At 49.5% G+C, this 115343-nt stretch carries 123 protein-coding genes, 3 tRNA genes and 1 rRNA gene (1 of these 127 running past the window's edge); 16 read left to right on the top strand and 111 right to left on the bottom strand.

Annotated elements, in window-relative coordinates:
- The 22 genes from I2H39_RS23005 to I2H39_RS23110 form a co-directional block, all read right to left on the bottom strand.
- A 16S ribosomal RNA gene (locus I2H39_RS23005) occupies window positions 1–176 on the bottom strand; the annotation flags it as partial.
- 291 nt (window positions 177–467) lie between these two features.
- A tRNA-Ser gene (locus tag I2H39_RS23010) sits at window positions 468–556 on the bottom strand.
- A 64-nt stretch (window positions 557–620) separates the two neighbouring features.
- Window positions 621–706: transfer RNA gene (locus tag I2H39_RS23015), tRNA-Ser, on the bottom strand.
- A gap of 317 nt (window positions 707–1023) precedes the next feature.
- Window positions 1024–1254, bottom strand: a complete 231-nt coding sequence (locus tag I2H39_RS23020; protein ID WP_138309992.1) for an HPr family phosphocarrier protein — start codon at window positions 1252–1254, stop codon at window positions 1024–1026.
- Between the two features lie 61 nt (window positions 1255–1315).
- On the bottom strand, window positions 1316–2593 hold the full coding sequence (locus I2H39_RS23025; RefSeq protein WP_195627631.1) for a RuBisCO large subunit C-terminal-like domain-containing protein: 1278 nt from the start codon (window positions 2591–2593) through the stop codon (window positions 1316–1318).
- Window positions 2594–2711: 118 nt separating this feature from the next.
- Window positions 2712–3437: a GntR family transcriptional regulator gene (locus I2H39_RS23030; RefSeq protein ID WP_138309990.1), complete on the bottom strand. Its 726-nt coding sequence runs from the start codon at window positions 3435–3437 to the stop codon at window positions 2712–2714.
- A 22-nt stretch (window positions 3438–3459) separates the two neighbouring features.
- Window positions 3460–4065 (bottom strand): class II aldolase/adducin family protein, encoded by a 606-nt coding sequence (locus I2H39_RS23035; RefSeq protein WP_138309989.1) that lies wholly within the window; start codon window positions 4063–4065, stop codon window positions 3460–3462.
- Window position 4066: 1 nt separating this feature from the next.
- Window positions 4067–5338: a Tm-1-like ATP-binding domain-containing protein gene (locus I2H39_RS23040; protein WP_195627632.1), complete on the bottom strand. Its 1272-nt coding sequence runs from the start codon at window positions 5336–5338 to the stop codon at window positions 4067–4069.
- A gap of 98 nt (window positions 5339–5436) precedes the next feature.
- Window positions 5437–6354 (bottom strand): N-acyl homoserine lactonase family protein, encoded by a 918-nt coding sequence (locus tag I2H39_RS23045; protein ID WP_330641075.1) that lies wholly within the window; start codon window positions 6352–6354, stop codon window positions 5437–5439.
- Between the two features lie 181 nt (window positions 6355–6535).
- On the bottom strand, window positions 6536–7495 hold the full coding sequence (locus tag I2H39_RS23050) for an ABC transporter permease (RefSeq protein WP_138309986.1): 960 nt from the start codon (window positions 7493–7495) through the stop codon (window positions 6536–6538).
- A gap of 12 nt (window positions 7496–7507) precedes the next feature.
- Window positions 7508–8458, bottom strand: coding sequence for an ABC transporter permease (locus I2H39_RS23055; RefSeq protein WP_138309985.1), 951 nt, complete (start codon window positions 8456–8458; stop codon window positions 7508–7510).
- Window positions 8445–9971, bottom strand: coding sequence for a sugar ABC transporter ATP-binding protein (locus I2H39_RS23060; RefSeq protein ID WP_240305687.1), 1527 nt, complete (start codon window positions 9969–9971; stop codon window positions 8445–8447). Before I2H39_RS23060 ends, I2H39_RS23055 begins: the two co-directional genes overlap by 14 nt.
- Window positions 9972–10078: 107 nt before the next feature.
- Entirely contained in the window at window positions 10079–11200 is a 1122-nt protein-coding gene (locus I2H39_RS23065) for a sugar ABC transporter substrate-binding protein (protein ID WP_195627633.1), read from the bottom strand.
- A 302-nt stretch (window positions 11201–11502) separates the two neighbouring features.
- Window positions 11503–12246: a 2-C-methyl-D-erythritol 4-phosphate cytidylyltransferase gene (ispD, locus tag I2H39_RS23070; protein WP_195627634.1), complete on the bottom strand. Its 744-nt coding sequence runs from the start codon at window positions 12244–12246 to the stop codon at window positions 11503–11505.
- Window positions 12247–12269: 23 nt separating this feature from the next.
- A complete protein-coding gene (tsaD, locus tag I2H39_RS23075) occupies window positions 12270–13304 on the bottom strand; it encodes a tRNA (adenosine(37)-N6)-threonylcarbamoyltransferase complex transferase subunit TsaD (RefSeq protein ID WP_195627689.1) in 1035 nt (344 codons plus the stop codon).
- Between the two features lie 49 nt (window positions 13305–13353).
- Window positions 13354–14265, bottom strand: a complete 912-nt coding sequence (locus I2H39_RS23080; RefSeq protein WP_138309981.1) for a ribonuclease Z — start codon at window positions 14263–14265, stop codon at window positions 13354–13356.
- A gap of 148 nt (window positions 14266–14413) precedes the next feature.
- The gene (locus tag I2H39_RS23085; RefSeq protein WP_138309980.1) at window positions 14414–14914 is read right to left on the bottom strand and encodes a YcxB family protein; all 501 of its coding nucleotides are present in this window, start codon (window positions 14912–14914) and stop codon (window positions 14414–14416) included.
- A 20-nt stretch (window positions 14915–14934) separates the two neighbouring features.
- A complete protein-coding gene (locus I2H39_RS23090) occupies window positions 14935–15939 on the bottom strand; it encodes a 2-keto-3-deoxygluconate permease (RefSeq protein WP_138309979.1) in 1005 nt (334 codons plus the stop codon).
- A gap of 60 nt (window positions 15940–15999) precedes the next feature.
- Window positions 16000–17349, bottom strand: coding sequence for a four-carbon acid sugar kinase family protein (locus I2H39_RS23095; protein WP_138309978.1), 1350 nt, complete (start codon window positions 17347–17349; stop codon window positions 16000–16002).
- A 29-nt stretch (window positions 17350–17378) separates the two neighbouring features.
- Complete coding sequence (pdxA, locus tag I2H39_RS23100) at window positions 17379–18398, bottom strand: 4-hydroxythreonine-4-phosphate dehydrogenase PdxA (RefSeq protein ID WP_195627635.1); 1020 nt, start codon at window positions 18396–18398, stop codon at window positions 17379–17381.
- Window positions 18399–18723: 325 nt separating this feature from the next.
- Complete coding sequence (locus I2H39_RS23105; protein WP_138309976.1) at window positions 18724–19488, bottom strand: DeoR/GlpR family DNA-binding transcription regulator; 765 nt, start codon at window positions 19486–19488, stop codon at window positions 18724–18726.
- 42 nt (window positions 19489–19530) lie between these two features.
- A complete protein-coding gene (locus tag I2H39_RS23110; RefSeq protein WP_138309975.1) occupies window positions 19531–20292 on the bottom strand; it encodes a DeoR/GlpR family DNA-binding transcription regulator in 762 nt (253 codons plus the stop codon).
- A gap of 269 nt (window positions 20293–20561) precedes the next feature.
- On the opposite strand from I2H39_RS23110, the gene rpiB reads away from it, so the two are divergent.
- Genes rpiB through I2H39_RS23125 form a run of 3 tightly spaced genes read left to right on the top strand, consistent with a single transcriptional unit; the run spans window position 20562 to window position 23075 of the window.
- On the top strand, window positions 20562–21020 hold the full coding sequence (rpiB, locus tag I2H39_RS23115) for a ribose 5-phosphate isomerase B (protein ID WP_195627636.1): 459 nt from the start codon (window positions 20562–20564) through the stop codon (window positions 21018–21020).
- A 13-nt stretch (window positions 21021–21033) separates the two neighbouring features.
- Window positions 21034–21825 (top strand): triose-phosphate isomerase, encoded by a 792-nt coding sequence (locus I2H39_RS23120; RefSeq protein WP_138309973.1) that lies wholly within the window; start codon window positions 21034–21036, stop codon window positions 21823–21825.
- A gap of 17 nt (window positions 21826–21842) precedes the next feature.
- Complete coding sequence (locus I2H39_RS23125) at window positions 21843–23075, top strand: 6-phosphofructokinase (protein ID WP_195627637.1); 1233 nt, start codon at window positions 21843–21845, stop codon at window positions 23073–23075.
- A 49-nt stretch (window positions 23076–23124) separates the two neighbouring features.
- Here I2H39_RS23125 and I2H39_RS23130 read toward each other — a convergent pair whose 3' ends face one another.
- The 5 genes from I2H39_RS23130 to I2H39_RS23150 all read right to left on the bottom strand — a co-directional run bounded on the left by I2H39_RS23130 (window position 23125) and on the right by I2H39_RS23150 (window position 27391).
- On the bottom strand, window positions 23125–23367 hold the full coding sequence (locus I2H39_RS23130) for a hypothetical protein (RefSeq protein ID WP_027642354.1): 243 nt from the start codon (window positions 23365–23367) through the stop codon (window positions 23125–23127).
- A gap of 135 nt (window positions 23368–23502) precedes the next feature.
- The gene (gene rimI, locus I2H39_RS23135) at window positions 23503–23952 is read right to left on the bottom strand and encodes a ribosomal protein S18-alanine N-acetyltransferase (RefSeq protein WP_138309971.1); all 450 of its coding nucleotides are present in this window, start codon (window positions 23950–23952) and stop codon (window positions 23503–23505) included.
- Window positions 23953–24047: 95 nt separating this feature from the next.
- On the bottom strand, window positions 24048–24800 hold the full coding sequence (gene tsaB / locus I2H39_RS23140) for a tRNA (adenosine(37)-N6)-threonylcarbamoyltransferase complex dimerization subunit type 1 TsaB (protein ID WP_138309970.1): 753 nt from the start codon (window positions 24798–24800) through the stop codon (window positions 24048–24050).
- On the bottom strand, window positions 24797–25225 hold the full coding sequence (tsaE, locus tag I2H39_RS23145) for a tRNA (adenosine(37)-N6)-threonylcarbamoyltransferase complex ATPase subunit type 1 TsaE (RefSeq protein ID WP_138309969.1): 429 nt from the start codon (window positions 25223–25225) through the stop codon (window positions 24797–24799). Before tsaE ends, tsaB begins: the two co-directional genes overlap by 4 nt.
- A gap of 18 nt (window positions 25226–25243) precedes the next feature.
- The gene (locus I2H39_RS23150; RefSeq protein ID WP_195627638.1) at window positions 25244–27391 is read right to left on the bottom strand and encodes a Tex family protein; all 2148 of its coding nucleotides are present in this window, start codon (window positions 27389–27391) and stop codon (window positions 25244–25246) included.
- A gap of 242 nt (window positions 27392–27633) precedes the next feature.
- Here I2H39_RS23150 and I2H39_RS23155 point away from each other — a divergent pair, with 242 nt between their 5' ends.
- Complete coding sequence (locus I2H39_RS23155) at window positions 27634–28089, top strand: DUF4190 domain-containing protein (protein ID WP_138309967.1); 456 nt, start codon at window positions 27634–27636, stop codon at window positions 28087–28089.
- 18 nt (window positions 28090–28107) lie between these two features.
- On the opposite strand, the gene I2H39_RS23160 is transcribed toward I2H39_RS23155, so the two are convergent.
- The 8 genes from I2H39_RS23160 to I2H39_RS23195 all read right to left on the bottom strand — a co-directional run bounded on the left by I2H39_RS23160 (window position 28108) and on the right by I2H39_RS23195 (window position 36317).
- The gene (locus tag I2H39_RS23160; RefSeq protein ID WP_195627639.1) at window positions 28108–28473 is read right to left on the bottom strand and encodes a DUF2752 domain-containing protein; all 366 of its coding nucleotides are present in this window, start codon (window positions 28471–28473) and stop codon (window positions 28108–28110) included.
- A gap of 3 nt (window positions 28474–28476) precedes the next feature.
- A complete protein-coding gene (locus I2H39_RS23165; RefSeq protein WP_138309965.1) occupies window positions 28477–29718 on the bottom strand; it encodes a homoserine dehydrogenase in 1242 nt (413 codons plus the stop codon).
- Window positions 29719–29774: 56 nt separating this feature from the next.
- Window positions 29775–30218 (bottom strand): ACT domain-containing protein, encoded by a 444-nt coding sequence (locus I2H39_RS23170; RefSeq protein ID WP_002566467.1) that lies wholly within the window; start codon window positions 30216–30218, stop codon window positions 29775–29777.
- A gap of 205 nt (window positions 30219–30423) precedes the next feature.
- On the bottom strand, window positions 30424–32127 hold the full coding sequence (locus I2H39_RS23175) for a phospho-sugar mutase (RefSeq protein WP_138309964.1): 1704 nt from the start codon (window positions 32125–32127) through the stop codon (window positions 30424–30426).
- Complete coding sequence (locus I2H39_RS23180) at window positions 32103–33176, bottom strand: glycoside hydrolase family 130 protein (protein ID WP_227147372.1); 1074 nt, start codon at window positions 33174–33176, stop codon at window positions 32103–32105. The genes I2H39_RS23175 and I2H39_RS23180 overlap by 25 nt, the downstream gene beginning before the upstream one ends.
- A gap of 13 nt (window positions 33177–33189) precedes the next feature.
- A complete protein-coding gene (locus I2H39_RS23185; RefSeq protein WP_138309963.1) occupies window positions 33190–34020 on the bottom strand; it encodes a carbohydrate ABC transporter permease in 831 nt (276 codons plus the stop codon).
- Window positions 34010–34921 carry a sugar ABC transporter permease gene (locus tag I2H39_RS23190; protein WP_138309962.1) on the bottom strand — a complete coding sequence of 304 codons (912 nt, stop codon included), beginning with the start codon at window positions 34919–34921 and terminating at the stop codon, window positions 34010–34012. The genes I2H39_RS23185 and I2H39_RS23190 overlap by 11 nt, the downstream gene beginning before the upstream one ends.
- A gap of 31 nt (window positions 34922–34952) precedes the next feature.
- Window positions 34953–36317, bottom strand: coding sequence for an extracellular solute-binding protein (locus tag I2H39_RS23195; RefSeq protein WP_195627640.1), 1365 nt, complete (start codon window positions 36315–36317; stop codon window positions 34953–34955).
- Between the two features lie 296 nt (window positions 36318–36613).
- On the opposite strand from I2H39_RS23195, the gene I2H39_RS23200 reads away from it, so the two are divergent.
- Entirely contained in the window at window positions 36614–37633 is a 1020-nt protein-coding gene (locus I2H39_RS23200) for a LacI family DNA-binding transcriptional regulator (RefSeq protein ID WP_171042676.1), read from the top strand.
- Between the two features lie 73 nt (window positions 37634–37706).
- Here the strand turns inward: I2H39_RS23200 and prfB are convergent.
- Window positions 37707–38841 (bottom strand): peptide chain release factor 2 gene (gene prfB, locus I2H39_RS23205; RefSeq protein ID WP_195627641.1). Its coding sequence is split into 2 segments (ribosomal slippage): window positions 37707–38765 and window positions 38767–38841, totalling 1134 coding nucleotides; the frame shifts between segments, so codons are not numbered across the junction.
- Window positions 38842–38980: 139 nt separating this feature from the next.
- Window positions 38981–41554 carry a preprotein translocase subunit SecA gene (secA, locus tag I2H39_RS23210; protein WP_138309959.1) on the bottom strand — a complete coding sequence of 858 codons (2574 nt, stop codon included), beginning with the start codon at window positions 41552–41554 and terminating at the stop codon, window positions 38981–38983.
- A gap of 774 nt (window positions 41555–42328) precedes the next feature.
- On the opposite strand from secA, the gene raiA reads away from it, so the two are divergent.
- On the top strand, window positions 42329–42859 hold the full coding sequence (raiA, locus tag I2H39_RS23215) for a ribosome-associated translation inhibitor RaiA (protein WP_138309958.1): 531 nt from the start codon (window positions 42329–42331) through the stop codon (window positions 42857–42859).
- A 126-nt stretch (window positions 42860–42985) separates the two neighbouring features.
- Here the strand turns inward: raiA and I2H39_RS23220 are convergent, their stop codons facing one another.
- From I2H39_RS23220 to I2H39_RS23260, 9 genes are all read right to left on the bottom strand, one after another.
- Window positions 42986–43882: a dihydrodipicolinate synthase family protein gene (locus I2H39_RS23220; RefSeq protein ID WP_138309957.1), complete on the bottom strand. Its 897-nt coding sequence runs from the start codon at window positions 43880–43882 to the stop codon at window positions 42986–42988.
- Between the two features lie 15 nt (window positions 43883–43897).
- Window positions 43898–45628: a dihydroxy-acid dehydratase gene (gene ilvD, locus I2H39_RS23225; protein ID WP_138309956.1), complete on the bottom strand. Its 1731-nt coding sequence runs from the start codon at window positions 45626–45628 to the stop codon at window positions 43898–43900.
- 4 nt (window positions 45629–45632) lie between these two features.
- Window positions 45633–46646, bottom strand: coding sequence for a sugar ABC transporter substrate-binding protein (locus I2H39_RS23230; RefSeq protein WP_195627642.1), 1014 nt, complete (start codon window positions 46644–46646; stop codon window positions 45633–45635).
- The gene (locus I2H39_RS23235) at window positions 46643–47608 is read right to left on the bottom strand and encodes an ABC transporter permease (protein WP_138309954.1); all 966 of its coding nucleotides are present in this window, start codon (window positions 47606–47608) and stop codon (window positions 46643–46645) included. The genes I2H39_RS23230 and I2H39_RS23235 overlap by 4 nt, the downstream gene beginning before the upstream one ends.
- A gap of 86 nt (window positions 47609–47694) precedes the next feature.
- Complete coding sequence (locus I2H39_RS23240; RefSeq protein ID WP_195627643.1) at window positions 47695–49134, bottom strand: glycoside hydrolase family 5 protein; 1440 nt, start codon at window positions 49132–49134, stop codon at window positions 47695–47697.
- Window positions 49135–49162: 28 nt separating this feature from the next.
- Window positions 49163–51277: a glycoside hydrolase family 3 C-terminal domain-containing protein gene (locus tag I2H39_RS23245; protein ID WP_138309952.1), complete on the bottom strand. Its 2115-nt coding sequence runs from the start codon at window positions 51275–51277 to the stop codon at window positions 49163–49165.
- An 18-nt stretch (window positions 51278–51295) separates the two neighbouring features.
- Window positions 51296–52129 carry a carbohydrate ABC transporter permease gene (locus I2H39_RS23250; RefSeq protein ID WP_138309951.1) on the bottom strand — a complete coding sequence of 278 codons (834 nt, stop codon included), beginning with the start codon at window positions 52127–52129 and terminating at the stop codon, window positions 51296–51298.
- Between the two features lies 1 nt (window position 52130).
- Window positions 52131–53003 carry a sugar ABC transporter permease gene (locus tag I2H39_RS23255; RefSeq protein ID WP_138309950.1) on the bottom strand — a complete coding sequence of 291 codons (873 nt, stop codon included), beginning with the start codon at window positions 53001–53003 and terminating at the stop codon, window positions 52131–52133.
- 81 nt (window positions 53004–53084) lie between these two features.
- Window positions 53085–54461 (bottom strand): extracellular solute-binding protein, encoded by a 1377-nt coding sequence (locus tag I2H39_RS23260; protein ID WP_195627644.1) that lies wholly within the window; start codon window positions 54459–54461, stop codon window positions 53085–53087.
- A gap of 219 nt (window positions 54462–54680) precedes the next feature.
- Between I2H39_RS23260 and I2H39_RS23265 the strand changes: the two genes are divergently transcribed.
- Genes I2H39_RS23265 through I2H39_RS23275 form a run of 3 tightly spaced genes read left to right on the top strand, consistent with a single transcriptional unit; the run spans window position 54681 to window position 58526 of the window.
- Window positions 54681–56288, top strand: a complete 1608-nt coding sequence (locus I2H39_RS23265) for a helix-turn-helix domain-containing protein (RefSeq protein WP_195627645.1) — start codon at window positions 54681–54683, stop codon at window positions 56286–56288.
- Between the two features lie 26 nt (window positions 56289–56314).
- Window positions 56315–57130 (top strand): histidine kinase, encoded by an 816-nt coding sequence (locus I2H39_RS23270; protein ID WP_195627646.1) that lies wholly within the window; start codon window positions 56315–56317, stop codon window positions 57128–57130.
- Window positions 57105–58526 (top strand): ATP-binding cassette domain-containing protein, encoded by a 1422-nt coding sequence (locus I2H39_RS23275; RefSeq protein WP_195627647.1) that lies wholly within the window; start codon window positions 57105–57107, stop codon window positions 58524–58526. Before I2H39_RS23270 ends, I2H39_RS23275 begins: the two co-directional genes overlap by 26 nt.
- Before the next feature lie 128 nt (window positions 58527–58654).
- Here I2H39_RS23275 and I2H39_RS23280 read toward each other — a convergent pair whose 3' ends face one another.
- Both I2H39_RS23280 and trxB read right to left on the bottom strand, forming a co-directional pair.
- The gene (locus I2H39_RS23280) at window positions 58655–60151 is read right to left on the bottom strand and encodes an SH3 domain-containing C40 family peptidase (protein WP_195627648.1); all 1497 of its coding nucleotides are present in this window, start codon (window positions 60149–60151) and stop codon (window positions 58655–58657) included.
- 16 nt (window positions 60152–60167) lie between these two features.
- Entirely contained in the window at window positions 60168–61091 is a 924-nt protein-coding gene (trxB, locus tag I2H39_RS23285) for a thioredoxin-disulfide reductase (RefSeq protein ID WP_138309944.1), read from the bottom strand.
- 168 nt (window positions 61092–61259) lie between these two features.
- On the opposite strand from trxB, the gene I2H39_RS23290 reads away from it, so the two are divergent.
- Window positions 61260–61991: an SDR family oxidoreductase gene (locus I2H39_RS23290; protein ID WP_138309943.1), complete on the top strand. Its 732-nt coding sequence runs from the start codon at window positions 61260–61262 to the stop codon at window positions 61989–61991.
- Between the two features lie 154 nt (window positions 61992–62145).
- Window positions 62146–62601: a hypothetical protein gene (locus I2H39_RS23295; protein WP_195627649.1), complete on the top strand. Its 456-nt coding sequence runs from the start codon at window positions 62146–62148 to the stop codon at window positions 62599–62601.
- Between the two features lie 191 nt (window positions 62602–62792).
- Here the strand turns inward: I2H39_RS23295 and rpsI are convergent, their stop codons facing one another.
- The 15 genes from rpsI to I2H39_RS23370 form a co-directional block, all read right to left on the bottom strand.
- Window positions 62793–63185: a 30S ribosomal protein S9 gene (rpsI, locus tag I2H39_RS23300; RefSeq protein ID WP_002566476.1), complete on the bottom strand. Its 393-nt coding sequence runs from the start codon at window positions 63183–63185 to the stop codon at window positions 62793–62795.
- A 24-nt stretch (window positions 63186–63209) separates the two neighbouring features.
- On the bottom strand, window positions 63210–63638 hold the full coding sequence (gene rplM / locus I2H39_RS23305; RefSeq protein WP_002566477.1) for a 50S ribosomal protein L13: 429 nt from the start codon (window positions 63636–63638) through the stop codon (window positions 63210–63212).
- 226 nt (window positions 63639–63864) lie between these two features.
- Entirely contained in the window at window positions 63865–64608 is a 744-nt protein-coding gene (truA, locus tag I2H39_RS23310; protein WP_138309941.1) for a tRNA pseudouridine(38-40) synthase TruA, read from the bottom strand.
- Window positions 64609–64640: 32 nt separating this feature from the next.
- Window positions 64641–65441: an energy-coupling factor transporter transmembrane component T gene (locus tag I2H39_RS23315; RefSeq protein WP_138309940.1), complete on the bottom strand. Its 801-nt coding sequence runs from the start codon at window positions 65439–65441 to the stop codon at window positions 64641–64643.
- Window positions 65434–66312, bottom strand: coding sequence for an energy-coupling factor transporter ATPase (locus I2H39_RS23320; protein ID WP_195627650.1), 879 nt, complete (start codon window positions 66310–66312; stop codon window positions 65434–65436). The genes I2H39_RS23315 and I2H39_RS23320 overlap by 8 nt, the downstream gene beginning before the upstream one ends.
- Window positions 66313–66329: 17 nt before the next feature.
- Entirely contained in the window at window positions 66330–67184 is an 855-nt protein-coding gene (locus I2H39_RS23325) for an energy-coupling factor transporter ATPase (protein ID WP_138309938.1), read from the bottom strand.
- 119 nt (window positions 67185–67303) lie between these two features.
- Complete coding sequence (locus I2H39_RS23330) at window positions 67304–67723, bottom strand: DUF3021 family protein (RefSeq protein ID WP_138309937.1); 420 nt, start codon at window positions 67721–67723, stop codon at window positions 67304–67306.
- Between the two features lie 10 nt (window positions 67724–67733).
- Entirely contained in the window at window positions 67734–68171 is a 438-nt protein-coding gene (locus tag I2H39_RS23335) for a LytTR family DNA-binding domain-containing protein (RefSeq protein WP_138309936.1), read from the bottom strand.
- Window positions 68172–68426: 255 nt separating this feature from the next.
- The gene (locus I2H39_RS23340) at window positions 68427–69419 is read right to left on the bottom strand and encodes a hypothetical protein (RefSeq protein ID WP_195627651.1); all 993 of its coding nucleotides are present in this window, start codon (window positions 69417–69419) and stop codon (window positions 68427–68429) included.
- Window positions 69420–69465: 46 nt separating this feature from the next.
- Window positions 69466–70461, bottom strand: coding sequence for a hypothetical protein (locus I2H39_RS23345; RefSeq protein WP_195627652.1), 996 nt, complete (start codon window positions 70459–70461; stop codon window positions 69466–69468).
- 87 nt (window positions 70462–70548) lie between these two features.
- Window positions 70549–71799: an N-acetylmuramoyl-L-alanine amidase family protein gene (locus I2H39_RS23350; RefSeq protein WP_138309933.1), complete on the bottom strand. Its 1251-nt coding sequence runs from the start codon at window positions 71797–71799 to the stop codon at window positions 70549–70551.
- A gap of 229 nt (window positions 71800–72028) precedes the next feature.
- On the bottom strand, window positions 72029–73303 hold the full coding sequence (locus I2H39_RS23355; RefSeq protein WP_138309932.1) for a TRAP transporter large permease: 1275 nt from the start codon (window positions 73301–73303) through the stop codon (window positions 72029–72031).
- Window positions 73300–73800, bottom strand: a complete 501-nt coding sequence (locus tag I2H39_RS23360; protein WP_138309931.1) for a TRAP transporter small permease — start codon at window positions 73798–73800, stop codon at window positions 73300–73302. Before I2H39_RS23360 ends, I2H39_RS23355 begins: the two co-directional genes overlap by 4 nt.
- A gap of 33 nt (window positions 73801–73833) precedes the next feature.
- Window positions 73834–74919, bottom strand: a complete 1086-nt coding sequence (locus I2H39_RS23365; RefSeq protein WP_138309930.1) for a sialic acid TRAP transporter substrate-binding protein SiaP — start codon at window positions 74917–74919, stop codon at window positions 73834–73836.
- 16 nt (window positions 74920–74935) lie between these two features.
- Complete coding sequence (locus tag I2H39_RS23370; protein WP_138309929.1) at window positions 74936–75823, bottom strand: alpha/beta hydrolase; 888 nt, start codon at window positions 75821–75823, stop codon at window positions 74936–74938.
- A gap of 275 nt (window positions 75824–76098) precedes the next feature.
- Between I2H39_RS23370 and I2H39_RS23375 the strand changes: the two genes are divergently transcribed.
- Window positions 76099–77277 (top strand): sugar diacid recognition domain-containing protein, encoded by a 1179-nt coding sequence (locus I2H39_RS23375; RefSeq protein WP_195627653.1) that lies wholly within the window; start codon window positions 76099–76101, stop codon window positions 77275–77277.
- Window positions 77278–77368: 91 nt separating this feature from the next.
- Here I2H39_RS23375 and I2H39_RS23380 read toward each other — a convergent pair whose 3' ends face one another.
- The 34 genes from I2H39_RS23380 to I2H39_RS23540 form a co-directional block, all read right to left on the bottom strand.
- A complete protein-coding gene (locus I2H39_RS23380; protein ID WP_138309927.1) occupies window positions 77369–77905 on the bottom strand; it encodes a L17 family ribosomal protein in 537 nt (178 codons plus the stop codon).
- Window positions 77906–78098: 193 nt separating this feature from the next.
- On the bottom strand, window positions 78099–79061 hold the full coding sequence (locus I2H39_RS23385) for a DNA-directed RNA polymerase subunit alpha (RefSeq protein WP_002566486.1): 963 nt from the start codon (window positions 79059–79061) through the stop codon (window positions 78099–78101).
- A 173-nt stretch (window positions 79062–79234) separates the two neighbouring features.
- Entirely contained in the window at window positions 79235–79828 is a 594-nt protein-coding gene (gene rpsD / locus I2H39_RS23390) for a 30S ribosomal protein S4 (RefSeq protein ID WP_138309926.1), read from the bottom strand.
- A 26-nt stretch (window positions 79829–79854) separates the two neighbouring features.
- On the bottom strand, window positions 79855–80259 hold the full coding sequence (gene rpsK / locus I2H39_RS23395) for a 30S ribosomal protein S11 (RefSeq protein ID WP_002566488.1): 405 nt from the start codon (window positions 80257–80259) through the stop codon (window positions 79855–79857).
- 88 nt (window positions 80260–80347) lie between these two features.
- Window positions 80348–80716 carry a 30S ribosomal protein S13 gene (gene rpsM, locus I2H39_RS23400; protein WP_138309925.1) on the bottom strand — a complete coding sequence of 123 codons (369 nt, stop codon included), beginning with the start codon at window positions 80714–80716 and terminating at the stop codon, window positions 80348–80350.
- A 26-nt stretch (window positions 80717–80742) separates the two neighbouring features.
- On the bottom strand, window positions 80743–80856 hold the full coding sequence (gene rpmJ, locus I2H39_RS23405; RefSeq protein ID WP_003497809.1) for a 50S ribosomal protein L36: 114 nt from the start codon (window positions 80854–80856) through the stop codon (window positions 80743–80745).
- A gap of 257 nt (window positions 80857–81113) precedes the next feature.
- Window positions 81114–81332 carry a translation initiation factor IF-1 gene (infA, locus tag I2H39_RS23410; RefSeq protein ID WP_002566490.1) on the bottom strand — a complete coding sequence of 73 codons (219 nt, stop codon included), beginning with the start codon at window positions 81330–81332 and terminating at the stop codon, window positions 81114–81116.
- Between the two features lie 13 nt (window positions 81333–81345).
- On the bottom strand, window positions 81346–81609 hold the full coding sequence (locus tag I2H39_RS23415) for a KOW domain-containing RNA-binding protein (protein ID WP_138309924.1): 264 nt from the start codon (window positions 81607–81609) through the stop codon (window positions 81346–81348).
- A 14-nt stretch (window positions 81610–81623) separates the two neighbouring features.
- On the bottom strand, window positions 81624–82370 hold the full coding sequence (gene map, locus I2H39_RS23420) for a type I methionyl aminopeptidase (RefSeq protein ID WP_138309923.1): 747 nt from the start codon (window positions 82368–82370) through the stop codon (window positions 81624–81626).
- Between the two features lie 3 nt (window positions 82371–82373).
- Window positions 82374–83018: an adenylate kinase gene (locus I2H39_RS23425; protein ID WP_138309922.1), complete on the bottom strand. Its 645-nt coding sequence runs from the start codon at window positions 83016–83018 to the stop codon at window positions 82374–82376.
- A 296-nt stretch (window positions 83019–83314) separates the two neighbouring features.
- A complete protein-coding gene (gene secY, locus I2H39_RS23430) occupies window positions 83315–84631 on the bottom strand; it encodes a preprotein translocase subunit SecY (RefSeq protein WP_138309921.1) in 1317 nt (438 codons plus the stop codon).
- Window positions 84631–85071: a 50S ribosomal protein L15 gene (gene rplO, locus I2H39_RS23435; protein WP_138309920.1), complete on the bottom strand. Its 441-nt coding sequence runs from the start codon at window positions 85069–85071 to the stop codon at window positions 84631–84633. The genes secY and rplO overlap by 1 nt, the downstream gene beginning before the upstream one ends.
- A 25-nt stretch (window positions 85072–85096) precedes the next feature.
- Window positions 85097–85279 carry a 50S ribosomal protein L30 gene (gene rpmD, locus I2H39_RS23440; RefSeq protein ID WP_027642388.1) on the bottom strand — a complete coding sequence of 61 codons (183 nt, stop codon included), beginning with the start codon at window positions 85277–85279 and terminating at the stop codon, window positions 85097–85099.
- Between the two features lie 15 nt (window positions 85280–85294).
- Window positions 85295–85804 carry a 30S ribosomal protein S5 gene (gene rpsE / locus I2H39_RS23445; RefSeq protein ID WP_002566497.1) on the bottom strand — a complete coding sequence of 170 codons (510 nt, stop codon included), beginning with the start codon at window positions 85802–85804 and terminating at the stop codon, window positions 85295–85297.
- A gap of 17 nt (window positions 85805–85821) precedes the next feature.
- On the bottom strand, window positions 85822–86190 hold the full coding sequence (rplR, locus tag I2H39_RS23450) for a 50S ribosomal protein L18 (protein ID WP_027642389.1): 369 nt from the start codon (window positions 86188–86190) through the stop codon (window positions 85822–85824).
- A 17-nt stretch (window positions 86191–86207) separates the two neighbouring features.
- On the bottom strand, window positions 86208–86750 hold the full coding sequence (rplF, locus tag I2H39_RS23455) for a 50S ribosomal protein L6 (protein WP_138309919.1): 543 nt from the start codon (window positions 86748–86750) through the stop codon (window positions 86208–86210).
- Between the two features lie 73 nt (window positions 86751–86823).
- Window positions 86824–87225 (bottom strand): 30S ribosomal protein S8, encoded by a 402-nt coding sequence (rpsH, locus tag I2H39_RS23460; protein WP_027642391.1) that lies wholly within the window; start codon window positions 87223–87225, stop codon window positions 86824–86826.
- Between the two features lie 132 nt (window positions 87226–87357).
- Window positions 87358–87543: a type Z 30S ribosomal protein S14 gene (locus I2H39_RS23465; protein WP_002566501.1), complete on the bottom strand. Its 186-nt coding sequence runs from the start codon at window positions 87541–87543 to the stop codon at window positions 87358–87360.
- Window positions 87544–87559: 16 nt separating this feature from the next.
- Window positions 87560–88099: a 50S ribosomal protein L5 gene (rplE, locus tag I2H39_RS23470; RefSeq protein WP_002566502.1), complete on the bottom strand. Its 540-nt coding sequence runs from the start codon at window positions 88097–88099 to the stop codon at window positions 87560–87562.
- 23 nt (window positions 88100–88122) lie between these two features.
- Window positions 88123–88428 carry a 50S ribosomal protein L24 gene (gene rplX / locus I2H39_RS23475; protein ID WP_002576421.1) on the bottom strand — a complete coding sequence of 102 codons (306 nt, stop codon included), beginning with the start codon at window positions 88426–88428 and terminating at the stop codon, window positions 88123–88125.
- 12 nt (window positions 88429–88440) lie between these two features.
- Window positions 88441–88809, bottom strand: coding sequence for a 50S ribosomal protein L14 (gene rplN, locus I2H39_RS23480; RefSeq protein WP_002566504.1), 369 nt, complete (start codon window positions 88807–88809; stop codon window positions 88441–88443).
- A gap of 24 nt (window positions 88810–88833) precedes the next feature.
- Window positions 88834–89109 (bottom strand): 30S ribosomal protein S17, encoded by a 276-nt coding sequence (gene rpsQ / locus I2H39_RS23485; protein WP_002566505.1) that lies wholly within the window; start codon window positions 89107–89109, stop codon window positions 88834–88836.
- Entirely contained in the window at window positions 89109–89312 is a 204-nt protein-coding gene (gene rpmC, locus I2H39_RS23490; RefSeq protein ID WP_138309918.1) for a 50S ribosomal protein L29, read from the bottom strand. Before rpmC ends, rpsQ begins: the two co-directional genes overlap by 1 nt.
- Window positions 89302–89739 (bottom strand): 50S ribosomal protein L16, encoded by a 438-nt coding sequence (gene rplP, locus I2H39_RS23495; protein ID WP_002566507.1) that lies wholly within the window; start codon window positions 89737–89739, stop codon window positions 89302–89304. The genes rpmC and rplP overlap by 11 nt, the downstream gene beginning before the upstream one ends.
- On the bottom strand, window positions 89739–90395 hold the full coding sequence (gene rpsC, locus I2H39_RS23500) for a 30S ribosomal protein S3 (RefSeq protein WP_027642395.1): 657 nt from the start codon (window positions 90393–90395) through the stop codon (window positions 89739–89741). Before rpsC ends, rplP begins: the two co-directional genes overlap by 1 nt.
- A 9-nt stretch (window positions 90396–90404) precedes the next feature.
- Entirely contained in the window at window positions 90405–90791 is a 387-nt protein-coding gene (rplV, locus tag I2H39_RS23505) for a 50S ribosomal protein L22 (RefSeq protein ID WP_002566509.1), read from the bottom strand.
- Window positions 90792–90925: 134 nt separating this feature from the next.
- Window positions 90926–91210 carry a 30S ribosomal protein S19 gene (gene rpsS, locus I2H39_RS23510; RefSeq protein ID WP_002566510.1) on the bottom strand — a complete coding sequence of 95 codons (285 nt, stop codon included), beginning with the start codon at window positions 91208–91210 and terminating at the stop codon, window positions 90926–90928.
- 20 nt (window positions 91211–91230) lie between these two features.
- Window positions 91231–92076, bottom strand: coding sequence for a 50S ribosomal protein L2 (rplB, locus tag I2H39_RS23515; protein ID WP_027642397.1), 846 nt, complete (start codon window positions 92074–92076; stop codon window positions 91231–91233).
- Window positions 92077–92226: 150 nt separating this feature from the next.
- Window positions 92227–92526, bottom strand: coding sequence for a 50S ribosomal protein L23 (rplW, locus tag I2H39_RS23520; RefSeq protein ID WP_138309917.1), 300 nt, complete (start codon window positions 92524–92526; stop codon window positions 92227–92229).
- Entirely contained in the window at window positions 92526–93146 is a 621-nt protein-coding gene (rplD, locus tag I2H39_RS23525) for a 50S ribosomal protein L4 (protein WP_138309916.1), read from the bottom strand. Before rplD ends, rplW begins: the two co-directional genes overlap by 1 nt.
- A 28-nt stretch (window positions 93147–93174) precedes the next feature.
- Window positions 93175–93810, bottom strand: coding sequence for a 50S ribosomal protein L3 (rplC, locus tag I2H39_RS23530; protein ID WP_138309915.1), 636 nt, complete (start codon window positions 93808–93810; stop codon window positions 93175–93177).
- A 191-nt stretch (window positions 93811–94001) separates the two neighbouring features.
- Window positions 94002–94319 (bottom strand): 30S ribosomal protein S10, encoded by a 318-nt coding sequence (gene rpsJ / locus I2H39_RS23535; protein WP_002566515.1) that lies wholly within the window; start codon window positions 94317–94319, stop codon window positions 94002–94004.
- A 221-nt stretch (window positions 94320–94540) separates the two neighbouring features.
- Window positions 94541–94681, bottom strand: a complete 141-nt coding sequence (locus I2H39_RS28950) for a hypothetical protein (protein ID WP_207746947.1) — start codon at window positions 94679–94681, stop codon at window positions 94541–94543.
- A gap of 33 nt (window positions 94682–94714) precedes the next feature.
- Window positions 94715–96070, bottom strand: a complete 1356-nt coding sequence (locus tag I2H39_RS23540) for a cell wall-binding protein (protein ID WP_195627654.1) — start codon at window positions 96068–96070, stop codon at window positions 94715–94717.
- Between the two features lie 252 nt (window positions 96071–96322).
- On the opposite strand from I2H39_RS23540, the gene I2H39_RS23545 reads away from it, so the two are divergent.
- Window positions 96323–97183 (top strand): class I SAM-dependent methyltransferase, encoded by an 861-nt coding sequence (locus tag I2H39_RS23545; RefSeq protein WP_138309912.1) that lies wholly within the window; start codon window positions 96323–96325, stop codon window positions 97181–97183.
- Window positions 97184–97282: 99 nt separating this feature from the next.
- Here I2H39_RS23545 and I2H39_RS23550 read toward each other — a convergent pair whose 3' ends face one another.
- The 3 genes from I2H39_RS23550 to I2H39_RS29695 form a co-directional block, all read right to left on the bottom strand.
- On the bottom strand, window positions 97283–98173 hold the full coding sequence (locus I2H39_RS23550; RefSeq protein ID WP_195627655.1) for a S8 family peptidase: 891 nt from the start codon (window positions 98171–98173) through the stop codon (window positions 97283–97285).
- Window positions 98174–98306: 133 nt separating this feature from the next.
- A complete protein-coding gene (locus I2H39_RS23555; RefSeq protein ID WP_347708603.1) occupies window positions 98307–99764 on the bottom strand; it encodes an adenine deaminase C-terminal domain-containing protein in 1458 nt (485 codons plus the stop codon).
- On the bottom strand, window positions 99731–100042 hold the full coding sequence (locus I2H39_RS29695; RefSeq protein WP_347708604.1) for a hypothetical protein: 312 nt from the start codon (window positions 100040–100042) through the stop codon (window positions 99731–99733). Before I2H39_RS29695 ends, I2H39_RS23555 begins: the two co-directional genes overlap by 34 nt.
- Window positions 100043–100247: 205 nt before the next feature.
- Here I2H39_RS29695 and I2H39_RS23560 point away from each other — a divergent pair.
- A tRNA-Val gene (locus tag I2H39_RS23560) sits at window positions 100248–100321 on the top strand.
- Between the two features lie 387 nt (window positions 100322–100708).
- Here I2H39_RS23560 and I2H39_RS23565 read toward each other — a convergent pair.
- From I2H39_RS23565 to scfA, 5 genes are all read right to left on the bottom strand, one after another.
- Window positions 100709–101326 (bottom strand): HAD family phosphatase, encoded by a 618-nt coding sequence (locus I2H39_RS23565; protein WP_138309909.1) that lies wholly within the window; start codon window positions 101324–101326, stop codon window positions 100709–100711.
- Between the two features lie 119 nt (window positions 101327–101445).
- On the bottom strand, window positions 101446–101724 hold the full coding sequence (gene yajC / locus I2H39_RS23570; RefSeq protein WP_002566537.1) for a preprotein translocase subunit YajC: 279 nt from the start codon (window positions 101722–101724) through the stop codon (window positions 101446–101448).
- Between the two features lie 47 nt (window positions 101725–101771).
- The gene (tgt, locus tag I2H39_RS23575) at window positions 101772–102932 is read right to left on the bottom strand and encodes a tRNA guanosine(34) transglycosylase Tgt (RefSeq protein ID WP_138309908.1); all 1161 of its coding nucleotides are present in this window, start codon (window positions 102930–102932) and stop codon (window positions 101772–101774) included.
- A 14-nt stretch (window positions 102933–102946) separates the two neighbouring features.
- Window positions 102947–104347 (bottom strand): thioether cross-link-forming SCIFF peptide maturase, encoded by a 1401-nt coding sequence (gene scfB / locus I2H39_RS23580; protein WP_227147420.1) that lies wholly within the window; start codon window positions 104345–104347, stop codon window positions 102947–102949.
- 123 nt (window positions 104348–104470) lie between these two features.
- Complete coding sequence (scfA, locus tag I2H39_RS23585; RefSeq protein ID WP_002566540.1) at window positions 104471–104617, bottom strand: six-cysteine ranthipeptide SCIFF; 147 nt, start codon at window positions 104615–104617, stop codon at window positions 104471–104473.
- A 170-nt stretch (window positions 104618–104787) separates the two neighbouring features.
- Between scfA and I2H39_RS23590 the strand changes: the two genes are divergently transcribed.
- The gene (locus tag I2H39_RS23590) at window positions 104788–105147 is read left to right on the top strand and encodes a TIGR04086 family membrane protein (protein ID WP_022201444.1); all 360 of its coding nucleotides are present in this window, start codon (window positions 104788–104790) and stop codon (window positions 105145–105147) included.
- Window positions 105148–105236: 89 nt separating this feature from the next.
- Here I2H39_RS23590 and I2H39_RS23595 read toward each other — a convergent pair whose 3' ends face one another.
- Window positions 105237–105722 carry a signal peptidase II gene (locus I2H39_RS23595; RefSeq protein WP_138309906.1) on the bottom strand — a complete coding sequence of 162 codons (486 nt, stop codon included), beginning with the start codon at window positions 105720–105722 and terminating at the stop codon, window positions 105237–105239.
- Between the two features lie 118 nt (window positions 105723–105840).
- Here I2H39_RS23595 and I2H39_RS23600 point away from each other — a divergent pair, with 118 nt between their 5' ends.
- Entirely contained in the window at window positions 105841–107592 is a 1752-nt protein-coding gene (locus I2H39_RS23600; protein WP_195627657.1) for a S8 family peptidase, read from the top strand.
- A 45-nt stretch (window positions 107593–107637) separates the two neighbouring features.
- On the opposite strand, the gene clpX is transcribed toward I2H39_RS23600, so the two are convergent.
- The 5 genes from clpX to I2H39_RS23625 all read right to left on the bottom strand — a co-directional run.
- Window positions 107638–109071, bottom strand: coding sequence for an ATP-dependent Clp protease ATP-binding subunit ClpX (clpX, locus tag I2H39_RS23605; RefSeq protein ID WP_138309904.1), 1434 nt, complete (start codon window positions 109069–109071; stop codon window positions 107638–107640).
- Window positions 109072–109200: 129 nt separating this feature from the next.
- The gene (locus I2H39_RS23610) at window positions 109201–110616 is read right to left on the bottom strand and encodes a trypsin-like peptidase domain-containing protein (protein ID WP_195627658.1); all 1416 of its coding nucleotides are present in this window, start codon (window positions 110614–110616) and stop codon (window positions 109201–109203) included.
- A gap of 164 nt (window positions 110617–110780) precedes the next feature.
- On the bottom strand, window positions 110781–113165 hold the full coding sequence (locus I2H39_RS23615; RefSeq protein ID WP_195627659.1) for an LCP family protein: 2385 nt from the start codon (window positions 113163–113165) through the stop codon (window positions 110781–110783).
- A gap of 131 nt (window positions 113166–113296) precedes the next feature.
- Window positions 113297–114715, bottom strand: coding sequence for an undecaprenyl-phosphate glucose phosphotransferase (locus tag I2H39_RS23620; RefSeq protein ID WP_138309901.1), 1419 nt, complete (start codon window positions 114713–114715; stop codon window positions 113297–113299).
- A 110-nt stretch (window positions 114716–114825) separates the two neighbouring features.
- Window positions 114826–115343 carry the 3' portion of a glycosyltransferase family 2 protein gene (locus I2H39_RS23625; protein WP_227147418.1) on the bottom strand. Its footprint extends 493 nt past the window's final position, so 518 of the gene's 1011 nt are visible here — the last part of the coding sequence; the start codon falls outside the window, past its right edge; its stop codon occupies window positions 114826–114828.

Here is a 115343-nt window from a genome sequence, read left to right on the forward strand (position 1 = left end):
GTCATTTCTAACTGTTATCCCCCAGTGTGAGGCAGGTTATCCACGCGTTACTCACCCGTCCGCCACTCAGTCAATCAGATTCCATCCGAAAACTTCCTCCGATTGCTTCGTTCGACTTGCATGTGTTAGGCACGCCGCCAGCGTTCATCCTGAGCCAGGATCAAACTCTCATGTTTTAAGTTTTTCACTTATGTGAGGTCTTTCACGAACATTACGTGAAAACTTAGTTCACAATAGTTACGGTTCGTATTCCGGAACCGTTACGTTTGTGAACACCCTCGCGAAGAGTGTTCCTTGGTTTCAGACTACTTAGCTTGGCTAGTTATCTTTAACCTTCATTACTTGGTTTTGTTCTGAATTTTCTCAAATCCAAAGGTCTAAACCAGACCTTTTGTTTTAGAATTTTCAGGGTTTGTGTATTATTCAGTCTTCAATTTTAAAGGTACGATGGAAGCAATGCTTCCGACCGCAGAAGGAGGGATTTGAACCCTCGCGCCGCTACTAACGACCTACTCCCTTTCCAGGGGAGCCCCTTCAACCTCTTGGGTACTTCTGCTTGGTTGAATCTTGTTTCATATTCAATTTATATTCGCAGGCAAATCATACAAACTCGTCTGCAGCGGAGAGGGTGGGATTCGAACCCACGCGCCCTTGCGGACAAACGGTTTTCAAGACCGCCTCGTTATGACCACTTCGATACCTCTCCGAACGCGCTTTTCTATTTTACAGAAGTTTCGACGTTTTGTCAAGTACTTTTTTTAATTTTTTCAAAACTCTTTTTTTGGGTTTTGTGCTTGCTGTCGCTTTCAGCGGCAACTCGATTAGTCTATCATGTTATTCGACAGATGTCAACACTTTTTTCGACTTTTTTCTGATGGTTTTTTTTCTGTTCTTTGGCTGATGGTATTTCTCACGGTTTTCTCACTGGTTTTGCTGTCTTTTACCGCTGGCTGGAATTCCCTGATTCAGGTAATTCCAACCAGCTCTTCCACCTATTCGCACATGCATTTCCCGGCAGCCTTCTTATATATCCTTATCCACAGCCCAGCGGTCCAGCTGCTTCAGGAACTTTTTATCCTCTGAAACCACCTTGACCGGCTTCTTATAGTCTATGGCCATCAGCCCCAACACGGACTTTCCGTCTGCAATCTGATTGTCCATTGTATGTACTCCAATATCCAGGGGAGATGCACACGCCAGATGCATAAAATCTCTTAAATCGTTGGATGTATACAGCATAATTTCACGTACCATATTGATACCTCCTTTTTCCGGACATAGTATAACACTTTCGGATAAAATATACAATATCCAATCATGGTTTTATATAGCCCCACCGTGACAAGGCCGCCCTTAACTCTTCTTTTTCCTCTGCTGCCTTTTCAAAGGGCCTTCCGCTCATCACAATGTCGATGGCCTGGCGCATTGCCCGGGCTCCTGCCGCAGCACCGCCCGGATGCCCCTGGACAGCCCCTCCTGCCGCAAGAACAACGTCTTTTCCCACTTCACTGATATATTTCTCCACCATCCCTGGATGGACGCCTCCTCCAATGGATGGCATAGAGGGTTTAATGTCATAGAAAGGGAGGGTGAGCTGGGCCACTGTCTGCATATATTTCTGGTGAAGAAGAGGATAGCCCCCATAGGGCGTATTAATCATTACTATATCAGCTCCCCCCAGACGCGCAAGCTTTCCCACGGCCAGAGGCGAGGCCATTCCATTCATGGCGCCTTCAAAATACATTCCGGCGCCTGCCGAATGTCCCAGGACCGGGAGAGCCGTATGCTCTGCCACGTGCTTAAGCACACTGTATCCCACAACTGCAAAATTAATCATCAGTCCGTCTGCCCCGGCATCCTCCGCCCGTTTTACATTTTCAATGATTTCATCCGCCCCGCTGGTTATGTTAACAAAATACTTCACCCTCTCCCCTGTTTTTTCATAGGCAGCCTCAGCAGCCTCCTTATACGCCCTTACCCGTTCTCCGGGCTTGCTGTAAACAGGATTTCCTAGCAATTCATCGTCCTTAATAAAGTCCACACCTCCAAGTGCTGTCTCATAAAATATGTTTGCACCCTCTTTGGGGGTCAGCCCTGTGCACGGCTTAATCATATTCAGCAGAATCGGACGGTCATTTATTCCGGCAAACCTGCGGATTCCTTCAATTCCATACCGCGGTCCCCTGAATTTTCCGGCAAATTCCTCTGAAAACTCAATATCCAAAAGCTTTACCTGGGCTGAGGTGGAAGCATCATTCCCCAGAAGAGAGGTAATCATCAGCGGCAAATCCGCGCCGAAATTCACGGCAGGATAGGCAATCTGAATCAGATATTCCCTCAGGTCATCCCCAATCTGGGTGGCCAAATCCAGGGAAGGCACATCAAATACATTTACCACCTTTCCCATATACGTTTCCCGAATCTCCTCCGTAATTCCCGGAATCGGAATCCACGTCCCAATGGTCTGCCCCACTGCAAGGGCTGCTGCCTTTTTCAGAATGTCGGCTTCCTTCGGGAGCCTGATATGATAAGACGCTATGATATAATTTTGTTTGTGTACTGTCTCCGGTAATGTATAAAGTACAGAATCCATCTTTTCTCCTTTATTCACAGCGCTCCTATGCCTGGCAAAACAAAAGAGCCCGGCATCCGGTTTCGATGCCCAAGCTCTGTTATCACTTTCTGTTTCTGCTATACACGTATATCAGGATTTACGCATTCTCATGAAAATACACGTCCAAAGAGTAGGGAATGTTCTCCGTTCTCTTCTTCAGGTTCTGAGTCAATAAATGACTGATTCGTTCGCTGTCCCTCTGTTCCAGGGCATCCAGATAGCTCTGATGCTCCTCAATCATCCTTTCCCTGGATTCACGGCCCTCCAACAGCTTCTGGCCGTAAATCAGCTTGAAGAATGACAAATTATCCCACAGCGATTCTATCATCGCACAGACCCTGTCCAGCCGGCTGATTTTATAGATGGAGAAATGGTACAGCCTGTTCTGCTGATACACATCAATTGCATCAAGCTCATCCTGCCTGACAATGCGGATATATTCAGCGTGAATCTCCTTCAGGTTCCGGATGTCTTCATCTGTAATCTTTCCGCAGGCATATTTTGCGGCCACTGGCTCCAATGCCGTCCTCGCTATATATATCTGCCGCACATCCTCCTTGGTCAGTGTCACAAGCCTGGTTCCTGCATAGGGGACCGATTCAGCAAGCCCTTTCTTTTCAAGATTGGCCAGCGCTTCCCGAATCGGCATACGGCTGACTCCCAGCTGGGAAGCCAGCTCCTCGGTATTCAGCTTGTCACCCATTGACAGCTTGCCGCTCATAATCCATTCCATCAGCTTGTCCAAAGCCAGGTCCGGAAGCTTGTTATGCTGAAGCATTCCCCTGTCCAGGTCATTCATTGTAATACGCATATTAGATTTCATATAGCTCTCACCTAAGTAATATTTACAAGCCAAGCTTCGAAACGGTCACTTTTAAAATCGCCACTTGCGCGGTTTCTTCAATTAATTCTGCTGTATGCTCTGCATTAATTGCATCTTTTCCGACTGCCACTAAACCATGATTCACAAGTAAAAATCCGGGCAAATCCGGGTTCTCTCTATATATTTTTTCCACCATTGGGAAATACTCTTTTTTTACCATCGCCGCAGGAACATCCAACGTTGGTAAATCCGCGCTCATCTTAAGCTGGGCGTGCCATGTGGTCCTCTTTAAGGCCTTTCCTGTGGACGCCCATGCAATTGAATACGGTGAGTGTGTATGTACAACAGCATTCACCTTTGGACAAATTCTATATAGCAAGCCGTGAAGTAAAGCCTCTCTTGTAGGTTTTCCTTCCCCTTCTACTAGATTTCCATCGAAATCCGTGATTACAAAACCTTCTGGCGTACTGTCAATAAAAGAACTGCCGCTTGCCTTTACAATCATCCAGTCTTTCCCTGGCACCCTGGCGCTCACATTGCCGCCGCTTCCGGTCTGTATACCTCTAGTATATGCTCTTTTGCAGGCTATGACAAGTTCCTCTGCAATTTTTTTAACATCTTCTGACATTTTAAAGAACGCCCTCCTTGTCCTGATATTTTATTTCATCCCCTGTCACACCGCGCTCTTTCAGTTCGTCCACCATATGATGGGCGGCCTCAATGCCCCATGCTTCCGTGTCCAGATTTCCCGGTATCGTAATGATTTCCACATTGGGATTCCTGATTTTCCTTAACCGGCGGATGATGATATCATCCACCTCTTTATAATAGAGCTCCTCGCCCTTGCGGGTATTATGGCGCATTCCGTCCGTGGGAATCAGGAGCTTTACCGGGTAATCAATTTTCTCAATCCGCGCGGCAAACCTGTCTGTTGTAATCTCAGCCTCGTCCGGAAGCAGCTTGATATGAGCTGTATTGGCATTGTGCATCATGTAGACACGCTGGTCCATGCGGGGCGGAAACTCTCCTGTCTGGAAATCAATAAAATCCAGACCGCCCACGCTGACTACCAGAGGCACCTTCTTCTCCACTCCGCGGACCAGCCGGTATCTGGAATCTTCCCCATAGGAAAATCCGCCTTTAAAATACTCCTGTGTAATCTCATGTGTCGTCAAATCCAAAATACCGTCAATCAGGCCGTCTGCCGCCATCTGCTCCATGATGGCTCCGCCTGCACCGGTGGAGTGAAACCCAATGGCCTCAATGCCCAGCCGTTCCAGCTCGTCAATTGCAGCACATGCCCCTGTATTGGTAATCCCCATCAACGTCACACCCACAACCGGCTTAGGGCCCTTTTTCAAAGCCTGTCCCCCATGCTTCACCATACCTGCACAGCACGCGCATGCATTTGCCATGATTTGTCTTGTCACTATATTAAGTCCGGTAAAATCACATATGGACGGAATTGTCACAATATCCTTTGCCCCGACCACACTTTCAAAGGTCTTGCGGCCGGATGCCACCGTGGTGGCCATGACCTTGGGGAAACCTATGGGAAGACGTTTCATGGCATTGGTGGCCATAACCGTATTCTGAAGGCCTCCCGCAGAGAGAATTCCGTCAATCGCGCCCTCTGCATGCAGCTTCTCCACATAGGATGCCACTGCATCCATCATAAATGCAATCTTCTCGCCCTTTGTCCTGGGTTCCAGCTCATCCCACTCTGTTCCTGCCGCCCTGACCACCTCTTCCCTGGAAACATCATATCCATAAGAAGGATTGGGGCCTGTGGCCACATTGATTACCATTGCCTTGACGCCCTGGCTCTCAATCTGCTCACGCATATATGCAATTTCCCTGTACTTGGTGTCGCAGCTTCCTATGATTGCGATTGTGTTCATTTCACTTCTCCTCCCATACGATATTGTGAAGACCCTCCGCCCGGCAGTCTCCACAATATCCCCTATGGACCCCGTTCCTTCACGGGGACATACTCACATTAATTCTGGGTGAAGTACTTGGTCTTTGCCCTTTGGGACGCTTTCTCCGCGTCCTTGTCAATAATCGCGCTCTTGTACTCATCAAATACAAAATCCGTGTCCTTAAGCCCGATTACCGGAAGCCTGTTCTCATGAGAGTCCTCATATCTCTCCACAGCGGCCGACAGTATAACATCGTGGGCAAGCAGAAGGTGCTTATGAGGGTCTACCCCCGCCTCCCTGCAGCGGCGGACCGTGTCGCGGATTGTCTGCCACGCAGCCACTATGTCAACATAACGTCCCGGAGGGCAGATATCATAGTGCAGCTCATCCTGCATGGCCTGTGGCGCATCAATGTTGCCCATTACGAATACCGAATCGCCCACGCAGTAGTAAGGTCCGTCTTCTGTCTCAACCACCACCGTCATGTGGCCCGGGCAGTGTCCGAAGGATTCAAATACGCTTACGCCCGGAGCAATCTGCGCCTCGCCCTTAACCGTCTCAAAACGCTCTTTTACTCCCGGCTGGTCATAGGGAGCAATAAATTCATCACCGCAGGTCACATCCCCGTCCTTGGCAATGACCGGTCTGCAGTATGATTTATAATGCAGCGGAATGGGGTTATGGGCATAGCTCCACTCCGCCTCATGGCAGATAAAACGAGCCTTTGTAAACTTCTCAAGATAAAATACATGGTCCCAGTGCAGATGCGTGAACAATACAATGTCAACATCAGAAGGCTTGCGGCCAACCTGGGCCAGGCGGGATTCGATGTCGTCAATCCCCTGTCTCTGCATGGATGGACCGTGATGGTACTTGTCGGCGTGTTCCGTCCAGGACATCCCCGTATCAACCAGAATCAGCTGGTCCCCGCCTTCAATTAAGAACGTGAAATCCGGAAGCTGGTCCGAGTCATTGGTGATTCCCAGCTTCTCCACAAATTTTTTACACGAAAAATGGTACCAGTACTCCAATGGTTTGGTCGGAATATAACCAGAATTAAGTGGTCGGATTGTTAATGGCATATTAATGTTCCTCTCTTTCTCTTTCATGAATTATCTATCTTAAAACTGCCGTGGTATATTCCGGGGGCAGTTTTAATACCCGTATATCCGGCAATCATGCCGCCTTGCTTTCCTGTCTTTTCTTGCTGTAGGTATCAAACAGCACCATGGCAATGATAACAATGCCGATTACCAGACCCTGCGCATAGGAGGATATCCCCTTCAGGTTCATTACATTGACGATAATCGTAAGTATCAAGGCTCCGACTACAGTCCCAAGGACGCCGCCTTCCCCTCCCAGCATGGAGGTTCCGCCTACGACCACCGCCGCTACGGTCTGCAGCCCGTAGCTGTCTCCCATGGCTGCGTCCGCTGCATTTAACCTGGCTGTCATCAGCATGCCTGCAAGGCCTGCGCACATGCTGCACATCATAAATGCGGACAGCATGATTTTCTTAACCGGCACAGCTGCATATTTGGCTGCGGTGGGATTTGAGCCATAGGCGTACACCTGACGGCCATACGTGGTTTTCTGAAGAAGGACATATATCAGGACCACCACAACTGCCGCTATGATGATTAGATTCGGGACAGGACCTGTGTATCCCACGCCTATCTGCGTGAACCCCTTTGGAAGGTCATAGATAACCGCCCCCTGCATGACCAGGACCGCAAGCCCGCTCATGACCCAGTTGGTTCCATAGGTTGCAATAAAGCTGGGGAGTATGCCGGCCAGCAGTCCGTTGATGACACCCACCACCAGTCCAATCAGGATTCCCAGTATAAAGGCTGCCGGAATCGGAACGCCGCTTTTGATGCACTGGGCACAGATACATCCGATAAAACCAGCGGTTGCCCCCACTGATAAATCCATACCGCCGGTCAGAAGCACTGCCGTTAATCCTGCGCTGAGCACCAGCAGCACACTGGCCTGCCTGAATACCGTGATAATGTTGTCAACCGTCCTGAAATTCGGCGCAGCGACAGCGGAAAAGATAACCAGAATAATCAGGCCTATCAGGCTGTAAAATACCTTTGAATTTCTTACCTCTTCAAATATTCTCTTTGCTTTCATGTCCCTATCCCCCTATTCCTTTGAACGAGTACGGACAACCGCATCGATGATAATGGCCATCAGAACGATAGAACCAATGATTGCATTCTGCTTAATTGACTGCACGCCCACTATGTTCAGGCCGTTTTTAATGACCTGGATAAGAAGCACGCCAAAAATCGTACCTGTAACGCCGCCCTTTCCCTCACGAAGGGAGGTGCCTCCCAGAAGGGTGACTGCCACTGCCTGGAATTCCCAGCCCGTGGCCGCCGTGGGCATGCCCGCCTCAATACGGCTGAGTGTGATGATTCCCGCAATTCCTGCAATGAATCCGGCAAATGCATATGTCTTAATCAGGCAGATGATGGGATTGATGCCTGCCAGCTGCAGGGCTTCCCTGTTTCCGCCCAGTCCGTGGATATTGGTTCCGAACCTGGTCTTGTTCAGCACGACCCATACCATGATGAATACCAGCACAGCCACCCAGACCATAAGCGGGATTCCCAGGATTGTTGTCTCCGTAATAATACGGTATGTAAAACTGGGAAAGTAGATGGATGAGCCTGCTGCCAGCAGTAATGAAAGGCTGTTCAGTATGTTCTGCATTCCATAAGTCGCAATAAACGGTGGGATACTTCCCTTGGCAACAATCACTCCATTCACCACTCCGATGAGGGTCGTGGATAAAATGGCGAGAACCATTGCTGCGGGAAGCGGGATTCCCCTCAGAGCCATCCACACGGTAAATACGGTTACAAAGCTGACCTGGGCTCCCAGGGACAGGTCGGTTCCCTGCGTCAGCACAATGCAGGTCTGGCCGAATGCAACAATCATTAACGGCGTTGCCTGAATCAGCACATTCTTAAAGTTCATCAGCGTAAGATAATTAGGGCTCATGACGCTGAAAATCACAATCAGGACAACCAGCATATAGGCCACCGGAGGCAGGCTTTTAATTCTCTGTGCAATCTTATTCTTCTGCATGCTCAGCACCTCCTGCTCCCAGCATCATCCTGGCTCCGATTACCTCGGAATTAAATCCCTCTGTTCCTCTTACAACCTCGTCCACGATTTCACCCTCATGCATGATATAAATGCGGTCGCTCATGCCGATTACTTCAGGAAGCTCGGAAGAAATCATGATAATGGCCTTGCCCTCAGCTGCAAGCCTGTCCATCAGATTATAGATTTCCAGTTTTGCAGCCACATCAATGCCGCGGGTTGGTTCATCGAAAATCAGAATTTCCGGGTCGAAGCTCAGCCATTTTGCCAGCACCACCTTCTGCTGGTTGCCGCCGGACAGATATTTACATGCTTTATTTACGCTGGTAGTAGCGATACGAAGCTGCTTCTTATACCCCAGAGCAACCTCGGTAATTTTCTTTCTTGATATAAAAAAGTTGGGGAATATCTTCTTCAGACTCACCGCCACCATATTAAGGGCAATGGATTCATCCAGGGCAAGGCCCTGCTTCTTCCGGTCCTCGCTTACCAGTCCGATTCCAATCCGGACAGCCTGTACCGGTGATTTTGGGAACACCTGCTCCCCCCGTATGTAAACTTTTCCGGATTTAATCTTCTCGATTCCATAGAGCAGCTGGGCTGTCTCAGTGCGCCCTGCCCCCACCAATCCGGCAAGCCCCACAATCTCGCCCTTTTTAACCGTAAAGCTTACATTCCTGACTCGCCCATGATAATCGCACAGATTCTCCGCCTTAAGGGTAATCCCCTCATGCCTGTTCTCCGTACGCGCATAGACCTGTTCCACACTCCGCCCCACCATCATGTTGACCAGCTCCTCGTTGGTACAGTCGTTGATTCCCACGGTGTTAATCTTGACCCCATCCCTGAGAATCGTGATTCTGTCCCCTATAAGGGGAAATTCCTGCATCCGGTGGGACACATAGATAATACCGATTCCCTCTGCCTTCAGCCTGTGAATCTGGGCAAACAGGGAATCCACCTCCCGCTCGGACAAGGTGGCGGTGGGCTCGTCAAACACCATGATTCTGGGGTTAAAGGAAAGCGCCTTGGCTATCTCCACCATCTGCTGTTCTGCAATGCTTAAGTTCTTTACATAATCTTTGGGATTGATGTATTCACAGTTTAATGCCTTTAAAAGCTTTGCAGCCTCCTCTTCCATCTTTTTATGGTCAATCAATCCCAGCCTGGTCTTATATTCCCTGTTCAGAAAGATATTCTGGGCAACGCTGATATACGGAACCAGTGTAAACTCCTGATATACGGCCACGATTCCCTTGGCAAGAGCCTCCTTTGTTCCGTTAAACTTAACGGCCCGGCCATCCAGCCTGACCTCCCCCTCTTCGGGCTTATACGCACCCAGCAGGCACTTTGCAAGTGTGCTCTTTCCCGCGCCGTTCTCACCTACCAGGATGTGTACCTCCCCCTCCTGCAAATCAAAATCCACATCATCCAGGGCCTTCATTCCCGGAAAAAGTTTGGTGATATGCTGCGCTGTTAATATTGTTTTCCCCATCTTTTCACCCCAATACTTCTCACGAAATTTAGTTTCTCTGTATTCGTCCCCGCAGTTTCCTGCAGGGACAAATAGGTGAAATAGTTCAGCTCCAGTCCTGCCGGATTCTATTGGATAACCTTCCACCAGGCAATGTTGTCAATGTAATTCTGAACCGTATCTGCGATTACAAGCGGGTCATTCGCCGCTGTCGGGAACGGAATGAACTTGCCCTCCGGTTCCGTCTTGTCATTCAGGTACTTAACCGCATAAGCGCATGCAACAAATCCTGAACCATAGGGGTCCGTGTTATAGGTAGCGAACATGGTTCCTTCCTTTACTGCATTGGTAGCATCTACGCTTCCGTCGAATCCGCAGACAAGGACATCATTCATATTGGCCGCCGTCAGGGCCTGGACTGCTCCCAGGGCGCTCTCATCGTTGCAGGCAATAACTGCGTCAACGTCTGTATACTGCTGAATCAGGTTTTCCGTTACGGACATGCCTTCTGTCCTCTTAAAGTTGGCTGTCTGGGAAGCAACAATTTCAATACCCTGGTACTCGGAAAGTCCTGTATTGATACCATTTAATCTCTCGATTGCGTTTGATGCCCCGGCAGGTCCCTCAAGTATGATGAATTTCCCCTTACCCCCAAGCTTGTCCGCCACAGCCTTGGCCATGGTATATCCGGATTCGTAATAGTCAACGCCTGTCCTGAGGAAGGTGTCTTCTGCTGCCGGCGTGCCGATGGTCAGCACCAGGATACCTGCATCCTGCGCTTTTCTCACGCCTGTCATGATGCCGTTGGAATCCGCGCAGTGGACAATGATTGCATCCACCCCCTGTGTAATCATGTTCTCCATCAGCTGCACCTGCTCCTCAACCGAATCTGCGGTGGTGGGAGCCTGTGTGATTGCATTGAATCCCATGGCCTCCCCGGCAGCTTCCACACCGGCCGACTGGGCCACCATATATGGATTGGTTGTGTTTTTGGCAATGTAGCCAATGGTGTAATCCCCGCCCGCCTTGACACTGGTGGCAATCTGGGCTCCGATTCCGGTGACCGGCAGCTGGTCCACATTAAGCACGGTAGCTGCGGACAAGCCTGAAGAACTGCTCTTCGTGTCCTCAGCTGCCTTTGTCTCCTCTTTCGCACTGCTGGCCGGCGCCTCTGTGGGTGTGCTGCAGCCTGCAAAAACCATGGCAGACATTGCAACCGTCAACAAAACTGATACTACTCTCTTCCTCATTTTTTTCCTCCTTGTTATCTTTATATTATTTTTGGATATTGGATTTTGGATACAATCTTCTTGTGATTAATATAGCACTTCCAAATTTGCTTGTCAATGTTAAATAGTATATTCTTGTTTATTGCCGCATTTTTGTATATTATGCACATATCGTCTTTTATTTTTCTGTCAATAATTACAATTGGATTGTATATAGACTGCATGAAAATGCATTTAAATCAGCTGGAATTAAGTAAGAACCAAAAGAAAAAGGGATGCAGGACCATATTTCATCCTGCATCCCCTGAACCGTGTATCTGTCGTTACACCATGGAGCTCCTCAGCACCTCAGCCATATAAAGGTCCTCCGGAGTTGTAATCTTTATATTTGCATAACTGCCCCTTACCATATGCGCCTTCACCCCCATCTGGGCCTCCACCACCATGGCGTCATCCGTTATGCCGGTACAGTCCGATTTCATCTGGCGGGCAAACGCCTCTGCAATAAGGGGAACGGAAAATACCTGGGGCGTCTGGGCCTGCCATACCAGACTGCGGTCCGGGCTGGACTCAATCATCCCCTCCCGGTTCACCAGCTTGATGGTGTCCTTCACAGGCATGCCTGCCACACATGCGCCATACCTGCACACGGCCTGGTACGCCCGTTCTATGATATCGCCGGTAACAAAGGGGCGGGCCCCGTCATGGATAAACACATATCCATTCTGCCTGGCCCTGATTGCGGCTTCATCCTCTCCCTCTTCCTGGTCCATAATGGTGCAGAGGGCTTTCCAGACGCTTTCATACCGTTCTCTGCCTCCCGCGCCAATGGTGCTCACCTTCTTCAGGCCATATGCCTCCACGATTTCTGTTCTGGCATATTCCATATGGCCTGCATCTGTCATGAGTATGATTTCATCTATCACAGGAGAGGCTTCAAACGCCTCCAGCGCATAGGCCACCAGAGGCCTGCCGCCCATTTCCATGTACTGCTTGGCCGTTTTCCCGCCCATACGGCTGCCCTTTCCTGCTGCCAGTACCACGGCCGTACAATATTTTTCTTCCATTCCGTACCTCCCGCCGGACATTCTTATCGCTCTCCCAATTTCAGATTGGGAACAGCATTCAAATCCCAGCCCGATATGTTCCCCTTACGGTATTCATAGTAGGCTGCCGTCCCAATCATGGCTGCATTGTCCGTGCAGAAAACAGGAGAGGGATAATAAAACTGAATCCCGTCCTTTTCACAGGCCTCTGCCATGGCCTTCCTCAGCGCGGAGTTAGAGGCAACCCCGCCTGCTATGGCCAGCTTCTTATATCCGAATTCCCGGGCAGCCAGTATGGCGCGGCTTACCAGGGACTCCACCACGGAATTCTGGAAGGATGCCACCAGGTCAGGGACATTGATTTCCTCCCCTGTCATGCGGGCATGGTTGATGTGGTTCAGCACAGCTGACTTAAGACCGCTGAAGCTGAAATCATAGGGAGCCCCCTCCACCCTGCCCCTGGGGAACTGGATGGCGTGGGGATTCCCCTCTTTTGCCGTCCTGTCAATCTTAGGCCCGCCGGGGTATCCCAGACCCACAGACCTGGCCACCTTGTCAAAGGCTTCTCCGGCTGCGTCGTCCCTGGTCCTTCCGATGATTTCAAATTCCCCGTAATCCTTTACAATCACCAGGTGGGTATGGCCTCCCGAAACAATCAGGCACACAAAGGGCGGTTCCAAATCCTGGTTCTCAATGAAATTCGCGGACACGTGCCCTTCAATATGATGCACCCCGATAAGAGGTTTCCCCGCCGCATAGGCAATGGCCTTTGCCTCTGCCACTCCCACCAAAAGAGCGCCTACCAGACCAGGTCCGTAGGTCACGCCGATTGCCGTGATATCCTCCAGGGCAACCCGGGCTTCCGCCAAGGCCCTCTCAATCACATAATTAACCGCCTTTATATGTTCCCGGGATGCAATTTCCGGAACAACGCCCCCATAGACCGTATGGGTGGCAATCTGGGATGAAATCACATTGGACAGCACGGTCCTTCCGTTTTTCACCACTGCCGCGGCTGTCTCATCGCATGAACTCTCGATTGCCAGTATCAAAACATCCTCTGATGCCTGTCCTATCATAGTATCCTCTCCACTTCCGTCTGTCCTCCGGTACGCGGTACCGTCACTGTCAGTCCTCATCAAATTCCAGCTCCGCCGTCCATCCGTCCCTGGCAGCCTTTGCCCTTGGGAAAATGGACCTGACCTCCTCCATATATTCCTCCGGCTTTGTAAGGGAGGGGCTGTAATGGGTGAGCCACATCTGCTTCGGATTGGCCTGCTTTGCAAGGGCTGCTGCCTCGTAAAAGGTCATATGCTTATATTCCCTGGCCTTGGCCGCCTTTTCCTTTTCCCCGTACATGCCTTCACAGATAAAAAGGTCAGCACCGGCTGCATACTCTGCAATCACAGGCACAGGCCTGGTATCTGTGCAGTATGTCACCTTAAGCCCTCTGCGGTCCGGTCCCAGCACCATATCCGGTGTCAGAAGCCGTCCCTCATGTTCTATCTCCTCGCCCTTTTGCAGCCTGCTCCAGAACTTCTGGGGTATCTCCTGGGCCCTGGCCCGCTCCACGTCAAAGCGTCCTGTACGGGGAATGGTGATGGAATAGCCGTAGCACAGCACATTGTGGTTTACCCTGTAAGCGTCAATGACATAGGGGCCCATCTGCATTTGTTCACGGTTCTCCCCAAGCTCCACAAACCGCAGCTCAAAGGGCAGTTCCGGCGCTATGGTGCGCAGCGCCCCCACCACCCGTTCCAGTCCCCTGGGACCAATCAGGGTCAGCGGCTCCACCCGCTCCGCATTGCCCATCGTGAGCAGAAGCCCGGGAAGACCGCTTATGTGGTCCGCATGGTAATGGGTAAAGCAGATGACATCTATGGGTTTGGGGCTCCATCCCTTTTCCTTCAGGGCCACCTGGGTCCCCTCACCGCAGTCAATAAGCAGATTGCTGCCTCCGCACCTTGCCATCATGGATGTGAGCCAGCGGTACGGAAGAGGCATCATGCCTCCGGTTCCTAACAAACATATATCCAACATACTGTAATCCTCATTCTCTCAATACTTAACTCACAAAATCATATCACACTTTCCTCTCATTAATCAAGTATCGCCGTAAAATAACGTGGCAAACCTGAACGGTTCAGGCAGCGCGCAAAAAAAGGGAGCTGCCGCAGCAGCTCCTCTATTATCTTATGTAAATCCTGTCCCGCGAAAGATTGGACGCCACCAGCTTCATGACCGGCATGAAGTTTTCCCCAAAACTTTCCTTTGGAAGTACAAGGGCCGAAGACTCCTCTATATAAAAAGCAATGTCCTTGGGCGTGGAGACAGCCTTCTGCACCCTGTCCCAGCCATATGTCCTGACCTGTTCCCCCAGCCTCTCCTCGATGCCGTTTTCATCAAACCCATACTGTATCTCGGAATCATACCTGGGCTGCCCCATCATCCTTGCCGCCTGAAGCCTCAGGTTAATAGGCGTAAACAGAAGAATCATCATACCGCCGGCCACATAAACAAATGCCTGATTCAGCTGTATGGTCTGGTTTCTCAGCAGGAAACCGCCTGTGATGATGACTGCAAGGCCCAGGAGATTGACCAGGAAACCCGACAGCCTTGAATACGTATGGAACAGCAGCAAATCATAGATAAACTCAGCCTTCATCCTGACCTTGACATATACCTTCATTCAAATCATCCTCTCCCAAATCATGCTTTTCCCGCGGCCCAGCCCTGGGCTGAGTAGATTCCCTTCTTATTCTTCCTCATCCACCCGTCAAAGAAGGCGGTAATGAACGGGCATAGGAACAGTGTAATGATGGAGGCAGTGGCGCACTGGGCCGTGGCCATGTCCACATAAGGTTCCATGGACGGGTCGGCCTGGGCAACTGCCGCAGGCGTCATGGCTGAGTTCAGAGCCGTTGTGCCCACTGCCGCGCCCATGGCATTGCGCTCTTTTTTGGGCAGCAGCAGGTTGAATACGAAAAAGAATATTACGGCTGTTGCCGTGGATATCAGTCCCAGCACAATACCGGATGCTCCGGCCGTGACCAGCGTGGACACATCTGTCTTGGAGCCAATGGAAATGGTCATGAAGAATGTGACAATGGGCTGGGCGGTTGCGCAGGCGCTGCGGAAGCCCTTATCCAGATTTCCCCAGATGAATCCGATGAGCAGGGGAATCAAAGTGGCAACCAGGGCCTTAAAGGGAATGGAAGCCAGTCCGGTTGCCCCCAATGCCACCAGGGTAAAGAAGGGGCCGTCATTTAATGACAGGATGGAGATGGCGCCTGTATCCGTTGCATTTCCAAACTGGGATGACAGGGATATGTACAGAGAGCCGTTGGAATTGGTGATGGCCGCAATGAGCACAAAGGGTGTCAGCCCCAGAATACCTGCCGGACCGCACAGATTTCCCACCAGAAGCCCTATGGCAACTCCCAGCAAAAGCTTGATGCCGGTCAGCGTGACGCCTTTATACAGAGGCATACCCACCTGGCGGACATTGATGGCGGACCCGCACACAATCAGGAACAATCCCATCATGGCTGAATTCCCGTCATAAAACAGGGCTGTTACGTATCCCCCAATCTGAAATGCCTGAGGGAAAAAAGTGGCTATGACAACTGCCAGCACCAGCGGTATGATAACCAGTCCCCCGGGCAGCCTTTTCATTTTATTCAGTATATCAAAATCTTTTCTGTTATCTTCCATAAAAAACCTCCACCTGATTTGTTTCGTTTGATATCACGGTCTGCCGGTCACGGCAGCCCCCTACATTTCCCTGGCTGCCTCTCTGAACAAGCGGTCTATAATGTCAACAGCAATGGTGTCGTATCCTGTCAGTCCTCCCTTTCCGATGATGGGAAGCCCCTGATAGGTTCCCACCATGCGGCCCACGTCCGTCTGCGCAATGACGTAGTCCAGCACCTCGATGCACTCTACCCCCAGCTGGAAGCAGACATTCACCATGGTGTCCCCTCCGGTGGTATATAATCCGGCTATCCGTTCCCGGCCAGCGCGTTCCAGCACGTACTGTACAATGGTCCCCAGCCCTGCGTTAATCCGGTTGGCGCTCATGCCATCTGCATACCCTCTTTTTGCGTCTTCCTCAGCCAGGTTTAAAATCGGGCCGTGAAGGGCTGTCTCAATCACTATGGCCCTGGGCGCAGAGGGCCCTTCCATAAGCTCCGTAATGCGCCTGACGGCTGATTCCACTTCCTCCGCTGCCTGCCGGCTCCCGTCAATCAGGGGGATGGGGTCCACGCTGACCTGCACATGCCGCCGGTCCTCCAAAAGAATTCCCAGCTGCCTCTTGGTCACGGGAGTAGCGCTTCCGGCTGCAACCAGCACGGTCCTGCCTGTGCCGTCCAGTGTGTTTTCCGGGACATTGGGCTCCTCTTCCTGCGTCAGCCCTCTGCACTGTGCCAGCTTTGCCGTAAATGCCCCCGGGTCCACTGCCAGCACATTCCAGTCCAGGGAAATGCAGGCATGGGCTATCTCCTGGATATCCTCCAGGGTTATGGCATCCGTCACAATGATGCGGTTTCCCCGTTCCCTCTGCCACTGGAGAGCGCGCGCAATCTCTTCCCTGCCCTGGAGGACTGTCTTAAGTGTCACCAGCCCAATCTCCTCCCCTGTCTGCCTCCCCAGAAGCTGGGGCACATAGCTCTCATGCACCGGTGTGCGTACATCCTGGGCCACCGGCGTCTTTGTCAGGGCAATGCCGTCAATCACAGAGAAGCCCCCCACCACAATCCGCCTGGACTGCGGCATGGAAGGAACCACCACCGCCACCGCGTCACCGCCAATCACATCCATCATGGCCTTGATTTCAGTTCCGATACCGCCTCTTAATGTAGTGTCAATCCGCTTGCTGAAATATCTGACTCCCATCCTTTTCAGGGCCTGGGTGGCAGAGCGCACCTTCTCATATGCCTCATCCGCAGGCAATGCCCTGCTGTTGCTGCTGACCAGTATGGCGTCCAGGGACGCAGCCTCCCCTTCCCGCTCCGCAGCCTCCTCGTTGAAAAAAACAGCTGTCCTTGCCTTGGACCTGGCAAGCAGTACGCCTGTGGTGGTGGCCCCGGTCAAATCATCTGCCACTGCTCCTATTAACGGCATAATATATTCCCCCTTTTTTGCTGCCCTGGTTATTGGTCCCTTTTTCCGTGCATGAGCGCTGCGTATTCGGCCACCACCTTTGTGGATTCAATCAGGCTGATGCTTCCTGCTATTCCCTTTCCGGCAATATCAAAGGCAGTTCCATGGTCCACCGAGCTTCTGATAAAAGGAAGACCAAAGGTCAGGGTCACGGATTTTTCAAAGTCCAGGGTCTTGCAGGCAATATGTCCCTGGTCATGGTACAGGGACAGGATGGCATCGTATTTTCCGGATTTTCCGATATGGAATACGGAGTCGGCCGGTACAGGCCCAATGGCATTGATTCCCTTCTCCCTGGCCGCTTCCACAGCCGGAATCAGGTGCTCTATTTCCTCTGTTCCAAAAAGCCCGTTATCCCCGCCGTGAGGATTCAGGGCAGCCACTGCAATAAGCGGTTCCCTGATGCCCGTCTTTTTCAGCTCCTTGTCAATGTTCTCCACAAACTCCAGCACCCGTTCCTTGGTGGCATACCTGCATGCATCCACCAGCGACATGTGGCGGCTTACAAAAAACACTCTCAGCTTATGGCAGGAGAACATGGTAAGGGCGTAGGGCGAATGCGTCTCATCCTGGTAGATTTCCGTGTGGCCCGGCTGCTTTACCCCAGCCAGCTTAATGGCTCTTTTATGGATGGGAGCAGTGGACACCGCGTCCACCTTGCTGTCCATGCCCAGTTCAATGGACTTCATAATCCAGTCCACGGACATACGGCCTGCCAGCTCCTGAACCTCTCCCCACTGGATGGAATCCGTATCATAATCCCCTGTCTCCAGCACATCCACGGTCCCGTACTGATAAAGGGCCTCTGATGGTTCCGCAATCCTGCGGTACCTTAACTCCCTGCCCAAAATCCTTGCCGCCCTGTCCAGAACAGCGATGCTGCCAATGACAAAGGGCCTGCAGCACTCATGTATTCCCTCGTCCAACATGGTGCCCACCACTATCTCCGGCCCGATACCTGCCGGGTCCCCCATGGTAATAGCTGTTACAGGTTTGAATTTTTCGTTCATTTTCCTTTTCCTTTCTATTTGTTTTCGTTTTGCTTTCGTTTTTATTATCTTTCTAACATAATCATAAATGTAAATTAACATTTTTTCAAGCTTTTTTTACATTTTTGCTAATTTTAACAAATAACGCCTCGGATATTAACACTATTTCACAATTCAATTTTGTTTTTTATTTCTTTTCTACTTTCGTTAGAAACAATAATTTATTTATATTTCGCTGCATGTATACAAAAACCGCTTCACAGCCACAAAACCGTGAAGCGGTCACCCATACCATCCCGTATACATTCCATGTATTTACTTTTACCTCCGGATTTTCAGACACAGCCTAAACCACATCTATATAGACATGCTGTTTTTCCGCTTCCTCCAGATACTCCTTTTTAATCCCGTCATCTGTAATAATACCGCTTATCTCGTCCAGGGAGCACACCACCATCACATATCCCCCGCCGAACTTACTGCTGTCAGCCAGCACATACGCCTGGTCCGAAGCAGCCAGCACCGCCTTCTTCACCTGCATCTGAGGCGAACCGATGGAGGTCAGCCCCACGGAAAAATTGATTCCATGGGCGCTGATAAATGCCTTATTGGCCCGGAACCCCTTTAAGGTATTGACTGCCACATCGCCTATGGTGGAGGCCAGCTTACCTCCCACCTGTCCCCCCAGAAGGAACAGCTCCACATGGCCCAGATGGGACAATACACCGGCGCTGGCCAGGGAGTTGGTAATAACCAGAAGATGTTTGGAGGAATCATCCCTGATTTGCTGGGCCAGGTAATAGCAGATAGAGGAATCATCCAGAATGATTGTATCCTGGTCCTCAATGTATTCATATGCCTTCAGGGCAATCCTGCGTTTCCTGTCGCTGTTCTTAAACACATTCCCGGCATCAAAGGGCACCATGAGCTGTCCGCCCACCTTTACCGCGCCCCCGTGAATCCGTTTTGCAAGGCCCTTTTCCTCCAGCTTCTGTATATCGCTGCGAATGGTCACCTCCGAGCAGTTCAGTTCCCGGCTCAGCTCCGCTACCTTCACGCTGCCTGTGCTGTCCAGGCGGGCGGCAATGTATTCCATTCTCTTATTCGACATGACTTACCTCTCTCTTTTCATTCACGCCTGTAAAGCGCCGTCCTACACCAGATGAAGGAGGATGTCTTTCCCGGCGATAAGCTCCCGCCATTCCTGGCTCAGTCCGTCATCTGTAATAATTTCATCTATCTCTTCCAGCTCAGCAAAATAGCCCGGCCTGACCTGGCCGAACTTACTGCTGTCCGCCACCAGTATTTTCTGCAGGGAAGATTCAAGGGCAGCCTTTTTTGTCACCACCTCATAATTGTGGGCGCAGGTCATGCCCAGCTTTTCATGGACCCCGGAGGCCGACACAAACATCTTGCTGGCCCTTGTCCTTCTGATAAGTCCGATTCCCTCGACGCTCTCAAACATCAGGTCGTTTCTGTGGAAATACCCGCCCGCAAATATCAGCGACAGCTTCTCATTCCCCTGCAGCTGGGACAGAATATGATAATTATAGCAGAGAACCGTAAGCTGCATCTGTTCCGGTATATATTTGGACAATACGCCGGTGGTTGTTCCTGAATCCAGAATCAGGATATCTCCCTCCTCTACCATGCCCGCTGCAAACCGGGCGATTCTGTCCTTTTTATCAAAATTGCGGATTTGCTCCGAAGAGTACAGATATTCATCGTGTTCCCGGGCAGCGGGTTCTGAAGCCTGCTGTTCGTACAACAGGCGGTTTTCTTTTAAATAATCAATATCACGGCGGATGGTCATCTCTGAAACCTGAAACCGGTCCGCCAGCTCCTTAATGGATAATACAGGCGATTCCTTCAGCGTATCCAAAAGCGCGTAAATCCTGAGATCCCTTTTTCCCATAACTTCTGTTTCCCCTCCTGTCGCAATCCTGCTGCGGCCCATGGGTGCACAGCGTTACGAATCTGACTGTAAAATATTATAATTGTATTTTCAGAAAATGTCCAGATGTTCCTGGCTTGGCCAAAATGTTATATAATGTTTTAAAAATGTTATTTTTACGTTTTATCTCACATTTTTTGATAATATGTCTTGATTTTTACATTTTAAAATGTTAATATATGCTCATAGTAACACTATTTAACATTTTCAAAGGTGATGGAGGTCAAAATATGAGAACAATTGTAATCGGGTGCGACAATGCTGCTGTACATTTAAAAAACGAACTCACAGCATTCATGGAGAAAAAAGGATATACCGTGGAAAATATGGGGTGCGACAGCACCGAAGATACTACCTACTACCCCTATGTGGCGGAAAAGGTGTGCCGGAAAATCATGGACAGCAACTATGAGAAGCACGGCGTACTGATTTGCGGCACAGGCCTGGGCATGGCCATGACCGCCAACAAGTTCAAGGGAATCCGCGCCGGCGTCTGCCATGACATCTTCTCTGCGGAGCGCCTGAAGTTGAGCAATGACGGCAATGTAATCTGTATGGGCGAGCGGGTGATTGGAACCGAACTGGCAAAACGGATACTGGAGAAATGGCTGGAGCTTGAATTCGTAGACTGCGCGTCCACATCCAAGGTGGAGGCCATCAAGGAAATCGAAGGCGAAAATCTCAAATAGCGGAGGCGGCTTGATGAAAAAACTGAATCGGTTATATCTTGGCACAAACACAAAGATGTACAAAACCATTGCGGACACAGCTTCATTTCTGACGCAGCTCCATGAACTGACAGAGGACCTGGCAGACAGTCCCCTGACCCTGTTTGTCATTCCCTCCTATACCGCCCTGGAAACCGCTGGCCGGATTGCATCCCAATCCCATATCCGGCTGGGCGCCCAGAACATGTGCTGGGAGGACGAGGGGCAGTTCACCGGTGAAATCTCACCTGTTATGCTTAAGGAGGTGGGGGTGAGCGTTGCGGAAATCGGCCACTCGGAACGCCGCCATATTTTCAGGGAGGATGATTTTGACCAGGAGAAAAAGGTGGCAAAGGCCGCTGCCTCCGGCTTCACCCCCCTTCTATGCATAGGCGAAACCCTGACCCAGCGTGAATACGGCCTGAGCAGCGAGACCCTGGGCACCCAGTTAAAGGTGGGACTTCATTCCATCACCAGCCGGCAGGCGGAGAATCTCTGGATTGCCTATGAACCCGTGTGGGCCATCGGCGTGAACGGCATCCCTGCGGACAGCGGGTATGTGGCTGCGCGCCATGCAGGCATCCGCCGGATTCTGTGCGAGCGCTTCGGAGAGGAACCCGGAAACCGCATCCCCATTCTTTACGGCGGCAGTGTGAATCCCCAAAATGCCCGGGAGCTGATTCAGCTTCCTGATGTGGACGGTCTCTTTATAGGACGCAGTGCCTGGGACGCCGGACAATTCAACCGTATCATACGCCAGGTTCTGCCATTATACATGAATAAATAGCAGGAGGGAAATAATCGATGCGCAATCTGCTTGTGGCCCAGTCCGGCGGCCCCACATCCGCAATCAACGCCACCCTGTCCGGAGTCATCACAGAAGCCATGATTCAGGGGGGCATTGACCGGATATACGGAGGTCTTAACGGAATTGAAGGCATTTTACAGGAAAAAGTCATAGATTTGCTGGATTATATCAATAACACAATGGACCTGGATAAACTGGCCCAGACCCCTGCCGCCGCCCTGGGCTCCTGCCGCTTTAAGCTGGCCGAGCCGGAAGAGGACGATGCCCAGTATCGGCATCTGGTTGATATTTTCAGAAAATATGAAATATCCTACTTCATATACATAGGCGGGAACGACTCCATGGACACAGTGGATAAGCTGGCCAGATACTGCCGTTCCCGGGAGATTGAGGATATAAACATCATCGGCGCCCCGAAAACCATTGACAATGACCTGATGGAGATAGACCACTGTCCTGGTTTTCCCTCTGCAGCCAAGTACATTGCCACCACCTTTGCGGAGCTGGAGCGGGATGTGGCTGTCTATGATTCCTTCGGAGTCACCATTGTGGAAATCATGGGACGGAACGCCGGATGGCTCACTGCCGCCGCCTCCCTTTCCAGGGTAAACGGCAACCGCGGGCCTGACTTTATTTACCTCTGCGAGGTTCCCTTTTGCGTCAGCCGGTTTCTGGAGGATATACGAAGCCGTCAGGCCGAAAACAGAAATCTTCTGATTGCTGTCAGCGAGGGTATCCGGGATGAAAACGGAGCCTATCTGTCTGAACAGACTCCCGGCAACCGCCCCGATTTGTTCGGTCACAGGGATATTGCCGGAACCGGGGGCGTACTGGCCCAGATTGTCCGGAATGAACTGGGCTGCAAAACCCGCTCCCTGGAGCTCAACCTTATGCAGCGCTGCGCCGCTCATCTGGCCAGCCGCACGGATTTAAACGAATCCCGTCTTCTGGGAACAAAGGCGGTCCAGTGCGCGGTCCAGGGGCAGACCGGAAAAATGGCAACCCTCCTTCGCCTGCCGTCAAAGGGCCGATACAGGATTCAGTTCACTGCAGCGGACGTATCCCTGGTTGCCAACCGGGAAAAAACAGTTCCCCGTCAGTGGATTAACAGGGAAGGCAACGACATTACACAGGAGATGACGGATTATCTGACGCCTCTTATCGAGGGGGAGGTCCCGGTGCTGTGCCAAAACCGCTTTCCTGAATACTTTACCATATCCCTGGCGTGAGCACACATACAGTAAGGAGAACCGCTTTGGCAGTTCTCCTTATCCCATCCTACAGAAATTCAATCTGTTCTTCCCTGTCCACAGGTATCTTGAAGCCGGAAACCAGTTCATCATAGCATTCTTCACACAAATCAAAATGATGAACCTGTCCGTCCTTCTCAGAAAAATAATCCCATGCATGGTCAATGCTGATGCATCCTTCCCGGATGATGCCCTGCTGCACCACCAGTTTCTTTCCGCAGCAATTGCATATTATTGTCTCCAGCTGTCCATTTTTATTGTACCTTTTCATATGAACCCTCGCCTTTCTCTGTCATCGTACCCTTTCATTCATTCCCTTCTCTTCCCCTTAAAGAAAAAAGGAGAGGAATGTCTGGTTCCTCTCCATTATATACATAAAATATTCACATTTTAAGTGGTAATTCTTTCATATTGTCCGGTTCCACATGATGATGGCATCCTCGGCCGGGTTGTGGTAATACCCCTTCCTGACAGCCTCCGGCCGGAAACCATAGGAATCATACAGGTTTCTGGCTCCCAGGTTGCTCTCCCGGACCTCCAGGGCAATGGCCCGGACCCCTCTGGCCCTGGCAAAAGTCACCATGGTATCCATGAGTTTCCGTGCGATACCCTGGCGCCTGTAATCGGGGTATACTCCAATCCGCTGTATCTCCCCCTCATCCGCCAGAATCCGCAGAACCGCATAGCCCAGGATGTATCCGTGGTCCACATAGACAAAATACGTGTCCAGCCTGCTGTCTAAGCCCATGCGAATCAGATTCTCCGACCAGCTCTCGGAAAAACAAACCTGCTCCAAATCCGCCACCTGCTCTATGTCCTGGCCCGTCATGGGGCGCACTCCGCGAATCAGCTCCATGTTCCCTGCTCCTTTCCGTCACAGCCGCCGTTCAGACGGCCCGTCAGATGCAGCCGTTCAGGCGCCCTGCTCTCCCGCCGCCCAAAGGGCTGCTATCAATAATCTCCCGGAAGCTTTGCCGCAGCTCCTCCGGCAGACTGCTCCGCCTCTCTCTGGCGCTCAGCCTGGGGCTTTCTCAGATAATCCGGGGTGAACTCTGCCGCTGTCACAACCCGGGCGCCGTGATACCTGCCCCCGTCCAAAAGCGCAGTCATTCCCAGGGCAGCCACAGAAGCTGCCCTCTGCCGGTTCATCTGGGCCGGTGCAAATACATAGGCCGATGTCATGGTTTCCATGATGATATCCTTATATACAGGCACGCCGTCCCCCAGGAAGATTACCCGCTCCCCTTTTTCATTGAGAAGACATGCCAGCTCCCGCATATCCATGGGCTGCTGCTCCATCACCACCTCCAGGCCGTCCCGGGTATGGTAGAGTCCCGTATAGACCTGGCTGCGCTTTGCATCCATAACAGGGCAGATAAGCCCCTCTGCCCCCCACATATTATATGCCATGGCATCCACAGTGGGAACATGAATCAGAGGCTTTTTTAGAGCCAGTCCCAGGCCCTTGGCCGTGGCGGCTCCTATGCGCAGCCCGGTAAAGGAACCCGGTCCCCCGGCCACTGCTATGGCATCAATGGTATCCATGTCCAGCTCCAGAAGCTTCACAATCTCATCCAGCATAGGAAGCAGGGTTTGTGAATGGGTCTTTTTAAAATCCACGGTATACTCTGCTGTCAATATGTCATCTGTCACCAGGGCCACGCTGGCCACCAGGGACGAGCTCTCTATTCCCAGTACTCTCATCCTCTATCCTCCACATGAATGCGCCTGTAATCAAATCCCTTTTCCAAATCCTTTTCAATGGTCACCCAGACCGCCTTCTCAGGCAGTATCTCCTCAATCAGGCCGGGCCACTCAATCAGGCACACGCCGCCCCCGAAGAAACAGTCCTCATAGCCGATTTCATCCATCTCGCTTACGTCGCCGATGCGGTACACGTCAAAATGGTACAGCGGAAGACGGCCATCCTCATACTGCTGCAGAATGGTAAAGGTGGGACTGTTCACCGGTCCCTCTATGCCCAGGCCTGCTGCAAATCCCTGGGTAAACACAGTCTTTCCCACGCCCAAATCACCGCTCAGACAGATTATCTGGCCCGGCTTTGCCTCCCTGCCCATCTTTTTCCCCAGCTCATATGTTTCTTCCGGTTTCCGCGTCTCGATTACCATTTCCTACCTCTTTCATCCTTACTTTACGCCCTTCATGGTCAGTGAAATCCTCTTCTTGGCCAAATCCACGCTCAAAATCTTCACATCCACAATATCCCCCACGCTGACCGCCTCCAGCGGATGCTTGATGTACTTGTCCGTCATCTGGGAAATATGTACCAGACCGTCCTGGTGGACGCCGATATCCACAAACGCGCCAAAATCAATGACATTGCGCACAGTTCCCTTTAACACCATTCCCGGCTCCAAATCCTTCATTTCCAGGATATCGCTTCTGAGAATGGGCCTTGGCATCTCATCCCTGGGGTCCCTGGCAGGCTTTTCCAGCTCTCCCGCAATATCCCGCAGGGTAATCTCCCCTATGCCCAGGGCCTCTGCCGTCCGCCTGTAGTCCTTTATCTTCCTGCTGATTCCCAGCAGTCCTCCCCGGGACAGCTCCTCAGGCTTATACCCCAGCTTTTCCAGAAGCTTCCCGGCTGCTTCATAGCTCTCCGGATGGACGCTTGTGCCGTCCAGGGGATTCTCCCCCCCTGTTATGCGCATAAAGCCCGCACACTGCTCAAATGCCTTGGGACCCAGCTTTGCCACCTTTAACAGCTGCTTCCTGCTCTTAAAGGCGCCGTTTTCTTCCCTGTAGGCCACAATGTTCCTGGCCAGGGTCTTGTTGATGCCGGACACATATTCCAGAAGGGAGGCCGAGGCCGTGTTCAGGTCCACGCCTACCTTGTTCACGCAGTCCTCCACCACGCCTTCCAGCGCCTCTCCCAGACGTTTCTGGTTCATGTCATGCTGGTACTGGCCCACGCCGATGGACTTGGGGTCAATCTTGACCAGCTCAGACAGAGGGTCCTGGAGACGTCTGGCAATGGATACCGCGCTTCTCTGGCCCACGTCAAAGGCCGGGAACTCCTCGGTGGCCAGCTTGCTGGCGGAATACACGGATGCGCCTGCTTCGTTTACAATTACATACTGCACCTGCTCCCTGATTTCCTTCAGCAAATCCACGATAATCTGCTCTGATTCCCTGGACGCTGTGCCGTTTCCAACGGATATGAGGGAAATGTTATATTTCTTAATAAAATCCTTCAGTATTTTTTTGGATTCCTCCACCTTGTTCTGGGGCGCAGTGGGGTAAATGACCACTGTATCCAGCACCTTTCCCGTGCTGTCCACCACTGCCAGCTTGCAGCCGGTGCGGAAGGCCGGATCCCACCCCAGCACCACCCGTCCCACAATGGGAGGCTGCATCAGAAGCTGTTCCAGGTTCTTTCCAAACACCTTGATAGCGCCTTCCTCTGCCTTTTCCGTCAAATCGTTCCTGATTTCCCGTTCAATGGACGGGCCGATGAGACGGCTGTAGCTGTCCGCCGCTGCCTCCTTAAGGATTGGCGCGGTATATGGATTGTCCCGGACAATGGTCTGTTTTTCCAGATACCCCAGAATCTGCTCCTCCGGAGCCAGAATCTTCACGGTCAGAATCTTTTCATTCTCCCCGCGGTTCAGGGCCAGGATGCGGTGCCCCGCAGCCTTCTTTACCGGCTCCTCATAATTATAATACATCTCGTAGACAGACTGAGCCTTCTCATCCTTGGCAGATGACTGGATGACGCCCTTGTTCATGGTTATGTTCCTGATATAGGTACGGAAAGCCGCATTGTCGGAAATCCGCTCCGCCAGTATATCCCTGGCGCCCTGGATGGCCTCCTCCGGGCTGGCCACGCCCTTTTCCTCTGACACAAAACCGGCTGCAGCCTTCTCAACAGGCTCCCCTGTCATCTGCATGCTGATAAGGTCCGCCAGGGGCTCCAGCCCCTTTTCCTTGGCAATCATGGCCCTGGTCCGGCGCTTTGGCTTATAGGGACGGTAAAGGTCCTCCACCGCCACCAGGGTCTGGGCTTCCCTTATCTTAAGCTCCAGCTCCGGAGTCAGCTTTTCCTGCTCCGCAATGGAAGCAATAACCTGGCTCTTGCGGTCCTCCAGGTTGCGCAGGTATTTTAACCGCTCGTCCAGATTACGCAGAACCTCGTCATTTAAGGAGCCCGTGGCCTCCTTCCGGTATCTGGCAATAAACGGAATGGTATTTCCCTCATCAATGAGTTTGACGGCTGCTTCCGCCTGATGGCGTCCGATGCTCAGCTCTTCCGCCAGTTTTTTAATAATATCCATGGTAAACCTCGCATATCTGTAATCTAGCTAACTGTTATATTATAGTGCATCCCAACCGCTTATGCAAGTTCTGGCAGAAAGTTCGCCCTGCGGAAAGTTCCCGTTGCAGAAAGTTCCCCCCATATGGAAAGCGTCTTCATCTGGACAGTGCCGGTATTTCGTGATAAAATAGCCAGGATAGCAGTCACAATATATTGGCACGGCACCAGCTGCGCCTGACAAAAGAAAGGTTCTTATTCAGAATGATGAATGATACTCATAATAACCAGAAATCACCTTCAAACAACCAGGGAAAGAACTTCACATCCTCCGAACGCCTGGCCACCTGTTCCATGATAGCAGGCATCATCGGAATTGTGTGCAGTCTTTTTTATCTGCCCATGTCCCTGGCCTATAACCAGACCGCCATGCCCACCGGCCTTGTCTGCGGCGTCATCGGCATCATCCTTGCCCTCATGGCCCGGAACGCCGACATAAGACCCAGGAAATCCTTTAATGCAAGGGCCATTGCAGGGCTGGTATTAAGCGCCATTGCCATATCCCTGACATTTTTCTTTTTCTATGCCCTGGCCTGCTACTATGAGGCCCTCAGCGACCCGGTGACCGGCCCCCAGATTAATGAGTTTATCAACCGGCTTCAGGAGCAGCTGAACCAGCAGATGCAGCTGCCCAGGACCACGGGATTCCTTTGGTTCTGATGCAGTTCCCGGTACGGGTCAGCGCGGCCAGAGAGGAAGCAGGTCCACGCCTCTTACCACCAGCATATAATTTTTATACGCCCAGTTGACCAGCACAATGGCTGCCCCGATGTAAACCAGCAGTTTCTCATGCCCCAGATAATATCTGGGGTTTTTTGCTGCCCTGGACACCGCAAAGCTCGCCAGTTCGGCCGCCAGCACCACTGCCATATAGGCAACCAGGGGATGGTACCGGATGCTCAGGAGCAGATTGCCTGACAGCAGCGCCCGGAGGGCTCTGGTGCCGCCGCAGCCAGGGCAGTAAAGCCCCGTTAAAAGATGAAACAGGCAGGGAAATCCCTGCCTTATAATTTCTCCGGTAATCCGGCTTATAATGGATGCCATATGCTACAGCACCGCGCGTATCATCTGTTTGATACCGTATTCAGACCGTTCCTGTTCCCTGGCGTCATAGGAAACAGCCCCTTTCTTGAATTCTCCCTCTGTCATCTGGGCAGTGAGGAAGGCAAATTCATCCATTCCGTAGAGTTCAATTACCTCCACCTGGCCAAAGGCACTCTTTACATCCTGCTCCTTATTGCGGTAGGAGCCCGCCACCCTGACAAAGTACCGGAACTGGGCCTGGTCCATGGACTCAATGGTCTGTTTTTCATCTGACCAGCCCATGGGCACGTTCTTTTTAAGGTTCTGGGCCGCTTCGATGATATCAGCCACCACGGCGCTTCCTGTGGGCAGCTTTCCTGCGCCGCTTCCATAGAACATGGAGGTGCCCAGCATATTGCCCTTCACTAAAATGCCGTTGAATACATCGTTTACCGAGTACAGGGGGCTGGCCTTATTAATCATCACAGGAGCCACATAGGCCAGCACCTTGCCGTCCTTTATACGGCTGGTTCCGAACAGCTTCACCGATGTCCCCATCTTCTCCGCATATTTAAAGTCAATATCCGTAATCCGCGTGATGCCCTCGGTGTGGATATCCTCATAATTCACTTCTTTCCCAGTGGCCATGGCCGTAAGGATGGCAATCTTGCGGCAGGTATCGTGGCCTTCCACATCCGCCTCCGGATTGCGCTCCGCATATCCCAGGTTCTGGGCTTCCTTGAGGGCATTCTCAAAGGATTCTCCCTCTTTATCCATCTTGGTCAGGATAAAGTTGGTGGTTCCGTTTAGGATGCCTGTAATTTCCTCAATTCGCTCTCCCATGAGGCAGCGGTAAAGAGGACGGATAATGGGGATGCCCCCGCCCACGCTGGCCTCAAAGAAGAAATTCACATGTTTCTTCCTGGCAATGGCCAGAAGCTCCGTACCATGGGCAGCCACCAGCGCCTTATTGGAGGTGACCACATGCTTGCCCGCCATCAGGCAGGCCTTCACAAAAGGATAGGCAGGATTCAGACCGCCCATGGTCTCCACTACAATCTTCACTTCCTCGTCCTGCTCAATCACCTTGAAATCATGAACAATCTTATCAGCCACCGGACTGTCCGGGAATTCCCTTAAATCCAGTACATACTTTAACTCCACTTCCTGCCCTGCCTGGACCGCGATTACATCCTTGTTCTTGTCAAGTATCTCCGCCACGCCGGAACCAATGGTACCATACCCCATAACTGCTGTCTTAATCATAATCTTCCGCTCCCTGTGTTTTATTCTCCTCTGACATCAAACGGCACGCCCCGCCATCACTCCCTGGCAAGTATCTTGACGTAATGGATTCCGTCCAGTACTTCCAGTTCCTCTATCATGCTGGATACATTGCCTGTATTCTCCCTTACCTCCACGCTCAGCGTAAGCGTAGCCACGCCGTTGACCGGGATGCTCTGGTGGATGGTCAGGATATTGGCCCTGTACACGGCTACCACATGAAGCAAATCGCTGAGCAGCCCCTGTTCATCGTCCATCTGCACCACCAGGGTGATGGTCTTTCCCTTGGTGTTGTCATAGAAGGGAAATATGTCATCCTTGTACTTGTAAAAAGAACTCCGGCTGATTCCCACCTTGTCCGTGGCTTCCTGCACCGTAATGGCCCGTTCTGTCTCCAGAAGCTTCTTGGCCTCCACAACCTTCAAAAGAACCTCAGGCACTGCTTTCTGCTTTACCACAAAGTATTTGCTTTTGTCTTCCATTGTCCAATCCTTTCGTAGGTCTGCGCGTATGTCCGCATTGGAAATACATCTGTGCTCATGAGGAAGATATTAACATATTTTTATTTTAAATGCAACTGTTTTTTCTCTAATTTCCCCCTGGATACAAATTTAAATACACCAGCTTATAATAGCTGGTGTATCACCATGGCTGCCTCTATACAACAGACAGAACAAAGAATCTATTTTATAATCGTTCCTCATAATAATATTTAATCTTGGGCTCTGTCCCTGATGGACGCACGCAACACCATGCATCGTCATCCAGTTCAAAGTATAACACATCCGACCTGGGAATACCATCCCCCAATCTGTGCCATGTTCCTGTCCTGCAGTCCAAAATGTTTCCTGCAAGATAATCCCGCATCTTTCTTACACGCCTGCCATTCATGGTCCTAGGGGGATGTTCACGCAAACCAGCCATCATCAACCCAATCTCTCTCGAACCATCCGCGCCTTCTTTCACCTCTGTCCGGAGGCAGCTCTGATAATGTCCATATTTTTTGTATAATTCCATCAGGCGTTTCCACAGTGAACTGCCCTGCTGCCTGTAGTACGCTGCTGCCTCACACAAAAGCGCTGCTGCTCCGATACCATCCTTATCCCTGGCATAGGTTCCGGTCAGACATCCAAAGCTTTCCTCGAATCCAAATATAAAGGTATGGCTCCCTTTCTCATGGAATTCCTGAATCTTCTCTCCAATATATTTAAAACCCGTCAGCACTTCAATCACGTCCACACCGTATTCTTTTGCTAAAGGAATGACCATATTGGTAGTGACTATTGTTTTCACAACCGCGCCATGTTTCGGCAGGATACCCAGCCTCTTCTTCTGGTTCAGTATATAATCACATAGGAGGATGCCAGTCATATTTCCGTCCAGGGCATAATAACTTCCGCTCTCATATTCTTTTACATAAGCCCCAAGACGGTCTGCATCAGGATCTGTTGCCAGCACCAGGTCTGCATTTACTTTCTTGGCCAATGACAGAGACATTGAAAACACATCCGGTACCTCTGGATTTGGAAATGCAACAGTGGGAAAGTCTCCATCCGGTTCAGCCTGTTCCTCTGTAACATAGACCATATGGAACCCCATATCTTTTAAAAGCCGGGTCATCGGCTTCAGACCGGTGCCATGTAAGGGTGTGTATACGATTTTAAACTGATTTGCCATTAACTCAATAGATTCAGGATGCAGGCTGAGCCTTTTTATTTCCCTGAAATAATCCTGTTCCACTTCCTCCTTGATTTCACAGTACAATCCAGCCTTCCGGGCAGTCTCAAGCTCCATGGTCTTTGCATACCTGCAATCCTGTATCTTTTCGATTTCCTGCATTATATCCATGTCCCTGGGGGCTGTAATCTGTGCGCCGTCCTGCCAGTAGACCTTATACCCATTATACTCTGCCCCATTATGGCTGGCTGTAATCATGATTCCTGCAATACAGCCCAGTCTTCTTACCGCAAAGGAAAGTTCCGGCGTGGGACGCAGGGAATTAAAACAATAGGTCACAATCCCATTGGCATTCAGGCACAGGGCTGCCTCGCGGCTGAAGTCCTTTGAACCATGCCTGGAATCATATGAAACCGCCACGCCCTTCCCTGCCGCGCCTTGCTTCTTTATATATTCAGCCAAACCCTGTGTAGCCATTCTCACCGTATAAAGGTTCATCCGGTTGGTCCCTGCCCCCATTTTTCCGCGGAGGCCGCCGGTGCCAAACTTCATTCTTTTTCCAAACCGGCTTTCCAGCTCATCCAGGTCGCCCGATATAGCCCGAAGTTCCTTTTTAGTTTCCTCATCAACATAAGGGGCTTCCAGCCATTTTTTGTATTCTTCCAGATATTCCACTGCTCTCCGCCCCTTTATCTGACTCCCATATAATCCCATATCTTAGCTAACGGAGACTTTGCCAACGCAATCACCCGGTCAGCCGCACCGTAATACATGTAAACTTCCTCATCACGGAGTAAGGCTCCGCAGCTGAATACCACATTAGGATAGAACCCTTCCAGCTCATAAGGCGCCTCAGGTTCCAAAACAGGCTTCTCGCTGACTGCCAGAATCTTATGTGGGTCCTGGGAATCCAGCAGGGCAGCGTTCATACAGTACCGGTTTGATTTTTTATCTGCTCCGTGATACAGAACCAGCCACCCCTTGTCCGTTTTTATGGGAACTGCACCTCCCCCATTGCGTGCTCCATCCCATTCATAGCGTGGAAGCCTTAAGGGCTCATGCTCTCCCCAGTGATAAAGGTCCAAAGAAGCTGCTATCCACATCTGCGCCATTCCAATCTGACGCGGGACAGGACGCGTCAATGCGTAATATTTCCCCTGAATCAGGTCCGGAAATATTGTCACATCCCGGTTTTCCGTCACAAAGATAATCCCCTTTTTCTCAACCGTGCAAAAATCCGTAGTTGTTGCAAGAGCCGTGGTAATTCCATTACAGGACACCGCTGTATAGTTGATATAATAGGTATCTCCAAGGCGCGTAATCCGTGCATCCTCTGTTCCAAACCCCTCCAACTCGCAATCCGGCTGGATAAATGGTTTTTCATCCACAGAAAAGTGGACTCCATCCCTGCTTCTCGCCAGCCGCAAATGGGATATGGACGTAAGATAGACATATGTTCCCTTTTCTTTATCAAATACCTTTCTGGGGTCTGAAAAATCATACTGGGGATTTTTCAAATTGAGTTCTTCAGTACCAACTTCCCATCTGCTGTTTTCCATCTGCTTCAGTGCCGGTACCGTGATATAACCTTCCCTCATAACAGACGGTTTTTCCGCCACACGCAGAAGAAGCAATATTTCACCCTCGTATTCTGCCACCCCTGCATTAAATGCGCATACTACTTCAAAATCCCCTCTGGACGGCTTTACCATTTCCGGTGTAATAAGAGGATTGCTTTCTTCTCTGATAAATGGTGTCATCATGACATAAACTCCTTTATTTTAATACAAACTGTATTCCTTTAGTAAAATTCTTGCGGAATATGATAAATAATATAAGGATAGGCATGGTTAGAATTACAGTTCCAGCATACATGGGACCGGGATAGGATGCGTATGGACCGAACATCTGAGCCAACAGAACATTGATGGTCTGCATCTGAATATTTTTTACTGCTATCATATCCCAAAGCAGTTCAACCCACCGTTCCATAAATAAAAACAGAAAAATAATGGTTGTAATGGAGCTGCTCATGGGCAGCACAATTCTTCTGATAATCGTATAAGTACCTGCCCCGTCAATCCTGGCTGCCTCAATAATTTCATCCGGCAGGGCCTTGAAAAAATTAGTATACAAAAACACTGCCCACAGACTCAATGCTTTTGGAATAATCATTGCCGCATACGTATTATAAAAATGCAGGTTCTTTACCACTAAAAATTGCGGAATCAGCAATATCATGGTCGGGAAAAACATCTGAAACATAATGAACCCATCTACCTTTTTGCGTCCCTTAAAGTTAATTTTAGCCAGTGCATATGCAATCATCACCCCGAACAGCATCATAAGCAGGGTGGATGCCGTAGTCACAAACAAACTGTTGAAGAACGCTTTAATCCAGGGCTTTGTGGCGACTCCCTGCTCTCCGAAAATCAGCCAGCGGTAGGATCGCAGTGAAAAATGCGATGGAATGAAACCTTTATCAACCTCATCCCAGGGGGCCAGCGAATTAAAAACCATATACAGATACGGATAGAGTGCGATACACAGAAGTATAGCTCCAATCAGATACACAACAGCTGTTTTTATTGTCTTTTTACCACGCATTGCTCTTCCCCCACTTTTCCAGAATCTTGCGAATCAGTCCAATTGACAGGAATGTGACCATGGCCGCCATGATTGCCACAGCTGACCCGTATCCTGTATTCAACTTATTAAACGCTTCATCATAAATCTGAAGAACCCATGTTGTTGTAGCGCCGTCAGGACCGCCGTTTGTCAGCAGATAGGGCTCTGTAAAAATGTGGAAAACCACACCGGTTGCCAATATGGCAACCGTGTAGAATGCCGGGTACAAAAGCGGAAGTGTGATTTTAAAAAACCGCTGCCAGCCGCTGGCACCATCCAAATCCGCTGCCTCGTATACATCAACAGGAATGCTTTCCAATCCGGATTCTATAATCAGGGCATAGTATCCGGAAAACTTCCAGACCATGATAAGAGCAATCACCATTGGTGCGAGCACAGAAGAATTCAGCCAATTAATATTAATTCCGAATACATGCCTAATCCAAGCATTAATACTGCTGTCATAGCTCAAGAGTCCACGCACGACAACAGAGGATGCAACACCGGAAGCCAGATACGGCAGGAAGAAGCCAATGATAAAAACCGTTTTGAATTTAGGAATATGATAAATAACCAACGCTTCTACCATAGAACTGATAATCACAACCGGCACAAATAACAGGAAAAACCTATATGTTGCGAAAAAAGCCTTATGAACTTTTGCATCTGATACCGCTTTTACAAAGTTGGTAACTCCTACATAACTGTAACGGGGAGAAATCAGGTTCCAGTCTGTAAATGCAAGATACAAGGTCCATATAAGCGGTATCAGAAAGAATACCGCCCCAAATAATATGTACGGCGACACCAGAAGCCAGCCAATACGGTTTTCCCCTCTCTTTATTCTATAACCATTGTTCCCTCTCAATCTTCTGGACATGTCTGACCCTCCCAGTCAAATATATAGACAGCTACTTTTTTAATATCCCTTCTATTTCAGCTTTTACTGCCTCCCATGCTTCCTCCGGTGTCTTTTCTCCATTCAGCACAGGAACCAGCCCTTTTTCACCCAATGCAGTATGGGTTTCCACATAGCTGGCATTGTCAATAGCCGGGACAGCATTGCTTACATTCTCAGCAAAAGGAACCAGTTCAGGAGCCCCATCAAATAATTCCTTAAATTCATCGTTTGATATCAGGTTATCCTGAGCAGGAAGCAGGTATGTGGTATCCATCCATTCTGCATCGTGCGCACCATCTGTATAAACCCATTTAATGAATTCATATGCAGCCTTCTGCTGCTCTTCCGGTACCTGCGAGTATATCACAACTCCTTTATTATCCGACATTGTTTTAACTTCATCTGTAGGCACGCCATCAGGAACAGGCGCACTAGCCACTGCATAATTGGTCCCATATACTAAATCCGGATATTTCTCATGCATAGCCTTAAAGCGGAAGGGCACAAACTGTGTGGCCAGTGATATTCCTGTTTCAAAGGGGTCCGTTACCTCCTGCGCCAGAAGATACCCGTTCTTATTCATCTCATCGAAAAAGCCATATACTGCCACAGCAGCCTCGTCATCAGCCACCAATGTATTATTTTCTATGAATGCGTTTCCCTGGGATGCACCGATATACAATGTGAGATAATCCCACCAGCGCTTATACCAGGAAGTGTTGGTAAATGCATTGCTTGCCCAGACAAATTTCTCAGGATACTTCTCTTTAAGCGCCTTTCCCACCTCATACACTTCAGAATAGGTCAAAGGTGCCGATTCAAAGCCAAGCTCTTTTAAAAGGTCCATTCTCCATAAAAACATACTTGGATTAGAAAACATAGGGAGCACATATTGATGTCCGTCGCCAAATTTCCATGACTCCATCATGGATGCCATATCGCGGCTGGTCACAACCGCATCGAATCCCTCAAATGAATCAAAGGGAACCACCGCCTCTGCTTCGGCCAGCTGTGCGGCAAACCCGCGGAACACATTTTCACTGGCTGCCGGAGCAGTACCGCTGGCAATGGCCGACTGTATTCCCGCTTCTGAAGATGGTGATTCCGGCATTGCGCTTACTGTTACATGGATATTTGGGTTTACCTCCTGGTACTGTGCTGCCATGCTTTCCCAGAATGCCTGCTGGGATACCTGTGGCGCAGACCAGAATTCAATTTCCACCACTTCCCCCTTGCCGGCCTCACTCTGTTCCTCTGACACATTCACAGTTTCTTTCGCATCCTGGCTGTCCTGCGTTGACGTTCCGCTGCATCCTGCCATAGCAATGGACACCATTAATACCATTGCTGTTGTTCTTAACCAATTCCTTTTCATTTGGTTACCTCCTTTGAATATGATAATCCTTAATAATTCACATGAATAAACTAAATAATTAATTTAAATTGGACAACTCTTTTACTATATAGCTGTTTTTACCAATTACCACTGTGAATTATTTAGTGCTTTAAGACAACTATAATAAATTCCAGTTTGTTTGTCAAGTTATTTTTATCATTAATTAATATTAATTATAATATTATTTAATGTTAAAAACCACTAGCAATTTAAATGGAAATATTATATACTATATCTATCAAGTAATTTACAGGAAAAGTGGTGTAGAATCATTTATGAGAAAAAAGAAAATAGCGATGAAAGATATTGCAGACGCCCTGCATGTATCTGTCAATACAGTATCCTTAGCTCTAAATAACAAAAACGGTATCAGTGAAGATACCAGGCAGGCCATCATGCAAAAGGCCAAGGAATTAGGCTATACGCTTTCCGCGCCATCCCTGCCCATACGCAATATAGCCTTGCTGCTCAACAAACGGTATTTAAAAAGTCTTTCCTTCTATTCCCGGGTTGTCTATGGTATTACGAATTACGCGAACCAGAATAACTTTAATGTGATTGTTGACTTTTTTGATAACAGCAGGCCAATCATACCCCAGTCCATTGCCGCCGGCAGTGTTGAGGGGATATTAACTGTAGGGAATATATCCACGGAATATATCAAACTTTTAAACGGAACAAACCTTCCTCTGGTTTTAATTGACTACACTGACTATACGCTTTCTACTGACAGCGTAGGCACACAGAACCTTCAGGGCGGATACCGTTCTACAGAATACCTGATTCGTAAGGGACACAGAAATATCGGCTTTGTGGGAGATATCCACTATTCCAATAACCTGCGGGAACGTTGGCTGGGTTTTTGTAACTGCATAGCTGACCATCAGGATATCCAGGTCTGTCAGGAACACCGGAACTATTCCATTCTGTCAGCCATTGCACCCGCTGTCATTCATAAAGATTACGCTTCGCTTACGCACCTGATTCAGTCCCTCCCAAAACTGCCAACAGCGTGGATATGTTGCAATGATGAAACCGCAGTCAGCATGTATCAGGCCCTGGATGCCCTGAACATCTGTCCGGGCAGGGACATTTCCATCATAGGCTTCGATGATGTGGAAAACGCCACCCTTGTGCAGCCCACCCTGACAACCATGCATGTCCCTAAGAAACAAATGGGTGAGACTGCCATCATGCGCTTATGCAGCCGTATTGAGGACCCGTCTCTTCCTTTACAGTATATTACCTTACCTGTTTATCTGGTAGAACGCGATTCTGTGCTTAACCTACAATAAAAGCCGTTGCTGCTGGGTCTATTATTACGGCTCAGCAGCAACGGCTTATTGGTCTGATAAATCAATATAAAATTTATTCTTCTCTTTCATTCTTATCCGGGCATCCCAGGCTCATCCAGCGAAGATAGGCGCTGATAAAGTTGTCAATCGCCCCGTCCAGCACAGCGTCCACATTGCCGCTTTCCTCGCCTGTACGGTGGTCCTTGACCATGGTATAGGGCTGGAGCACATAGGAACGAATCTGGCTTCCCCATCCTATATCCTTTATATCCCCGCGGATTCCCGCTGCCTTGGCTGCCTGTTCCTCCTGCTTCACCATAAGGAGCTTTGCCTTCAGCATCTGCATGGCCTTCTCCTTGTTCTGGAACTGGGAGCGCTCATTCTGGCAGGTTACCACGATTCCTGTGGGAAAATGGGTGATTCGTATGGCTGAGGACGTCTTATTGATGTGCTGTCCGCCGGCGCCGCTGGAACGGTAGGTGTCCACGCGGATGTCATCGGGATTCACGTCAATGTCAATATCCTCCTCTATATCCGGCATGACATCGCAGGACACAAAGGATGTCTGGCGCTTGCCTGCGGAGTTAAAGGGCGATATGCGCACCAGGCGGTGCACCCCATGCTCGGAACGCAGGTAACCATAGGCATTCTCGCCGTCAATCTGCACGGTGACGGATTTGATTCCCGCCTCCTCACCGTCCAGGAAATCCAGCACATGTGCCTTAAATCCCTTGCTCTCTGCCCAGCGGCAGTACATGCGGTAAAGGATGCTGCACCAGTCGCAGGACTCGGTGCCTCCTGCCCCTGCGTTCAGACGCAGGATGGCGTTGTTGGAATCATATTCCCCGGAGAGCAGAAGCTTCATCCGCATGTTCTCCAGTGTTTCGCTGAACTGTTCCAGCATCTCCTCAATCTCAGGAATCAGGGAGGCGTCATTTTCCTCATAACCCATCTGAATCATTACCTGGATATCCTCATACTGCTGTTCCAGCGCACGGTAGGTATCCACCTCATCCTTCAGGTTCTTGGACTCCCTGACCATCCTGGTGGACTGTTCCGGGTCATCCCAGAAGCCAGGCTCCTCCATGGATTTATCTAATTCTGCAATTCTCCTGACCTTGTTATCCAGGTCAAAGTGAATCCCTCACTTCCACTAATGGTTTGTCATACGTTGATAACGTATACTTAAAATTATCTAACTCTACCACAGCTTCACCCACTTTCAATCTATATTTTGCGAGCCCCTGCTCAGGGCATTTCCATGATTATATGCAGTCATTCTCATACAGTCATTTTCATAAAGGCCGGTGTTCAGATGATATCACACCGGCCCTGATATTACGTTGATTATTTAATTCTTCCGTGGCACTGTTTGTACTTCTTGCCGGAACCGCATGGGCATGGGTCGTTGGGGTATATCTTCTGCTCCACACGCTTCTTAGGCGCGCTCGGGGAAGATGCATCCTTGTTTGTGCCTGTTACCTTGGCAGCCGGTTCACGCTCCACCTTCTGCTCCACACGGATATGGAACAGAATCCGGATTGTCTCCTCCTGGATGGAAGCCATCATGGACTCATACATCTCATAACCCTGCATCTTGTATTCCACTACCGGGTCCCTCTGGCCGTATGCCTGCAGGCCGATTCCCTCCCGCAGTGCATCCATGTCATCCAGATGCGCCATCCACTTGTTGTCAATCACCTTCAGCAGGACAACCCGCTCAATCTCACGAATCTGCTCCGGCTCCGGGAACTCAGCTTCCTTTGTCTCATAAAGCTTGATGGCCTCTTCCTTCAGGTTGTGCTTAAGCTCATTTTTCTTCATGGACTTCTTCTGCTCATCGGAAAGACTTACCGGTTTCAGCGGAATGACCGGAAGAAGGAGGTTATTCAGTTCCTGTAAATCCCACTTATCCGGGGTCTGGTCATCGGATACGGAGATATCCACTGCGTTCTCCACAATGTCGGTAATCATCTTAAGGACAAGGTCGCGCATATTGTCCCCATCCAGAACCTTGCGGCGCTCTGCATAGATAACCTCTCTCTGCTCATTGTTGACCTCGTCGAATTTAAGGAGCTGCTCACGGATACCGTAGTTGTTGCTCTCTATCTTCATCTGTGCCTTCTCAATGGCGTTGGACAGCATCTTATGCTCAATCTGCTCGCCCTCCGGCACGCCCATGGCCTCAAACATGGCCATAAGACGGTCTGAACCAAAGAGCCTTAAAAGGTCATCCTCCAGGGACAGATAGAACCGTGACTCACCCGGGTCTCCCTGACGTCCGGAACGTCCGCGCAGCTGGTTGTCAATACGGCGTGACTCATGACGCTCCGTACCGATGATTTTAAGTCCTCCCAGGGCCTTGGATTCCTCGTCCAGCTTAATATCCGTACCACGGCCAGCCATGTTGGTTGCAATGGTAACAGAGCCATGGATACCTGCATCTGCTACAATTTCAGCCTCCAGCTCATGGAACTTGGCATTCAGTACCTTGTGGGGAATTCCCTTCTTATTCAGCATCTTGCTCAGAAGCTCGGAAGTCTCAATGGCAATGGTGCCCACCAGGACAGGCTGTCCCTTTTCGTGTGCCTTCTCCACCTCTTCCACAACTGCTTTGTATTTTTCGTTCTTTGTCTTATATACCGCATCCTCCATGTCCTTACGAATCATAGGCCTGTTGGTGGGGATTACGATAACGTCCATGGCGTAGATGTTACGGAACTCCTTCTCCTCTGTCTGGGCAGTACCCGTCATACCTGCCTTCTTCGTGTATTTGTTGAAGAAGTTCTGGAAGGTTACGGTAGCCAGGGTACGGGACTCACGGCGCACATTCACATGCTCCTTTGCCTCGATTGCCTGATGGAGTCCGTCGGAATAACGGCGGCCGGGCATGATACGGCCTGTAAATTCGTCTACAATCAGAACCTCATCGTCCTTCACAACATAATCCTTATCCCTGAACATCAGGTTGTTGGCGCGCAGGGCCAGGATAATGTTATGCTGAATCTCCAGGTTCTCAGGGTCTGCCAGGTTCTCTATATGGAAGTATTCCTCCACTTTCTTAACGCCCTGCTCGGTCAGGTTGACTACCTTATCCTTCTCATCCACAACAAAGTCGCCGGTCTCCTCAATCTCCTCGCCCATGATGGCATCAATCTTGGAGAATTCCTTGGACACGGTGCCTCTCTCCAGCTGGCGGGCCAGCACGTCGCACACCTCGTACAGCTTGGTGGACTTGCCGCTCTGTCCGGAAATAATAAGAGGCGTCCTGGCCTCGTCAATCAGCACAGAGTCAACCTCATCAATGATACAGTAGTCCAGGTCGCGCAGCACCAGCTGCTCCTTGTAGATAGACATGTTATCACGCAGGTAATCGAAACCCAGCTCATTATTGGTCACGTAAGTGATATCGCAGGCATATGCCTCCTTACGCTGTTCGCTGGTCATGTCGTTCAGTACAACACCCACGGTCATGCCCAGGAATCTGTGCACCTGGCCCATCCACTCGGCATCACGCTTTGCCAGATAGTCATTGACCGTTACAATCTGAACTCCTTTTCCCTTCAGTGCATTCAGGTATGCGGGACAGGTGGATACCAGCGTCTTACCTTCACCAGTACGCATCTCGGCAATACGGCCCTGATGCAGTACGATACCGCCAATCAGCTGTACCGGGAAATGCTCCATATTCAGGGTTCTTCTTGCTGCCTCACGAACCGTGGCAAATGCCTCCGGCAGAACATCATCCAATGTGGCGCCTTCCGCAAGCCTTTCTCTAAAGATTCTGGTCTGGTCACGCAGTTCCTCATCTGACATGGCCATCATCTCAGGACGCAGCGATTCAATCTTTTCCACGATTGGCCTTATCATCTTCAGTTCTCTTTCACTGTGAGTCCCGAACACCTTTTCAATCAAGTTCATGGTATACTCTCCTAACTTCTTCCTATATAATAGAAACTAATTTTCAACCAGCGCCCGTATCTGCAGCATATGCCTTACCATCTATTATCTGCCTGCTGATTCCCGTCTATTCCTTACCATTCCATAATGCCTGTCTGTTATGGACTTTCCGGATAAATACTACAAATACTGCGCCTATGATACAATCTTACTTATTGTAGCACTTGGGAAAGATTAATTCAACGGGTTAATGAAAAATTAACATTTTGTCCATATACTTAATAATTCCACGTTGTTTTACAGAATATTCCCATCCCTATTCCACCCATTGCCCTTTAGGGCTGTTTTCCCCGCACTTATGGTCAACCAAGCAGATTGCACAAAAAATGTGTTCGATTTTTTACCTGTCCACAATATCCCCAGAAGTTTATGCACATTACCCCCAAAGTTATCCACATCACAGTTTGTCCATTTTACGGCAAAAAATAGTTATACACCAACTTATCCACATTATCCACAAGTTTATAACTTTTCATTTGCACTTCCCTTTCCGACTTTAGATTTATTTTATTTTTGTACACTTCTGATAAACTTGAAAAGTACGGAAGAAAAAACATGGTTTTCTCTTGACATTTCAAGGTTTCTGCTATTAGGAATGCAATAGCTATTTACAGCATTTGAATCGAATTTTTATAAAAAATTAAGATAAATTGTTAAACAATTCTTAGGTTGCGATTGTAATTTTGCAATAAATATGATATAATGTCACTATCCCAAGAAAAGGAGTTGATGTTTATGCGTTATACCATAACAGGACGAAATATTGAGGTAACTCCAGGTTTGAAGGCTGCCGTTGAAAAGAAGATTGGCAAGCTGGAACATTTCTTCACTCCGGACACCGAAGTAATCGTAGCGCTGAGCGCACAGAAAGACAGACAGAAAATCGAGGTGACTATCCCAGTCAAAGGCAATACCATCCGTGCGGAGGAATCCAGCTCCGATATGTATGTATCCATTGATTTGGTAGAGGAAATCATTGAGCGCCAAATCCGCAGATATAGAAAGAAACTCATTGATAAGAAGCAGGCCGCCATCTCTTTCTCCCAGGCTTTCATAGAGGAAGAGGACGAAGTACAGGATGACGAGATTCAGATTGTTAAGACAAAGAAGTTCGCCATCAAACCAACCATTCCGGAGGAGGCATGTCTCCAGATGGAGATGCTGGGACACAGCTTCTATGTATTCCTGAACGCAGATACAGACCAGGTGAACGTTGTTTATAAGCGTAAAAACGGAACCTACGGGCTGATTGAACCGGAGTTCTAGGTTTCCGGTCTTCACGTAAAAACAAAAGTAATAATAGGGACAAGCCGGCAGGACCGCTACATGCGGCTGCCGGCTTGTCCCTATCCGTCTGATTCTGTATTATCCGTCCTCAACCGGTAAATCGGTTCATGAAATCAATCCCTCTCCCACCAATATATGCCTCAGTTTCTCAGTCTCATCTTTGTCCGCTTCCAGCATGGGCTGGGCGCATTTTCCTTCCATGGAAATCCCCCTCAATACCATGGCTTTCTTTATAATAGGAACAAACTGTTCCGCCACTGCGTACACTGCCATAAGGCGGTCAATCCTTGTCTGGCATTCCCGCAGAAGCCGGAAATCTTCCTTTCTGGCTGCCTCTGCAAGCTTTGAAGCTGCCTCAGGCGCAAAATTAGACAGTCCTGCAATGCATCCGTTCCCTCCGCTTATGACATTGTGAGTAAAGAATTCATCGAAACCTGAATATACCATGAATTCCGGATATTCCTGCTTCACGGTCTGTATCAATGCCCTGGTATGCCCCATCACATCCACAGTATCCTTTATACCAACAATATTCGTTCTGCGCCGTACCAGTTCCAGAACCACCTCCGGTTTCAGGTCATAACCTGTCCGGGCCGGAAAATTATACAACAGCACCGGACCATCCAACCGACCTGCCAGGGTATCATAAAAATTCAATACCGAACTGTCAGGCAGGTTAAAATAATATGGCGAAATAACCATAACCCCATCCGCCCCTCTGTCAAGGGCAAAACGCGACAACTCCACACATTCCTCAAAGACTGTTCCGCCGGTGCCCACGTACACGGTAACCCTGTGGTTCACATAATCCAGGGCATCCTGAATCATCTTCTTTTTCTCTTCCAGGGGAATGGCAAAAAACTCGCCAATACTTCCCAATATCAGAATTCCATCCATTCCGCCCTCTATGAGCCAATCGTAAATCCTTTTATTGGCTTCCATATCCACATGCCCTTGTTCGTCAAATGCAGTCACTGCAGGCGTTATATATTTTGCATCCATCAATAGCATCCTCCTCTACGTTTCATACCCTGCCCCCTCCATGGCAGACAGGGCGTTCCTGGTATACCGGCCAAAGACTCCTCTGCGGACCGGCTGCGGCCGTAATCCTTCCTTTCTTCTCTCCTCCAGTATCTTCCCTGCCTCCTGAGGCGTTATCTCTGCCCCCTGAACTCCTACCAATTCAAGACTGCGGCTGTTCACGCTGTAGGCTATTATGTCTCCGTCTTTCACAAATGCCAACGGCCCGCCTGCTGCTGCTTCCGGTGAGACATGGCCAATTGCAGCACCCCTGGTTGCCCCTGAAAATCTTCCGTCTGTAACAAGGGCAACCGAGCCATTTAAATCCTCATCGCATACAATTGCTTCCGTCGTCATAAGCATCTCGGGCATACCGCTTCCTCTGGGGCCTTCATACCGGATTACGATAATATCCCCCTTATGGATTTCCTTTTTCACAACCGCCTGGTAGGCATCTTCCTCGCAGTCATAAACCCTGGCAATCCCTTTATGCTCCCTCATCTCCTTTACACATGCCGCATATTTAATCACAGCTCCGTCCGGGGCGATATTTCCCCGCAGGATGGCGATAGACCCTTTCTCCCCGGTATCCCCAACCGGAAAGATTACCTGCTCCCGTTTCAGACCGCAGTTGCTGAGATACCCGGCGTATCTCCCGAAAAAGCCATCCCGCTCCAGGTCATCCAGATTTTCCCCAAGGGTCTTCCCGGTGACTGTCATTACATCCAGGTTCAGCATATCCTTCAGCTCCAGCTCCACCCTGGGGACACCGCCTGCAAACCAAAACGCTTCCGTCAGATGCCTGCCGCTGGGAGTAATGTTTCCTATATGGGGCACCTTATGGTTAATCTCATCAAACATCTCAGGAAGAAGTTCGATTCCCAGCTCCCTTGCAATGGATGTAAGATGAATAACACCGTTGGTAGACCCCCCGATGGCACTGTGGACAATCATAGCATTCTCAAACGCTTTTCCGGTCATAATTTGGCTGGCGCTGATTCCCTCTCCCACCAGCTTCATGATAAGCCGGCCGGCCCGTCGGGCCCATGAAAGTATATCCCGCATGGTTGCCGGCATAAGGGCCGAGCCCGGCAGTGCCAGCCCCAGGGCCTCTGCCATGCACTGCATGGTACTGGCGGTTCCAAGGAAGGTGCAGGCTCCCACCGAAGGACATCCCGTCAGCTTATAATCCCGGATTTCCTGTTCTGTAATGGCGCCCTCCCGCTTCTGTCTCAGGGATATATCGCCGGCTTTCAGGGACGTGGTCATTTCCGGCCCGTTTCTCATACTGCCTCCCGGTATGAAAATCGCCGGGATGTCAAGCCTGGCCGCGGCCTTAAGCTGGGCAGGTATTGACTTATCACAGGAGGAGGACAGTATCATTCCATCCCAGGGATACACCCGGCCGTGTATCTCTATCATATCGCATATGGCCTCCCTGGATGCCAGGATATAGTTCATGCCGTCATGTCCCTGGGCACAGCCGTCACAGATATCCGTGGTATGATACTGGGCGGGAAATCCGCCTGTTTCAAATACGCCGTATTTAGCCTGTTCCATAAGTCCCGACAGATGCACGCTTCCGGGATGGCTGTCCCCAAATGCATCCTCCAGCAGAATCTGGGGTTTCCTTATATCCTCCTCATCCCATCCGCTTCCCATCTGTAAGGCGTCAAACTGCGCCCAAAGCTCCCTCTGGGGCGCGCTTTTCTGCTTTATATCCATCATCCTGTCACCTCTCCTGGTTCTTCCCATATTCCTTTAAATCCTCTGCCTTAATCCATGTCACATCCACGGGATATTCCTTATTGATTTCCTGGCCGTTCACTGCATCAGACAGCTTGTCCACCAACAGGCTGCCGATGGCTTTACTGTTCTGGTCCACGATTCCGGTAATCAGGCCCTCGTCCACTCCGGCCGCAAGCGTGGGTGAATAGTCAAATCCGTAATGATATAAGATTCCTTCCCGCTTCTGGGACCTTATGGCCTCCATAGTCCCGGTAATGACCGACTCGGTCCCCAACGTAAATACGGCCCTCAGGTCCGGATATGACATTATTTGAGTCTCCAGCTGCTCCCTGGCCCTTGAAACGCTTAAATCGTTGATAATCCACTGGCACCATGTAAAATGCCCGGCATCCTCGCCCATAGCTTCATCAAATCCATCCTGCAGGCCCCTATACCGCTCCACCATATTCTGTGCGGAACCGCTGTAGGTGACGGTTGTCAGTTTACCTTGGGTTATACCCCTGTCTTTCAAATCCAGGGCCCCCTGTTGACCCAGCCGCTTTCCGGCCTCGTAATTATTTGTCCCGATATAGGAAAGACGGTTGCTGCTGGTTCTGATATCCGTGTCATAGGTGACCACCTTAATGCCGGCCTCCATGGCTTCCGCAGCCTTCACATCAAACATTTCAGGCTCCAGGGCCGCCATGGCAATTCCATCCGCTTTCTGGTCAATGGCCTCCTGGACCATTTCAATCAGCTTCTGGGGTCTTGAGGAATCTCCGGGCTGGCCGGACTTCACCACCAGCCGGACTCCCCTTTCCTGCGCCCTTTGTTTGGCACTGTCAATCAGGGGTTTCCAGTACGGACCTTTTTCATTCAGAGTAATCAGATATAAGGTCCGCCCATCCCCATTCCCGGTTCCTGTGTTCCCCCTGATACTGCACCCCGAAAGACAGGCGCCCACGGCAGCAAGCAGGCAGGCTGTCAGCCACAAATTCCATCTCATTCTGAGTTTCATACAGATTCTTCCTTTTTCTTCCTAAAATAGTCCATCACAATGGCTGCCAGTATCATAAGTCCTGTCACTGCCTGCTGGCCGTAAGTGTTCAGGCCGGCTACAGCCATTCCGTTTTTAAAAATCTCTATAATCAGAAGGCCTACAAAAGCCCGTTCCACGCCTCCTGCACCGCCTTCAAAGCGGATTCCGCCTATAATAACTGCGGCAATGGAATACGCCTCCAGTCCCATGGCCTCACTGGATGCCCCCACATTCAGATAGGACATAAGGATGACCCCTGCTATTCCGGCCAAAGCCCCCTCCGTAAAGTACACCTTGAGAAGATGGCGTTTCACCCGGATGCCCGCCAGACTGCTGGCTTTCTTACTGGAGCCAACAGCATAGCAGTAACGGCCGAATATCGTATATTTCATCACCAGCACCACTGCCGCCCCCAGGACCAGGAATATAAGAAAGTTTGAATATATCATGCCGCCCAACAGGTTTGTATTGGATATGCGGTAAAACCAGGCCGGAAGCCCGCCTATAAGGATTCCGCCTGTAACCATCTGCGTCAGACCGCGAATCATGTAGTTGCTGCCAACGGTTACAATAAACGGCTTCAGCTCAAACCGCGTAATCAAAAAGCCGTTTAAAAGTCCCCAGGCGCCTCCGCACAGAATACCGGCCGCCACGCACACCACCGGATGGACTCCATGAACCGCAAGATATGCCGCCGCGGTCCCGGCGCAGGCTGTAATGGCGCCGCATGACAGGTCAATACCTCCTGTAATCATAAGCATCGCCATGCCCAGCGTGGCGACGCCCAGCACCGGTATGGAACGAAGGAAGTTGGACAGATTCCCCCTGGTTGCGAATACAGGCGAAATATACGAAAATACCGCAACCAGAAAAAGGAGCAGGCCAATCATCCAGTACTCCGACATTCGTTCTTTCCAAGCCATGTTCTTCCTCTGCATCATGACACCTGCCCCTTTTCATTTGTAATAACCGAGCGCCTTCGTCTACGGGGATAATAACTTAAGTTTATCAGAGAACCGGGATTTTATCAATGCAGCATTCGCTTCAGCAACTCCAGGTACCTCTCATTCTTCAGACAGTTCTCCAGCTTGAATGCACCGGCAATACGTTCCAGACTGTCTTCCCCGTATCCTTTAAAGCGCCTGGCATAGGCGGGCTGAAGCATGGCTCCCGCGTATCCGTTCAGGACTCCGTAGTTCATAACAAATGCATTGGAGGCCTTGTCAATCCGCGTTTCTCCCATCACATCCAGTATATAGTCAGCCAGCATACGGGATTTTTGTCTTCCTTCCGCTACACCTGCGTAATCAGCCACAAAATTTTCCGCCCCGAGAATCCGCTTTTGTTCCTGGACCGGCTGGATGATTTTCATGTATTCGCTTTCCGGATTCAGGAATACCCACCCCATAACTCCCGGGTCCTTATAAGTCCATGTAGTCCAGTGGATGCCGTATGTATTGTAGATGTCAAGCTGGTCCTCCATGGATTTGAGCCGGTCAGGTATTTCCTCCTCATACCCATGGTACTGGGAACCGAACTCTCCAACCCACAGGGGCACATGATGTTTCATGGCATACCGGGTTCCCTGGTGGTCCAGGAATGCATTTTCCTGCCTGTTCCTGTCCCAATAAATCCCGTCATAATATCCCGGATACTTACCCGGACCATACCCCGGCGGGATATAATTATGGCTGCTGTAAACCAGATTCTCCTCAAAGGGAGCGTCGAGGCCGGCAAAATCCCTGGAATAATTGTCACCCTCCAGGAAAAGGATATGCCGTTTATCCACCTTCCTTATAGCCCCTGCAATTTCACGGTACAGCCGGTTGATGGCATCCCAGTCAGATTGGTAGAATTCATAAAAGTCATATGCATGTTCGCCGGTGGGCGTGCCTGTGGACGGTTCATTCATAATGTCATATCCGGCCACCACGCTCCTGTCCCTGTACCTATCGGCAAATACCTCCCAGAGCGCAATGATTCGTTCCTGGAAATGGCGGTATTTCCACAGCATGACCGCCCCCCGCTCGTTATCGCTGTGCCAGTGGCAGTTCTGCCAGCCGGCCAGGGCATGCATATCCAGGATTACATAGATTCCTTCCTGCTCACAGGCATCCAGTATACAGTCCAGACGTTTGAATCCTTCTTCCTTATACACAAACGGGTTCATGTCATCCTCAAAATGTCTGTAACTCAGTGGAATACGAATACAATTTGCCCCTGTCTCCCGGATGAATCTGATGTCATCCCCATTCAGGAAATTATCCAGCACTGTTTCAAAAAACAACTCAGCCTTGCCCGCTCCCAGCGCTTTTGCCATCTCCCGTTTCATACCGCTCTCTGTTCCGGGATACCCGTTGATGAAATCCTCCATATTCATCCATCCGCCTGCGCAGGTTCCCCTAAGGTAGACATCTGACCCTGACTGGTCTGTAATTTTTCCATTTTTCACTTGCAAAAAGTCCATATTCTCTCCTCCTTCACCCTTCTTCCCACTACGGCCACAGTTCCACCTGAGCCGCCAGGGGTTCTGAATCCATCAGCCGGCAGCTTCTGGCATCCGGCTGGCTTCCCCCTGCAAACACACTGAACCGGCGGCCGTCCGGACGTCTGTCCCCGTTCTGGTCCACCACATAAAAAGCAGCAGCCGGCAGACAGACATTCACCGTCCTTTCTTGTCCGGCCTCAAGTCCCACTCGCACAAACGCACATAAAGAATGATTTCTGACTGCCAGAGGGGAATCCAGATTTTTTACATAAACCTGTACAACCTCTTCCCCATACAGATTTCCGATGTTTTTCACTGTAACTGACACATGGACGTTTCCGTCCTCACCGGGTAAACATACCAGGTCCCTGTATTTGTATCTGGTATAGGAAAGACCGAACCCAAAGGGATAAAGCGCCTCCCCCTCCATATACCGGTACGTCCTGTTCTTCATGCTGTAGTCTTCATAGGGCGGCAGTTCATCTTCCGGCTGATAAAACGTAACAGGCAGCCTGCCCGATGGATTGCTCTCACCAAAAAGTATCTTTGCAACGGCAGTCCCTCCTTCTGCTCCGGGATACCATGCCTGGAGAATTGCCTTTACACAGTCAGCCTGGGCCAGCCATTTTAAATCCATGGCGCTGCCTGACATATTTACCACCACAAGCGGTATACCCGTCTCAATCAGGGCCTCAAGCATACATCTCTGGGATTTAGGGAAATCCAGCGAAGGCTTATCCGCCATGCTCACTGCCTCGTCAAAACGGTTCCCCAAATCCTGCTGTTCTCCCTCATAGCGCTCATCCAGACCGATACACACAATGGCAATCCCGGCTTCCTTTGCCGCGGTCACTGCCTCGCTTATACGGTCGCCCGGCAGGGCCAGTCTTTCCACCTTCTCCTTCATGGTATGGCAGCCTTCTGAGTAGAAGATTCGCGTTTCCTCTCCCAACAGGTTTTCAATCCCTTCCAGAACCGTCACATACCGCGGGGCTGTTCCGTGGTAATTCGCAATCAGCGGCCAGCGGCTGTCCGCATTTGGACCAATCACTGCCAATTTCCTCAATTTCCGGTCAAGGGGCAGAATGCTGTCGTTCTTAAGAAGCACCATGGATTTCTCCGCTGCCTTAATGGCCAGCTTGCGGTGCTTTCTGCATCCCACTGTTTCATAAGGAATATTGTGATATGAACATTCAGGGTCAAACAGCCCCAGCCTAAGTCTGGTGCGCAGGGCGTGCACTGCTGCCTGCGTAATATCCTCTTCTGATACCAGCCCCTTTTCACAGGCGCTTAAAATATGCAGGTATGTGTTGCCGCAATTGATGTCGCAGCCATTTTTTAAGGCCATGGCTGCCGACTCCGCCGCTGTCTCCGTCACCTGATGGTTTTCATGGAAATCTTTTATTGCCCAGCAGTCTGAAACAAAATAACCGTCAAAATTCCATTTTCCCTTAAGGATGTCCTGAATCAGGGTTTTGCTCCCGCAGCAGGGTTCCCCGTTGGTCCGGTTGTAGGCTCCCATGACGCCTTCCACCTTCCCCTCCTCAACACATGCCTCAAATGCAGGTAAATAAGTCTCCCAAAGGTCTTTCTGGCTGACCCTGGCATCAAATTCGTGGCGTTTCTCCTCCGGACCGCTGTGCACGGCAAAATGCTTTGCGCATGCAGCGGCCAGTAGATACTCCCCATCCCCCTGGACACCTTTTATAAATCCCACGCCCAGTCTTCCGGACAGATACGGGTCCTCCCCAAAGGTCTCATGACCTCTGCCCCATCTGGGGTCACGGAAAATATTCACATTGGGAGACCAGAGTGTAAGCCCTTTATAGATATCCCTGTCCTCCCGGGCCGCATATGCATTATATTTGGCTCTGGCTTCCATACCAACCGCAGCGCCTATTTCCTGCATCATATCCTCATCAAACATGGCTGCCATCCCAATGGCCTGAGGGAACATGGTAGCTGTTCCAGCCCTGGCAACTCCGTGAAGTCCTTCATTCCACCAGTGATATCTGGGTATGCCCAGGCGGCTGATGGCCGGCGCGTCAAACCGGAGCTGGGAAGCCTTCTCCTCCAGCGTCATCTGCCCCACCAGTTCCCTTGCTCTTTTTTCAAAATCCATTCTTGCTTTCCCCTTTCCTTAACCCTTGACTGCTCCCTGTGTCAATCCATTCACCACCTTTTCCTGTGCGAAAAAGTACAGAAGGATAACAGGAAGGGAGCCCACCAGAATCGCAGTGAGAACCGCCGGTATATTAACGGACTGCATACCGTAAAATTCCCGTATTCCTAATGGCAGGGTCTTTTTCACTGAGCTGGTAATCAGTACATTGGCATTGATGAACTCATTCCATATATTCAGGAATGTGTACACTACAATCGTGGAAATGGCCGGACCTGATAAGGGAAGTATAATATTCTTAAACGTACCCACGATGCTGCACCCGTCAATAATGGCTGCTTCCTCCAGTTCCTTCGGTATCTCCTGGAAAAACTGGGTTAATATGAACACAGCAATGGGTATGTTGTAGCTGACATAGGGACCCACAAGACCGGTCAAGGTATCCGTCAGACCAATACTGCTCAAAAGGGTAAACGTGGGAATCAGGGTCGTATGCACCGGTATCATCATCCCCGCGATAATAACAAAATACAGCAGGTTCTTTCCCCGGTAGCGCATTCTCGCAAATGTAAAGGAAATCATGGAAGAAACCACTACAATGATGAACACGCTGATTGCGGACACAATCACACTGTTGAGGAAATACCTCAGGAAGTCCGGCTTCAGAATCATCTGGTAATTGCCCAGGTACGGCTCCTTGGGCAGCATCCAGATGTTGGTAAGGTATTCTCCCATTCCTTTAAAACTGTTGATGACCAGAAACAGAAAAGGAAAGCCTGTGATTAGGGCAATGACAATGCTGATTATGTATAGAACCGTATGCTTTACCCTTCTTTTTAACAATACGCCCATATTATGCCTCCTCCTTATTTCTGGTGATATACAGGAACATACACGCTATGGCAAAACACAGGATAAACATGCTGGCTGCAATTGTGCTGGCATACCCCATGCGGAACTCCGTAAATCCCTTCTTATACATATATGTGGCCATGAGTTCTGTGTCCTTATTGGGCGCTCCGCCCATCATTACATAAAACAGGTCAAAATACTTAAGGGAACCAACCAGCTGCAGCACTGCGGCAGAACGCAGCGTTGGCATAAGCAATGGCAGGGTAATCCGCCAGAAACACTGGTTCCCGTTGGCACCGTCTATTTTGGCCGCCTCATAAATATCCGTGGGGATATTGGTCAGTCCGGCCTTTAATATAATCATGTAAAAGGGAATGAACTGCCAGCATATGACAAACATAATGGAAGGCATGGAAGAGCTGCCCTCCAGGAAAGCAATGCTCTTCATTCCAAGCTTCTGCATGAGATTGGCCATAAGGCCGAAATATGGGTCATAAAACAGTATCCACATGATACCTGTCGCCACGGTGGAGAGAAGCATGGGCATAAAGAATACCGTGCGGAAAAAACGGGTTCCCTTTAATTCCTGGTTAATCAGCAGGGCCAGAAGCAGTGCTCCCGGAAGCTGGATTGCCACGGATACAATCACCAGGATTACGTTATTCTTCATGGCATTCCAGAAAAATGAATCCCCAAGCAACTCAATATAATTTCCAAGGCCTATGAAGGTCCTGTTAGCGCTGATTCCCTTCCAATCCATGAAGCTGTAGAAAAATGTCCTGGCAATTCCCACCACATTGAATGTACCGTAAAAAAACAGGGCGGGAATCACAAACAGCGCTATGATTCCAATATGTTTATTTCTTCTGCTCATATGATTTCTCCTTTTAACAGAGCTTTATCCGGAATGAGGGCGCTGTTTGCAGCACCCTCACATACCGAAATCAATTTATGACTACTTCACCAAATCCTTCTGCGCCTGCGCTTCCATATCGGCCGCCGCCTGTTCCGGCGTAGTGGTAAGGCCAAAAAGGTCATACGTTGTCTGCTTGTGCAGATTACCTAATTCCGTCGGAAGGAACTGGTCATAAAAATTCTGCATATAGGATGCATTTACCAGAAGGTCCTCCATCTGCTGCAGTTTGCTGTCCTTGATGTCCACTCCCTTTATTCCGGTAAGGATTCCCGCTGTATCGGACATATCCTGGGCATATTCCTGGTCTGTCAGGGACTTGACCAGTTCCATGGCTTCCTGGGGATGTTTACAGGATGCGGCTATGGAATATCCATTGCCTCCACCCAGAATTTCGTCCGCCTTTCCCTTGCCTCCTTCGATGACAGGATAGTTGAACAATCCCAGGTTATTCTCATAGAAATCAGGCTGCTCGGACTTACAGTTTGCCACAAAACTGTTGGTCTGCACAATATGGGCTGCCTGCCCGCTGTAGAACAGCATGCGTGAACCGCCTGTATCATAGTTGATTCCATTGGCGCCGTCCGGATAATACCCCTTCTTCACCCAGTCCTGAATCCTCTGCCCCGCCTTAATGAAGCTCTCATCCTCAAATGTGGCGTTGCCGGTCCTGTTAAATGCATCCAGGAAGGTCTGGGAACCGCCCTCTCTCAGAGACAGCCAGATGAAGGTAAGTGCACCGGGCCACTGGCTGGAATTGCCCAGGGCAAAGGGAATGATGCCGTTGTCTTTCAGCACCTGGCAGTTTGCCTCCAGCTCGTCCACAGTCTCAGGCACCTTGAGTCCCAATTCCTCATATATTTTTGTGTTGTAGTATACCGGGGCTGCTCCGGCCCTAAAGGGCACTGCCCAGTACTTTCCGTCTATTTCAAACAGGGACAGCGCTGATTCATGATAAATATCTGAGATTTCCCTTACATTCTGGTCAATATCCAGAACCTTCCCCTCCTCCACAAAGGACTGGAGCCATCCGCCGCCCCATGAGATGAAAATATCCGGTTCCTGCCCGGCAGCCATGGCTGTGGTAAGCTTGGTTTTATATGGGTCATTCTCCATGGGCACCTGCTCCACCTTCACGTTGGGATGGCTGGCTTCAAACCGTTCAATGCACCGCTTGACCACTTCCAGGCGTTTTGCGTCATTCTCAATATGCCATATGGTAAGGGTAATCTCCTCATTTCCGTCAGCCTGACCCTTTTGGTTCTGACTGTCTGCTGCCGCAGCATCTCCCTGAGGCTTATCCTGTGATGCTGCCTGGGACGTCCCGTTCCCTGATTCCTGCGCGGAACCCCCGCATCCGGCCAGGGTCCCGGCCATCATGGATACCGCCAAAATACATGCCAGTACTTGTTTCTTCATACTCCTTCTCCTTTCACACTGCTTTTTTTGTTTGATGGAACCTATCATAAGGTTCTTTCCGCTTTTCCACAATGCACCGATTTTTAGAATATGTGTATTATTTCTATTTCCGTCCCTTTAGGTCTATATTTTTGTGCATTTTTAACCCCCTAATTATTTGACACCCATTTTTCATTGTGCTATATTATTGACACATTCAAAAGGGAAAGAGGGATTCTTGTGCTTACTGAAAAAATGAAGGTATTGATTGCCGATGATGAATACCTGATATGCGAACTTATCAAAAAGATGATATGCTGGGAAGAATTAAACCTGGAGTTTGCAGGCTTTGCCCATAACGGGCAGGAACTGCTCCAGAAAATACAGGAGCACCGGCCTTCTATTGTGATTACCGACATCAGTATGCCTGTTATGGACGGAATCGAACTGATTCGCCAGACCCGGTATCTCAACATCCCCTGCCGGTTCATCATAGTAAGCGGCTATAAGCAGTTTGAATATGCCCATAATGCGCTGAAATACGCAGTGGATGATTATATTCTAAAGCCCATCAGTGAAACCGAATTAAATCAGGCTTTAAAAAAAATACTGGTGGAACTGCGGCAGCAGCCTGCCTCCGGCAGCCAGGACCTGTCTGCTGTCCACACCGAACATCCCGGCAAATCCTTCTTTCTGAAACGGATTATATGGGAAATACAGGATTCCTCCACAACGCTGGAGCATGTGACGGAAGAATATGGAATTGATTTCAAACCAGGACTTTTCCGCATCCTCTGCATCAAGCTGGACTTTGTAAACCAGGGTGCGGACACACCGGACAATATCAGCTCGCTGAATAAAAAACTGATTTCCATGTTTCATGAGGATTTGGAAAATCTCTGCTACCAGACACTCTCCTGCGTGGAAGACAGCACCATCTGCTTCGGCGTCAATTACCCCATGATGTCCGACAGCCAGTTCCAGGCCTGTCTCACTGAATTCTACCAGAGGGCCTATAACCTGCTGGATATTTTTGCAGGTTTAAAAGTTACAATCGGGGTTGGCGCCGCTTACCCGGAGATTTCCTCCTTCAGCCGTTCCTATAAGGATGCCATGGATGCATTATATTACCGCATCCTGTCCGGATGCGGCCAGATTCTGTATTGGGAAAAGACCGCCCCTGTCCCCCATCTGCCGCAGGAAGAAAAGGAAGCCTTTCTCCACCAATTTAAAAAAGCCGTGGAATCTGTTCATTTCGCAGATTTCATGGCCACCTTAAATCAACTGTTTTTCAAGCCCAGGCATCTCTTCCCGCTGTTTGATGTCATATCCATGATGCAGGACATCTGCCGGATGCTGATGCATATGGATATTTCCCCGGAACAAGGCCAGCCATCACTGGATTATCTTTCCAACCAGATTCATTATGCCATTGAAAACGCCTTATCCCTTGAAGCCTTGAAAGCAGCTGTAGCTGAACCGGTTTCCTATATATTTGAGAACATCCATAAGGCAGTGCAGGCCCAGAACGCCCGCCCGGTACGGACAGTCCTCCGGTATATAGAGGAACACTATACCGACTCCATCCGTCTGGAGGACGCTGCTTTATTGGTTTCCTTAAACCCCGCTTATCTCTCCAACATTTTCAAGAAGGAAACCGGAGAGAACTTCGTGGATTACCTGAATTCATTCCGGATTGAACATGCCAAAGCCAAGCTTAAGGATTCCAATCTCTCTGTCAATGAGATTGCCTATTCAGTCGGCTTTCAGGATGCCCGTTACTTCAGCAAACTTTTCAAAAAATATGTGGGTATTACCCCCAAGGATTACCGCAAAATATACAGCTGACATTCAGCAGACATGGGAGACAGGTTATGAAATTTCTCACAGAAAAAAAATTACAGAAGCTTCTGGATGAGCATACCCAGGCAGCCATGATAGACAGGGCCAGGTATTACGAAAATGAAATCCTCAAAAAACAGACCGAGCTTCTGACCCTTCAAAATCAGATAAACCCGCATTTTCTTTACAATTCCCTGGAATGTATTCGTGCCCAGGCCGTATTGAACGAAATGCCGGAGATAGCGGATATCACTTACTCCCTCTCAAACTTCTTCCGTTACAGCATCAGCACAAAAAGTGATTTTGCCACCTTAAACGACGAAATCAATGTTATTAACAATTACATGAAGATTCAGCAGTACCGGTTCAGGAACCGTTTTCTTCTCAATGTGAATCTGCCGGATGCCTGGGACAGCATCCTGGACGCAGTGCTTCCAAAGCTGACCCTGCAGCCCATAGTGGAAAACAGCATTGTTCATGCATTTACGGAAATAGCCGGCCAGGGAATCATCACCATAGAGGCTGTGTCTACGAAAAAGCATATCAACATACGCATATCCGACAATGGCAAAGGCATGGATTCATCCACCCTGCAGAAGCTCAACCAGTCACTGAACCAGGAATACCATGTCTCTCCCGCATCCGGCAAAAAGAGCACCGGAATTGCGCTGTGGAATGTCAACCGCAGACTGAAGCTGGTGTTTGGAGAGGACTACGGACTTCACGTATCCAGCACTCCTTCTCTCGGAACAGACGTGGAAATCCATATCCCTTATATATCCATTCAGTCGGATGACTTTTCCATGTCCGGAGGAAATACTCATGCCGGAGGAAATGCCCATGCCTGAGGAACTATACCGTATACAGGGTCTGTGCTTTCAAAAAGACCATTCCTGCCTTATTGACCACCTGGACCTTTACCAGTATAAGGGGGAATCCCTGGGTCTTATGGGCCTTCATGATTCCGGCAAGACCCTGCTTTCACTGATTCTCTCCGGACAAGCAGCCCCCTCTGAAGGAAAATTCTACTATGAGGAAAATCCGGCATCCCACCGCATACTCTCTGCCAGTACTGCATTGGTACAGAAGAACAGTTCCCTGATTCCTTCCCTTACTGTCATGGAGAATATTTTCGTGATACGAAGACACAAATACGGAACATACCTTGTACACAGAAAACTCATACTGCATGAAACCCTGAACTGGATGCGTGAATTGGGGCTGTCCATATCCCCCCAGGAAAAAGTGTGCAACCTGACAAAGACAGAGCAGTATCTGGTGGAAATCCTGAAGGCCTACATTCTTGGCGCAAAGCTGATTATCCTGGATGACATTCCTCTTTCCTTTTTTCAGGCGCCTCAGTTTTCCGGGATGTTCCAATATCTGAAGGCAAAGTCCATTTCCTTTCTCATTACCTCCTGTGATATCAACCAGCTCCAGCTCTTTTCCGACCGGATATACTTTATGGCTGACCACCGGACCATCAAATGGATTTATAATGAGAAGAGAAATACAGTGGATATATCCACCTTGTACAGCCGTCCCATTATTTACCGTGAAACATCCTCCCAGGCCTCCGGTGAGATATCCCTCCGGGTGGACGGACTCTGTCATGACTCCTTGTATAATATTTCCTTTCATCTGCACGAAGGTGAAATTGTGACTATTTTTGATTTGTTCCGCAATGTTTCCTCACAGCTCCTGGATTCCATGTTCCATCCACAGAAGACAGCATCCGGTTCTATATCCGTATATGGTCAAATTATAAAAAATGAAGGCTGCCACTCCCTGATTAAGGCGGGGTTTGAATTGGATGACTGTATTTTTGAGCCGCTCCCTACCAGAGATAATATCTGCATCAGCAATTACAGAAAAGCCGCCGGTCCCTTAGGCATATTAAAACAGGCCAGGATGCAGTATATGGAACAGGCATTTCTGGCCGAATATGAAACCGAAGGCATTAAAGCCAGGTCCTCCTGCCGCCACCTGCCAAAAAAGGAAAAGCTGGCCATGTATCTTTACCGGTACGAGTTTCTCAGGAAAAAAATTATTTTTTGTGTCAATCCTGAAAAGTATATTGATTACGAAACATTTTATGTGTTGAAAAACGCGCTTCAGCGTATAGCCAACAATGGCAATACTGTGTGTATCATTACATGCGATTTTGAAAAGGTATATGCCCTGGCCGGACGCCACCTGATTCTGTCATCAGACTCTATCCAGGAATACACAAAAAACGGGTAAGGCCCAAAAAACAATTGATGCAACGGCAGCATTTCAACAGCAAAGGCTTCTGCAAATCCGTAGTCATTCCGAATTTGCAGAAGCCTTGTTCTATGTTCATATACCGGTCATATCTTTAATGCCATCTGTTAATCCAAAAACGTCACAGCCTTGCAGGGCGTCCTGTAGTTTGCCGGCGTAATGCAGATACCAGTGGTAGGATTGCTGGCGTGGATAACCTGTCCGCCGCCGATGTAGATAGCCACATGGTTAATGTAGTCGCCGCTGGCATAGAACAGCAAATCTCCCGGCTTTGCATCGCTGACTGATATGGACCTTCCTCTGGCAGCCTGGTCCCTGGAGCTTCTTCCCGTGCTGATGCCAAAATGTGAGAATACGCTCTGGGTGAAGCCGGAGCAGTCCGCCCCGCTTGTAAGGCTTGTCCCGCCGTACACATAGGGGTTGCCCAGGAACTGCTTTGCATATGCCACCACTGCGTTGCGGGTAGCAGAGGCCACCTCTGTGGAGGTGCCGCCCGGAGAACCCGGACCCTTGCTGTCCACTGTCTCAGCTGCTTTTGCTGTTGTGGGAGCCGCAACCGTGCTGTCCTTGCCGTTCTCAGGATTGGCGGCTATGGTTGTAATGGCATCCGTTCCCTTTGTCTCTTCCTTCTTCGCAGCTGTGGTAGCCGGTGCTTCCGTGGTCTTCTCAGCCTTTGTGGCGGCTGCTGTTGTCTTTTTGGCCGCATCCGCCTTCTTGGCGTCCTCCAAAGCCTTCAGGGCCTTCTCCGCTTCTTCCTTGCGCTTGGCCTCCTCTGCCTCTTTGGCCTTCTCCTCCTCCACCGACACTGCCTTGTTAAACTCCACGCTGGTCTTCATGTATTCCTTAAACACGTAGCCTTCCAAATCCGAATCCACCTGAACCTTCAGGAAATCCCCTTCCTCGCCCGTAACCACATAATGGGCGCCCTCCGACAGCAGCGTCAGCGTCTTTCCCTCCATGTCAGGACTCTGCCTCAGTCGCAGGCTGGGAGTGCCCACAATGGTGCCGTAGGTGGTTCCTACCTGCTTGGCCCTGGATTCCGCCTGCTGTCCTGTGACAAAGTAATCTGCCTTTATGTAGCCGGTGACGGAACCGGACTGAATCTTGTACCATTTGCCGCCCTCTCCGTCCACCGTATCCAGAATGGTTGCCGCACAGTCATTGTTAATCTTGCCGGTTACGCCGCTGCTGGTGTTGGCCTCTGTACGGATGTTTACCGTTCCGCTTACTTTTGACACGGCAATATTATCATAGGATGAGGACTTTGGTTTGGATGCGGTTTCCCGGGCGGCACTGGCCTTGCCGGAATCTCCGGATGCACTGCCGGACTGGCCGCTCCCCTGATTGCCGCCCTGGCTGCTGCCGGAACCGCCCTTTGCAGTACCGGCGCCGGCGCCTGACTGGGCAGCCTTGTTCTGTATATTGGAATAGGATGAAGCCAGCTGCTTTTCCGGCTCTGTGTTCCCCGCATAATAATTGTTAAGCGCAACGGAAATACCGGCCAGCGATGAGCCTGTCTCCAGGTTTGTGGACGCCAGAGCGTTCACCGAAAGCGCACAGCTGCACAGACCGCTGAGCACGATTACTTTCTTCCAGTTATTCATCTGTAGCCTGCCTCCCCTAATTCTCTACCAGATACCGCTCCACACTGGTTATTGCATTTGCCCCGTCCGCAGCAGCCGTAATAATCTGACGCAGCGGCTTGGTTCTCACGTCACCTGCGGCAAATATGCCGGGCGCTGATGTGACGGTGTCTTCCCCGGCCCTGATATAGCCGTGGTCCATATCCACCAGTCCCTCAAAAGCCCTGCTCTCCGGCGATATGCCGACTGCAATGAACACGCCCTGTACTTCCAGTTCCGTTTTCAGGCCGGTCTTAACATTGGTCACGGAAAGGCTCTTTACCATTCCGTCCCCATTGATGCTGTCAGCCACCGTGTCCCAGATTACCTCCACATTATCCAGTGCCAGAAGACTCTCCTGCAGGCTCTTGGCTGCCCGCAGCTCATTTCTCCTGTGAACCAGATATACCTTGCTGCACATACGCGCCAGGAAAATAGCATCCTCCACAGCCACATCGCCGCCTCCAATAACAGCCGTTACCTTATTGCGGAAAAATGCTCCGTCGCAGGTGGCGCAGTAGGAAACGCCGGCTCCCGCCAGTTCTTCCTCTCCCGGCACCCCCAGTTTCCTGTGGACAGCCCCTGTGGCAAGTATAAGGGCCCTGGCCTCGTAGGTGTCTCCCTGGCACACAACGCGCTTGACAGCGCCCCTGCCTCCGTCCTCAATGCTCAGCACCTCGTCCTCTGCAAACCGGGCGCCCAGACGGTCCGCATGCTCCCGGAACTTAAGTCCCAGGTCGTATCCGCCGATGCCGGGAAGTCCGGGATAGTTATCCACCTCATATGTGGTCAGGACCTGCCCTCCGCTGACCATGGCCTTTTCCACCACAAGTGTATCCAGCTTTGCCCTCTGGGCATAAACAGCAGCTGCAAGACCTGCCGGTCCTGAGCCGATAATAATCAAATCATAAATATGAGACATAGTTTCACCTTTTCCTTATATTCAATTTAAGCCAATGTTCTTACTATTTTAAACAATTTGTAATTATTATATCACAGATAATTTACTTATTACAATTCAATTTCTTACAATTCTATCATTGGTATGGTAAAATATGTTATAATCCATATTAGAAAGGATGTGTATTTTATGCCGCGTAAAACCGTACTGGTCACCGGAGCCTCCAGGGGCATCGGCAAGGCCGTGGCAGTTAAGTTTGCAAAGAAGGGTTATAATGTAGCCATCAGCTGTGTGCGCAGGGAAGAACTGCTGATGCAGACCCAGAAGGAGATTGAATCGTTCCAGGTTCCCTGCCTGGCATACAAGGGTGATATGGGCAATATGGAATGCTGCGAGGAGCTGTTTGGCAGAATTAAGAAGATGTTCGGGGGCGTGGACGTCCTTGTGAACAATGCCGGCATCTCTTATATAGGCCTTCTGCAGGATATGTCGACGGAGGACTGGGAGCGCATGCTGCGCACGAACCTGACATCTGTTTTTAATTGCTGCAAGCTGGCAGTCCCCTATATGATTTCACAGAAACAGGGCAAAATCATCAATATATCCTCAGTGTGGGGTGTGGTGGGCGCTTCCTGCGAGACAGCATACTCGGCCACCAAGGGCGGTATCAACGCCCTTACAAAGGCCCTGGCAAAGGAGCTGGCCCCCAGCAACATCCAGGTCAACGCCATTGCCTGCGGCGCCATTGACACGGAGATGAACCAGTGGATGGAGGAGGACGACCTCATCGCCCTGGTGGACGAGATTCCCTCCGGCCGTCTGGGACGGGCCGAGGAGGTGGCTGATTTGGTTTATCACCTTGGTTATAAGGAATCCTACCTTACCGGACAGGTCATAGGGCTGGACGGAGGCTGGATTTAAGGCAGGCGTCCTCCAGGGGGGCCTGAACCTTTCTGAAACTTTTCCGTATCCTTACGAATATATTAACTGTATTGACCTTGGAGCCGCTCCATGGTGTAGAATCAACTCAGAAAAAGCAATACACTAATATAAACCGCAAGGAGGCATACTTCTTATGAAAAAGAAATATTTAGCAGTCGCAGCCCTTTCCATGGCCCTGGCCGCAGGAAGCGCTATGACATCATTTGCTGCAGGATTTGTTCACACTTCACAGGGAACAAAATATCAGTGGGGTTCCGGAGATTACTGTACCAATAACTGGGTGAACTACAAGAACCACTGGTTCTTCTTTGGAGAGGACCAGATTATGCGTACCGGATGGATTCAGAGGGACGGTACCTGGTACTATGCCGCTGATACAGGCGAGCTCCAGGGCGGCATCATGAAGATTAACGGCAATGTCTACTACTTCGACAACAACAGCTGTAAGCTGAAGACCGGAGAACGCACCTACAATGGTCAGAGCCACACATTCACCGAAAACGGAACCACCGATGGCGGTCCATATGTTTATACGGAGTGGAACAGCAACGGAACACTCAGACGTGGTACCAAGTTCGGGGTACGGTAATTTGATATTTGCACATCACACACAAGAACAGGGATGCCTGGGCCGGAAGGTCCGGGCATCCCTGTTCTGCTGTTTGCCGGTTCTGCTGTTTCCTATAAGCCAAAAAGACCTTCCGGAGGATTTCCTCCGAAAGGTCCTGTATACGTTTTGCCGGGACATACCGGGATGAACCGGATGCCTGACTCCAAAAATTAACGTTTGGAGAACTGTGGAGCACGACGGGCTGCCTTTAAGCCGTACTTCTTTCTCTCTTTCATTCTTGGGTCTCTTGTTAAGAAACCAGCTTTCTTCAGTGCTGGTCTGTAATCAGCGTCTACCTGAAGGAGAGCTCTGGAGATGCCGTGACGGATTGCACCGGCCTGTCCTGTTGTGCCGCCGCCGCGAACGTTAACCATTACATCAAATTTATCAGTAGTCTCAGTAGCTACTAATGGCTGGCGAACAATAACCTTTAAAGTCTCAAGACCAAGATACTCGTTGATATCTCTCTTGTTGATGGTGATGTTGCCGGTACCTGGTACTAAATATACTCTGGCGATGGATTTTTTTCTTCTGCCTGTTCCGTAAAATTTTGCGTTAGCCATGATACTTTCTTCCTCCAATCCTCATTAAAATGTTAAAACTTCTGGTTTCTGTGCTGCCTGCTCATGGTCTGGGCCTGCATATACATGAAGCTTGCCAAACATGCTTCTTCCCAGAGGTCCCTTTGGAAGCATACCCTTAACTGCTAACTCGATAACCTTCTCAGGCTTCTTAGCCATCAATTCACGCAGGGTTGTCTCTCTCATGCCGCCTACGTAATCAGAGTGATTGTAATAAATCTTCTGGTCTAACTTCTTGCCGGTTACCTTAATCTTCTCAGCGTTTACAACGATTACATAATCGCCGCAATCCATATGAGGTGTGAAAATCGGCTTGTTCTTTCCTCTTAAAACCTTTGCTATCTCTGAAGACAGACGTCCTAATGTATATCCTGTAGCATCAACTACATACCATTTTCTTTCAATTGTCGCTGGACTAGCCATAAAACTCTTCATTGGTTAACCTCCTGTTAATCTCAACCTTGTTATACACCTGACATCCAACGGATGCCCGCTATATGCCTGATAAATATGGGAAGTATTTATCAATCAAAGTGCTCACTCCGGGGCTTTGGATGAGCATTCTTTGCTAATGTCACAGTTTTATATTATATAATACCAAACACTCCCTGTCAACCACTTTGCAAAGAAAAAATGCCGAAAAACAAAGATATTCCGGCATTTACAGGTCATATTTCATTTCTATCAGGGTAAGCCCTCTGGCAGGCGCTGTGGGCCCTGCTGCCCGCCGGTCCCTTGCCTCCAGAATGGACGTCATGTCCTCCGGCCGTATCTGGCCGGTTCCCACCGCCATCAGAGTCCCTGCTATGATACGCACCATATTGTAAAGGAAACCGTTACCGGTCACCCGTATGCTGATTATATCATCGGCATTTTTTGCCACATCAATGGTATATATGGTCCTCACCGTATCCGTCACCTGCGTACGGACACTGCAGAAGCTTTTAAAATCATGTTCCCCTGTCAGCATGGCCGCGGCCTCCTGCATCCTGTCCACATCCAGCTTAAAATAACAGAAATGGGAGTACAGGCGCTCCATGGGCATGTTGATTCTCCGGTTTAAAATTCTGTATTCATAGGTCTTAACACAGGCACATTTCCTGGGATGCCAGTCAGAGGGCACTTCTTCTGACACCTGGACCCGGATATCCTCCGGAAGCCTCTGGTTCAGGGCCATACAGATTTTATCCGGGGGCATCTGGCTTTCGGTGTCAAAAACAGCCACATTACCCCTGGAATGAACGCCTGAATCTGTCCTGCTGGCTCCTATGACCTGAATGGGTTCTCTCATAAGCTGGGTAAGGGCTTCATTCAGCACTGATTCAATGGTCACTGCCCCGGGCTGTATCTGCCAGCCATGATAATGGGTGCCGTCATAGGCAACCACAAGCCGTATCCGTTTCATTCATCCTACCTTCCTGTTTACGCTGTACTTGTTTAAAGATAAACCCTGGACGCTATGATTACCACAAAATACAGGGCATATATCATATAGGCGTCATGGTCCGCCTGGCGGTACTGCAGGGGTTTCATCTTTGTACGGCCGTCGCCCCCGCGGTAACAGCGCGCCTCCATGGCCATGGCCAAATCTGTGGCCCTGCGGAAGGCGGAGATGAACAGAGGCACCAAAAGAGGCACCATGGCCTTTGCCTTCTGTATCAGATTGCCCGTCTCAAAATCAGCTCCCCTGGCCATCTGGGCCTTCATGATTTTATCGGTTTCCTCCACCAGAATCGGTATGAACCGGAGGGCAATGGACATCATCATGGCAACCTCATGGACCGGCACCCTGAACCGTTTCAGACAGCCAAGACCCTTTTCCAGGCCGTCCGTCAGCTGGTTGGGCGTGGTGGTCAGAGTCATGACAGAGGAGCCGATGACCAGGTAAATAAGCCTCAGGCCCATAAAAAAGGCCATGCGCACACCCTCAAAGGTTATCTTAAAAATCCAGAACTTTACCAGTATACGTCCGTCTGTAAGGAACAGGTTAAAGCTGACGCTGATTAGCAGCAGAATCACGATGGCCTTCAGGCCCTTGAGTATGAAACGGACCGGCACCCTGGTCATCTTAATCACAGCTGCCAGCACCACCGTGGCAATGACATAGCCCCATATATTATTTGCGACAAACAAGGACGCTATGAACACCATGGTACCAAAAAGCTTTGTCCTGGGGTCCAGTCTGTGGACTGCCGAGTCCACCGGATAGTACTGGCCCAATGTAATTTCTCTAAACATTTTTATCCCTGCTGCTTTCTGTCAGTTTATTCCTCAGCGCCAGAATCGCCTCCCTGGCCTCTGCCACTGTGGTAATATCATCGTCAATATCAATGCCCCTGGCCTTCAGGTCATGGACCAGATAGGTTATCTGGGGCGCAGCCAGTCCCATTGTCTCCAGTTCTTTGTAATGGCGGAATACCTCCCTGGGGGCGCCGTCAAATACCTTCTGTCCATGGTTCATCACAATAAGCCGGTCCGCATATCTGGCCACATCTTCCATGCTGTGGGAAACCAGTATGATGGTCATATGACGCTCCCGGTGAAGTCTGTCAATCTGGTCCAGAATTTCGTCCCTCCCCCTTGGGTCCAGACCAGCCGTCGGCTCATCCAGTATAAGGACCTCCGGTTCCATGGCCAGCACGCCTGCTATGGCCACCCGCCGTTTCTGGCCTCCGGACAGTTCAAAGGGAGACTGTTTGTAATAAGAAGGGTCCAGCCCCACCTGCTCCAGTGCCTTCCTGGCCCTGGCCTCAGCCTCCTCCCTGCTCAGTCCCTGATTCTTAGGTCCGAAGCATACGTCTGTCAGCACGTCCACTTCAAAGAGCTGGTGCTCCGGATACTGGAACACCAGGCCCACCTTGCTTCTCAGCTGCTTCATATCATAACCCTGGCTGTAGATGTTCTCCCCATTGTAGAAGAGCTCCCCTGCACTGGCCTTTATCAGTCCGTTTAAGTGCTGAATCAGGGTGGATTTGCCGGAACCCGTATGTCCAATCAGCCCTACGAATTCCCCATCCCCAATCTCCAGGTTCACGTCAAACAGGGCATGCTGTTCAAACGCCGTACCGCCGCCATATGCAAAATTCAAATCAACTGCTTTTATTGACATCCTCTATCTCCTTCTCTCTATCTCAGAAGGGGTACCAGCTGTTCCACCAGCTCTTCCCTGCTAAGGATTCCATCCGTCAGAGGCATCCCTGCCTCCTTAAGCTCCCAGGCCAGCTCCGTCACCTGGGGCACGTCCAGCCCATGGCTTTTCAGCTCCCTGACCCTGGAGAATATCTCCCTTGGCTGTCCGTCCATGACAATCCTTCCATCATCCATAACGATGATTCTGTCAGCCTCAATGGCCTCCTCCATATAATGGGTAATCAGCAGGACCGTGATGCCCTCTGCCCGGTTTAGCTCATGAATGGTACGAATGACCTCCCTACGGCCGTTGGGGTCCAGCATGGCAGTGGGCTCGTCCAGAATAATGCACTCCGGCTTCATGGCCATAACGCCCGCTATGGCAACCCTCTGCTTCTGTCCTCCTGAGAGCTTATTGGGGGACTGGAGCCGGTAGGCGGTCATTCCAACTGCTTTCAGGCTCGCCTCCACGCGCTTCCATATCTCCTCTGTGGGCACGCCTATATTCTCCGGCCCAAAGCCCACGTCCTCCTCCACAATATTGCCAATAATCTGGTTATCCGGATTCTGGAACACCATGCCTGCTGTCTTGCGCACATCCCAGATATGTTCCTCATCCCTGGTATCCATGTCTCCCACCCACACAGTGCCTTCCGTGGGCAGCAGAAGACCGTTGATATGTTTGGCCAGAGTGGACTTGCCGGAACCGTTATGGCCCAGCACAGCCACAAAATCACCCTTTTTTATATCCACATCCACGCCGTCAATGGCCCGGTTCACTTCTTCTATATTTTCTTCCTCATCGCGCCTGATATACTCATATACCAGTTTTGCCGCTTTAACGATTCCCATATGCGTCCTTTCAAAACCTTCGTTCTGCTACGTTTCTCAATTTTAGTTTATATTACTATAGAAGTCAAGAGCAGCAGCGCAATAATCCCATTCCCGGTCATGGACCAGTGGGTGTGCCTTTACCTAATACCCTTTTCATCCCGTTCCCCCAGCATCCTGTTTATCTGGTCCGCATGCATCCTGGACACCCTGCAAAAGTAATGGTGCACCAGTGCCATGACAGCTGCGAAAACCAGTGTCAGCTGCAAAACCGGACCCAGGCGGAAGGGTATCCATTTTCCAAAATATGCAAATGCCATCAGCATCCCATAAATCAAAAGGATTTCCGCCAAAAGGTATCCCCCGGTATTTCTGAAGTCCACCTGTTCAAGCCCCCACTCCACCAGCTGCACGGCTGCCAGGAAGGCCGTCAGCTCCATTACATAATGTATACTCAGGTAAGGAGAACCTGCTGCCAGGTTCATGGCGCATGAATAGAGGACAGCAATCGTAAAGGTGATGACAAAGGACGGCAGATAATTTTTTATGATACGGTTCATTTGAATCCCCCTATTTTCTTAATTTTGCTTTTAATCCGTCGATATAGTTTCTCGTAATGATTAATCTCTCCCCATTTTCCAGTTCAGCCAGCATTCTGTGGTTGATATAGGGCTGCACACATTTAAGCTTTGCCGTATTCATAAGGCAGTTTTTGCTGATGCGCACAAAGGCCGTATGCACCAGCTGTTCCTCCAGGGAAGTCAGTGTCTGCCTGACCAGGTATGCCTCATTTTTATTATATATAAATGTTTTTCCATCCACCGAATCCGCATAAAAAATTCCTTCAACGGGAATCTGGTAGGTTCTCCCCTCCTTCTCCCCTTCCAGGGAAAAGAAGAGCTGGCGGATGTAGTCAATCATCCTTGTGATGCGTTCATCTGCATATGCACATTTAATGACGACTTCATCTTCTGTATTGTTTATATCCTGGTTGATTGTCAGCTTCACTGCCCCCGCCTTCCTGTAATCCCTGCGCGCATTGGTTTATACTTACAGATTCATTATATTTTCTCTTCAGTGTGAATGCAACTGTTTTGCAGTGACATGCCCTTAGGCCGGATGAGTTGCCCTGGGGGGAGAAAAAAATCCCCGAAGAGCTGCTGCTCTCCGGGAACCGTTTCTCTTACAATGCACATAATAACGTTTCTCTGCTGGTATTATAATACTTCAATACTTGATGTATACAAATATTATTCCGGCAATTTACTGCACCCAGGCCCCATCATCTCCCACATAATACCCGTCCGGAGTAGTGGTGTCATAATACATGGCTCCGTCATCGCCGCAGTAATACCACCTGCCGTTCCAGTCAATCCAGCCCGTGACCATGTATCCCGCCGCATTAAAGAAATACCACCTGTCATCAATGTACTGCCAGTTATTTACCGTATAGCTCTTATCCGCGTTGCAGTACCACCAGCCAACCGTATCCCTGAGCCATGCGCCTTTGTAACTGGAACTGGAGGAGGATGAACTGTGTGTCCTCCTGCCATTGCTGATTTCATCTGCCTCATCAGACGAGACATACCAGGAGTCTGATTCCTCCCAGCTTCCCTTGTCAGAGGAATTGTACACAGCCCTTACCTTAAACATATAGTCACCGCTTCTTGTGATATAACCGGAAAAATCATAGCTGGTATCCGAGGTTGTGAGAACGGAGGTAGCGGAATTCTCATTGCGGTAAAGCCTTACTTCATATTTCCTTGCATCTGTGCTGTCCTCCCAGCTGGCCATGCCGTCCGATTCATCCCATTCCAGTCCATGGACATCCAAATCATACCCGCTTCCGCTGCCGTCCAGTGAATCCAGGGTAATATACACAATCAGGGTACTGCTCCTTCTGGTAACAGATGTAACCTTACCGTCCGCTCCTCTTATATCCACATCATTTTTAGACAGGTCCGAAGAAAAGTAATAGTCATCCTCTGCCTCCAGCGTCACCTTCAGCTTTGGCCTATGGCCGTCATCCCATCCGTTTTTCGGCTCGTTGGTTATCTCCACATCATCCACATAATAGTCGCTGGAATCACAGGTCACATCCACATCGCCGGAACTGTCCCCCGCCTCAATATCTGACTCTACCTCCAGGGATATGCTGTCTATCTCTGTCCTTGAAGACGCCATAGCCGTCCCGCACATGAACACCAACAGCACCCCCGACATCCAAATGACTGCCTGCTGTTTCAGTCTCCCCATATTACACGCTCCCTTTCGCAACAAACCATAATCCGTTACCCTTGCATCAATGTATCCAGGCTCCGCTGCCGTCTACCTGATAGCCGTCCGGCGTTGTAACCCCCGCTGCCATGGCGCCATCCTCATACATGTAATACCATGTATCCTGTATCTGGTTCCATCCGGTGACAGCGTAACCTTCCGGGTTAAAATAATACCACTTACCCATAATAAGCTCCCACCGGTCCGCGGCTATGGTCCCATCCTGATAGGTAAAACGCCTGCCCTCCTGATAATCTCCCCAGAGGCCGTCGGTAATGCCCGGTGTGCTGGCTCCGGAGGCCAGGGAGCTTACAGGTTCTGCATCCTCAAGATAATCCTGCTGGTTTCCGTTTCTCGCAACCGCCTGGACCTCAAAGTAATACTGCACTCCCTCCTTTGTCATAAACGGTGAAAAATCATACTCCGTACCGCCTTCCACCAGCTGGCTCACCACAGACCCCTGGTTATCATAGAGAATAACCCGGTAGGTGCTGGCATACTTAACGGCATTCCATCTGGCAAGACAGGGATTGGAGCTGTCCCAGCCGGCCCAGCTGGTTTCTCCCAGCTGGGCAGCTGTCTGGTACTTAAATTTCACCTGATAAACATTTCCCAAATCCGATTCATAATCCTCTCCCGTATACCTTTTAACAGAGGAAATCTTTGCTTCATTCCTTCCATTGGTCACATGAAGCTCCAGGCTGTCCTTGCTCAGGGTTCCGGAACAGCCCAGATACAGGGTTCCGGTCACTTCATTGCCTGCGCTCCAGTTCAGAGAATCCCTGGACCACTCCACATCTGATGCCAGCTCCAGCGCATCAGAGGAACTCCCAGCCACTTCCACATCCGGCTCCAGGGGATGTACCCTGTCCTTGTCATTGTCGTCCCTGCTGGCGCCCTCTGTGTCATACTGGTTGGTAATCTCCAGCCTATATGTGGTTTTAGCCTGAGCACTCATGCTCAGGCCAAACACCATCAAACAAACGGCAGCAGCTGTAAAACCAAATCTGCTTCTTTTCATAGCATCTCCTTTCAACTATCCTTCCTTTATCTATGAAAAATGCCGTCATACCTCTTTTTCCCACAAATTGCTCACAAACCTCTGTATTTAATGCTGCCATACTCCGTTGGCATCTAACTGGAATCCGCTGATGGACGTGTTTACGGCCTTCTGACCCTGTCCCGGATAAAAATAGTACCAGTTATCCTGAATCTTGTACCAGCCTTCTACCATGGCGCCGCTTTCATTCATGAAATACGTCTTTCCGTCAATGGTAAGCCAGCTGTTCTTAACCATGGCGCCTTCCGGCCCATCCTGGTTGGGATTCATGTAATACCAAATATTATTGGACTTGACCCAGCCTGTCTTCATGTCGCCGTTTTCACCCAGGTAGTACCATCCGCTGTTGGTCTGTTTCCAGCCAGTAATCATTTTGCCGGTTTCATCAAACAGGTACCATTTTTCATTCCATTTCAGCCAGCCGTTTTTCTGGTAGTTGCCGTCAGGATATTTAAAATACCAGGTATCGCCTTCCTTGCGCCATCCTACGTCCGTGTTTCCTCCGCTGGGAGTACTGCCGTTGCCATTCTCCTGACCAGTGCCGTCAGAGACTTCATCCTCTGCAATATACAAGTCTCCTGCCTCTGTCCATTCACTCTTCTTACCCCGCTTCTTTTCCTCCTCTGTGTGGGGAACCGTCCTTACCTTAAAGGAATAATCACCTTCCTTGGTCATATAGGGATAAAAATTATAGGATGTACCCTTGTACTCCTCCAGCTTCTTGACAACGGATGAGCCGCGGTATAAATATACGTCATAGTATCCGGAACCGCCGTTCTCCGGTTCCTCCCATCTGGCCCTGCCCCGGGTGTTACCCCATTCCGCGTCTTCCGGCGGGTCGTAGGTTCCCTTGATGCCGTTGGCCCTGATTACCACCTTAAGGTCGCTTCCGCTTTTGGAGGCAGACACAAAGGTACCTCCGCTTACGCTTACGCTTCCTGAACTGTAGCTGCTGCGGAAACGGTAATCATAGTTGCTGTTGCTGGAGCTTTCAGGCTCCAGCCATACGGTTATCTTCGGTGTATCGCCAATGGTCACTTCTTTATTATTGGACCACTCTGCTGACTGTACCCTGTATTTGTTTGATGAAGTGTATACCTTGTTCCCGCTGTCGCTGGAATCCGTTCCCAGGCTGTCACCATCATTGATTTCATCCCCTGAATCCAGGTCTATGTCCACCTTCAGGGAAATATTCGTGATATACTTATAATCAGATGATGCCAGGGACTGGATGGGCATCGCTGTAACCAGCGTACCGGTGGCCAGGGCCAGACATAACAATCGCTTCATGCTTCTCATGAAATTCAACCTCCTCCAAGGATTCCCCCTTGCTGCACTTTCCTTGTTTTTTCTTTTCCTGGTTCTATTATAGACCAGGGGACAGTTTTGCGTCAACTTACGATATTCTTGCGATATTTTCACGATAATTTTCTAATAGCCTTTATTATTTTTAATGCAAAACCGGGCCTGGCAATATCTGCCAGACCCAATAAATTTGTGTCAATCATACTTATCTTTAGTAATAGGATTATATGGCCCCCATCAGGCCGGGAAGAAACAACACTAACTGCGGTACAAACGAAAGAATCAATACTACTATAATTAATGTTATGATATATGGTATCATGGCCCTGGAAATGGATTCCACCTTAACGCCCGACACACCGGACAGCACATACAGCACCATTCCCACCGGGGGAGTCAGAAGGCCAATCATTACATTCACTGTCATAAGCACGCCAAAATGCACCAGATTCATGCCGTATGAGCTCATAAGGGGAACCAGAATAGGGGTTAGAATGATAATTGACGCTGTCCCATCCATAAACATACCAACCACGAGAAACAATAAGTTCACCAATAATATTGCTACTATCTTATTTGGTACAATTGAGGATATTGCAGCGGCCGCATGTACCGGAATCTGTTCAACTGTCAAAATCCATCCAAATACACAGCTGGCGGATGCAATCAGCATGACCATGGCCGTTGTCTTAACTGTCTCATCAATAATGGCCGGAAGGTCTCTGATTTTTATGTTATGGGTGGCAAAGGAGATAATCAGTGAATATGCGGCGGCTACAACAGCAGCCTCCGTTGGAGTACATACACCGGTAACAATACCGCCAATCAATATCACCGGCGCCAGCAGGCCCCAGAAGGAATGGACAAAACTATGCCCAATTTCCCTGATACCGGCACGCGCATGAGGTTCATATCCCCGTTTCTTTGCCTGATACCAGACAACAATAGCCATTGCCAATGCCATACACAGGCCCGGGACCACCCCTGCCATAAAAAGTGCCCCTATGGATACCCCTGCAATCACTCCGTACATAACAAACGGTACGCTTGGAGGAATTACCGGTCCTATACAACTGGACGCCCCTGTGATAGCAAGAGAAAAATCATCATCATATCCTGCATCCTTCATTGCCTTAAGCTCTATGGCTCCCAGACCGCCGGTGTCCGCAATCGCGCTTCCGGACATCCCTGCAAAGATGACGGACGCCAGGATGTTGGCATGCCCCATGCCGCCCCTTATATGCCCCACAAGCTTGTCTGCAAAACCAAAAATCTGTCCTGTGATTCCGCTATGATTCATCACTGCGCCTGCGAACATGAAAAACGGTACTGCCATCATGGAGAATGAATCCCCAACCGTCATTGCCATTTTCTGGACTATAATGTTCAGAGAGGCATCTGCTGATAAGAAATATGCAAGGGAGCCCAGCAGCAGAGAGAATCCTATAGGCATCCCGCATACCATCAGGACTATAAGTACCACTATCATGGCTATCATGGTTTTAACACCTCCTGTTCAGGCTCAGCCTTGATAATAAGAATAATTTGAAGGAGCATATGGACCGCCACTAGCGCATATCCGGCCGGAATAGCTGCAAACACATAGCTCATGGGAATCTGCATGCATCCGGATAACAGATTACCCTGTTTAAAGGCATATCTTGCCGCGTGCGGCAGCATATATATCAAGGCTGCCGCCACCAGCAGGTTACAGGAAACTTTCAATACCTTTTGCCAAAATACAGGAAGGCGGTCCGTGACAAGGGTAACAGCCACATGCTTGTCTTGTGTCACACAATACGCTGAGCCAATGAATACCAGCCATACATATACGTACCTTGCAAATTCCTCGCTCCAAAACAACGGACTGTTAAGTGCATACCGCATGACAATCTGGGCAGTGACAACTATCATCATGGAGCAAAAGATAACAGAAGTGACCACCCGCTCCACGTATTCCAGCTTGGAAATCATAATCTTAACTATATTTTCCATATCGTCATCCTTTTTCTGAAAATCCCCTTATGATTACTGTTCCAGCTTCTGAATTTCAGCATACAATTCCGGGTCATCTGCACTCAGCTTTTCAGCAACAGGCGCCAGTGCCTCCCTGAAAGCAGCATCGTCTACTTCTACAAGCTCGATTCCGTTTTCCTCCTGATACCGCTTCATGAACCCTTCTTCTTCCTTATTTGTCTGTTCATTTGCCCAGGACGCCGCATTATCAATAGCCTCCAGAAGTATCTGCTGGTTATCCTTGGTCAGCTTATCAAGGCAGCTTTGCGATACAAGTGTAAACGTTACTTCACGGGCATGATTCGTAAGCATCAGTTCTTTACATAGTTCCTGTATATTCCACGCTGAAAATCCCGACAATGTATGTTCAGCACCATCCACAACGCCCTGCTGCATAGCCAGATACTGCTCCGTGGCAGCCATGGGAGTGGCGGCTGCCCCTAGACCATTAACAGTTGAAATGATAGAGGGCATATCAGGGCATCGTATCTTGGCCCCGGCAAACTCCGCAGGTGTGGTGGCCTTTATCCCTGTGGTAATAACATACCTGGCTCCCATGGTCTGGGTGCCGCATACAGTGACACCTAAATTCTGGTTTGCCTTCTGAAATAAATCTTTTTCCACGTCACTGCCTATGAACTTTTCAAAGTGCTCATAGCTTCCAAACAGATACGGAGCCTGAAACACATTAAAAGCCGGATAGCGCTTTCCCAATTCCCCTGAACCGGTATTGCACATGTCAATACTGCCGTCCAGTACATTTGTATCCACATCACTCTCATTTCCCAGCTGGCTGGAATCATATATAACCACATGCACCTTTCCGCCGGTCTTCTCCTCCACTTCATCTGCCATTCGCTGAAATGCCTGTACATAGACGGTTCCCGGCGTGGATGTTGTACTGTACTGAAGCGAAACCTCCTTTTGCTCTTCTGTATTTGGAGATTCCCCCTCGCCCGATGCATCCTCAGATGAAGCTGCTGTTCCGGAGACTGCCGGGGGGGCGCTTTCCTTTGTAGATGAGGCGCAGGCGCTCATTATTGCTGCTGATAATATAACGGACATGGTAACGCCACAGATTAACATTGATTTTTTCATAATATTCTTCCTTTCTTTATGGTCTCAGGTATTTATCCAAAAACGTAAAAATTTTCTCAGTGTTTTCCGGTGTCCTAAAAAATGCCTCTGCATGGTCCACCTGCGAAAAAAGTTCAAGAGTTACCTTGTCCTGTCCGATTATTTTCTCCAGCTTATCTGCAAATAATATACTCTGCTGAAATGGAACAACCGTATCAGCCAGTCCATGCTGGATAAAAAAAGGAGGGCAGTCTTTTGTAATGTAATTTTCCGGATTTGCCAGTTCACATAAATGAGGAACCTTACAGGGGGCCATTCCGAAGAGCATCCCCCCCATTGACTCGTCATTTGTACATGCCTCATTGGGATTCATGCCATATTGCCTGTGCTGGCGTTCCAGTTTCGTGATGTCTATAATTGGGTATAAAGCAACCACACACTGTACTGCGGAACTTTCTCTTGGATTCCCCATATCCAGGTCTTCCAACTGGGGAACCGCTGCACCGGTTCCTGCAAGTGAGGCAAGATGCGCTCCGGCGGATAACCCCCACAGTCCGATTTTATCCGGATTGATGTGGTATGCAGCAGCATTTGCCCGCAGATACCGGATGGCTGCTTTGATGTCATATATCTGTATAGGAAAATGTCCGTGCACGCTCCATGTATATTGCAGCGATACCACAGCATAACCCCGTTTTAACCCCTGGAGGACCGGTTTGATTTTCAGGGAGCTTTTTGCCCCGTAATACCAGCCGCCCCCATGTATATCCACAATGACAGGAAAGGGACCCTCTCCCTGTTCCGGCAGATATATGTCCATCACCTCATCGTCGGTGCACTCTGCGTACCGCACATTCAAAAACTTGCGGTGCAAATCCGGAGTCTCCAAAACAGTGGCTGTTTCTTCACTCTCGACTAAAACCATATTCTTGTCTCCTTTTATGATGAACGAATCTTATTTCAGGCTGGCCAACCCTTGAATTTGTATGAATTAATTATATTTAATTAGTCATTTTCAGGCAATATTCATACTGTTCTCATTTTCCATTTAATAATGTGCACACTGCATATTTTCTTTGCATTTTAAAAAAATCCTATCCTGTCCAGGTCCTGATTTTGGTATCCCCCCTGCGTCTTGCAAGATTAAATGGTACATGTTAAGATAATTCAGAAAATGTGATAACAGATGGAGGTAACGCTTTGAATGCTTTTGAAATGGCCCATGTATCCCAAAAATTTGTACAACACCTTCAGGGGGCCCTGGCAGAACATGGAATATGCCTGAGCATAACCAATCTGCGCGGCTCAATCATTGCCAGTGCCAATGAATGCTATCTGGGAAAATTCTGCGAACCCGCATTCCGGGCCATTAATGAGAATCAGACAGTCCATATAACATCCCAGGTCCCCTCCCAATTATCCAATGCCCGGGAAGGTATTTACATCCCCCTTCATCACGGGCAAAGTTTTCTGGGGGCACTTAGTCTGGAAGGCAATCTGCTGGAGGCTAAATCGTTGGAATCCATGTGTATGCTGACTGCCCAGTCCTTTTATGAAATGGAGTTTTATAAAGAAGCATATTGGGGAAAACTGGACCAACGAAATATCTTCACAAAAATACTCTTATATTGTGAAGAAGACCCCTTTCCGTCAGAAGTCCATCATATAACTGAGAAATTTAATATTGATACCTCCATAGTACGTGTTCCCATATTATTTATTCTCAGATACAATGAATTAAGTGAAGAAAAACTGATAACGGAATTCAAACGAAATCCATCCTACAGCAGCCAGGATATTATCTGCATTACCCGCGGACAGAATGCAGTTGTGTTCAAGTCACTCTCCCGGGACCCCTCCCAATCCATTTCGCAGTATCGTGACCTGGTGGATATCTATATAAGAAATGCCCAGGAGCTAAATATCAACGACGGGCGTCCATTCATATGCACGGTGGGCTCTCTTCAGGATAATTTATTGAACTACCACAGGGCCTTCCGTCATACATTGTGGGTCTGCAATAATTGTGCGGATGTAACCTGCGAACATGCCACAATGATTTACTATTTTTATGATTATGTTTTTGAATATATACAGAGCCAGATTGATATGGAGGAAAGTACAATGATATTCAATGTATTTTCTGAGGTCCTGCTTAATAAAGAATGGGATTCATTTTCGCGTAATATGGGAACATTGCTCCGAAATAACATGAATATTTCTACCAGTGCAAAAGAACTGTATCTTCATCGCAACACACTGATTAACTGGATAAACAGATATAAACAGCTTTTCAGGATTGACCCTGTCAATGACAACACCGGAAGGGAATTCACACAGCAGCTTTATTACTTTTACACCCACTCCCTCACCCCTTAGCTGGCTTAAAAGAACTAAAAGCTAATACAAAAAGGGTATCCCGAGGCAGTTCATGCCCTCCGGGATACCCATAATCTGTTTCTATACGGAATTATACTAATTCAATCAGAACTTCCATAGCGCCATCGCCCTTACGCTGGCCAATCTTAACGATTCTGGTGTAACCACCATTACGGCCTACATACTTAGGAGCAACGTCGTCAAAAATCTTAGCTACCAGGTCAACGGACTTGGTATTTTTCTTCTTTCCTGCAGCAGCAGCCGGAACCTCGGTCACTCCGTAGAGAACCTTTAACATCTGTCTCCTGGCATGCAGTCTGGAAGGCATATCTTTCTTGATTTCCTTCTCTACCTCATCGTATACGGTAACTCTCTTGCCGTCTACAACTTCTTTAACCCTCTTGCCGTCTTTGTCCTTGCGGGCAACCTTAGCGGTAACCTTTACAGTCTCGAAGTTATCCTTCTCCTTAACTGCCATGGCAATCAGACCTTCTGCAACCTTGCGGATTTCCTTTGCACGGGTCTCAGTTGTCCTGATGTGTCCATGATATAACAGCGCTGTTACCTGGCTTCTGATTAAAGCCTTTCTCTGGTCGGAAGTTCTTCCTAATTTTCTATATCCTGCCATTTTATTTTCCTCCATTATTGTGGAACACCTTCACCATGCTTCTTTGGACTTACTGGCATCGGCGTTTTCGCCCACTTATTCTATTTGGCTCTCTCAGTCATGCTTCTTTGGACTTACTGACCGGGAGTAAAGCTCCCTCACTGCGTTCGGTCTGTACGGGAAACGCAAACTCCGCTTCACTGCGTTCGGTCGCTTAGTTGTCGTCGCTTGGATTCAGCTGTAAGCCTAATTCCTTTAACTTAGCCAGCACTTCCTCTAAGGACTTGCGGCCTAAGTTACGAACCTTCATCATATCCTCTGAGGTCCTGTTGCACAGTTCTTCCACTGTGTTGATGCCGGCTCTCTTCAGACAGTTGTAGGAACGAACGGAAAGCTCCAGTTCGTCGATATTCATCTCAAGCACTTTCTCTTTCTCATTGTCTTCCTTCTCTACCATGATTTCAGCGGTCTTGGCATTTTCGGAAAGATCAATGAACAGGTTCAGGTGCTCGCTTAATACCTTGGCGGCCAGGCTGACAGCCTCATCGGGAGCCAGGGTGCCATTGGTATAAATCTCAAGTGTAAGCTTATCGTAGTCCGTCTGCTGTCCCACACGTGTATTGGCTACCGCCATATTCACGCGCTCCACAGGAGTGTAGATGGAATCAACTGCTATGACCCCGATTGGTAAATCGTCGTTCTTATTCTTATCGGCGCTGATATAGCCACGGCCTTTGGTAATGGTAAGCTCCATATAGAACTTGCTGTCTGTGCCGCCGCTTAATGTGGCAATAATCTGGTCGGGATTCATAATCTCGATATCAGCATCTGCCTGGATATCAGCTGCAGTAATTACACCTTCGCCTTCAAATTCAATGTATGCAACCTTGGGCTCATCGGTATCGCTGTTGTTCTTAATCGCTAAGCTTTTGATGTTCATAATAATTTCAGTCACATCTTCCTTAACTCCGGGGATGGAACTGAACTCATGCAAAACGCCATCGATTTTTACCTGACTCACTGCGGCTCCGGGTAAAGAAGAAAGCATGATTCTCCTTAAGGAATTGCCCAGCGTAGTGCCGTAACCTCTCTCAAGTGGTTCAACTACAAACTTGCCGTATCTCTTGTCTTCTGAAATCTCTGCGATTTCAATGTTTGGTTTTTCAAAATCGAACACTAATAGCCCCTCCTTTTTGGGTTTCTATCAAATCTCGAGGGAAATAAAGCACTGCAAAGCAGTGCACTGCCCAAACACAGCCCAAGGCGTAAGTTCGGGTTTTTCATCCTGCAAAGTACGCCTGCCCCACAGAGGACAGGCATACCTTGTACAATTTATAAACAATTGTAGGATTACTTGGAGTACAACTCGACGATAAGCATTTCGTTTACTGGAACATCAATTTCATCCCTGGTCGGCATTTCCTTAACGGTGCCGCGCAGGTTCTCCTGGTCTACATCCAGCCAAGCCGGAACCAGACGTCCTCCGGTTACTTCCAGGATGTCTTTGTATCTCTGTGCGGATTTGTACTTCTCCTTCACTTCGATAACATCGCCGGCCTTAACGCGGTAGGATGGAATGTTAACTGGCTTGCCGTTAACCAGAATGTGCTTATGGTCAACAATCTGTCTTGCTTCTTTACGTGTACGGCCCAGACCCATGCGGAACAGCACGTTGTCCAGTCTGCACTCTAACAGAATCATCAGGTTAGTACCTACCATACCATTCATCTTGGATGCCTTGGCATAGTAATTACGGAAAGGTTTCTCTAATACGCCGTAAATGAACTTGGCTTTCTGCTTTTCTCTTAACTGCATGCCGTATTCACTTAACTTCTTGTTTGTTCTCTTGGATTCTCTGTTGGACTTTTTATCAATTCCTAAATAGATTGGGTCCAGACCAAGGGACCTACATCTTTTAAGAACAGGAACTCTATCTACTGCCACTTTAATTACCTCCTAATTAAAATCAATCAGACTCTTCTACGTTTTGGCGGACGGCATCCGTTATGTGGAACCGGTGTCACGTCCTTAATGCTTGTTACTTCCAGCCCGCATGCCTGAAGGGCGCGGATTGCTGCCTCACGTCCTGAACCAGGACCCTTAACCATAACGTCTACGGATTTTAAGCCATGTACGAGAGCTGCCTTTGTAGCAGTTTCTGCCGCCATCTGAGCTGCATATGGAGTAGATTTTCTTGAACCTCTAAATCCCAGACCGCCGGCACTAGCCCATGATAAAGCGTTACCCTGTGCATCAGTTAATGTAACGATTGTGTTATTAAAAGATGACTGGATATGTGCCTGTCCGCGTTCAACGTTTTTCTTTACACGCTTTTTTGTCACTTTTTTTGCTGTAGTGGACACTTTTTTAGCCATTTTAAACTAACCTACTTTCTCATTTTCTTGAATTCGCTCTTCCTGTTTTTAAAACATGTAAATCGAATTCGGTTACGATGTTACTAAATTACTTTTTCTTGTTTGCTACTGTCTTCCTCGGACCCTTGCAAGTTCTGGCGTTGGTCTTGGTCTTCTGGCCACGAACCGGCAGGCTCTTTCTATGACGGATTCCTCTGTAGCATCCAATTTCCTGAAGTCTCTTGATGTTCATAGCAATCTCTCTACGAAGATCACCTTCAACAGTCTGAGTCTCAGCGATTGTTGTTGCCAGCTTCTTCACCTCATCATCGGTTAAATCCTTAACACGAGTGTCTGGGTTAACGCCAGCTGCTGCTAAGATGCGGTTGGAGCTTGCTCTACCAATACCGTAGATGTAAGTAAGACCGATCTCAACACGTTTTTCTCTTGGTAAGTCAACACCTGAAATACGAGCCATGTGTGTAGTACACCTCCTAATTTTAATTAACCTTGTCTCTGTTTATGCTTTGGATTTTCACAAATTACTCTGATACTGCCTTTTCTCTTTATGATCTTGCATTTTTCGCAGATCGGCTTTACGGATGATCTAACCTTCACAGTAATTCTCCTTTCTATAGACCAACAAAGTTGCTAAAGCATTATATCAAACATTTAGCAATAATGCAAGCACTTTTTTATCTATTGTGTTTTATGTTCTTTTCCCGGCCAGCCGGTGCATTACATGACTGTACCCGCCGGAAAACTGAACTCTGCTTTTACTCTGTCCCGAAGCAGCCGGCATACTGCTTCACCGTATCTCCGGGACACCCGGGCTGCGCCGGGATGTGCCTGGACAGCGCTCCGAAAAACGCCTCTTATTTATCTCTCCAAATGATTCTGCCCTTGGATAAATCATATGGCGACAGCTCAATGGTTACTTTATCTCCCGGCAGGATGCGGATATAGTTCATACGGAGCTTTCCGCTGATATGCGCCAGTACCTGATGGCCGTTTTCCAGTTCAACCTGGAACATGGCGTTGGGCAATTTTTCAATTACGGTTCCTTCAATTTCAATTACGTCTGCTTTTGACATTCTATTTTACCTCCTACTGCCTGCGGCTGCGGATGAAGCCTGCTATCTCTTCATCCCTCACCGCCGCGCCTTCTGTAAGCTTCTTCCTTAAGGTTTCATCGTGCTCATTTATGAGCTGCAAGTGTTTCCTGTTCTTGCGTTTCTGTTTACTTAAAGGGTGTTTCCTGCCGTCTGACAGATAAACATATTCCCCTTGGACACTGATTATGATATACAGTTCATTTTTGTCGTGACCTGCTAAGCTCTTTACCAGGCCGGCTTCCTTAAACTCTACCATAGGGCCACCTCAAACTACAGCGATAAAATCTCAGGTTCGCCATCCGTAATCAGGATGGTGTTCTCATAATGGGATGCCAGAGAGCCGTCCTCTGTCACAACGGTCCAGCCGTCATCCTCCCATACTACATCATAGCGCCCTGCAGTAATCATAGGTTCAATTGCGAGTGTCATTCCGGCAGCCAGCTTAATGCCTTTACGGCGCTGGGCGAAATTTGGAATCTCCGGTGCTTCGTGCATCTCCGTACCGATTCCGTGACCTACCAGGTCCCGGACCACTCCGAAGCCAAAGCTCTCTGCATATTCCTGAATGGCTTTGGAAATATCATTGAGATGATTGCCCGCTTTTGCGTACTTTATACCTTCAAAAAAGCTCTGCTGGGTCACCTCTACCAGTTTCCTGGCCTCCTCACTCACTTCTCCAATCATATGGGTCCTGGCTGCATCGGACTGATATCCCTTCCATATAACGCCTGTATCCAGGCTGACGATATCGCCTTCTTCCAGATAGCGGTGCTTATCCGGAATGCCGTGAACCACCTCATCGTTGATGGATATACACACAGATGCCGGAAAACCCTGATAATTCAGAAAGGATGGAACACATCCATGACTTCTTATCATATCTTCACACATCCGGTCGATTTCTTTGGTAGACATACCCGGTGCCAGACTCTTGCCAAGCTCCTCATGGACCTTTGCAAGTATACGCCCTGCTTCCCGCATTAATTCAATTTCCCGTTCTGATTTAATCGTTACCATTCTTTATGCTCCTAAAATCCTGACAATGGCCTGGAATACTTCTTCCATATCCAATGTGCCATCTACCTCGGCTAAAACGCCTGCCTTTTTATAATACTCTATGAGAGGCTGGGTCTGGTCATGATAGACATCAAGACGCTTTTTAACAGTTTCAGGTTTATCATCATCCCTAAGTACCAGCTGCTGGCCGCATACATCGCAGATTCCCTCTTTTTTAGGCGGATTGTATACGATATGATATGTTGCCCCGCAGGAAAGGCATGCGCGGCGTCCGGACATACGGTTTATGATGTTCTCATCAGGGACATCCACGTTGATTGCATAGTCAATGGCCTCTCCCATGTCGCCCAGGGCCTTTGTAAGACTCTCTGCCTGGGGAATAGTCCTTGGGAATCCGTCCAGTACATATCCGTTTTTGCAGTCCGCCTCATGAATACGGTCAAGCAGCATGCCGATGGTGATTTCATCCGGCACAAGGCCGCCTGCATCCATATAGGACTTAGCTTTCATACCCAGCTCCGTGCCGTTCTTAATATTGGCCCGGAATATATCCCCGGTCGAGATATGGGGAATCTGATATTTTGCTGCAATCTTTTTAGCCTGAGTGCCCTTACCTGCACCAGGTGCGCCTAACATGATAATCTTCATACAACCAATCCTCCTCGTTATGAGCACTTAGCGGGTGTCTTTTGGCCGCTTACGTGCGATACATGTCATCTCCACTTGGTGAGGTCCTCCACGAACCTAGTGGAGTGGCTCGTTATGAGCACTTAGCGGCTGTATTCTAGCCGCTTACATGCGATACATGCCGCTGGCACTTAGTGAGGTCTTCCACGAGCTTAGTGCAGCGGTTCGTTATGAGCACTTAGCAATATGCTATAAATACAACAAATCCGCCCCTGTGGAATACCACAAAGGCAGATTGATTGATTCAACTGTGGTTGTTAATCGTTCAAAAATCCCTTATAATAACGCACAAGCATCTGAGATTCTACTGCTTTGATTGTCTCAAGCACAACGCCCACAATAATAATCAGGGAAGTTCCGGAAAATGAGATTCGGCTCACATTGAGTAAACCAGACGCAAGAATCGGAACAATCGCAATGACTATCAGGCCGCATGCACCAATAAAAACAATATAATTCAATATCTTATTCAAATAATCGCTGGTTGGCTTGCCAGGACGGATGCCTGGGATGAAGCCGCCCTGCTTCTTCATGTTATTGGCCACTTCCAACGGATTAAAGGTAATGGACGTATAGAAGTAAGCAAACATAATCAGCAATGCAATATAAATCACCAGGCCGATGGAGTATATAGGATACTCAGGCCTGCACCATGAACCCGAATTGAGTACCATCAGAATCTTACTGCCGATGGAATTTGGGTCAATCGTAAAGAACTGAGAAATCACCACCGGGAATGACATGATGGAAGAAGCAAAGATTACCGGCATAACACCTGCGGTATTTATCTTCAGTGGGATGTTGGAAGCCTGTCCGCCAACCATCTTACGGCCAACCATCTTCTTGGAATACTGGACCGGAATTCTTCTCTCCGCATCGTTCAGCACGATAACGAAAACTACCATAGCCAGGATAACCAGGGCAATCACTACAACACTGAAAATCATCTTTGTAACCGTCTGTCCGAAAATAAAACGGTAATAAAGGGTCTTCATATCATCCGGCACACTGGACAGGATGTTGAACAACAGTACAATTGAGATACCGTTTCCAACGCCCTTTTCCGTAATCTGCTCGCCAATCCACATGAGCAGGGCACTGCCCGTTGTCATGGTTACAATGGCGATGATGATGTTCCACGCATTATAGTCTATAAGAAGTCCCTGACGTCCGAAGCCGATGGCCATGGCACTTGATTCAATCAGTGCCAGGCCCACGGTGGTGTAACGGGTGTATTCCTGAATCTTCTTTCTTCCGTCCTCGCCATCCTTCTGCAGCTCTTCCAGTTTAGGAATCGCAATGGTCAGCAGCTGGATGATGATGGAAGATGTGATGTATGGCGTAATGCTCAGGGCAAAGATGGACATAGATGAAAATGAACCACCTGTCATGGCATTAAAGAAGCCAAACACATCCGTTGTCTGTTTCGCAAACCAATTCGCAAAGAACGATGTTTCAATTCCAGGAATCGGCAGCTGGCTGCCAAAACGGATGACCACCAGCATCATGAAGGTATAGAGAATCTTAGTACGAAGCTCTTTTACCTTGAATGCATTTCTGATCGTTTTAAACATTAGATCACCTCGCAGGTTCCACCTAAAGCTTCGATTTTAGATTTTGCACCTTCACTGAATGCATTAACCTTAACGGTCAGCTTTTTGGTTAATTCTCCATTTCCAAGAATCTTTACACCATCTCTTGGATTCTTAACGATGCCAGCCTCGATTAAGGTCTCAACCGTAACCTCAGCATCATTATCGAACCTTTCCAGAGCGCTTACGTTAATACCAACAATGGTCTTAGAATTCATATTAGTGAAACCACGCTTTGGCAGACGTCTGTATAAAGGCATCTGTCCGCCTTCAAAGCCAGGTCTTGTTGCTCCGGAACGAGCTTTCTGACCCTTATGGCCCTTACCAGCGGTCTTACCATTACCTGAACCGTGGCCACGGCCTTTTCTAAAATTATCGCTGTGCTTTGAACCTGCAGCAGGCTGTAAATTTGATAACTCCATGACTGCACCTCCTTACTTTATCTGATTAGATTTCTTCCACTTTTACTAAATGCCGCACTGCTGCGACCATGCCTCTGACAGCGCCATTATCTGGCATCTCAACCGTCTTGTGCATCTTGGTCAGTCCAAGAGCCTTAACCGTTGCTTTCTGCTTTGGAACAGCACCGATAGGGGACTTGACTAATGTGATTTTTAATTTCTCTGCCATGTCTTTCTCCTCCTATTAGCCTACGATTTCTTCCACAGATTTGCCGCGCAGTCTTGCGAATTCTTCCGGAGTCTTTAAGGAAGTAAGGCCTGCAAGAGTTGCAAGGACTACATTTGTCTTGTTATTGGACCCTAAAGATTTTGTACGGATGTTCTTGATTCCTGCCATCTCCAGTACGGAACGCGCTGGACCGCCGGCAATAACACCAGTACCTTCAGGAGCTCTCTTCAACAGAACAGCTGCACTTCCGAATTTACCGATAAAATCATGTGGGATACTCTTATTCTCATCTACAGGAATCTCTACCAGATTCTTAATTGCGGCTTCTTTACCTTTGCGGATAGCCTCCGGAACCTCGCCGGCCTTTCCTAAACCTGCGCCAACGTGGCCATTGCCGTCACCAACTACTACCAGAGCGGAAAATCTCATGGTACGTCCACCTTTAACAGTCTTGGATACTCTCTTGATTGCCACTACTTTGTCATTCAGCTCCATCTGACTGGCATCAATAATTGTACGCTTCATGCTTGTTCTCCTCTCTATTAGAAATCCAGACCAGCCTCGCGGGCTGCATCTGCTAATGCCTGAATTTTGCCCTGATATATAAAGCCGCCTCTATCGAAAACAACTTCCTTGATACCTTTTTCAAGGGCTCTCTTTGCAATGACTGTACCTACATATGCTGCAGCTGCCTTATCGTTGGTCTTCTCCAGTTCAGCCTTTACTTCTTTCTCAACTGTGGAAGCAGCAACCAAGGTGTTACCAACCGTATCGTCGATAATTTGAGCATACATATGATTATTACTTCTAAACACTGCCAGACGCGGTCTCTCTGCTGTGCCAGCAAAACGGTTACGCATTCTGTTGTGTTTCTTTACGCGAATTTCGCTTCTTGACTGTTTGTTAACCATTTTTACACTCTCCTTAATTATTTCTTACCAGTCTTACCAACTTTACGTCTGATAACCTCGTCAGCATACTTGATACCCTTGCCCTTGTATGGCTCAGGTCTTCTCTTGTCTCTGATTTCAGCAGCGTATTGGCCAACTTTTTCTTTACTGATACCTTTAACGATAATCTTGTTCTGACCTTCCATAACGGTCTCGATGCCCTCCGGGTCTTCCATCTCTACCGGATGGGAATAGCCCAGGTTCAGGGTAAGCTTCTTGCCCTGCTTAGCGGCTCTGTAACCAACACCGTTAACTTCAAGAACTTTCTCATACCCTTCTGTAACACCATGAATCATGTTGTTAACCAGGGTTCTGGTCAGACCATGTAAAGATTTCATCTTCTTTAAATCGTTTGGTCTGCTTACGATAATCTGTCCGTCTTTCTGCTCGATGGACATCTCTACTGGGAGTTCTCTCTCTAATGTTCCCTTTGGACCTTTTACAGTCACTTTGTTTCCTTCTGCGATTGTAACAGTAACTCCTGCCGGAACCGCAACTGGCATTCTACCTATACGTGACATGCCTTTACCTCCTACTTAAATTCTCGGAAGGAACTGTGCGTTCCTTCTGTTTTCAGTTTCCTCTATCTCACCATTACCAAACAAATGCCAATACTTCGCCGCCAACGCCTAACTGACGTGCTTCCTTATCTGTAATCACGCCCTGATTGGTGGAAATGATAGCGGTACCAAGTCCGCCCAGCACCTTGGGAAGCTCTTCCTTGTTAGCGTATACACGCAGACCCGGTTTGGAGATTCTCTTGATACCGGAAATGATTTTCTCGTTCTTATCTTTGCCATACTTTAAGGTGATTCTGATGGTTGCGAAACCGCCGTCCTCTACCATGTCGTACTTTGCAACATAACCCTCTTTTACCAGGATGTCAGCGATAGCTATTTTCATCTTGGATGAAGGTACGTCTACTGTATCATGTTTTGCAGTATTTGCATTACGGATTCTTGTAAGCATATCTGCAATCGGATCGCTCATTGTCATTTTAAAATGCCTCCTTCTCTATAAATATTCTCCTGTTCCCCACTGCGTTTCATGGGGAATATACTCCTCCCTGCGTTCGGAGTATCGGCTTTCGCACTAAGTTCGTGAACTACCTCACTAAGTGCTTAATGCCTACCAGCTAGCTTTCTTAACGCCAGGAATCTGCCCCTTGTATGCCAACTCGCGGAAACAGATACGGCAGATGCCGTATTTTCTTAAGTATGCATGTGGACGGCCACAGATTCTGCAGCGGTTGTACTCTCTGGTGGAGAATTTAGCCGGACGCTGCTGTTTAATCTTCATTGAAGTCTTAGCCATGAAAGTTTCCTCCTAACTATTTTGCAAACGGCATATTGAATAATGTCAAAAGTTCACGAGCTTCTTCGTCAGTCTTAGCGGTGGTAACGAAGATGATATCCATACCTCTTACCTTGTCAACTTTGTCGTACTCAATCTCAGGGAAGATAAGCTGCTCTTTGATACCGAGCGCATAGTTTCCCCTGCCATCAAATGCGTTAGGGTTAACACCTCTAAAGTCACGTACACGGGGCAGTGCCAGGTTTACCAGACGGTCAAGGAATTCATACATTCTCTCGCCGCGCAGTGTTACCTTGCAGCCGATTGCCATGCCTTCACGGAGCTTAAAGTTAGCAATGGACTTCTTTGCCTTGGTGGTTATAGCCTTCTGTCCGGAGATGATTTCCAAATCCCTTACAGCAGAATCCAGAACCTTGGCATTTTCCTTTGCTTCGCCTACGCCCATGTTGATAACAATCTTATCAAGCTTCGGCACCTGCATAACGTTCTTGTATCCAAATTTTTTCATCAGAGCGTCTACCATCTCGTTCTGATACTGTTCTTTTAATCTAGCCAACGTTTTTTTCCTCCTCTCCTGAATTAGTCGATTACTTTGCCGGTTGTCTTTGCTACGCGAACCTTCTTGCCGTCTTTTTCTTCAAATCCGACCCTGGTTGCCTTGCCGTCTACTACCAGCATTACATTGGAGATATCAATAGGAGCTTCCTGGTTAACGATGCCGCCCTGCGGGTTGCCGGGAGCCTGCTTTGTGTGCTTGGTAACCATGTTGCAGCCCTGAACCAGAATTTTGTTCTTCTTTGTATCAACAGAGATAACTTTTCCCTGCTTATCTTTATCTTTACCTGCGATTACGACTACTAAGTCGTCCTTCTTAATCTTATTCACAGTAACACCTCCTTATAATACTTCGGGAGCTAAGGAGACAATCTTCATGAACTGTTTGTCTCTTAATTCTCTTGCTACAGGCCCAAAGATACGAGTTCCTCTTGGAGTCTTGTCGTCCTTAATAATTACTGCTGCATTCTCATCAAATCTGATGTAAGAACCGTCTTTACGGCGTGCGCCCTTAACGGTACGTACCACTACAGCCTTTACTACATCGCCCTTCTTTACAACACCGCCTGGTGTTGCATCTTTAACGGAAGCAACGATGATATCACCGATATTTGCATATCTTCTGGTTGAACCACCTAATACACGGATGCAGAGAAGTTCTTTTGCACCGGTATTGTCGGCAACTTTAAGTCTTGTTTCCTGCTGAACCATACCTGTTACTCCTTCCTCATCTCATTATCTAGCTTTCTCGATAATCTCAACAAGTCTCCATCTCTTATCCTTGGACAGTGGTCTTGTTTCCATTACTTTAACTGTATCACCGATAGTGCACTCATTCTTTTCATCATGAGCTTTTAACTTAACAGTCTTCTTAACAATCTTACCGATTACAGGATGTTTTACATGGTCCTCGATAGCAACCACAATGGTCTTATCCATCTTGTTGCTGACCACTTTACCGGTACGGGTCTTTCTTAAATTTCTTTCCACGGTAAATGTCTCCTTTCGCATTATGCGTTAGCCTTCTCAGTGATAACAGTCTGGATTCTGGCAATGTTCTTGCGAACTTCTTTAATCCTGGAGGTGTTATCCAGCTGATTGGTTGCATTCTGGAATCTCAAATTGAACAGTTCCTTCTTCGCAGCTACTAACTCTTCATTCAGCTCATTTGCTGACTTGTTCTTTAACTCTTCTACTAATTTATTAGTTTTCACTGTTATCACCGCCTTCTAAATCTGCTTTAGAAACAATCTTACACTTGCATGGCAGCTTGTGCATAGCAAGACGCAGAGCTTCTCTAGCTGTTTCCTCTGGTACGCCAGCGATTTCGAATAATACGCGGCCTGGCTTTACAACTGCTACCCAGTACTCCAGAGCGCCTTTACCGGAACCCATACGGGTTTCTGCTGGCTTTGCTGTTACAGGTTTATCCGGGAAAATCTTAATCCAGACTTTACCGCCACGCTTGATGTAACGGGTCATGGCCACACGGGCAGCCTCAATCTGGTTTGATTTAATCCAACATGGTTCAGTGGAGACTAAACCGTACTCGCCGTTAGAAATCGTGTTGCCTCTTAATGCCTTACCGGCCATGGAACCACGGAACTGCTTACGACGCTTAACTCTCTTAGGCATTAACATTATTTATCGCTCCCTTCCTTGTTTCCTTTAGTAGGAAGAACTTCGCCCTTGTAGATCCATACCTTAACGCCAATCTTGCCGTAGGTGGTATCTGCTTCTGCGAAACCATAGTCAATATCTGCTCTTAATGTCTGAAGCGGGATGGTACCTTCGCTGTAGAATTCGGTACGTGCCATATCAGCTCCACCCAGGCGGCCTGCAACTGCGGTCTTGATACCCTTAACGCCAGCCTTCATGGTTCTGCCCATGGTGGACTTCATTGCACGGCGGAAGGAAACACGGTTTTCCAGCTGTCCTGCGATGGACTCTGCAACCAGCTGTGCATCCCTGTCAGGACGCTTGATTTCCTTGATGTCGATGAACAGCTTCTTGTCGGTCAGCTTCTGAACTTCCTTCTTCAGCTTCTCGATTTCAGAACCACCCTTACCGATAACCACGCCTGGCTTAGCGGTGTAGATGATAATCTTAACCCTGTCAGATGCACGCTCAATTTCAATCTTGGAAATGCCGGCACTGAACAGTCTCTTTTTCAGGAACTTTCTCATATTGTAATCTTCAACCAGGCAGTCAGCAAAATCAGCTTCTGCATACCACTTGGAATCCCAGTCTTTAATAACACCGACTCTTAAGCCGTGTGGATTAACTTTCTGTCCCATATTTGCCTCCTATCTCTCATTCAGAACAACAGTGATGTGGCTCATTCTCTTCTCGATTCTGTAAGCACGTCCCTGAGCTCTTGGTCTGACTCTCTTCATGGTTGGTCCCTGGTTGGCGTAGCACTCTTCAACATAAAGTTTTGCCGGGTCCATTCCGTTATTGTTCTCAGCATTTGCTGCTGCTGATTCCAGTAACTTCTTGATTAAGCTGGAAGCGTATCTGGGATTGTAAGTTACAATACCAAGTGCGGTCTGTAAATCTTTGCCTCTGATGGCATCTAATACAAAGCAAGCCTTCTGGACAGACACTCTTGCGTAAGATAATGTTGCGCTGGGTCTTGTGTCCTTCTGGGCATTTCTTTCTCTCTTGACTTGGGATCTATGTCCTTTTGCCATTGGTAAAACCTCCTTTCAAATCTAAAGCCCTTTTCTGCCGGGCATAATGGTATACCCGGAGGGTATTTCAACTCTGACGCCCCTTCTTTTCAAGGCATAATTGTATACCCGAAGGGTATTTCAATTTCCGTGGATTACTTTCTCACGCCGGACTTCTTCTCGTCTTTGCCGTGACCTCTGTAGGTTCTGGTTGCTACGAATTCGCCCAGCTTATGTCCTACCATATCTTCGGTTACATATACCGGAACGTGTTTCCTGCCGTCATGAACTGCAATTGTGTGACCAACCATCTGAGGGAAGATTGTAGAACGGCGGGACCAGGTCTTGATTACCTGCTTCTGTCCTGCTGCATTCATAGCGTCTACTTTCTTTAACAGATGCGCATCTGCAAATGGTCCTTTTTTCAGTGAACGAGCCATGTGTTCTTAACCTCCTTTAACTATTTGATGGTTCTGCCATCACGTCTTCTTACGATTAACTTGTTAGACTGCTTGTTTTTCTTTCTGGTCTTCAGACCCAGAGCAGGCTTGCCCCATGGTGTGCATGGACCTGGACGTCCGATACCACACTTGCCTTCACCACCACCGTGCGGATGGTCGTTGGGGTTCATGACGGAACCGCGGACCGTAGGTCTGATACCCATGTTGCGCTTCCTGCCAGCTTTACCAATGTTAATCAGGGAGTGCTCACCATTGCCTACAACACCGATTGTTGCGCGGCAGATGATTGGAACCATTCTCATTTCACCTGAAGGTAAACGTAAGGTGGCATACTTGCCTTCCTTAGCCATCAGCTGTGCTGAATTGCCGGCGGAACGGACTAACTGGCCGCCCTTGCCAGGATATAACTCAATGTTGTGCACCTGGGTACCAACCGGGATGTGATACAGCGGCATGCAGTTTCCAAGCTTAGCCTCTGCTGTATCGCCGCTCATAACCTTCATGCCGTCAGTCAAGCCCTGTGGCGCCAGGATGTATGCCTTCTCGCCGTCTGCATAGCAAATCAAAGCGATGTTGGCAGTTCTGTTGGGGTCATACTCGATACCGATAACAGTTGCGGGGATGCCGTCCTTGCTGTTTCTCTTAAAATCAATGATTCTATATTTTCTTCTGCTGCCGCCGCCTCTGTGACGTACAGTGATTTTACCCTGATTGTTACGACCTGCGTTCTTGTTCAGAGATACTACCAGTGATTTCTCCGGAGTGCTCTTTGTGATTTCCTTGAAATCAGAACCGGTCATATGTCTTCTGGAAGGTGTATAAGCATTATACTTCTTAATTCCCATGACATTTAACTCCTTTTCTTTTTCTTTTCACGGCGTATGGCTTTGGTTGGGATATCTGGATATCCCGGATGCCGTATAAGTTCTCCGTCCGGATGTATCCGGCGGGTAAATGTTTTGTTGGATTAAGGCATTCTTAACCGCAACAGGCAATTACAGCCCCTGGAAAATTTCAATCTCTTTGCTGTCTTCTGTCAGCTTAATGATTGCTTTCTTGGACGCAGCTGTCTTGCCGAAGGTCATTCCCCTTCTCTTGGTCTTGCCTTCGCAGTTCATGGTGTTCACGCTGGCAACCTTGGTGCCTGGGAACATCTTCTCAACAGCCTCTTTAATCATAGACTTGTTAGCGTCTACATGTACCATGAAAGTATACTTCTTATCGCCCATGGCATTCATGCTCTTCTCAGTGATGACTGGTTTTAAAATGACGTCATAGTACTTGATATCTGCCATTATGCGTACACCTCCTCGATGGATGCAACAGCAGCCTTGGTAGCCACTACTGTGTTGTACTTCAGAATGTCGTATACGTTGATGGAGCCGACCTGGGAGGTCTTAACGCCTGCAATGTTCCTTGCAGATAATACTGTATTCTGATTATTGTCAGCCAGAACCACCAGAGCCTTGGATACCTTCAGGTTATCCATGACATTCTGGAACTTCCTGGTCTTAATCTCGTCAAACTTAAGCTCATCTACTACGATAAACTTGTTATCCTGAACACGGCTGGTCAGAGCAGACCTGAGTGCAGCTCTCTTTTCCTTCTTGTTCAGTCTGATTGTGTAATCCCTTGGTGTCGGAGCGAATACTACGCCGCCGCCCTTCCACTGAGGAGACCTGGTTGAACCCTGTCTTGCATGACCGGTTCCCTTCTGTCTCCACGGCTTTCTGCCGCCGCCGGAAACCTCAGAACGTGTCTTTGCTTTCTGTGTTCCCTGACGTTTATTTGCAAGCTGTGCAACAACTGCAAGATGTACCAGGTGCTCGTTAACTTCTACACCGAACACGGCATCGTTCAGTTCTAATGTGCCAACTTCTTTACCTTCCATATTGTAAACAGATACGTTTGCCATTTGTGTGTTCCTCCTTTCCTATAAAAGCTTACCTTTCAACCTTAACGGTTTCTTTGATTGTTACCAGGCTCTTCTTTGGTCCTGGTACTGCGCCCTTAACAAGAATCAGGTTATTGTCAACATCAACCTTGACAACCTCCAGATTCTGAACGGTAATCTGCTTGCTGCCCATGTGACCCGGCATTCCCTTGCCCTTGAATACGCGGCCTGGGGTTGTAGCGGAACCGTTGGAACCCTGATGGCGGTGGAACTTGGAACCATGTGCCATAGGTCCTCTGTGCTGTCCAAATCTCTTGATGGCGCCCTGGAAGCCTTTACCCTTGGAAATAGCGGTTGCATCAATCTTATCGCCTGCAGCGAAGATGTCTGCCTTAATCTCATCCTTAACGGAATACTCTTCCGCATTCTCAAACTTGAATTCTCTTACAAACCTCTTGTAAGAAACGCCGGCCTTATCAAAATGGCCTTTCTGGGGCTTGCTGACCAGTTTGTCCCTCTTGTCAACGAAACCAACCTGTACTGCTTTGTAACCATCGTTCTCAGCTGTCTTAACCTGTGTTACCACACATGGTCCTGCCTGAAGTACGGTTACCGGAATTAAAGCACCATTTTCATTGAAAATCTGGGTCATTCCGACTTTTGTTGCCAAAATCGCTTTCTTCATTGTCTTACCTCCTGTTTCATGATCTACAGCGGAATGCTTTCGCATTCATCCTAGAACAGCCTAATATACGTGGAACACTATGAACCGCCTGGCGGTATGTTGATTCCTCAACAGGAAATGCAGTGTTGCTTCTATATTTAAACCCTTCAGGATATAAACATTTTGCTTGAAAACAAAATCTTCGGGATAAATTATTTTGTCTTCATCTTGATGTCGATGTACACACCAGCCGGCATTTCCAGTCTGGACAGTGCATCAACTGTCTTCTGGCTTGGAGCTGTGATATCGATGAGTCTCTTATGAGTCCTCTGCTCGAACTGCTCTCTGGAATCTTTGTACTTATGAACCGCACGCAGAATGGTTACTACCTCTTTCTTGGTTGGTAACGGCACCGGTCCGCTCACCTGTGATCCTGTTTTCTTTACAGTTTCGATGATTTTTCCGGCAGACTGATCTACCAACTGATGATCATAAGCCTTTAAAGTGATTCTCATTACTTGACTTGCCATAAAAAAAGTCGCCTCCTTTTCGCACTTTCAAACCAAGTACGACAAGCGGTGACTGTACACGTTTCCGTGTGTGTCCTAAGAGAACTCCACACTGATTCTGCGCTCTAACATTGCAGTTTCTTTAATTGGTACAGTGACTTGTCGCCAGTTTCCTAACTTGACATTCGCTCCACGGAAAACCTGCCTCACTTTGTGGGCAGCAACCTCACGCTTCAACGCTATCATGCCACAGCCTTTGTATGATAGCACATATTCCAAATAAATGCAAGTATTTTTTTTATTTCTTTTCGGCTTGCTGTTCTGATAAAATAAAAAGGAAAGACTCCCCATTTATTATAGAAGTCTTTCCTTAAATCAATCATTTCAGTCACATACAGCCAGCTGCATCCGGCTGTTTATTCTGTGCAGTATGGCTCTACCGGCTCCTGTGCGTAAGAATCCACATCGCTGTCATCGTCTGCCTTTGTCAGCTCCCCGGAACTGTTGGTTGTGAACTTAACTCCGTCGCTGTTCTTTACATTGCTGCCCTTCATAACCTTGCCGGAGGCGTTAACCACATAGTTTCTGCCCTCCACCCGGTAGCATACGTATTTCTGGCCGTCTGTTGCCTTCTGAAGCTTTCCTTTATAGTATAAGTAGTTATCCTTAACCCCGTTGACGCCCCGTCCATTGTCCAGGAAATAGAAGTCGCTCTTGTTGCCGTCGTCCTCGGTCACCTTCAGCTTTCCCTTCTGGACACAGCTCTTGTTCTTATCCCCAAAGTAGAATGCCGTCCAGTCATCCTCGCCGGAGCCGGTGTAGACTTTTTTAAGTCCATATACCGGATTTCCCAGATGGTTAAACAGATAAGACTTGCCGTTCAGCTTCACTATGTCGCTGGTGGTAAGGCGCTCGGAATCAGCTGCCCTGGGCTTGCCGCTGTTGGTGAAATAAAACCACTCCACCGCTTCCTCATAACCGCTCAGCTCCTCAGGCGGTTCAATGGAATACCATCCAATCTTGGCCTTGCCGTCAGAACCAAAGTACATGAAATCCTCAATGGAATCATTGGTGGTGGATTTTACGTTCTTCCAGCCTGTCTGCATGGCCCCGTTCTCGTCAAAACAGTAATAGGTTCCATCTATCTTACGGGCTGTATAATCCCCGTCCGAACTGTCCGGCGCATACTTTTTACCGTTGGAGGAAAAGTAATACCAGTACCTGCCGTCATCATCGGTCACGCTGTCAATCCCCGGCGTTACCTTATCCCTGTAATCATCATCGTCATCCGGAGGATACAGCTTCTGCCAGCCTGTCCGCATAACGCCGTCAGAACCGGTATAATACATATCATCCAGAATCCAGCCAATCTCCATACGGCCGTCGCCGTTAAAATGGTACCACTTATTATCAATTTTCTTCCAGGCGTCCGTAATTACCTTGCCGCTGCTGCTGAAATAATACCACTCATATTCACCCTGGTCGCCGGTAAGCTTAAGCCATTTATCCGTAAGCATGATACCGTTGCTGTCCATGTAATAATCAGACTCAACCCATGCATTGGTGGCCATAACGCCCTCGCCGTTCAGATAGCGCCACTGGTTGTCCGCCCCTTTTTTCCATGTATTATATATTTTATTCCCATTGGAGTCATAGTAGACCCAGGTGCTCCCCGATTGAGACCAGCCCTCTGCCGCCAGGGCAGATATCGTAGCCGTACCAAAGGACAGCACTGCTGCCAGGGCCCACACTGCCACCATCTTTTTCTTCATATGCTCAGCTCCTCTTCCCATCTGCATTCACGCACATCAGCCCTGTTTCCACAGAGGCTGATAATCCTATGGTATATTGTATCAAGGCTCCCTCAATTATTCAACCTAATTTATCTTTCAATTCTATTACAATTTAGCTGAACCGTGCCTATTTTTCCGAAAATGTACCGAATACTTGACGGAGCCGCAACATTTAGACTATACTCATTACTATCAGTATTATATATGGAAGAAACGAGGTTAAACAAATATATGTGGCTTGCAGATGAGTGGAAGGATTATGAAGTGATAGACTGTTCAAAGGGCGAAAAACTGGAGCGCTGGGGTGACTACCTGCTGGTGCGCCCGGACCCCCAGGTCATATGGGACACCCCCAGGAACCACAGAGGCTGGAAGAAAATGAACGGCCACTATCACCGCAGCAGCAAGGGCGGAGGCGAGTGGGAATTCTTCCATCTTCCTGAGCAGTGGTCCATTGGCTACAAAGGGCTCACATTTAATCTGAAGCCCTTCAGTTTTAAACACACCGGCCTGTTTCCTGAGCAGGCTGCAAACTGGGACTGGTTCGGAGCCAGAATCCGCGGTGCAGGACGCCCGGTCAAGGTGCTGAACCTGTTTGCATACACCGGCGGAGCCACCCTGGCTGCGGCAAAGGCAGGCGCCAATGTCACTCATGTGGACGCCTCCAAGGGCATGGTGGCCTGGGCCAAGGAAAACGCCCAGTCCTCAGGCCTGTCCGAAGCTCCCATCCGCTGGATTGTGGATGACTGCGTGAAATTCGTGGAACGGGAAATCCGCAGGGGCAATCACTACGATGCAGTCATCATGGACCCGCCCTCCTATGGCCGCGGGCCAAAGGGGGAAATCTGGAAAATAGAAGATGCCATTCACCCCCTTGTCAAGCTGTGCGCACAGCTGTTGTCGGACAAGCCCCTGTTCTTCCTCATTAATTCCTATACCACAGGACTGGCTCCCGCAGTTCTCTCCTACATGATAGGCGTGGAAATTGTTCCCCGTTTCGGCGGGACCGTATGCGCAGAGGAGGTTGGCCTGCCGGTCACCCAGACAGGTCTGGTGCTGCCCTGCGGTGCGTCCGGCCGCTGGGAAGCATAGCACAGGGAAAAAGCCCTGCAGCAGATATATTCCTGCTGCGGGGCTTTTCCGTATTCTTCCTGTTCTTATCTGTTTTCTTCTGTTACCGTCTGCATCTTCCTACTCCAGCAGCCTCCCCACATCCAGCTTTCCCCACCCCTGCTGGTTATGCGGAAGTCCCAGGTCCAGGGCGCGTTCTCTGATGCGCAGCTTCACATCCTTGTTGCTCATATCCGGATACTTCTCCAGCAGCAGGGCTATGGCGCCCGACACAAGGGGCGTGGACATGCTGGTGCCTGATTTTGAAAAATATTTGCCGGGCTCATTGCAGCAGCTGATAATGCCTGAGCCCGGCGCTACCAAATCCGGCTTGCAGACACAAGCCAGTGTGGGGCCTCTTCCGGAGTAATCCACCATACGGCTTCCCATGACATCCACCTCCTTGTGGTCGTCCGAGCAGCCCACTGTAATGACCTTGCGGCTGATACCGGGCGTTGTGATAGTCATCCGGCCCGGCCCATGGTTGCCGGCTGCCACCACCACCACCAGGCCGTCATCCCATGCAGCATTCACGCCCCGCACCAGAATGGAGTTCTCCGTCATGTCCCTGCGCGACAGGGAGCCCACGGAGATGTTTACTATACGGATATTATATCTGTCCCGGTTTTCACGTATCCATTTAAGGCCGGTAAGCACATCCGTGGCATATCCGTTTCCCTTCTGGTCCAGTACCTTCACTGATATGAGACTGCATCCCGGAGCCACTCCTCTGTATTTTCCTTCGGAGGAGATACCGCTTCCCCCAATCATTGCAGCTATATGGGTGCCATGGCCATTGTCGTCATAGGGCAGTGCCCGGTGGTTTACAAAATCAGCAAAGGCTGTCACTCTATCCTTGAAATCCTCATGGAGGTAAATGCCGGTGTCCAGTACAGCCACACCCACTCCTCTACCCGTAATACCCATGGAATAAACTTCTTCACAATTAATGTCTTCTCTCGCCTGATTCACATCACGATTTTCTCCTTTTTTATTAGGATATTCTATCATGAAGGAATCTGTGCCATGGCGCCAGTCACTGCGGACCGGCAGTCATGGCTGTCAGGCAGCCCAGACCGCCTGAAAGGCCCAGTAAATACTTACCTTAAAATGAGGAAGGAACCTGCGCCTGCCGGTCCACATCTATTATACCGTAGGTATTGATTCTCAGCTTTGGGATAACAGGAAGACTTACAAATGCCAGGGTCATGAATGGGTCTATATCGCTGCTGATTCCAAGCTCTCTTGTCCGGGTCTTCAGCGCCTCCAGCTGTTCATCCACCTCCTGTACGGATAACCGGCTCATGATGCCGCCAATAGGAAGGGCAAGCTCACCCAGTACTTCTCCATCCAATACCACGGCCAGGCCTCCGCCGTTCTTTCTCACTGTATTGGCAGCCAATACCATATCATTATCATTGGTCCCCACCACAATCAGGTTGTGGGAATCATGGGCAACGCTGGTGGCCACAGCCCCCTTCTTAAGACCGTATCCGCCTACAAACCCCAGTCCCCTGTGCCCGGTATGAAGGTGGCGTTCAAACACCGCTGCCTTCACAATATCCTGCTCCGTATTGACGCCGGGAGCCAGTCCCGGCATATCCTGCCAGGGCACAAGACGCTCCTCTGTGAGGAGTTCGTGGGGCTTAAACTGTATCACCCGCTGCATGGTCCCCTTCCGCTCCAGCACCAGGTCTTCCTGAGTGACCTCATCCATATGGAACGAATCAAACACCCTTGGAAAGGCAGTTTCCCGGCCGCTGGCTGCAGAGTCTGCAAAAGAGCCGGGACCGTCATCTGATGCCGGGACACCGCAATCTGTTATCATGGCACCATCCTTGGCCGCCAGAACGCCGTCCTTGTACACTACTTCCACCCGGAACTCCTTCAAATCCCCAAGCACTGCCAAATCTGCTCTCAGACCGGGCATGACAGCTCCCCTGTCCTTCAGTCCGAAATACCGGGCCGCATTAAAGGTTCCCATCTTAATGGCCCGTATGGGGTCTGCTCCCAGGGATACAGCCTTGCGGATGATGTAATCAATATGTCCCATGGAAATCAGGTCGCCGGGATGTTTATCATCTGTCACCAGCATGCACCGCTCATAATAGGGAGCTTCAAACAGCGGCATCAGAGCTTCCAGGTTTCGGGCAGCTGTTCCTTCCCGTATCATAATCCACTGTCCTCTTCCGAATTTCTCCAGCGCCTCCCCTGCGTCCGAACACTCATGGTCCGACCAGACCCCGGAACACACATAGGCATTCAGCTGGTTTCCTCCCAGGAAAGGCGCATGGCCGTCTATGACCTTGCCCCTGGTTCCCGCCTCTCTCAGCTTCTCCAGCAGGTCCTCCTGGCCCGCTACCACCCCCACTGAATTCATTACCTCTGCCAGTCCCAGAACCCTGGGATTCTCATAATATGGTTTTATATCCTCCGCCCCCAGCACGGCTCCGGACTCATCCAGTCCAGTGGAGGGCACGCAGGAAGGCATCACGAAAAATGCATCCAGGGCCAGTCCCTCCGTGGCCTTTAACATATAATCCACGCCCTGGCAGCCTGCCACGTTGCCAATCTCATGGGGGTCGGTGACACCATGGAGCTTTCAATATGTATATGCCCGTCAATAAAGCCGGGACAGATAAACCTGCCTGCCATGTCTATATTGGTAAGTCCGTCGTATTCTCCTATACCGGCTATGCAGCCGTCCTCAATGGCTATGTCCCCAACCTCTGTGCGCTCCGTAAATACATTGACGATTGTTCCCCCTTTCAGCACAAGGGATGCTTTCCTTCTTCCGGAAGCAACGTCCATCATTTTCTTTAAATCATTGTATTGTCTCACACAAATACCTCCTTCTGTCTATTCTTCCCCCAATGTATTTGATATCATAATACTATAATCGATATAAAAGTACAATATTCTGAAATTATTAAATTTTTATACGAATTATCACTACTTCTTCATCTATTTGGTTTTTCTGCAAAATTTTTACATTCCAGCATGAAAATGCTTGTATTTCCGCTTCATCGTGCTATAATAGTCTCATGGAAGTATAGCTCAGCTGGGATGAGCGTTCGCCTCACACGCGAAAGGTCATGGGTTCGAGCCCCATTACTTCCATTTTTCATGCCCATTTTCAGTTTACGATTCCATTTCATTTTTCTTTCATGTCCGAAAGCCTGTTTTTTCCAGTGTTCCGTTTTTCCCCTTGCAGCCTTATTTGTATCCACGGCCTTGTCCGGGGGGTGGGAATTATCAATTTTAAGATTTTCTTAATAATCTATTCAAAGAACATTCAAACATTCCGGAGGATTGCATGCTATACTAAGTACATAAGAAATGCACGAATGTTTAACAACTATCCTTCAACCCTTTTTGAAAATCCGAAAATCCTAAAGAAAATTGCTCCGTATCACCTGGTACGGAGCTTTTTCTATGTCTTCCATATTTATCCCCTTGACATGACGGGCCGGAATTCCTGTCAGGTCAGGCTTTCTGCTGTTTCTCTTATCTCCGGTTCAGTCCTGCCAGAACCTCCCTTAATTTCTCCACGTTTCCATCATCAAAGCAGTATCCGTCCATTCCGCAGCGGCGCGCTCCTTCTATGTTCAGCTCCAGGTCATCCACAAAAAAGCATTCCTCAGGCTTCAGGCCAAACCGCTTAAAGAGATGGACGTATATCTCCTTCTGAGGCTTCAGGCACAGGACGTCGGCCGAGAACAGGATACCGTCAAAGCAGTCCACTGCAGGAAGCACATCCTTATAGCAGCTCAAAAGGCGTACGGATGCATTGGAGCACAGGTAGATACCATAGCCCATGGACTTAAGCCACCTGACCACGTCCTCCATTCCTTCCTTCTTATACATGTTGAACTCATGCCAGCGGTAAAAACACAGGGCTGCCAGGCTGCGCTCCTCCTCCGTGTCCAGACGGGCCTGCATCTTTTTTAAGGCCATTTCCTCCGGCATAACACCCATGTCCAGCAGAATCCACTCAGGTGATACGAATACGGAAGTGCTGACCTTTTTCCGGGTCTCCTGGTCTTCTATGAAATGCCTGCACACCCCGTCCGCCGTATAGTCCACCAGTACATTTCCCATGTCAAAAACAATGTTCTTAATCATCCTATCCTCCTGCTCTTTTTCCCGGTCCGCCTGGGGCAGGGCTGACTTCCCCCTCCTGCAGCCGGACCTTGGTTCATGATATTCAAAAACCCGGGACAGGGCCCCGGGTTTCATGTCTCTTAGGCTTCCGGTTTTTCAACCTGGATAATGGCAGCCTTCTGCATTGGAATACGGCAGTTCTTATTATTACCGAATTCCACAATGACTGTATCATCTGTCATGTCGATGATAACACCATAGAATCCGCTGCTGGTGAGAATGGTATCACCAACTGCAACGCTTTCCAGCAATTCCTTCTGTCTTTGCTTCTCCTTCTTCTGAGGACGGATTGCCATGAAATATAACATACCTCCCAGAAGAACAATATAGAGAACCCAGAACATCGGACCACTTGTCATTCCATTTTCCTCCTTCACACCTACTGCCGCCTCGCCGCAGTAGTTTCTTATTCAACAGACGCCGTACTGGCCCCACGGCCGGAACCTTCCATACCGGCAAGCTTGGCCGCTTTATACTCAGCATAGCGGTGTTCCTCGATGGCGTCGCGAATCTCTTTCATCATTGTATTATAAAAATACAAATTATGCAAGGTACATAATCTCATTCCAAGCATTTCTTTTGCCTTCAGCAGATGGCGGATATAGGCCCTGCTGTAGGAACGGCAGGCAGGACAGCCGCATCCCTCTTCTATGGGACGGGAATCCAGCTCGTATTTCTGGTTAAACAGGTTTCGTTTTCCCTGGTTGGTGTATACATGGCCGTGACGTCCGTTCCTGGAAGGATACACACAGTCAAAGAAGTCCACGCCCCGGTCCACTGCCTCCAGTATATTGGCCGGAGTACCCACGCCCATAAGGTATACGGGCTTGTCCTCAGGCAGGCAGGGTACTGTCACATCCAGGATATGATACATCTCCTCATGGCTCTCACCCACAGCCAGGCCGCCCACGGCATAGCCGTCCAGGTCCATCTCCCGTATGGTCCTTGCATGTTCCATACGTATGCTGTCCACCACGCCGCCCTGGTTGATGCCAAACAGCAGCTGCTCCCGGTTCACCGTGTCCGGCAGGGAGTTAAGACGCTCCATCTCGGTCTTACAGCGGGCCAGCCACCGGGTGGTGCGCTCCACTGAATTCCGGATGTAATCGTCGCTTGCATGGCTGGGAGGGCATTCGTCAAATGCCATGGCAATGGTGGAGCCCAGATTGGACTGAATCTGCATGCTCTCCTCAGGTCCCATAAATATCTTATGGCCGTCGATATGGGAGTTGAAGTAAACCCCTTCCTCCTTAATCTTGCGCAGGCCTGCCAGGGAAAACACCTGAAACCCGCCGGAATCCGTAAGGATGGGACGGTCCCAGTTCATAAACTTGTGAAGCCCGCCAAATTCCCTTATGAGCCTGTCACCGGTGCGCACATGGAGATGGTAGGTATTGGACAGCTCCACCTGGGTGCCGATTTCCCGGAGGTCATCCGTTGAAACCGCGCCCTTGATGGCGCCCACGGTTCCCACATTCATGAATACCGGCGTCTCTATGGTTCCATGGACTGTTTCCATGCGGGCGCGTTTCGCGCGCCCGTCCTTTGTTATGACTTGATATTTCATATAATATGCCTCAATTATTCCTCATCGTCTGCCAGGGCAGCTTTAATCATGATGGCGCACTCAATCCGCTTCTTCTGCATCTCGCAGCCAATGTCATAGGAGCCATTGATGGAACCGCTGAAATTATACGCATTGGCAGCACAGCCGCCGCTGCAGTAGAACCTGGCAAAGCAGTCCTTGCACCCGGGCTTGGCATATACGTTGCAGGACTTGAACTCATCCCGGATGTCCGTGTTCACAATGCCTGTGTCCACATTGCCCAGAAGGAACTTCTCATTGCCCACAAACTGATGGCAGGGATAGAGGTCGCCCCAGGGGGTTACTGCCAGATACTCGGTACCGGAACCGCAGCCGGCCATGCGCTTTGCCACGCAGGGGCCTGCCTTTAAATCCAGCATGAAATGGAAGAAGTTGAATCCCCTTCCCTCTTTCTTCCGCTTGATATACTCCAGAGCCAGGCGGTCGTATTCCTTTAAGATGGCCGGGATATCCTCCTCCTGGATGGCGTAATCCTCTGCCGGGTCAGCCACCACCGGCTCCATGGACATCTGCTCAAATCCCAAATCCGCATAGTGAAGCACGTCGTCCGCGAAATCCAGATTGTTCCTTGTAAAGGTGCCGCGGACATAATAATTCATCTGTTTCCTGCTGTGCGCAAACTTCTGGAACTTGGGGACAATCAGGTCATAGCTGCCGCTGCCGTTGCGGAAGGGGCGCATCTTATCATTGACATCCTTCCGGCCGTCCAGGCTCAGCACCACATTGCTCATCTCGCGGTTGCAGAACTCCATTACTTCATCATTTAACAGCACACCGTTGGTGGTCAGGGTGAAACGGAACTTCTTATGATGGGTTTCCTCCTGGGAACGGCCGTATTCCACCAGCCGCTTCACTACGTCCCAGTTCATGAGCGGCTCTCCGCCAAAGAAGTCCACCTCCAGATGCTCCCTGTTGCCGGAATTGGCAATGAGGAAATCCAGGGCCTTCTTTCCCACCTCATAGCTCATGAGGGCGCGGCGGCCATGGTACTCGCCTTCCTCTGCAAAGCAGTAACGGCAGGCCAGGTTGCAGTCATGGGCAATGTGCAGGCACAGTGCCTTGACCACGGTTTTCCTCTTCTTAAAGTCTACCACAAAATCCCTGTAAATATCCTTGGTCAGGAGCTGCTCCGCATCAATCAGCTGCTGGATTTCCTCCAAAGCCTCCCCTATATCCTCAGTGCTGTATCTGTCCTTCAGACAGACCATTACATTTTCCTTTACCTCCGCAGGCAGAGCAGCAGGCTCTTCCATCTCCGGAATCCGCTGTGAAACCAGCTGCACCGCATCGTAGACAACCGGGTCCACCACATGGACAGAACCGCTGTTAACGTCCAGAACTATATGGTAACCATTATTTATATACTGATGAATCACGAATCTACTCTCTCTTTCTAAGGGCCGCCGGCCCCAAATCCTGTGCATGGTAAAGCCCCTATAATCCCATCGACCATAGGGGCTTACGACCAATTTCCTGTATGTATCTCTTCTGACCGGCGATTAGCGGTTAGCGTTCTCGCAGCTCTGGTTTCCTACTGTACAGGATGTCTTGCAGGCTGACTGGCAGGAAGTCTGGCACTCGCCGCATCCGCCCTTCTTCATTGTGTCCTTTAAGGTATTGGTATTCAATGTCTTAACGTGCTTCATACTACGGCACCTCCTATTCATTTAATTTTATTAATTATATGAACTTATAATTCCTTGAAATTATAACACAGGTTAAAGTCCCTTGCAACGGTATTTTCAAAGGTTTGTCATATTAAAGGCTCCTCCGGGAATATACTGCAACATAGATTCTTTCAAAAGGAGAACAATATATGGAAAATGGAATTGTGAAGCCCATGCTCCGCTCCCTGCTCATCTCCTATGTGCTGTCCGGAATCCTCCTGGCTGCCCTGGCATTTGCCCTCTATAAGCTGCGTCTGAAAGAGGGACAGGTGAACCTGATGGTGTATGCCGTATATTTGCTGACCTGCTTATCCGGCGGTTTCCTGGCAGGCAAACGCATCCGGCAGCGCCGGTTCTTCTGGGGGCTGCTGTCCGGCCTCCTGTACTTCCTGGTACTTTTTGCTGTGTCCTGGGCCATGAACATGGGGTCTGCCATTGATATGGAACGCTCCGTCACTGTCATGGGCATATGCGCGCTGGGGGGAACCATAGGAGGAATGCTCAGTTAATGTTTTAAAGAGAGAATGCCTGCTTCCAGTCATGGCCATGGAAACCGGGCATTCTCTCTTTTCTTCCGTCCGGCGGCTTGCCGCCAGCCTTATTTTTTCTTCTTCATCCCTGACTCTTCCAGGCTCTTTACGGCCTGGGCCAGCACAAAGACAGCGCTTCCCAGGAACACGAACATGTCCCCCAGATTAAACACCACCTTCTTAAGGGATTTCCATTCTATGGTGAAATAATCCACCACATATCCCCGCACCACGCGGTCATACAGATTGCTTAGGGCGCCTCCCATCACAAGGGACAAGCCCAGCTTTTCCCCGGTTTTGCCCTTATCCGGCATCATGGCTGCCAGGGCTCCGGCCATGGCAGATATCACCATCAGCGGAATGCCCTTTACCAGTTCCGGCCTTTCCTTCATAAATCCGAAGGGAAAACCGCTGTTATGGTTCTTATGCAGCTTTATAAAACCTTTGGCAGACGGCAGCTCCCTTGGAAACGTGTCATCCTCCTGGCCCTCCACCACACTTTTGACCCCCAGGTCCAGGGCAGCCAGCCCGCCTATTATCCAGCCATAAATCATAGATTCGCCTTCCTTTCCACCCTTTTATTCCATTTTACTATGGTTTCACACCCCCGTCCAGTGAAAGGTTTCTGATTTCCAGCATATACTATAACAAATATCCTGACCGAGGTGTGCCATGGCAGACTGCCCATTTAATTCCGCCGACGAAAATATTGCTGATTTCATATACAGGATAGGAAGCCAGCAGCAGATAATCGGCGACCCGGCCGATATTCCCTGTATGGATTATGTGAACGATGAATACAGTATCATCTACACTCCTCTGGATACCGTAACCCCCATTTCCCTGGCCCGATACAGCTACTATACGGTGCCCGGGCTTTTTTCCCTCCTGGACAGTTCCAGCATGGAGGCCTCCGGCATACTCACCACCTTTGCCGCGCCGGCCCTGGGAAACAGGGGACGCGGAACCCTTATCGGCATCGTGGATACCGGCATTGACTATACCAACCCCTTATTCCGTTATTCCGACGGCTCTACCCGAATCGTGGGGCTGTGGGACCAGAGCATCCCCGCAGGAGCGGATGCAGTCCCATCCGGAGTGCCGGCCTATTATGAACTCAGCGGCGCCTCCTATGGCACTGAATTCACCAGGGAACAAATCAATGAAGCCCTAGCCTCCGATTCCCCCCTTGACCTGGTACCCTCCACGGACACCAACGGGCACGGCACCTTCCTGGCCGGAATTGCAGCCGGCACCTCCCTGCCGGAGCAGGACTTCACGGGCGCTGCGCCGGAGTGCGAACTGGTGGTGGTCAAACTGAAACAAGCCAAACGCTATCTCCGGGATTTCTATCTTGTGAGCCAGGACGCGGATGCTTACCAGGAAAATGATATCATGATGGGAATCAAATATCTGAGGGTGGCTGCCTTCCGCCTCAGCCGCCCCTTAATCATCCTTATAGCCCTGGGCTCCAACCTGGGAAGCCACGAGGGTACCTCACCTTTAAGCGGCGTTGTCCAGGATGCCAGCCGGTTCCTTGGCCGGGCCGCGGTCATTGCCGCAGGCAACGAGACAGGCCGCGCCCACCACTATTTCGGCACCATTCCGGCCGGACGCGAATGGGACGACGTGGAAATCCGGGTGGGACCGGAGGAATCCGGGCGGGGTTTTTCCCTGGAGCTGTGGGCTTCCACTGCCGACACCTATTCCGTGGGATTCATCTCGCCAAGCGGGGAAACCATCTCCCGCATTCCTATTATAGCCAGGAATGAAACCTCTATCCCTTTTCTTCTGGAGCCAACCGTCATCACGGTTAATTACCAGCTCATTGAAACCGGCGCCGGAAAACAGCTGATATTCATGCGTTTTAAAAATCCGGTGGCCGGCATATGGAAGGTGCGGGTCTATAATACCCAGTATTTTACAGGCGAATTTCATATGTGGCTGCCCTCTGAAGGACTGATATCGGATGAAACCGTATTTCTGCGTCCCACCCCCGACACCACCATTACCCTGCCCGGAAATACCGCAGCCCCCATTACAGTGGGGGCATACAACCACCTGAACAACAGCATCTACATCCATTCCAGCCGCGGCTTCACTCCCTCCGGCATCGTAAAACCGGAGCTGGCAGCTCCCGGCGTCAATGTGATGGGCCCATCCCTGGGACGCAGGGGCAACGGCTCTGTCCCCATGACAACCCGCAGCGGCACCTCTGTTGCTGCCGCCCATGTGGCAGGCGCTGTGGCCAGCCTCTATAGCTGGGGAATCGTGGAAGGCAACCAGATTACCATGAGCCAGGCATCTGTAAAATCTTATTTAATCCGGGGTGCAAAAAGAAATCCAGCGCTCCGCTACCCCAATGAAGAATGGGGGTATGGAGCACTGGATTTATACGAAACATTCCGGCGCATCTGGGAATGATACAAGGCGCATCAGGAAACCGATTCCCGCCCACCGAAAAATAAATCATCCCCGCATCCGTATCAATGGTCCGCCGCTTTTTTCCAGATAGGGACGGGTGACAACCACAGAGCCTATATTGGGGTCCTTGGGAATCTCATACATGATATCCAGCATGAATTCCTCCAGGATAGCCCTAAGGGCCCTGGCCCCGGTCCCTCTCTTGATGGCTTCGCCGGCAATCCACTTAAGGGCCTCATCCTCAAAGACCAGCCGTACCTCATCCATCTCCAGCAGACGTTCGTACTGCTTGGTGATGGCATTCTTCGGCTCTTTCAGGATACGCACCATCATATCCTCCGTAAGCCCCTGCAGGGTCACTGTCACGGGAAGCCTGCCCAGGAACTCGGGAATCATGCCAAAGGTCCGCAAATCTTCATTGGTCACCTGGCCCAGTATATCCGGGTCCTTGTCATATGTATCCTTCAGGATAGAGCCAAAGCCCATGGTGGTTTTCTTCATCAAACGTTCCTTGATGATTTCCTCCAGGTCAGGGAAGGCGCCGCCGCAGATAAACAGAATGTTATCCGTGTTCACGGTTGCCATGGGTGTCATGGCATTCTTCTGGTTGGAGCCCACCGGCACCTCCACAGTGCTTCCCTCCAGCAGCTTGAGAAGCTCCTGCTGTACGGACTCGCCGCTTACATCTCTGGTATTGGTCTGTTTCTTCTTGGCAATCTTGTCAATCTCATCGATGAATATGATTCCTCTCTGTGCCCGCTCCACATCGTTATCAGCAGCAGCCAGAAGCTTGGATACCACACTCTCTATATCGTCGCCGATATAACCGGCCTCTGTCAGGGAAGTGGCGTCGGCAATGGCCAGCGGCACGTCCAGAAGCCTGGCCAGCGTCTTAACCAGGTAGGTCTTTCCGCTTCCTGTGGGTCCAATCATCAGTATATTGGACTTCTCAATGACAACGCTCTTATCCGCTTCTGCATTCTCCCCGGCCTCATCCCCGGACGGATGGTCCAGAAACGCCCTTTTATAATGGTTATATACAGCCACCGCCATTACCTTCTTGGCCTTCTCCTGGCCGATTACGTATTCATCCAGGCTGGCCTTGATGACATGGGGCGCCGGTATATCCTTCATGGTCAGGACCGGCTGTTCCTTTGCCTTTTTCTTGATTTTCTGCTTCTTGGGAATCTCCACTGCGGGAGGCGTCATGTTCAGGTCGTTAAGGTTCATATTCATATAGGGCATATTGGGCAGTTTGGAAAAATCCATGCCCCCCTTTGTAACGGAATCAAAGGCCTTCTGCATACAGTCATGACAGAGATTCATGCCGCCGGGCATGGATATCATGGGTCCGGCCTTGCTCTCAGGCCGGCGGCACATGTAACACACCTTCTCGTAGCGGTCCTCTTCCTTCTGTTTGTCTTTATCTTCACCCTGGCCGGATGTCTCCGCATCCCGGGTATAATCTTTCTCGTCCAAGTCAGTTCTCCTCTCTGTTAAAGGGCGTGCCGGGCCGTCTTCCCGCCGCTTAACGTAAAGTATATAACAAAATGCTTCCCCAAACAAGAGGAAGCATTTTCATTTCATAATTGTTTTGAAAAATTTAAGTTATTGGGCCGCGTTTTCCGTATTCTCCTGGGGCATGGCTTTCAGGGTAATGGAGACTGTCCTTTCCTGGTATTCCCCATCCTTTTGGGTCTGAACCGTCAGGTCAATCTGCTCTCCCATCTCATAGCAGGACAAAAGCTCCTGCAAATCCGTCATGTTCCTGACGCTTTGGCCGTCCACCTTAGTGATGATATCCTTTTCCCTCAGGTCTGACTGGGCTGCAGCTCCTTCCCCCAGTATCTTGTATACATAAACGCCTCTTGGCATTCCAAAGGCTGCCGCGGATTCCTCGTCCACACTGGTCCCCTGTATGCCCAGATAACCCCTCTTTGCTTCCTCCACCGGATTCATGGTTCTGCGGTTCATGAGCTGATTCATGATATCCTCTGCTTTGGAAATGGGAATGGCATAGCCGATTCCCTCCACCTCTGTGGAGGAATACTTAGCGGCATTGATACCTATAACCTCTCCCTTCATATTGAGAAGAGCGCCTCCGCTGTTGCCCGGATTGATGGCCGCATCGGTCTGCAGAAGCTCCCTGGTGCTGGTATTGGATACCCTGACCTCCCGGTTAAGGGCGCTTACATAACCCACTGTCACGGACTGGCCGTAGCCCAGCGCATTGCCGATGGCAATGACGCCCTGTCCAACCTTCAGCTCATCGGAATTGCCCAGTCTGGCCACTTTAATCTTGCTCTTGGTGTCATCCTTAATCTGCTCCAGAGGCACGGCAATGACTGCCAGGTCTGTCTCTGCATCCGTTCCCTTGATGGCTGCGTCCACCACCTCATTGTCAATAAAAGCCACCTTCAGGGAGGTGGAATCCTCCACCACATGGTTATTGGTCACAATGAGAAGCTCCCTGTCGTTCTCACCCACAATGATTCCGGAACCGCTGCTGGGTACCTCGTAGGTCTGGGGGCCTCCCCGGAAGAACCAGCCATAGCCGAAATTATTGCTCTGGTATACTGCGGTGCTGGTGATTGCCACCACCGTGGGCATGGCCTGCTCCACTATATCGGATACATCGGCCACTGCCTTTCCATTGTTTCTCTGGCCCTGCTGATTTCCTCCGTCGCCCTGGGGAGTGCCTCCCGGCCCGTTATCCCGGCTTTCCGTCTGGGCCTTTGGTATCTCCTCCTTCTTTTCCGGCTCAGCAGATGCCGACGCGCTGTTTCCCATAAATCTGGATGCAGCCACATTCACTCCCACCATGGCTGCCCCTGAGACAGTACCAAAGAGAAGAGCCCCTGCCGTAATCAGGGCTGCCTTTTTGAAGATACCGCCTTTTTTCTTTTTGGGCGGCATATCCTCCGGGCGGGGACGGTTCCCGTACGGGTCCCCTCCATACTGCCTGTTGTCATAGCTCTGGTTATCATAAGACTTCCACCCGTAGTTCTGGTCGTTGTCGTACATTGTAATTCCCCTTTCTCACGTAATCTCCCGATTCTGTACACAGTTTAGCAATGATTTGTGATAAAAGTGTGACCATTTTATTATATAAGACTAAAAAGGCCGGCAGGATATGGTAATCCCTGCCGGCTGTTTCCTGACTTCATTCTGCTGCTTTTATTTTAACACTAATTTCCCGGCCCGATGATGACAGAGCCTGGTCCCTCGGGCACGTATTCATCCGTCGTGCTGCCCGGATAAGCCGCTGTGCTGCCCTTGGTGCTGCCCGGATAGGCTGAGGATGTGCCCTGGCTGCCCGGATAGGCCGAGGATGTACCCTGACTGCCCGGATAAGCGGCCGTGGTTGCCCTGGTGGCTCCCGGATAGGCAGCGCTGGTTGCCTTGGTGGAGTCCTGGCCCGGATAGGTGCCTGCACCCGGCCCGGTTGTCTGGTCGCCTTCCGATGTCTCTGCCCCCGGGAATATGCTGCCGGAGCTGCTTTCCCCAGGCCGGCCGGGATGAACGGTACCGGAACTGCTGCTTTCTCCCGGACGTCCGAATATATCATCATCCTCAGGCGGGTCCAGTTCATTGCCGAACTCGTCGGTCTCTATCTCCAAATCCGTCTCGCCGTCAATAATGGACTCATCTGTCTCTGACGTGCTGCTCTCAGACTCATTCTCTTTGGTTTCTTCTTTTTCCGTTGCCTTGGTCGCCTGGGTGGGCTTGGGGATGTACCCGCCGTCTGTACCCACATGGTCGATTGGCTTGGCCTCGTTGTACATGCCTGTATCCGCGGATATCTTGGCGCTGATTTTCTTTACCATATCACTGGGCTGGTAATTTTCATCCCCAAACAGGAACTGGTGGAGAAGGGTTACATTGCTCTCCAGTGTCTGGGGAATGACACAGGCTCCCTTCTTGCCCATATTGGCGTCGCTTCTGGCTGCCGGGAATCCCATGGTATCCGCTATGGTATACTTGGTCAGATTTCTGGCTGCCGGTATAATATCGTCAATCGTGACACTGGAAAGAATCTGGGGGAACACTGCCTCCATGACATTGTTTACCACTGCAAAGTCGGATTTCTTAAGCTTCTGGAAACAGAGGTCAATAATTTCCCGCTGGCGCTCTGTTCTGGCAAAGTCCGTATCCATCTTACGAAGCCTTGCATATGCAACCGCCTGGACACCGTCCAGATGGTTGGGGCCTGCCTGCTTCAGCTGGTAGGAACCAACGCCTGTGGCCTCCACTGTCTCGGTTATATAGGCATTGATATAGTAAAACTCAGCCTTGCTCAGCTCCACATCCACTCCGCCCAGAATATTGACGGCATCCACCACTGCCTTCCAGTTAAAGGTGGCAAAATCATCTATCTGGAGGTCCAGGTTCCTGTTCAGGGCTTCCACCGCCTGTTCAGGACCGCCCAGGAAGTAAGCCTGGTTTATCTTATTATACAGCCCATTATCGTTTATACTCAGATAAGTATCCCGGAACACGCTGACAAGCTTAATCTCGCCGCTGCCCTGGTCGATATTGCATATGATGATAACATCGGCGTTATTGCCCTTTCCAACTGAGTTGTTGCGGCTGTCCACGCCGAAGAGGGCAATGGTCCAGTAACCCTCCATCTCCTCTACCTTTACCTGGTCTATGTTAGGATTTGTCACCAGGCCCGGTTTAAACGCACTGGGCTGAATCAGGTTCATCTTATTTTGCGCGTACCTGTAAAAACCAATACACAGGAGAAATATGACTTCCAGTATGATAAATGCAATTATCATCTTGCGGCGGTGCTTAACCTCTGCCGCTGCCGGGTCCGCTGCCGCTGCTTCCCTGGCCGCCCTGCGGCCGCCTGTTCCGCCTCCGTTCCTTCCCATGGACGAATCCCTGTCCTTGCCCGCGCCAAGGTCTTCCGCCCTGCCGTAGGACCGGCTGTATGTGCGGCCGTTGGTCTCACCGTCTCCCAAACTCCCTGATACCGTTCTGGTCCCTTTGCCTTCCCCCGTGTATCTGGGGCGTTCCCCCGGTCTGCTTCCGGAGATACCAGGTCGTCCGTCAGGCCCGTCGCCTGTGAATCTGGGGCGTTCCCCTTGCCTGCCCCCTGCATATCCGGAACGGCCCGCCGTATTTTCTCCCGTAAACCGCGGACGCTGGCCGTACCTTCCCTCCGCGCCTGCGGGGCGTTCCGCCATCCTCTCACCCCCATAGGCACTGCGGGCGCCATTTTTTCCCGCCGCCAAGGCGCGCTCCAAAGCCCCCTCTCCGCCATAGCGCGGACGTGCGCCCGCACCGGGCCTTGCACCGGCTGCAGAGCCCTGGCTGCGTCCATCCGGAGCAGTCCTGCCTGCACCCCTGTCAGCAGAAGCAGATGTTCTGGGTCTGGGCGCACCGCCCAAACCAGGGCGGCCCTCCGGACCGGTACCATACAGCTCACGGCTGCTGCCCCTGGCGCGCCCCCTTGATGTTGTATCTGAATCAGCCCCAACGCCCGCGCTTATATCGCGCTTCCTGCTGCGGCCTCTTAATCTCTCTTCTTCCTCATCAAATCCATTGTCAAACTCACGATTCATTCGTCCATCCTCATTCCATCACGTAAACCGGGCGCTGAACACACAAGCAGCCCCGCTCCTCTGCCCCGGAACCTGAATCCGGGCGTAACTGCTCATGCACAGGAGCCATCTTAACGCAAACGTCATGCATATCAATATGCATTTTTATTTATAAATCCCTTGAAAACAGTGAGAAACATAATCTTGAAGTCAAAACCCAGACTCCAGTTCTCAATGTAATACAGGTCGTGTTCAATCCTCTTGGTAATCGATGTATCCCCACGGTATCCATTGACCTGGGCCCAGCCTGTAAGCCCCGGACGCACCTGATGCTTAATCATATACCGCGGTATCTCTTCTTTGAACTTTTCCACAAACAGCGGCCGTTCCGGCCTGGGCCCCACCAGACTCATATCTCCTATGAGGACGTTGAAAAACTGGGGCATCTCGTCAATACTTGTCTTGCGTATGAAACGTCCCACAGGCGTCACCCTGGGGTCATGGGGCGTAGTCCACTGGCTCCGTTCCCGGTTGGGGTCCTGGACCTCCATGGAACGGAACTTGTACATCTTAAAAGGCCGGTTGTGCAGCCCTATCCTCTCCTGGCTGAAAAGCACGGGCCCGGGGGAAGTAATCTTAATAAGCAGGGCCGTAACCAGCATGAGCGGCGAAAATACAATCAGACCAAACAGAGCGCCGGCAAGGTCCACAATCCGTTTCATAGTGGCGTTAAATACCCCGGTAAGGGGCACATGGCGGATATGGATTACCGGAAGTCCCTGAAGGTCTTCCATATAGGGAATCGTCGGTATTATGTTATTATAATCCGGTATGAACTTTGTATGCACGCCCGATTTCTCGCAGGCCGCCACAATCTGTTCCAGATTGGAGTACTCCTTAATGCTCAGGGTGATGGCGATTTCATCCAGGGTATTGGATGCCAGGAAGTCCTCCAGATGATTGGTGGGGCCCAGTACCTGCACCTTCTTATATAGAAAGCCGGCCGGCCGGTGGTCGTCCAGGATTCCCTGGACATGGTATCCCCATTCCGGATTAACGCTGACCCTGTCGATGAAGCCTTCGGCTGCCCGGCTGTAGCCAATGAGAAGCACATGCTTCTGATTATAACCGTTGGTCCTCAGGGAGCGGAGGAATACACGGATTGAAATCCGCTCTGCTTCCAGCAGGATGATATTAGCAGCAAAAAATGCCAGAATCATCTTTGTGGAGAAGTAGCTCAGATGGCTTACGAACCTTCGCAGGCCAAAAAGCACGAAGGTAAAGAGCATGAGGCCGATGACATTGGCCTTGCAGATATTGGCCAGCTCTGAACGCCGCCCCTGTATCCGTTTGGGCACATACAGATGGAAACTGGCATATAGAATCAGGTATATGGGCACTATAAAAATAAGCGCCATAAAATATACCTGGGGCTTTAGCACTCCTTCGTCTAACGGCAGTACCTTTCCGCTGATGACAATGAACCATGCCAGGGTATAAGCCACCACAGTGACCAGTATATCAAGCAGGACATGAATGCGGTTCAGCCTTTTCTGGTTATCTTTTATCATTGTATTTCACCTTGGTTTCTCAGGGAATCCCTTCTTACCGTAAATATCGTTGTTATTATACATGATAAGCCGTCATTATTCTATAACATTTCTCTTAATTTCGAAAAAGTTCATAATTTAGCAATCTGCCTGGCGGCAAACTCATAGACATAGATAAAGGTCCCTGTAATCAATTCCCATTCAATGGCCAGGTAATTTTTAAGCCGTTCCCTGCTGTAAGGCACCTTGCGGCACTCTTTAGCGGTTGCCAGGCCTTCCTTCACACCGGCCGCATAATCCTTCCCAAATCCCTTTTTCTTAAAAAACATATATTTGAGCCCCATTCCCAGGAGAATCGGAAGAAGATTCACCGCCAGCTGCAAAAGGGGCATGTTCTTATAGTTCAGATAAATATTGTTCCTGGCAGCCAGCTTTACCTTGAAGGGATTGTACTTGGAACCGCTGGTGCCGCTTCCCACATGGTAGACCATGGCCGTGGGACAGTAAATATTGTCATATCCGGCAATCCTGGCCCTGTATCCAACGTCCAGGTCCTCCAGGTACGCAAAATGCATCTCGTCAAAGTATCCGATTTCCTCAAACACCTGGCGGCGGTAGATGGCTGCCCCGGCGCAGGCCGAAAAGATGC

It is taken from the genome of Clostridium sp. 1001283B150225_161107_B6 (genome assembly GCF_015556325.1).
GTDB lineage: Bacteria > Bacillota > Clostridia > Lachnospirales > Lachnospiraceae > Enterocloster.

Bases quoted from the DNA above. Each gene is read 5' to 3' on its own strand.
- I2H39_RS23150 (WP_195627638.1), bottom strand. From the start codon at position 27,391: ATGGATATTATTAAAAAACTGGCGGAAGAGCTGAGCATCGGACGCCAT.
- rpmD (WP_027642388.1), bottom strand. From the start codon at position 85,279: ATGGCAGAGAAATTAAAAATCACATTAGTCAAGTCCCCTATCGGTGCT.
- I2H39_RS23095 (WP_138309978.1), bottom strand. From the start codon at position 17,349: ATGCCGTTAATAGGAGCAGTGGCAGATGATTTGACCGGGGCCACCACC.
- rplV (WP_002566509.1), bottom strand. From the start codon at position 90,791: ATGGCAAAAGGACATAGATCCCAAGTCAAGAGAGAAAGAAATGCCCAG.
- I2H39_RS23255 (WP_138309950.1), bottom strand. From the start codon at position 53,003: ATGAGCAGAAGAAATAAACATATTGGAATCATAGCGCTGTTTGTGATT.
- I2H39_RS23110 (WP_138309975.1), bottom strand. From the start codon at position 20,292: ATGGGAAAAAGGGATCTCAGGATTTACGCGCTTTTGGATACGCTGAAG.
- I2H39_RS23155 (WP_138309967.1), top strand. From the start codon at position 27,634: ATGATGAATGATACTCATAATAACCAGAAATCACCTTCAAACAACCAG.
- I2H39_RS23130 (WP_027642354.1), bottom strand. From the start codon at position 23,367: ATGAAAAGGTACAATAAAAATGGACAGCTGGAGACAATAATATGCAAT.
- rplF (WP_138309919.1), bottom strand. From the start codon at position 86,750: ATGTCACGTATAGGTAGAATGCCAGTTGCGGTTCCGGCAGGAGTTACT.
- I2H39_RS23330 (WP_138309937.1), bottom strand. From the start codon at position 67,723: ATGAACCGTATCATAAAAAATTATCTGCCGTCCTTTGTCATCACCTTT.
- I2H39_RS23055 (WP_138309985.1), bottom strand. From the start codon at position 8,458: ATGCAGAAGAATAAGATTGCACAGAGAATTAAAAGCCTGCCTCCGGTG.
- secY (WP_138309921.1), bottom strand. From the start codon at position 84,631: ATGTTTAAAACGATCAGAAATGCATTCAAGGTAAAAGAGCTTCGTACT.
- I2H39_RS28950 (WP_207746947.1), bottom strand. From the start codon at position 94,681: ATGATTGATTTAAGGAAAGACTTCTATAATAAATGGGGAGTCTTTCCT.
- rpsE (WP_002566497.1), bottom strand. From the start codon at position 85,804: ATGAAGCGTACAATTATTGATGCCAGTCAGATGGAGCTGAATGACAAA.
- rplO (WP_138309920.1), bottom strand. From the start codon at position 85,071: ATGGAGTTATCAAATTTACAGCCTGCTGCAGGTTCAAAGCACAGCGAT.
- I2H39_RS23035 (WP_138309989.1), bottom strand. From the start codon at position 4,065: ATGTCAGAAGATGTTAAAAAAATTGCAGAGGAACTTGTCATAGCCTGC.
- rpsK (WP_002566488.1), bottom strand. From the start codon at position 80,259: ATGGCTAAAAAAGTGTCCACTACAGCAAAAAAAGTGACAAAAAAGCGT.
- I2H39_RS23610 (WP_195627658.1), bottom strand. From the start codon at position 110,616: ATGTACGACAACGACCAGAACTACGGGTGGAAGTCTTATGATAACCAG.
- tsaE (WP_138309969.1), bottom strand. From the start codon at position 25,225: ATGGTAATCGAGACGCGGAAACCGGAAGAAACATATGAGCTGGGGAAA.
- rplB (WP_027642397.1), bottom strand. From the start codon at position 92,076: ATGGGAATTAAGAAGTATAATGCTTATACACCTTCCAGAAGACATATG.
- I2H39_RS23120 (WP_138309973.1), top strand. From the start codon at position 21,034: ATGAAAAAACTGAATCGGTTATATCTTGGCACAAACACAAAGATGTAC.
- rplN (WP_002566504.1), bottom strand. From the start codon at position 88,809: ATGGTTCAGCAGGAAACAAGACTTAAAGTTGCCGACAATACCGGTGCA.
- I2H39_RS23065 (WP_195627633.1), bottom strand. From the start codon at position 11,200: ATGAGGAAGAGAGTAGTATCAGTTTTGTTGACGGTTGCAATGTCTGCC.
- I2H39_RS23545 (WP_138309912.1), top strand. From the start codon at position 96,323: ATGTGGCTTGCAGATGAGTGGAAGGATTATGAAGTGATAGACTGTTCA.
- I2H39_RS23620 (WP_138309901.1), bottom strand. From the start codon at position 114,715: ATGATAAAAGATAACCAGAAAAGGCTGAACCGCATTCATGTCCTGCTT.
- I2H39_RS23350 (WP_138309933.1), bottom strand. From the start codon at position 71,799: ATGAGAAGCATGAAGCGATTGTTATGTCTGGCCCTGGCCACCGGTACG.
- I2H39_RS23380 (WP_138309927.1), bottom strand. From the start codon at position 77,905: ATGGCAGGATATAGAAAATTAGGAAGAACTTCCGACCAGAGAAAGGCT.
- I2H39_RS23085 (WP_138309980.1), bottom strand. From the start codon at position 14,914: ATGAAGGTATATGTCAAGGTCAGGATGAAGGCTGAGTTTATCTATGAT.
- tgt (WP_138309908.1), bottom strand. From the start codon at position 102,932: ATGAAATATCAAGTCATAACAAAGGACGGGCGCGCGAAACGCGCCCGC.
- pdxA (WP_195627635.1), bottom strand. From the start codon at position 18,398: ATGAACGAAAAATTCAAACCTGTAACAGCTATTACCATGGGGGACCCG.
- I2H39_RS23345 (WP_195627652.1), bottom strand. From the start codon at position 70,461: ATGAAAAGAAGCAGATTTGGTTTTACAGCTGCTGCCGTTTGTTTGATG.
- rplW (WP_138309917.1), bottom strand. From the start codon at position 92,526: ATGGCAGATATCAAGTACTATGACGTCATTTTAAAACCAGTCATCACT.
- I2H39_RS23340 (WP_195627651.1), bottom strand. From the start codon at position 69,419: ATGGGGAGACTGAAACAGCAGGCAGTCATTTGGATGTCGGGGGTGCTG.
- I2H39_RS23245 (WP_138309952.1), bottom strand. From the start codon at position 51,277: ATGGATTTTGAAAAAAGAGCAAGGGAACTGGTGGGGCAGATGACGCTG.
- I2H39_RS23590 (WP_022201444.1), top strand. From the start codon at position 104,788: ATGGAAAATGGAATTGTGAAGCCCATGCTCCGCTCCCTGCTCATCTCC.
- I2H39_RS23220 (WP_138309957.1), bottom strand. From the start codon at position 43,882: ATGGATGCAAAATATATAACGCCTGCAGTGACTGCATTTGACGAACAA.
- I2H39_RS23275 (WP_195627647.1), top strand. From the start codon at position 57,105: ATGCCGGAGGAAATGCCCATGCCTGAGGAACTATACCGTATACAGGGT.
- I2H39_RS23325 (WP_138309938.1), bottom strand. From the start codon at position 67,184: ATGGGAATCGTTAAAGCGGCAAAACTGGTATATGAGTATATCAGGCGC.
- I2H39_RS23260 (WP_195627644.1), bottom strand. From the start codon at position 54,461: ATGAAGAAACAAGTACTGGCATGTATTTTGGCGGTATCCATGATGGCC.
- I2H39_RS23270 (WP_195627646.1), top strand. From the start codon at position 56,315: ATGAAATTTCTCACAGAAAAAAAATTACAGAAGCTTCTGGATGAGCAT.
- I2H39_RS23565 (WP_138309909.1), bottom strand. From the start codon at position 101,326: ATGATTAAGAACATTGTTTTTGACATGGGAAATGTACTGGTGGACTAT.
- rpsS (WP_002566510.1), bottom strand. From the start codon at position 91,210: ATGGCTCGTTCACTGAAAAAAGGACCATTTGCAGATGCGCATCTGTTA.
- I2H39_RS23295 (WP_195627649.1), top strand. From the start codon at position 62,146: ATGAAAAAGAAATATTTAGCAGTCGCAGCCCTTTCCATGGCCCTGGCC.
- I2H39_RS23240 (WP_195627643.1), bottom strand. From the start codon at position 49,134: ATGGACTTTTTGCAAGTGAAAAATGGAAAAATTACAGACCAGTCAGGG.
- I2H39_RS23175 (WP_138309964.1), bottom strand. From the start codon at position 32,127: ATGGGATTATATGGGAGTCAGATAAAGGGGCGGAGAGCAGTGGAATAT.
- rpsH (WP_027642391.1), bottom strand. From the start codon at position 87,225: ATGACAATGAGCGATCCGATTGCAGATATGCTTACAAGAATCCGTAAT.
- I2H39_RS23020 (WP_138309992.1), bottom strand. From the start codon at position 1,254: ATGGTACGTGAAATTATGCTGTATACATCCAACGATTTAAGAGATTTT.
- I2H39_RS23165 (WP_138309965.1), bottom strand. From the start codon at position 29,718: ATGATTAAGACAGCAGTTATGGGGTATGGTACCATTGGTTCCGGCGTG.
- ispD (WP_195627634.1), bottom strand. From the start codon at position 12,246: ATGGAAGAAAAATATTGTACGGCCGTGGTACTGGCAGCAGGAAAGGGC.
- I2H39_RS23365 (WP_138309930.1), bottom strand. From the start codon at position 74,919: ATGAAAAAATCAATGTTAATCTGTGGCGTTACCATGTCCGTTATATTA.
- truA (WP_138309941.1), bottom strand. From the start codon at position 64,608: ATGAAACGGATACGGCTTGTGGTTGCCTATGACGGCACCCATTATCAT.
- I2H39_RS23125 (WP_195627637.1), top strand. From the start codon at position 21,843: ATGCGCAATCTGCTTGTGGCCCAGTCCGGCGGCCCCACATCCGCAATC.
- I2H39_RS23060 (WP_240305687.1), bottom strand. From the start codon at position 9,971: ATGGGGAAAACAATATTAACAGCGCAGCATATCACCAAACTTTTTCCG.
- I2H39_RS23080 (WP_138309981.1), bottom strand. From the start codon at position 14,265: ATGTTGGATATATGTTTGTTAGGAACCGGAGGCATGATGCCTCTTCCG.
- I2H39_RS23320 (WP_195627650.1), bottom strand. From the start codon at position 66,312: ATGTCAATAAAAGCAGTTGATTTGAATTTTGCATATGGCGGCGGTACG.
- rplC (WP_138309915.1), bottom strand. From the start codon at position 93,810: ATGAAGAAAGCGATTTTGGCAACAAAAGTCGGAATGACCCAGATTTTC.
- rplR (WP_027642389.1), bottom strand. From the start codon at position 86,190: ATGGTTAACAAACAGTCAAGAAGCGAAATTCGCGTAAAGAAACACAAC.
- I2H39_RS23355 (WP_138309932.1), bottom strand. From the start codon at position 73,303: ATGATAGCCATGATAGTGGTACTTATAGTCCTGATGGTATGCGGGATG.
- rpsM (WP_138309925.1), bottom strand. From the start codon at position 80,716: ATGGCTCGTATTTCAGGTGTTGACTTACCAAGAGAAAAACGTGTTGAG.
- I2H39_RS23030 (WP_138309990.1), bottom strand. From the start codon at position 3,437: ATGAAATCTAATATGCGTATTACAATGAATGACCTGGACAGGGGAATG.
- I2H39_RS23370 (WP_138309929.1), bottom strand. From the start codon at position 75,823: ATGGTTTTAGTCGAGAGTGAAGAAACAGCCACTGTTTTGGAGACTCCG.
- I2H39_RS23090 (WP_138309979.1), bottom strand. From the start codon at position 15,939: ATGGAAGATAACAGAAAAGATTTTGATATACTGAATAAAATGAAAAGG.
- I2H39_RS23200 (WP_171042676.1), top strand. From the start codon at position 36,614: ATGAGAAAAAAGAAAATAGCGATGAAAGATATTGCAGACGCCCTGCAT.
- I2H39_RS23250 (WP_138309951.1), bottom strand. From the start codon at position 52,129: ATGGGCGTATTGTTAAAAAGAAGGGTAAAGCATACGGTTCTATACATA.
- I2H39_RS23235 (WP_138309954.1), bottom strand. From the start codon at position 47,608: ATGATGCAGAGGAAGAACATGGCTTGGAAAGAACGAATGTCGGAGTAC.
- I2H39_RS23595 (WP_138309906.1), bottom strand. From the start codon at position 105,722: ATGATTTATGGCTGGATAATAGGCGGGCTGGCTGCCCTGGACCTGGGG.
- I2H39_RS23185 (WP_138309963.1), bottom strand. From the start codon at position 34,020: ATGCGTGGTAAAAAGACAATAAAAACAGCTGTTGTGTATCTGATTGGA.
- raiA (WP_138309958.1), top strand. From the start codon at position 42,329: ATGCGTTATACCATAACAGGACGAAATATTGAGGTAACTCCAGGTTTG.
- I2H39_RS23280 (WP_195627648.1), bottom strand. From the start codon at position 60,151: ATGAATAACTGGAAGAAAGTAATCGTGCTCAGCGGTCTGTGCAGCTGT.
- I2H39_RS23050 (WP_138309986.1), bottom strand. From the start codon at position 7,495: ATGAAAGCAAAGAGAATATTTGAAGAGGTAAGAAATTCAAAGGTATTT.
- I2H39_RS23180 (WP_227147372.1), bottom strand. From the start codon at position 33,176: ATGATGACACCATTTATCAGAGAAGAAAGCAATCCTCTTATTACACCG.
- ilvD (WP_138309956.1), bottom strand. From the start codon at position 45,628: ATGATGGATATAAAGCAGAAAAGCGCGCCCCAGAGGGAGCTTTGGGCG.
- rplP (WP_002566507.1), bottom strand. From the start codon at position 89,739: ATGTTAATGCCTAAGAGAGTTAAGCGTCGTAAGCAGTTCCGTGGTTCC.
- rplD (WP_138309916.1), bottom strand. From the start codon at position 93,146: ATGGCAAACGTATCTGTTTACAATATGGAAGGTAAAGAAGTTGGCACA.
- tsaD (WP_195627689.1), bottom strand. From the start codon at position 13,304: ATGATAGGACAGGCATCAGAGGATGTTTTGATACTGGCAATCGAGAGT.
- I2H39_RS23540 (WP_195627654.1), bottom strand. From the start codon at position 96,070: ATGAAGAAAAAGATGGTGGCAGTGTGGGCCCTGGCAGCAGTGCTGTCC.
- I2H39_RS23615 (WP_195627659.1), bottom strand. From the start codon at position 113,165: ATGAATCGTGAGTTTGACAATGGATTTGATGAGGAAGAAGAGAGATTA.
- I2H39_RS23160 (WP_195627639.1), bottom strand. From the start codon at position 28,473: ATGGCATCCATTATAAGCCGGATTACCGGAGAAATTATAAGGCAGGGA.
- secA (WP_138309959.1), bottom strand. From the start codon at position 41,554: ATGAACTTGATTGAAAAGGTGTTCGGGACTCACAGTGAAAGAGAACTG.
- I2H39_RS23600 (WP_195627657.1), top strand. From the start codon at position 105,841: ATGGCAGACTGCCCATTTAATTCCGCCGACGAAAATATTGCTGATTTC.
- rpsJ (WP_002566515.1), bottom strand. From the start codon at position 94,319: ATGGCAAGTCAAGTAATGAGAATCACTTTAAAGGCTTATGATCATCAG.
- rpiB (WP_195627636.1), top strand. From the start codon at position 20,562: ATGAGAACAATTGTAATCGGGTGCGACAATGCTGCTGTACATTTAAAA.
- I2H39_RS23195 (WP_195627640.1), bottom strand. From the start codon at position 36,317: ATGAAAAGGAATTGGTTAAGAACAACAGCAATGGTATTAATGGTGTCC.
- rpsC (WP_027642395.1), bottom strand. From the start codon at position 90,395: ATGGGACAGAAAGTTAATCCACACGGCTTAAGAGTCGGTGTTATTAAA.
- I2H39_RS23190 (WP_138309962.1), bottom strand. From the start codon at position 34,921: ATGTCCAGAAGATTGAGAGGGAACAATGGTTATAGAATAAAGAGAGGG.
- I2H39_RS23025 (WP_195627631.1), bottom strand. From the start codon at position 2,593: ATGGATTCTGTACTTTATACATTACCGGAGACAGTACACAAACAAAAT.
- rplM (WP_002566477.1), bottom strand. From the start codon at position 63,638: ATGAAGAGTTTTATGGCTAGTCCAGCGACAATTGAAAGAAAATGGTAT.
- rimI (WP_138309971.1), bottom strand. From the start codon at position 23,952: ATGGAGCTGATTCGCGGAGTGCGCCCCATGACGGGCCAGGACATAGAG.
- I2H39_RS23290 (WP_138309943.1), top strand. From the start codon at position 61,260: ATGCCGCGTAAAACCGTACTGGTCACCGGAGCCTCCAGGGGCATCGGC.
- I2H39_RS23040 (WP_195627632.1), bottom strand. From the start codon at position 5,338: ATGAACACAATCGCAATCATAGGAAGCTGCGACACCAAGTACAGGGAA.
- I2H39_RS23465 (WP_002566501.1), bottom strand. From the start codon at position 87,543: ATGGCTAAGACTTCAATGAAGATTAAACAGCAGCGTCCGGCTAAATTC.
- yajC (WP_002566537.1), bottom strand. From the start codon at position 101,724: ATGACAAGTGGTCCGATGTTCTGGGTTCTCTATATTGTTCTTCTGGGA.
- I2H39_RS23360 (WP_138309931.1), bottom strand. From the start codon at position 73,800: ATGGAAAATATAGTTAAGATTATGATTTCCAAGCTGGAATACGTGGAG.
- tsaB (WP_138309970.1), bottom strand. From the start codon at position 24,800: ATGAGAGTACTGGGAATAGAGAGCTCGTCCCTGGTGGCCAGCGTGGCC.
- scfA (WP_002566540.1), bottom strand. From the start codon at position 104,617: ATGAAGCACGTTAAGACATTGAATACCAATACCTTAAAGGACACAATG.
- rpsI (WP_002566476.1), bottom strand. From the start codon at position 63,185: ATGGCTAACGCAAAATTTTACGGAACAGGCAGAAGAAAAAAATCCATC.
- map (WP_138309923.1), bottom strand. From the start codon at position 82,370: ATGGTAACGATTAAATCAGAACGGGAAATTGAATTAATGCGGGAAGCA.
- rpsQ (WP_002566505.1), bottom strand. From the start codon at position 89,109: ATGCGAAAGGAGACATTTACCGTGGAAAGAAATTTAAGAAAGACCCGT.
- I2H39_RS23315 (WP_138309940.1), bottom strand. From the start codon at position 65,441: ATGTTTAGAGAAATTACATTGGGCCAGTACTATCCGGTGGACTCGGCA.
- I2H39_RS23425 (WP_138309922.1), bottom strand. From the start codon at position 83,018: ATGAAGATTATCATGTTAGGCGCACCTGGTGCAGGTAAGGGCACTCAG.
- infA (WP_002566490.1), bottom strand. From the start codon at position 81,332: ATGTCAAAAGCAGACGTAATTGAAATTGAAGGAACCGTAATTGAAAAA.
- I2H39_RS23170 (WP_002566467.1), bottom strand. From the start codon at position 30,218: ATGGAAGACAAAAGCAAATACTTTGTGGTAAAGCAGAAAGCAGTGCCT.
- I2H39_RS23230 (WP_195627642.1), bottom strand. From the start codon at position 46,646: ATGAAACTCAGAATGAGATGGAATTTGTGGCTGACAGCCTGCCTGCTT.
- I2H39_RS23105 (WP_138309976.1), bottom strand. From the start codon at position 19,488: ATGTCGAATAAGAGAATGGAATACATTGCCGCCCGCCTGGACAGCACA.
- trxB (WP_138309944.1), bottom strand. From the start codon at position 61,091: ATGTCTCATATTTATGATTTGATTATTATCGGCTCAGGACCGGCAGGT.
- I2H39_RS23415 (WP_138309924.1), bottom strand. From the start codon at position 81,609: ATGGTAGAGTTTAAGGAAGCCGGCCTGGTAAAGAGCTTAGCAGGTCAC.